106 protein-coding genes and 1 tRNA gene (1 of these 107 only partly in view) are annotated in these 115,343 nt (G+C 42.1%); 73 read left to right on the forward strand and 34 right to left on the reverse strand.

Annotated features, from left to right (window positions below):
• Positions 1 to 1,328 precede the first annotated feature (1,328 nt).
• Positions 1,329 to 1,988: a LiaF domain-containing protein gene (locus NFU46_RS15195; RefSeq protein ID WP_251602932.1), complete on the reverse strand. Its 660-nt coding sequence runs from the start codon at positions 1,986 to 1,988 to the stop codon at positions 1,329 to 1,331.
• A 328-nt stretch (positions 1,989 to 2,316) separates the two neighbouring features.
• On the opposite strand from NFU46_RS15195, the gene NFU46_RS15200 reads away from it, so the two are divergent.
• The 3 genes from NFU46_RS15200 to NFU46_RS15210 all read left to right on the forward strand — a co-directional run bounded on the left by NFU46_RS15200 (position 2,317) and on the right by NFU46_RS15210 (position 3,562).
• Complete coding sequence (locus NFU46_RS15200) at positions 2,317 to 2,883, forward strand: BON domain-containing protein (RefSeq protein WP_251602935.1); 567 nt, start codon at positions 2,317 to 2,319, stop codon at positions 2,881 to 2,883.
• Between the two features lie 57 nt (positions 2,884 to 2,940).
• Positions 2,941 to 3,099, forward strand: a complete 159-nt coding sequence (locus NFU46_RS15205) for a YqaE/Pmp3 family membrane protein (RefSeq protein ID WP_064971745.1) — start codon at positions 2,941 to 2,943, stop codon at positions 3,097 to 3,099.
• Between the two features lie 253 nt (positions 3,100 to 3,352).
• Positions 3,353 to 3,562 carry a hypothetical protein gene (locus NFU46_RS15210; RefSeq protein WP_130167257.1) on the forward strand — a complete coding sequence of 70 codons (210 nt, stop codon included), beginning with the start codon at positions 3,353 to 3,355 and terminating at the stop codon, positions 3,560 to 3,562.
• On the opposite strand, the gene NFU46_RS15215 is transcribed toward NFU46_RS15210, so the two are convergent.
• Positions 3,547 to 5,571 (reverse strand): methyl-accepting chemotaxis protein, encoded by a 2,025-nt coding sequence (locus NFU46_RS15215; protein ID WP_175083213.1) that lies wholly within the window; start codon positions 5,569 to 5,571, stop codon positions 3,547 to 3,549. The two genes, NFU46_RS15210 and NFU46_RS15215, sit on opposite strands and share 16 nt — an antisense overlap.
• A 113-nt stretch (positions 5,572 to 5,684) precedes the next feature.
• Here NFU46_RS15215 and NFU46_RS15220 point away from each other — a divergent pair, with 113 nt between their 5' ends.
• Positions 5,685 to 6,455 (forward strand): NADP-binding protein, encoded by a 771-nt coding sequence (locus tag NFU46_RS15220; protein WP_251602938.1) that lies wholly within the window; start codon positions 5,685 to 5,687, stop codon positions 6,453 to 6,455.
• On the opposite strand, the gene hutC is transcribed toward NFU46_RS15220, so the two are convergent.
• On the reverse strand, positions 6,456 to 7,163 hold the full coding sequence (hutC, locus tag NFU46_RS15225) for a histidine utilization repressor (RefSeq protein WP_251602941.1): 708 nt from the start codon (positions 7,161 to 7,163) through the stop codon (positions 6,456 to 6,458).
• Between the two features lie 142 nt (positions 7,164 to 7,305).
• On the opposite strand from hutC, the gene hutI reads away from it, so the two are divergent.
• Together hutI and NFU46_RS15235 are read left to right on the forward strand one after the other, a co-directional pair.
• Positions 7,306 to 8,547, forward strand: a complete 1,242-nt coding sequence (hutI, locus tag NFU46_RS15230) for an imidazolonepropionase (RefSeq protein WP_251602944.1) — start codon at positions 7,306 to 7,308, stop codon at positions 8,545 to 8,547.
• Between the two features lie 121 nt (positions 8,548 to 8,668).
• On the forward strand, positions 8,669 to 10,351 hold the full coding sequence (locus NFU46_RS15235) for a GGDEF domain-containing phosphodiesterase (RefSeq protein WP_251603102.1): 1,683 nt from the start codon (positions 8,669 to 8,671) through the stop codon (positions 10,349 to 10,351).
• A 140-nt stretch (positions 10,352 to 10,491) separates the two neighbouring features.
• Here NFU46_RS15235 and NFU46_RS15240 read toward each other — a convergent pair whose 3' ends face one another.
• Both NFU46_RS15240 and rraA read right to left on the reverse strand, forming a co-directional pair.
• Entirely contained in the window at positions 10,492 to 11,541 is a 1,050-nt protein-coding gene (locus NFU46_RS15240) for a formimidoylglutamase (protein WP_251602947.1), read from the reverse strand.
• A gap of 5 nt (positions 11,542 to 11,546) precedes the next feature.
• Positions 11,547 to 12,044, reverse strand: coding sequence for a ribonuclease E activity regulator RraA (rraA, locus tag NFU46_RS15245; RefSeq protein ID WP_054552822.1), 498 nt, complete (start codon positions 12,042 to 12,044; stop codon positions 11,547 to 11,549).
• A gap of 212 nt (positions 12,045 to 12,256) precedes the next feature.
• On the opposite strand from rraA, the gene NFU46_RS15250 reads away from it, so the two are divergent.
• From NFU46_RS15250 to NFU46_RS15260, 3 genes are all read left to right on the forward strand, one after another.
• Positions 12,257 to 12,793 (forward strand): phosphatase PAP2 family protein, encoded by a 537-nt coding sequence (locus tag NFU46_RS15250; protein WP_058583858.1) that lies wholly within the window; start codon positions 12,257 to 12,259, stop codon positions 12,791 to 12,793.
• The gene (locus tag NFU46_RS15255; protein WP_130167264.1) at positions 12,790 to 13,839 is read left to right on the forward strand and encodes an MJ1255/VC2487 family glycosyltransferase; all 1,050 of its coding nucleotides are present in this window, start codon (positions 12,790 to 12,792) and stop codon (positions 13,837 to 13,839) included. The genes NFU46_RS15250 and NFU46_RS15255 overlap by 4 nt, the downstream gene beginning before the upstream one ends.
• 105 nt (positions 13,840 to 13,944) lie before the next feature.
• Positions 13,945 to 15,825, forward strand: coding sequence for a methyl-accepting chemotaxis protein (locus NFU46_RS15260; RefSeq protein ID WP_251602950.1), 1,881 nt, complete (start codon positions 13,945 to 13,947; stop codon positions 15,823 to 15,825).
• Between the two features lie 272 nt (positions 15,826 to 16,097).
• On the opposite strand, the gene NFU46_RS15265 is transcribed toward NFU46_RS15260, so the two are convergent.
• From NFU46_RS15265 to priA, 5 genes are all read right to left on the reverse strand, one after another.
• On the reverse strand, positions 16,098 to 16,472 hold the full coding sequence (locus tag NFU46_RS15265) for a gamma-butyrobetaine hydroxylase-like domain-containing protein (protein ID WP_251602953.1): 375 nt from the start codon (positions 16,470 to 16,472) through the stop codon (positions 16,098 to 16,100).
• 70 nt (positions 16,473 to 16,542) lie between these two features.
• A complete protein-coding gene (hslU, locus tag NFU46_RS15270) occupies positions 16,543 to 17,871 on the reverse strand; it encodes an HslU--HslV peptidase ATPase subunit (protein ID WP_251602955.1) in 1,329 nt (442 codons plus the stop codon).
• Positions 17,872 to 17,882: 11 nt separating this feature from the next.
• On the reverse strand, positions 17,883 to 18,401 hold the full coding sequence (hslV, locus tag NFU46_RS15275; protein ID WP_054552816.1) for an ATP-dependent protease subunit HslV: 519 nt from the start codon (positions 18,399 to 18,401) through the stop codon (positions 17,883 to 17,885).
• Between the two features lie 80 nt (positions 18,402 to 18,481).
• On the reverse strand, positions 18,482 to 19,009 hold the full coding sequence (locus NFU46_RS15280; protein ID WP_054563328.1) for an SPOR domain-containing protein: 528 nt from the start codon (positions 19,007 to 19,009) through the stop codon (positions 18,482 to 18,484).
• Positions 19,010 to 19,025: 16 nt separating this feature from the next.
• Positions 19,026 to 21,206, reverse strand: a complete 2,181-nt coding sequence (gene priA, locus NFU46_RS15285; protein ID WP_251602957.1) for a primosomal protein N' — start codon at positions 21,204 to 21,206, stop codon at positions 19,026 to 19,028.
• Positions 21,207 to 21,439: 233 nt separating this feature from the next.
• On the opposite strand from priA, the gene rpmE reads away from it, so the two are divergent.
• Both rpmE and NFU46_RS15295 read left to right on the forward strand, forming a co-directional pair.
• A complete protein-coding gene (gene rpmE / locus NFU46_RS15290; protein ID WP_036973208.1) occupies positions 21,440 to 21,655 on the forward strand; it encodes a 50S ribosomal protein L31 in 216 nt (71 codons plus the stop codon).
• 535 nt (positions 21,656 to 22,190) lie between these two features.
• Positions 22,191 to 23,432 carry a malic enzyme-like NAD(P)-binding protein gene (locus tag NFU46_RS15295; RefSeq protein ID WP_054552813.1) on the forward strand — a complete coding sequence of 414 codons (1,242 nt, stop codon included), beginning with the start codon at positions 22,191 to 22,193 and terminating at the stop codon, positions 23,430 to 23,432.
• Between the two features lie 100 nt (positions 23,433 to 23,532).
• On the opposite strand, the gene metJ is transcribed toward NFU46_RS15295, so the two are convergent.
• Positions 23,533 to 23,853 (reverse strand): met regulon transcriptional regulator MetJ, encoded by a 321-nt coding sequence (gene metJ / locus NFU46_RS15300; RefSeq protein ID WP_054563330.1) that lies wholly within the window; start codon positions 23,851 to 23,853, stop codon positions 23,533 to 23,535.
• A 224-nt stretch (positions 23,854 to 24,077) separates the two neighbouring features.
• Here metJ and metB point away from each other — a divergent pair, with 224 nt between their 5' ends.
• Both metB and metL read left to right on the forward strand, forming a co-directional pair.
• Entirely contained in the window at positions 24,078 to 25,337 is a 1,260-nt protein-coding gene (gene metB, locus NFU46_RS15305; protein WP_251602959.1) for a cystathionine gamma-synthase, read from the forward strand.
• A 5-nt stretch (positions 25,338 to 25,342) separates the two neighbouring features.
• Complete coding sequence (metL, locus tag NFU46_RS15310; protein ID WP_251602961.1) at positions 25,343 to 27,688, forward strand: bifunctional aspartate kinase/homoserine dehydrogenase II; 2,346 nt, start codon at positions 25,343 to 25,345, stop codon at positions 27,686 to 27,688.
• A gap of 84 nt (positions 27,689 to 27,772) precedes the next feature.
• Here metL and NFU46_RS15315 read toward each other — a convergent pair whose 3' ends face one another.
• Positions 27,773 to 30,277, reverse strand: a complete 2,505-nt coding sequence (locus NFU46_RS15315; protein WP_251602963.1) for a penicillin-binding protein 1A — start codon at positions 30,275 to 30,277, stop codon at positions 27,773 to 27,775.
• A 132-nt stretch (positions 30,278 to 30,409) separates the two neighbouring features.
• Between NFU46_RS15315 and NFU46_RS15320 the strand changes: the two genes are divergently transcribed.
• The 9 genes from NFU46_RS15320 (at position 30,410) to NFU46_RS15360 (ending at position 39,349) form a co-directional block, all read left to right on the forward strand.
• Positions 30,410 to 31,489, forward strand: a complete 1,080-nt coding sequence (locus NFU46_RS15320; protein ID WP_251602965.1) for a pilus assembly protein PilM — start codon at positions 30,410 to 30,412, stop codon at positions 31,487 to 31,489.
• On the forward strand, positions 31,477 to 32,049 hold the full coding sequence (locus tag NFU46_RS15325) for a PilN domain-containing protein (RefSeq protein WP_175080803.1): 573 nt from the start codon (positions 31,477 to 31,479) through the stop codon (positions 32,047 to 32,049). Before NFU46_RS15320 ends, NFU46_RS15325 begins: the two co-directional genes overlap by 13 nt.
• Complete coding sequence (locus NFU46_RS15330) at positions 32,039 to 32,644, forward strand: type 4a pilus biogenesis protein PilO (RefSeq protein WP_251602968.1); 606 nt, start codon at positions 32,039 to 32,041, stop codon at positions 32,642 to 32,644. Before NFU46_RS15325 ends, NFU46_RS15330 begins: the two co-directional genes overlap by 11 nt.
• Positions 32,641 to 33,177: a pilus assembly protein PilP gene (locus NFU46_RS15335; RefSeq protein WP_251602970.1), complete on the forward strand. Its 537-nt coding sequence runs from the start codon at positions 32,641 to 32,643 to the stop codon at positions 33,175 to 33,177. The genes NFU46_RS15330 and NFU46_RS15335 overlap by 4 nt, the downstream gene beginning before the upstream one ends.
• Complete coding sequence (locus NFU46_RS15340) at positions 33,164 to 35,257, forward strand: type IV pilus secretin PilQ (protein WP_251602972.1); 2,094 nt, start codon at positions 33,164 to 33,166, stop codon at positions 35,255 to 35,257. The genes NFU46_RS15335 and NFU46_RS15340 overlap by 14 nt, the downstream gene beginning before the upstream one ends.
• Positions 35,258 to 35,436: 179 nt before the next feature.
• Positions 35,437 to 35,955, forward strand: coding sequence for a shikimate kinase AroK (gene aroK / locus NFU46_RS15345; protein ID WP_036973192.1), 519 nt, complete (start codon positions 35,437 to 35,439; stop codon positions 35,953 to 35,955).
• A gap of 27 nt (positions 35,956 to 35,982) precedes the next feature.
• Positions 35,983 to 37,053 carry a 3-dehydroquinate synthase gene (aroB, locus tag NFU46_RS15350; protein WP_058583849.1) on the forward strand — a complete coding sequence of 357 codons (1,071 nt, stop codon included), beginning with the start codon at positions 35,983 to 35,985 and terminating at the stop codon, positions 37,051 to 37,053.
• Positions 37,053 to 38,453, forward strand: coding sequence for an SPOR domain-containing protein (locus NFU46_RS15355; protein WP_251602974.1), 1,401 nt, complete (start codon positions 37,053 to 37,055; stop codon positions 38,451 to 38,453). The genes aroB and NFU46_RS15355 overlap by 1 nt, the downstream gene beginning before the upstream one ends.
• A gap of 53 nt (positions 38,454 to 38,506) precedes the next feature.
• Positions 38,507 to 39,349, forward strand: a complete 843-nt coding sequence (locus tag NFU46_RS15360) for a Dam family site-specific DNA-(adenine-N6)-methyltransferase (RefSeq protein ID WP_054563340.1) — start codon at positions 38,507 to 38,509, stop codon at positions 39,347 to 39,349.
• Here the strand turns inward: NFU46_RS15360 and NFU46_RS15365 are convergent.
• The gene (locus NFU46_RS15365; protein WP_054563341.1) at positions 39,321 to 39,506 is read right to left on the reverse strand and encodes a DUF2970 domain-containing protein; all 186 of its coding nucleotides are present in this window, start codon (positions 39,504 to 39,506) and stop codon (positions 39,321 to 39,323) included. The two genes, NFU46_RS15360 and NFU46_RS15365, sit on opposite strands and share 29 nt — an antisense overlap.
• A 5-nt stretch (positions 39,507 to 39,511) precedes the next feature.
• Complete coding sequence (locus NFU46_RS15370; RefSeq protein WP_175083226.1) at positions 39,512 to 39,805, reverse strand: hypothetical protein; 294 nt, start codon at positions 39,803 to 39,805, stop codon at positions 39,512 to 39,514.
• Between the two features lie 333 nt (positions 39,806 to 40,138).
• On the opposite strand from NFU46_RS15370, the gene rpe reads away from it, so the two are divergent.
• From rpe to trpS, 3 genes are read left to right on the forward strand one after another with little or no spacing between them, the layout of a single operon-like run.
• Positions 40,139 to 40,825, forward strand: a complete 687-nt coding sequence (rpe, locus tag NFU46_RS15375) for a ribulose-phosphate 3-epimerase (protein WP_054563342.1) — start codon at positions 40,139 to 40,141, stop codon at positions 40,823 to 40,825.
• On the forward strand, positions 40,822 to 41,487 hold the full coding sequence (locus NFU46_RS15380; RefSeq protein WP_054563343.1) for a phosphoglycolate phosphatase: 666 nt from the start codon (positions 40,822 to 40,824) through the stop codon (positions 41,485 to 41,487). The genes rpe and NFU46_RS15380 overlap by 4 nt, the downstream gene beginning before the upstream one ends.
• Positions 41,488 to 41,537: 50 nt before the next feature.
• The gene (gene trpS, locus NFU46_RS15385) at positions 41,538 to 42,542 is read left to right on the forward strand and encodes a tryptophan--tRNA ligase (protein ID WP_054552798.1); all 1,005 of its coding nucleotides are present in this window, start codon (positions 41,538 to 41,540) and stop codon (positions 42,540 to 42,542) included.
• Positions 42,543 to 42,670: 128 nt separating this feature from the next.
• Here the strand turns inward: trpS and NFU46_RS15390 are convergent, their stop codons facing one another.
• Positions 42,671 to 43,561 (reverse strand): TraB/GumN family protein, encoded by an 891-nt coding sequence (locus NFU46_RS15390; protein ID WP_251602976.1) that lies wholly within the window; start codon positions 43,559 to 43,561, stop codon positions 42,671 to 42,673.
• Positions 43,562 to 43,615: 54 nt separating this feature from the next.
• Positions 43,616 to 43,810, reverse strand: coding sequence for a hypothetical protein (locus NFU46_RS15395; protein WP_251602978.1), 195 nt, complete (start codon positions 43,808 to 43,810; stop codon positions 43,616 to 43,618).
• A 277-nt stretch (positions 43,811 to 44,087) separates the two neighbouring features.
• Here NFU46_RS15395 and NFU46_RS15400 point away from each other — a divergent pair, with 277 nt between their 5' ends.
• On the forward strand, positions 44,088 to 44,333 hold the full coding sequence (locus NFU46_RS15400; protein WP_251602980.1) for a hypothetical protein: 246 nt from the start codon (positions 44,088 to 44,090) through the stop codon (positions 44,331 to 44,333).
• Positions 44,334 to 44,347: 14 nt separating this feature from the next.
• Here NFU46_RS15400 and NFU46_RS15405 read toward each other — a convergent pair whose 3' ends face one another.
• Positions 44,348 to 45,403, reverse strand: a complete 1,056-nt coding sequence (locus NFU46_RS15405; RefSeq protein ID WP_251602984.1) for a hypothetical protein — start codon at positions 45,401 to 45,403, stop codon at positions 44,348 to 44,350.
• Between the two features lie 12 nt (positions 45,404 to 45,415).
• Entirely contained in the window at positions 45,416 to 48,235 is a 2,820-nt protein-coding gene (gene uvrA, locus NFU46_RS15410) for an excinuclease ABC subunit UvrA (protein ID WP_251602987.1), read from the reverse strand.
• Between the two features lie 162 nt (positions 48,236 to 48,397).
• On the opposite strand from uvrA, the gene NFU46_RS15415 reads away from it, so the two are divergent.
• The 3 genes from NFU46_RS15415 (at position 48,398) to NFU46_RS15425 (ending at position 52,490) form a co-directional block, all read left to right on the forward strand.
• Positions 48,398 to 49,765, forward strand: coding sequence for an MFS transporter (locus NFU46_RS15415; RefSeq protein ID WP_054552792.1), 1,368 nt, complete (start codon positions 48,398 to 48,400; stop codon positions 49,763 to 49,765).
• 20 nt (positions 49,766 to 49,785) lie between these two features.
• Positions 49,786 to 50,478 (forward strand): single-stranded DNA-binding protein, encoded by a 693-nt coding sequence (gene ssb, locus NFU46_RS15420; RefSeq protein ID WP_251602990.1) that lies wholly within the window; start codon positions 49,786 to 49,788, stop codon positions 50,476 to 50,478.
• A 311-nt stretch (positions 50,479 to 50,789) separates the two neighbouring features.
• Positions 50,790 to 52,490, forward strand: coding sequence for an EAL domain-containing protein (locus NFU46_RS15425; RefSeq protein ID WP_251602993.1), 1,701 nt, complete (start codon positions 50,790 to 50,792; stop codon positions 52,488 to 52,490).
• Here NFU46_RS15425 and NFU46_RS15430 read toward each other — a convergent pair.
• Positions 52,487 to 53,386, reverse strand: a complete 900-nt coding sequence (locus tag NFU46_RS15430) for a 1-aminocyclopropane-1-carboxylate deaminase/D-cysteine desulfhydrase (protein ID WP_405030681.1) — start codon at positions 53,384 to 53,386, stop codon at positions 52,487 to 52,489. The genes NFU46_RS15425 and NFU46_RS15430 overlap by 4 nt on opposite strands.
• Before the next feature lie 238 nt (positions 53,387 to 53,624).
• Between NFU46_RS15430 and NFU46_RS15435 the strand changes: the two genes are divergently transcribed.
• From NFU46_RS15435 to NFU46_RS15480, 10 genes are all read left to right on the forward strand, one after another.
• Positions 53,625 to 55,652 carry a formylglycine-generating enzyme family protein gene (locus NFU46_RS15435; RefSeq protein ID WP_251602996.1) on the forward strand — a complete coding sequence of 676 codons (2,028 nt, stop codon included), beginning with the start codon at positions 53,625 to 53,627 and terminating at the stop codon, positions 55,650 to 55,652.
• A gap of 132 nt (positions 55,653 to 55,784) precedes the next feature.
• Positions 55,785 to 56,828, forward strand: coding sequence for a rod shape-determining protein (locus tag NFU46_RS15440; protein ID WP_054552787.1), 1,044 nt, complete (start codon positions 55,785 to 55,787; stop codon positions 56,826 to 56,828).
• On the forward strand, positions 56,828 to 57,670 hold the full coding sequence (gene mreC, locus NFU46_RS15445; protein ID WP_054552786.1) for a rod shape-determining protein MreC: 843 nt from the start codon (positions 56,828 to 56,830) through the stop codon (positions 57,668 to 57,670). The genes NFU46_RS15440 and mreC overlap by 1 nt, the downstream gene beginning before the upstream one ends.
• Entirely contained in the window at positions 57,663 to 58,142 is a 480-nt protein-coding gene (gene mreD, locus NFU46_RS15450) for a rod shape-determining protein MreD (RefSeq protein ID WP_058583828.1), read from the forward strand. The genes mreC and mreD overlap by 8 nt, the downstream gene beginning before the upstream one ends.
• The gene (locus NFU46_RS15455) at positions 58,142 to 58,711 is read left to right on the forward strand and encodes a nucleoside triphosphate pyrophosphatase (RefSeq protein ID WP_251602999.1); all 570 of its coding nucleotides are present in this window, start codon (positions 58,142 to 58,144) and stop codon (positions 58,709 to 58,711) included. The genes mreD and NFU46_RS15455 overlap by 1 nt, the downstream gene beginning before the upstream one ends.
• Before the next feature lies 1 nt (position 58,712).
• Positions 58,713 to 60,185, forward strand: a complete 1,473-nt coding sequence (gene rng, locus NFU46_RS15460) for a ribonuclease G (protein WP_054563357.1) — start codon at positions 58,713 to 58,715, stop codon at positions 60,183 to 60,185.
• Positions 60,185 to 64,033, forward strand: a complete 3,849-nt coding sequence (locus NFU46_RS15465) for a YhdP family protein (protein WP_251603002.1) — start codon at positions 60,185 to 60,187, stop codon at positions 64,031 to 64,033. Before rng ends, NFU46_RS15465 begins: the two co-directional genes overlap by 1 nt.
• The gene (locus tag NFU46_RS15470; RefSeq protein WP_251603005.1) at positions 64,023 to 64,853 is read left to right on the forward strand and encodes a carbon-nitrogen hydrolase family protein; all 831 of its coding nucleotides are present in this window, start codon (positions 64,023 to 64,025) and stop codon (positions 64,851 to 64,853) included. The genes NFU46_RS15465 and NFU46_RS15470 overlap by 11 nt, the downstream gene beginning before the upstream one ends.
• Entirely contained in the window at positions 64,850 to 66,289 is a 1,440-nt protein-coding gene (gene tldD, locus NFU46_RS15475) for a metalloprotease TldD (RefSeq protein ID WP_130049770.1), read from the forward strand. Before NFU46_RS15470 ends, tldD begins: the two co-directional genes overlap by 4 nt.
• A 168-nt stretch (positions 66,290 to 66,457) precedes the next feature.
• A complete protein-coding gene (locus NFU46_RS15480; protein WP_251603008.1) occupies positions 66,458 to 66,706 on the forward strand; it encodes a hypothetical protein in 249 nt (82 codons plus the stop codon).
• Positions 66,707 to 66,768: 62 nt separating this feature from the next.
• Here the strand turns inward: NFU46_RS15480 and NFU46_RS15485 are convergent, their stop codons facing one another.
• The 4 genes from NFU46_RS15485 to gorA all read right to left on the reverse strand — a co-directional run bounded on the left by NFU46_RS15485 (position 66,769) and on the right by gorA (position 72,031).
• Positions 66,769 to 67,503 carry a glutaredoxin family protein gene (locus NFU46_RS15485; RefSeq protein WP_251603011.1) on the reverse strand — a complete coding sequence of 245 codons (735 nt, stop codon included), beginning with the start codon at positions 67,501 to 67,503 and terminating at the stop codon, positions 66,769 to 66,771.
• A gap of 125 nt (positions 67,504 to 67,628) precedes the next feature.
• Positions 67,629 to 69,410 carry a hypothetical protein gene (locus NFU46_RS15490; RefSeq protein WP_251603014.1) on the reverse strand — a complete coding sequence of 594 codons (1,782 nt, stop codon included), beginning with the start codon at positions 69,408 to 69,410 and terminating at the stop codon, positions 67,629 to 67,631.
• Positions 69,411 to 69,507: 97 nt separating this feature from the next.
• Positions 69,508 to 70,491, reverse strand: a complete 984-nt coding sequence (locus tag NFU46_RS15495; protein WP_251603017.1) for an AraC family transcriptional regulator — start codon at positions 70,489 to 70,491, stop codon at positions 69,508 to 69,510.
• Between the two features lie 178 nt (positions 70,492 to 70,669).
• Positions 70,670 to 72,031 (reverse strand): glutathione-disulfide reductase, encoded by a 1,362-nt coding sequence (gorA, locus tag NFU46_RS15500; protein ID WP_251603021.1) that lies wholly within the window; start codon positions 72,029 to 72,031, stop codon positions 70,670 to 70,672.
• Positions 72,032 to 72,182: 151 nt separating this feature from the next.
• Between gorA and prlC the strand changes: the two genes are divergently transcribed.
• The 5 genes from prlC (at position 72,183) to NFU46_RS15525 (ending at position 78,976) form a co-directional block, all read left to right on the forward strand.
• Positions 72,183 to 74,234: an oligopeptidase A gene (gene prlC, locus NFU46_RS15505; protein ID WP_058583821.1), complete on the forward strand. Its 2,052-nt coding sequence runs from the start codon at positions 72,183 to 72,185 to the stop codon at positions 74,232 to 74,234.
• Positions 74,235 to 74,343: 109 nt separating this feature from the next.
• Positions 74,344 to 75,522 (forward strand): two-component system response regulator, encoded by a 1,179-nt coding sequence (locus NFU46_RS15510; RefSeq protein ID WP_062565980.1) that lies wholly within the window; start codon positions 74,344 to 74,346, stop codon positions 75,520 to 75,522.
• Between the two features lie 43 nt (positions 75,523 to 75,565).
• Positions 75,566 to 76,321, forward strand: a complete 756-nt coding sequence (locus tag NFU46_RS15515; RefSeq protein WP_251603024.1) for a class I SAM-dependent methyltransferase — start codon at positions 75,566 to 75,568, stop codon at positions 76,319 to 76,321.
• Positions 76,322 to 76,470: 149 nt separating this feature from the next.
• Positions 76,471 to 78,396, forward strand: a complete 1,926-nt coding sequence (locus NFU46_RS15520; RefSeq protein WP_251603027.1) for a methyl-accepting chemotaxis protein — start codon at positions 76,471 to 76,473, stop codon at positions 78,394 to 78,396.
• Between the two features lie 106 nt (positions 78,397 to 78,502).
• The gene (locus NFU46_RS15525; protein WP_251603030.1) at positions 78,503 to 78,976 is read left to right on the forward strand and encodes a peroxiredoxin; all 474 of its coding nucleotides are present in this window, start codon (positions 78,503 to 78,505) and stop codon (positions 78,974 to 78,976) included.
• Between the two features lie 76 nt (positions 78,977 to 79,052).
• On the opposite strand, the gene NFU46_RS15530 is transcribed toward NFU46_RS15525, so the two are convergent.
• Complete coding sequence (locus NFU46_RS15530) at positions 79,053 to 81,182, reverse strand: S8 family peptidase (protein ID WP_251603033.1); 2,130 nt, start codon at positions 81,180 to 81,182, stop codon at positions 79,053 to 79,055.
• 323 nt (positions 81,183 to 81,505) lie between these two features.
• On the opposite strand from NFU46_RS15530, the gene NFU46_RS15535 reads away from it, so the two are divergent.
• Positions 81,506 to 82,690 (forward strand): NAD(P)/FAD-dependent oxidoreductase, encoded by a 1,185-nt coding sequence (locus tag NFU46_RS15535; RefSeq protein ID WP_251603036.1) that lies wholly within the window; start codon positions 81,506 to 81,508, stop codon positions 82,688 to 82,690.
• A 268-nt stretch (positions 82,691 to 82,958) separates the two neighbouring features.
• The gene (locus NFU46_RS15540; RefSeq protein ID WP_251603039.1) at positions 82,959 to 84,224 is read left to right on the forward strand and encodes a bifunctional diguanylate cyclase/phosphodiesterase; all 1,266 of its coding nucleotides are present in this window, start codon (positions 82,959 to 82,961) and stop codon (positions 84,222 to 84,224) included.
• A 44-nt stretch (positions 84,225 to 84,268) separates the two neighbouring features.
• Here NFU46_RS15540 and NFU46_RS15545 read toward each other — a convergent pair whose 3' ends face one another.
• The 5 genes from NFU46_RS15545 to coaBC all read right to left on the reverse strand — a co-directional run bounded on the left by NFU46_RS15545 (position 84,269) and on the right by coaBC (position 93,461).
• Entirely contained in the window at positions 84,269 to 85,966 is a 1,698-nt protein-coding gene (locus NFU46_RS15545; protein WP_251603041.1) for a diguanylate cyclase, read from the reverse strand.
• Between the two features lie 136 nt (positions 85,967 to 86,102).
• Complete coding sequence (gene katG, locus NFU46_RS15550) at positions 86,103 to 88,316, reverse strand: catalase/peroxidase HPI (RefSeq protein ID WP_251603042.1); 2,214 nt, start codon at positions 88,314 to 88,316, stop codon at positions 86,103 to 86,105.
• Between the two features lie 188 nt (positions 88,317 to 88,504).
• On the reverse strand, positions 88,505 to 91,258 hold the full coding sequence (locus NFU46_RS15555; protein ID WP_251603043.1) for a prolyl oligopeptidase family serine peptidase: 2,754 nt from the start codon (positions 91,256 to 91,258) through the stop codon (positions 88,505 to 88,507).
• A 309-nt stretch (positions 91,259 to 91,567) separates the two neighbouring features.
• Positions 91,568 to 92,155, reverse strand: coding sequence for a nucleoid occlusion factor SlmA (gene slmA, locus NFU46_RS15560; protein ID WP_054554189.1), 588 nt, complete (start codon positions 92,153 to 92,155; stop codon positions 91,568 to 91,570).
• Positions 92,156 to 92,267: 112 nt separating this feature from the next.
• Entirely contained in the window at positions 92,268 to 93,461 is a 1,194-nt protein-coding gene (gene coaBC, locus NFU46_RS15565; protein WP_251603045.1) for a bifunctional phosphopantothenoylcysteine decarboxylase/phosphopantothenate--cysteine ligase CoaBC, read from the reverse strand.
• Between the two features lie 144 nt (positions 93,462 to 93,605).
• Between coaBC and radC the strand changes: the two genes are divergently transcribed.
• From radC to alr, 17 genes are all read left to right on the forward strand, one after another.
• Positions 93,606 to 94,280, forward strand: coding sequence for a DNA repair protein RadC (gene radC, locus NFU46_RS15570; RefSeq protein WP_175080365.1), 675 nt, complete (start codon positions 93,606 to 93,608; stop codon positions 94,278 to 94,280).
• Positions 94,281 to 94,553: 273 nt separating this feature from the next.
• Positions 94,554 to 94,790, forward strand: a complete 237-nt coding sequence (gene rpmB / locus NFU46_RS15575) for a 50S ribosomal protein L28 (protein ID WP_036973115.1) — start codon at positions 94,554 to 94,556, stop codon at positions 94,788 to 94,790.
• 11 nt (positions 94,791 to 94,801) lie between these two features.
• Positions 94,802 to 94,957, forward strand: coding sequence for a 50S ribosomal protein L33 (gene rpmG, locus NFU46_RS15580; protein ID WP_022946036.1), 156 nt, complete (start codon positions 94,802 to 94,804; stop codon positions 94,955 to 94,957).
• A 227-nt stretch (positions 94,958 to 95,184) separates the two neighbouring features.
• Entirely contained in the window at positions 95,185 to 95,526 is a 342-nt protein-coding gene (rpsF, locus tag NFU46_RS15585) for a 30S ribosomal protein S6 (RefSeq protein WP_036973113.1), read from the forward strand.
• A gap of 67 nt (positions 95,527 to 95,593) precedes the next feature.
• On the forward strand, positions 95,594 to 95,896 hold the full coding sequence (priB, locus tag NFU46_RS15590) for a primosomal replication protein N (protein WP_036973732.1): 303 nt from the start codon (positions 95,594 to 95,596) through the stop codon (positions 95,894 to 95,896).
• 12 nt (positions 95,897 to 95,908) lie between these two features.
• A complete protein-coding gene (rpsR, locus tag NFU46_RS15595; protein ID WP_002962753.1) occupies positions 95,909 to 96,136 on the forward strand; it encodes a 30S ribosomal protein S18 in 228 nt (75 codons plus the stop codon).
• Positions 96,137 to 96,171: 35 nt separating this feature from the next.
• Complete coding sequence (gene rplI, locus NFU46_RS15600; protein WP_054554192.1) at positions 96,172 to 96,624, forward strand: 50S ribosomal protein L9; 453 nt, start codon at positions 96,172 to 96,174, stop codon at positions 96,622 to 96,624.
• A 303-nt stretch (positions 96,625 to 96,927) separates the two neighbouring features.
• On the forward strand, positions 96,928 to 97,359 hold the full coding sequence (locus NFU46_RS15605; RefSeq protein WP_308200367.1) for a type IV pilin protein: 432 nt from the start codon (positions 96,928 to 96,930) through the stop codon (positions 97,357 to 97,359).
• A 5-nt stretch (positions 97,360 to 97,364) separates the two neighbouring features.
• Positions 97,365 to 97,817: a GspH/FimT family pseudopilin gene (locus NFU46_RS15610; RefSeq protein ID WP_251603047.1), complete on the forward strand. Its 453-nt coding sequence runs from the start codon at positions 97,365 to 97,367 to the stop codon at positions 97,815 to 97,817.
• The gene (locus NFU46_RS15615; RefSeq protein ID WP_251603049.1) at positions 97,814 to 98,215 is read left to right on the forward strand and encodes a prepilin-type N-terminal cleavage/methylation domain-containing protein; all 402 of its coding nucleotides are present in this window, start codon (positions 97,814 to 97,816) and stop codon (positions 98,213 to 98,215) included. The genes NFU46_RS15610 and NFU46_RS15615 overlap by 4 nt, the downstream gene beginning before the upstream one ends.
• Positions 98,212 to 98,736 carry a prepilin-type N-terminal cleavage/methylation domain-containing protein gene (locus NFU46_RS15620; protein ID WP_063528379.1) on the forward strand — a complete coding sequence of 175 codons (525 nt, stop codon included), beginning with the start codon at positions 98,212 to 98,214 and terminating at the stop codon, positions 98,734 to 98,736. Before NFU46_RS15615 ends, NFU46_RS15620 begins: the two co-directional genes overlap by 4 nt.
• Complete coding sequence (locus NFU46_RS15625; RefSeq protein ID WP_251603051.1) at positions 98,729 to 100,477, forward strand: polymer-forming cytoskeletal protein; 1,749 nt, start codon at positions 98,729 to 98,731, stop codon at positions 100,475 to 100,477. Before NFU46_RS15620 ends, NFU46_RS15625 begins: the two co-directional genes overlap by 8 nt.
• 141 nt (positions 100,478 to 100,618) lie before the next feature.
• Complete coding sequence (locus NFU46_RS15630; RefSeq protein WP_251603054.1) at positions 100,619 to 101,170, forward strand: RNA polymerase sigma factor; 552 nt, start codon at positions 100,619 to 100,621, stop codon at positions 101,168 to 101,170.
• Positions 101,157 to 101,642 (forward strand): hypothetical protein, encoded by a 486-nt coding sequence (locus tag NFU46_RS15635; protein WP_251603056.1) that lies wholly within the window; start codon positions 101,157 to 101,159, stop codon positions 101,640 to 101,642. Before NFU46_RS15630 ends, NFU46_RS15635 begins: the two co-directional genes overlap by 14 nt.
• Positions 101,643 to 101,653: 11 nt before the next feature.
• Positions 101,654 to 102,595: a DUF4097 family beta strand repeat-containing protein gene (locus tag NFU46_RS15640; protein WP_251603059.1), complete on the forward strand. Its 942-nt coding sequence runs from the start codon at positions 101,654 to 101,656 to the stop codon at positions 102,593 to 102,595.
• 274 nt (positions 102,596 to 102,869) lie between these two features.
• Positions 102,870 to 104,249, forward strand: coding sequence for a replicative DNA helicase (dnaB, locus tag NFU46_RS15645; RefSeq protein ID WP_058583799.1), 1,380 nt, complete (start codon positions 102,870 to 102,872; stop codon positions 104,247 to 104,249).
• On the forward strand, positions 104,249 to 105,328 hold the full coding sequence (gene alr, locus NFU46_RS15650) for an alanine racemase (protein ID WP_062565961.1): 1,080 nt from the start codon (positions 104,249 to 104,251) through the stop codon (positions 105,326 to 105,328). The genes dnaB and alr overlap by 1 nt, the downstream gene beginning before the upstream one ends.
• Before the next feature lie 5 nt (positions 105,329 to 105,333).
• On the opposite strand, the gene NFU46_RS15655 is transcribed toward alr, so the two are convergent.
• Positions 105,334 to 105,573 carry a DUF2960 domain-containing protein gene (locus tag NFU46_RS15655; protein WP_054554201.1) on the reverse strand — a complete coding sequence of 80 codons (240 nt, stop codon included), beginning with the start codon at positions 105,571 to 105,573 and terminating at the stop codon, positions 105,334 to 105,336.
• 115 nt (positions 105,574 to 105,688) lie between these two features.
• Here NFU46_RS15655 and NFU46_RS15660 point away from each other — a divergent pair, with 115 nt between their 5' ends.
• From NFU46_RS15660 to NFU46_RS15670, 3 genes are read left to right on the forward strand one after another with little or no spacing between them, the layout of a single operon-like run.
• On the forward strand, positions 105,689 to 105,946 hold the full coding sequence (locus NFU46_RS15660; RefSeq protein WP_054563401.1) for a YkoF family thiamine/hydroxymethylpyrimidine-binding protein: 258 nt from the start codon (positions 105,689 to 105,691) through the stop codon (positions 105,944 to 105,946).
• 20 nt (positions 105,947 to 105,966) lie between these two features.
• Positions 105,967 to 106,590, forward strand: coding sequence for a nicotinamide riboside transporter PnuC (gene pnuC / locus NFU46_RS15665; RefSeq protein ID WP_058583797.1), 624 nt, complete (start codon positions 105,967 to 105,969; stop codon positions 106,588 to 106,590).
• On the forward strand, positions 106,591 to 107,397 hold the full coding sequence (locus tag NFU46_RS15670; protein ID WP_251603062.1) for a phosphotransferase family protein: 807 nt from the start codon (positions 106,591 to 106,593) through the stop codon (positions 107,395 to 107,397). It abuts the gene before it with no gap.
• Here NFU46_RS15670 and NFU46_RS15675 read toward each other — a convergent pair.
• Positions 107,394 to 107,576, reverse strand: a complete 183-nt coding sequence (locus tag NFU46_RS15675; RefSeq protein WP_054563404.1) for a helix-turn-helix domain-containing protein — start codon at positions 107,574 to 107,576, stop codon at positions 107,394 to 107,396. The genes NFU46_RS15670 and NFU46_RS15675 overlap by 4 nt on opposite strands.
• A 219-nt stretch (positions 107,577 to 107,795) precedes the next feature.
• Between NFU46_RS15675 and NFU46_RS15680 the strand changes: the two genes are divergently transcribed.
• Positions 107,796 to 107,870, forward strand: a tRNA-Arg gene (locus NFU46_RS15680).
• A gap of 140 nt (positions 107,871 to 108,010) precedes the next feature.
• Positions 108,011 to 108,868, forward strand: coding sequence for a DUF3800 domain-containing protein (locus NFU46_RS15685; protein WP_175080410.1), 858 nt, complete (start codon positions 108,011 to 108,013; stop codon positions 108,866 to 108,868).
• A gap of 160 nt (positions 108,869 to 109,028) precedes the next feature.
• On the opposite strand, the gene zntB is transcribed toward NFU46_RS15685, so the two are convergent.
• The gene (gene zntB, locus NFU46_RS15690; protein ID WP_251603065.1) at positions 109,029 to 110,000 is read right to left on the reverse strand and encodes a zinc transporter ZntB; all 972 of its coding nucleotides are present in this window, start codon (positions 109,998 to 110,000) and stop codon (positions 109,029 to 109,031) included.
• A 148-nt stretch (positions 110,001 to 110,148) separates the two neighbouring features.
• Here zntB and NFU46_RS15695 point away from each other — a divergent pair, with 148 nt between their 5' ends.
• The 5 genes from NFU46_RS15695 to NFU46_RS15715 all read left to right on the forward strand — a co-directional run bounded on the left by NFU46_RS15695 (position 110,149) and on the right by NFU46_RS15715 (position 114,324).
• The gene (locus NFU46_RS15695; protein WP_054554208.1) at positions 110,149 to 110,571 is read left to right on the forward strand and encodes an ATP-dependent zinc protease; all 423 of its coding nucleotides are present in this window, start codon (positions 110,149 to 110,151) and stop codon (positions 110,569 to 110,571) included.
• Positions 110,572 to 110,630: 59 nt separating this feature from the next.
• Complete coding sequence (rimK, locus tag NFU46_RS15700) at positions 110,631 to 111,536, forward strand: 30S ribosomal protein S6--L-glutamate ligase (RefSeq protein WP_251603068.1); 906 nt, start codon at positions 110,631 to 110,633, stop codon at positions 111,534 to 111,536.
• 46 nt (positions 111,537 to 111,582) lie between these two features.
• Positions 111,583 to 112,641 carry a succinylglutamate desuccinylase/aspartoacylase family protein gene (locus NFU46_RS15705; RefSeq protein WP_054563408.1) on the forward strand — a complete coding sequence of 353 codons (1,059 nt, stop codon included), beginning with the start codon at positions 111,583 to 111,585 and terminating at the stop codon, positions 112,639 to 112,641.
• Positions 112,642 to 112,792: 151 nt separating this feature from the next.
• On the forward strand, positions 112,793 to 113,746 hold the full coding sequence (locus NFU46_RS15710; protein ID WP_251603071.1) for a hypothetical protein: 954 nt from the start codon (positions 112,793 to 112,795) through the stop codon (positions 113,744 to 113,746).
• Positions 113,734 to 114,324, forward strand: a complete 591-nt coding sequence (locus NFU46_RS15715) for a DUF1240 domain-containing protein (protein WP_251603074.1) — start codon at positions 113,734 to 113,736, stop codon at positions 114,322 to 114,324. Before NFU46_RS15710 ends, NFU46_RS15715 begins: the two co-directional genes overlap by 13 nt.
• A 61-nt stretch (positions 114,325 to 114,385) precedes the next feature.
• Here the strand turns inward: NFU46_RS15715 and NFU46_RS15720 are convergent, their stop codons facing one another.
• Complete coding sequence (locus NFU46_RS15720) at positions 114,386 to 114,946, reverse strand: mechanosensitive ion channel domain-containing protein (RefSeq protein ID WP_251603077.1); 561 nt, start codon at positions 114,944 to 114,946, stop codon at positions 114,386 to 114,388.
• 64 nt (positions 114,947 to 115,010) lie between these two features.
• Positions 115,011 to 115,343 carry the final stretch of a BamA/TamA family outer membrane protein gene (locus NFU46_RS15725; protein WP_251603080.1) on the reverse strand. Its footprint extends 1,383 nt past the window's final position, so 333 of the gene's 1,716 nt are visible here — the last part of the coding sequence; the start codon falls outside the window, past its right edge; the stop codon is at positions 115,011 to 115,013.

Genomic DNA, 115,343 nt, shown 5'->3' on the forward strand with positions numbered 1-115,343 from the left:
CGCGAAAATATATTCACAAAGAGAAGTGAATGAGAAGAGAATGAGGAAGTGATAATAATGTTCTCTAAAGCGCAGCACCTCTTAGCCTCTTTGTGAGTTAAAGATCTTTTTCTAACCACAGAGAACACAGAGAGCACAGAGGAAAAGAATTTATAGCCATCAGCTTTCAGCTGTCAGTTTTGAGCCGAGCGGTGTTGTTTGTTGGTCAGGCATAGGTTGATGAAATGGTGTTGTATGTAAGACGCGCCAAGCAAGCGTGACGCCTACGGTTGATGTAGGCGTGAAATTTATTTCGCGCGAAAATATATTCACAAAGAGAAGTGAATGAGAAGAGAATGAGGAAGTGATAATAATGTTCTCTAAAGCGCAGCACCTCTTAGCCTCTTTGTGAGTTAAAGATCTTTTTCTAACCACAGAGGACACAGAGAGCACAGAGGAAAAGAATTTATAGTCATCAGCTTTCAGCCGTCAGTTTTGAGCCGAGCGGTGTTGTTTGTAGGTCAGGCATAGGTTGATGAAATGGTGTTGTATGTAAGACGCGCCAAGCAAGCGTGACGCCTACGGTTGATGTAGGCGTGAAATTTATTTCGCGCGAAAATATATTCACAAAGAGAAGTGAATGAGAAGAGAATGAGGAAGTGATAATAATGTTCTCTAAAGCGCAGCACCTCTTAGCCTCTTTGTGAGTTAAAGATCTTTTTCTAACCACAGAGGACACAGAGAGCACAGAGGAAAAGAATTTATAGTCATCAGCTTTCAGCCGTCAGTTTTGAGCCGAGCGGTGTTGTTTGTAGGTCAGGCATAGGTTGATGAAATGGTGTTGTATGTAAGACGCGCCAAGCAAGCGTGACGCCTACGGTTGATGTAGGCGTGAAATTTATTTCGCGCGAAAATATATTCACAAAGAGAAGTGAATGAGAAGAGAATGAGGAAGTGATAATAATGTTCTCTAAAGCGCAGCACCTCTTAGCCTCTTTGTGAGTTAAAGATCTTTTTCTAACCACAGAGGACACAGAGAGCACAGAGGAAAAGAATTTATAGCCGTCAGCTTTCAGCTTTCAGTTTTGAGCCGAATTGTGTTGTTTGTTGGTCAGGTATAGGTTGATGAAGTGGTGTTGTATGTTCGACGCGCCAAGCAAGCGTGACGCCTACGTTTGATGTAGGCGTGAAATTTATTTCGCGCGTTATCTTATTATATTGCGCGATGTAAAACTGCGGCTACGATAACTCGCACCTAGCACCTAGCACCTAGCACCTAGCACCTAGCACCTAGCACCTAGCACCTAGCACCTAGTATTTCGCATCTCGCATCTCGCACCTCGCAACTGTTACCGCACTTTATTCATTTCTTTCCAGCTGGCTTTTAGGCTGTTGGCAAAGCTGATGAACTTTTCTTTCATGGTACGTTTAACTGAAATCTCGACTGAGCCTAGCCATACATTACCTTCAATGGTGATGGTTGGGCCTTGGCCTTTGTTTAAGGCGACTGATTTGTTCTCTACGCTGCCAATCACGCTAAATAATTTAGATACCACATTTACATGTTCTGGTACGTAGATTTCGTCGTTTCCTAAAATACAGTTCACGTAAATGGTGACGTGCTGATGTTGGAAAATTGCTTCGCTAAAGTCGAGTTCGATTGAACCTAGGCAGTTTGTAAGGTGAATTTCTTTTGGTACTACCCATTGGCCGCTGCGCTCATTTGAACCCAAAATACTCCTAAGCTGCAGGCTTTCGTTGTCGCTGCTGTGGCTGTAGTGAGGTTTAAATTGCGCATGCTTATGCGATTTGTAGTCAATATCCGCCTTCAGATCTAAATCAGCAACCAGTTCAACCAGTACTTCGTTGTTGGTGGCTGCCATTGCCTGGTCTAGGCGGCGTTCGAATGCTTCGGCTGAAATAACAGCATGACTGTAGTTATAAATGAGTTGATCAATGACTTCTTCTCTTACTTGATCGATTGGGCGATCTTCAAGTTTAACGGCCATGGTAGTTCCCTGTTGTGATTTTAAAGGCGATTTTTAGTTATTAATTACAAAGCAAGCCTTAGGCCAAATTTTATTTTTATATAAATCAATGGCTTGTGTTTTTTGCTGATTAGCAACTTCGTTAAATTAACCACAGATTAATAAAATCAGCAACTAAATGGTTATTTTTGCAACATCGTGAACTTCTTACCGAGCAGCTTGTAAATCTTTACCTAAATGAATATAAATAGGCGCTGAATGACTGGTTAACCTGCTGAAAATAAACAAGTAAATAGTTGGCATTATAGTCGCATTAGTAAAAGTGTCTTTAATCAAAAGGAGAAAGATTATGAACACTTTTAACAAATCTATGATTGCCGCTTTAGTAATAGGTGCAACTAGCATGTCAGCTCAGGCAAGCAGCTGGGAAAATGAAAGTAAAGATGCTTGGATTGATGGTAAGGCAGAAACTGTGCTTCTTATGAACACAAACCTTAACAACTTTGACATCAACACTGATGTAACGAATGGCAAGGTTGTACTTACAGGTAAAGTTGATAGCGAATTAGATAAAGAGCTTGCTGAAGAGCTAGTTCTTAGCCTAGACGGTGTTAGCTCTGTTGATAACAAACTAACTGTTGTTAAAAACATGAAAGCTAAGCACATGAAATCAGACAAAGCTGATTCAGCAGAAAGCGACTTAACCGACGCAAAAATCAGTACTGTAATCACGACACGTTATTTATTTAACTCAGAAGTAGGTGGTACAGACATCGATGTTGATACCGACATGGGTGTAGTAACACTAAAAGGTACTGTTGAGTCTGATGCAGAAAAGCAATTAGCAATCAGCATTGCTGAAAACGCTGAAGATGTTCGCAAAGTAATCGATGAATTAACGATTGTTGCTGAATAATAGCAAGCCCTATATAGCCCAGCTTTGGCTGGGCTTATCTTATTCAAGGAGTGAGTCATGGATTTAATACGTATTATTTTATCGGTTTTAATTCCACCTCTCGGCGTATTTTTACAGGTAGGTTTAGGTGCGCAGTTCTGGATTAATATTCTTTTAACCTTATTAGGGTACATTCCAGGTTTGATTCATGCTGTGTATATCATCGCTAAGCGATAATCACCGCATTAATCTACAAGGATGGGTAATGGAGCACAGCAAGGAAGGGCTGTAGGAGTAACGGACGATAAACCGCAAGGAGTTTACAGTATGGATAATGTAACTACGCACAAAGGACAACAAGGAAGTAACAAGGCGTTATGGAGTAGCGCACAATGGCAACGCTTTATGGATAAAGTAAATGGAGATGATAGCAAGGAATAAGCTTAGGCAGGAGCCAAACAGGATGAAGCTAGCGTAAGGAGGAGACTATATGGAACAAGTACAAACGCAACCAATACAAGGATTGACCGACAAAGGAGTTGCTTTATGGAACAAGCAACAGTGGCACGAATTTATGGAACACGCGAAAGCGGTTGCGCCACGACTAACAGGGAAGGCTGACGATAAAAACCCGATGTCATCTTCAGGTGACATCGGGTTTTTAACTACTTCAGCAATTTATCTTTATAACTTAAATTGATTCACAGTCTTATTTAAAGCGGCTGCCAATTCATTCAAATCACGTGCTTCATCCGCCAATTCATGGGCATGATCCGCAGTGCTATTCACTAAGTGATTAATTGCTGCCAAGCTATTGTTAATATCTTCTGCAACCACCGTTTGCTGCTCAGTCGAAGTCGCAATTTGATGACTTTGATCTTGCACATTTGTCACAGATTGCGCGATATCTTGTAGAGCTTGCAATACAATTTGTGTTTGCTCAACTGAGCCTTCAGCACGCTCTTGACCTTGTTGCATCATAGTCGATGCTTGTTGGGCAATTTGCTGTAAACGGCTGATCATGTTGCGAATATCATCTGTTGATTCTTGCGTTCTGCTTGCTAGTGAGCGAACTTCATCAGCAACAACTGCGAAGCCTCGACCTTGCTCGCCAGCACGGGCTGCTTCTATCGCCGCGTTTAGTGCGAGTAAGTTGGTTTGCTCTGCAATTGAGTTGATAACATCAACTACCGCGCCAATGTTGCCACTTTCTTGTTCAAGACCCGCAACCACTTTAGACGCTTCACCAATATGGCTTGCAAGGGCGGTCATGACTGACTGAGCTTGAGTAGAACGTTTCGTACCGTCAACGGTAATGGTTTGCACTTCTTCAGCGGCATTATTGGTGTGCTGGGCATTACGCGAGATTTCCATCACTGTAGACGCCATTTCGGTTACCGCCGCACTAACACTATCAACTTGCTGCTTTTCTTGCTGAATTTCATCGTTGGTTTTTTGCGATACAATTTTTAACTGGCTCGCAGCTTGGCTTAGTTGCTCAGCCTGCGCAGCAGTATTAAGCATCATTGCACGAAGTTTATCGATGAAGGTATTCATGTGATGAGCAAGTTGGCCCACTTCATCATTACTCTTGATTTCGATTTTCTGTGTTAAATCGCCATCACCTGATGCGATATCACGCATGATGTAAGTTAGCTTAGTCAGCGGCTTGGTGATCATTTGCGTGGCCCAGAAGATCATCGCAATGATAATCGCAAGAATGATGATCACTGAGGTTGTGGTTGTCATCACCGCATCATTTACTGGTTCATCAATCATACTGGTTGGAATTAAAATACCCACGTACCAATCAAGGTAAGGGGTTTCTAACTCAAGGCGGTTGTATACAACGTAATATTGCTCACCTTTGAAAGTAACAAAGCTGCTGCCATCTTTTTGGCTTTTCATCGCGCGGTTTAATTCGCTAAAGCCTGATGTGTCGCTAAATTGTTTTTCAAGAGCATCTAGGCCTTCTTTGCCATTCGGACCTTCGTCAGTCACAGATAGCTTGTGGCCAGTGCGCTTAGATAAGTGCACAACCTTTTGATTGCCATCAAGTAAGAAACCAAAGCCTTGGCCATTAAAGCGAATTTCTTCAACCATGTCGTTGATATTATTTAGCTGTAAATCAACACCACCAAAGCCTATTAGTTTGTTTTGTTTATAAACAGGCTGTTGTACAACTGCAGAGGCATTACCTGTGGTTAAATCCACAGAAATTGGGCCTACATAGAGTTTGTTGATCTTTAAAGCATCTTGCCACCAACCACGTTTGTAAGCGTAGTAAGGTTGGCCATTATAATGAGTGGTTCGCTCGTTTTCTTTGAAGTACTCACCTGTTGTTGCAGATGCAAAGAAGGCAGATAAGATGTTGTCATCGTTGCCACTGATACGCACAAAATCTTGATTAACGCTGTCGTATCCAGGTTGGTTATCAAGACTTTGATCACGTTCAGTCCAATTGTCGAACCAATTCACTAAATGCGGATTTGTAATGAAGGTTTGAACCACTTTACCGTATTTGGCAAAGTAACCTTGCATTGAAAGTCGTTCACTCTGTAAATAGCTGTCGGCTTCGCGTTGAATAGCTTGGCGCGATAGGTCAGCAATATGGCTAACAAAAAAACTAGACGCGATGATCAGTAGTACACTTATCGTCCCGCCGATGAGTAGTAATATTTTTTTACGTAAAGAGAGGTTATTTAACATAGATGCACGTGTTTTTATTATCGGGTAGAGTTATCTATCTAATCATATTTGCACCCAAATCGCTATACCGTTAAGCGAACGTTAATAATAAATACTATGAGGTTGTTGGATAAATGAGTAATGAAAATAATAAACTAGTCGTTTTAGGTGCAGGTTGGCTTGGTAGTGCGCTTTGTGTTGAGGCAAAAAAATTAGCATGGCAAGTGCAGGGTACACACCGTAGTAGCGAGCACGAACATGACTTTCAGCGCCAGTTTGCGCTTGAAGGTACAGTGCTTAAACACGATGTTTCACTTGAAGATGCATGGTGGGTGTGTGCAATTCCACCGCGTAGTCGCAGCTCAGAAAGTAATTATTTAGCTACTTTGCAAGCAGGGCTTGAGCTTGCCAAGCAACTAAATTGCAAAGGCTTTATTTTATGTTCTTCGACGGGTGTTTACCCAACTGACAATGGTCATTACGACGAAAGCACAACAATTAATTGCCAATCAGCGCGCCAGCAACTGCTATTTGATGCTGAGCAGTTAGTGCTAAATGCCGGTGGTAAAGTATTGCGTTTAGCGGGCCTTGTTGGTCCTGGGCGCGACCCAGGTAAGTTTGTTGCAGGTAAAGAGCTGTCTAGCTCAAGTCAGCAAGTGGTAAATATGGTACAGCAGCAAGATGTGATAGCGGCGATTTTTTCTGTAATTGGAAACTGGTCAAGCGCGAGCAGCATTTATAATGTGGTCAATCCGGCGCATCCAACAAAAGCAGATTACTACCAGCAAAAATGTGCTGAGCAGGGTAATCAGCCACCGACATTTACTAGCCATGATAAAGGCGAGCGCCTCATTGATGGCTCGGCGATTGAGTCACTGAATTTTCGTTATCAAGCGCCTATTTAGCTACTTTTTAAAAGTAAGGTGGCCGCCTAGTCGGTATTTACTGCCCGGCGAAACTAAGCGGGCAAAGCTTACAATACCTTGCGATGACCAAGTTCGGCGGATCACTTGTAAGCATGGCTCTTCGTTGTACAGGTTGAGCCATTCACACATTTCTTGATTAGGCATAATCGCTTCAACCGTATGGCGAGCCTCGGTAAGCGGGGCGCTTTGCGATAAGTATTCGTGGGGTGTTAGGCTGTGAAAATCTTGTTGTAAGTAGTCTTTAGCAAGAGCGGGGTTCACAAAGCGTTCTTCAACTTGCAGAGGTTGCTCGTTTTCATTGTGCACAATCACACTTCGATAAACATGACTGTCGACCTCGACACCCAAAGCAATCGCGATGGGGGCAATAGCGCTGATTGATTCCATCACTAAAATCGTACAACTGTAGTTACTGTTGCGCGCTTTAACTTCATCGGCAATGTTTTTGATTTCTAGTAACGATGATTGTGATTTGAAGCTGGCAACAAAAGTACCTTGCCCTTGGCTGCGGGTTAAAATACCGGCATCGGTTAACTCACTAAGTGCACGCCTAGCCGTCATACGGCTAACTAGAAATTGACTGGTAAGTTCGTTTTCTGAAGGGACACGGTCGTTTTCTTGCCATTCTCCCGATTGAATATTTTCCAGAATGAATTCTTTTATTTGCGCAAACTTAGGGACGCTCATTATGAAAAGTTTATTTATAAGTTAACAGTGTGTTACAAGGTGACATAATTTTCTTGTATATACAAGATGAGTTGATAAACTTTAAGCAAATTTAAATTTAGGCTCATACTGAGCCTTTAGCAAGCATCAAGATAGGTGAAAAATGCACACAACCAACAATGATCAAGCGCTCTGGGATTTACTGATCACAGATGCCAATATCGCCACAATGGATCCTGCTGTTGATGCACCCTACGGCACCATTGAAAATGCAGCTATTGCCGTTAAAGATGGCAAAATTGCTTGGTTAGGTGCACAAACCGATTTACCTGATTTTGATGCATTAGCAACGCCAACTGTATCTGCAAAAGGGCAGTGGTTAACACCTGGGTTAATTGATTGTCACACTCACTTAGTGTTTGCCGGTAGCCGCGCAGAAGAATTCGAGCAGCGTTTGCAAGGTGTTAGCTACGAACAAATCGCTGCAAACGGTGGCGGTATTGCAAGCACCGTACGTGCAACTCGCGAAGCCGACCACGAAACACTGTTTGTTAGTGCTAAAGAGCGCTTAAATGCGCTATACGCAGAAGGCGTGACGACTGTCGAGGTTAAATCTGGCTATGGTCTTGATTGCGAAAACGAAATTAAACTACTCGAAGTAGCTCGTTTACTCGGCGAGAACCACCCGGTTGATGTTAAAACCACGTTTTTAGGTGCTCATGCATTACCGCCTGAATATAAAGGCCGTAGCGATGAGTACATTGATTTAGTGTGCGGTGAGATGCTTGACCGTGTTGTTGAAGCTGGTTTAGCTGATGCGGTTGATGCTTTTTGTGAAAACGTTGGCTTTAGCAACGAGCAAACTCGCCGTGTGTTTGAAGCGGCTAAAAAGCACAATTTACCGGTTAAGTTGCACGCTGAGCAGTTATCTAATCAACATGGCGCAGAGCTCGTTGCAGAATTTAATGGCTTATCGGCAGATCATATTGAACACTTAGATGAAGCTGGCATTCAAGCAATGGCCAAAGCGGGCACAGCAGCGGTATTGTTACCAGGTGCATTTTACTTTTTACGCGAAACAAAGTATCCGCCAATTGAACTACTGCAGCAGTACCAAGTTCCGATCGCCATTTCAACAGACTTCAACCCTGGAACTTCACCATTATGTTCATTGCACTTAATGATGAATATGGCGTGCACTATTTTCCGTATGACACCAGAGCAAGCATTAGCTGGCGTAACACGAAACGCCGCGGGTGCGTTAGGTCTAGATGATCGTGGTGTGTTAAAAGTGGGGGCTCGTGCTGATATTGCTCATTGGCAAATATCCCACCCGGCACAATTAAGTTACCAATTCGGCGTAAATAAACTGTTAAATCTGTGGATTTTGGGTAGACTTAGTTAGATAAGTTTTATTACGCAGTTTGGATTACATGTCATTGATTTTTAGTTTAGCGAGTAGTAGCACGCAACTCGTAAATTTAACAAGTGATGTAGTACCAGTGTTTTTAGCTGGTAGCGTTTTTATGGCAATGATCTGTGCCCTATGCGTAACCCAAAACCCTATTTTAAGACTAAGCCTAGTCGTTAATGGCGTACTAGGTTTAGCTATTTTAAGCTTAGGATTACCTTGGCTGGTGATCTTACTTGCTTTAGCTTTATGTTTTCATTTATGGCAAGCATTTCGCACCACTAATTGGCTTGCCATAATATTGAGTGTCTCTGCCGCAATTTCGTTCGCGGTTTTATACTCTGCCCATCTATTACTCGACACAGCCTTATATTGGCTTGTTTTCTCGGTAGTTATTTTATCTATTTCAGGCTTTTTTAATTACGAAGAGCCCGAAGAAGATGAGCAGGTTGAAGTAGAACCGCTCCATAACGATGACTTAGATGCCGCTCCACTGACTGGTTTACCAGACCGTAATGCACTTAGAAATAGCTTTGTTGCATGGACTGAAGAGCACTCAGCAAACTGCGCACTAGTGATGATCCGCCTTGAAGGTTTTAACGATGTTAACCAGCATATTGGTCGTGACTTTGGTGATTTATTATTAGCGCAATCGGCCACACGTATTAAACAGCAACTCAGTGTTGATGCCGTGCTGAGTATGACAAGTAACACCGCAAATACTGAAAAATTAGCGCATTTAGGGGGCTTAAACTTTGCGTTTATTTGCTCACTCGAAGAGCAAAAACACCTTCATGAACAGCTGATCAGTCAAATTAGGCAAGTCACATTAAAGCCATTCAACGTTGCTAATTGTACGATTGAAGTAAAAGTGCGCGCCAGTTACGTGAACTGTGACGAACCAGAATACAGCTTCGAAAACTTAATTTCATTTGCCAACCTTGCCCTTGATTCAAACCCTGAGCGAGAAATTGTGCCTTATCATCCGCAAATGATGATCGAGCAATTAGAGCAACAAGCACGTCTACGCGAATTAGCTCACTTAGATTTTGCCAGCGAACTTGAGCTTTATTTTCAGCCAGTTATTCGTAACAGCGACGAGAAAATTGAGTTTTTAGAATTGCTGCTACGTTGGCAGCATCCTAAGCAAGGCATTCTTTCGGCTAACAAGTTCATTGATGATATTCGTGTCGCTGGCCTAAGCTACCCTGTGGCAGCATATGTTATTGAACGTGCTGCTGAGCTTGCTATGGCACTGCGTATGGAAGGTATTGAACTGCCTCTTAGTATTAACGTGTTTGGCCCAGAAATGCTGCACGAAGAGTTTATTGAATTTGTTGACCGCATAATGACTGAGCACCGCTTAGAACCGGGTGATTTAATCATTGAATGTCCACTCGATTTATTTATGGGCTTAGATGACCAAGGTAAAGCCATGGTAGCAAGGCTAAATAGTATTGGTATAAAGCTGTGTATCGATGGTTTTGGTGATACACCTGTTTGGCTTGCTAAGCTGCCTAACCTTAATGTTGAGTATATTAAAGTAGCAGCATCGCTGACCGCTGATTTTGCCCATCAAAGTCAAGTGCGCAGCCTAGTCTCTGGCATGGTGGATATGCATAATCAAAATAATGCCAAGGTGATTTGTGAAGGGGTAGAAACCCTAGAGCAACTTAAATTTGTTAAGTCATTGAACACCTACGCCGCTCAGGGTTATTACTTTAATTACCCGCTTAGCAGTGTAGGCATGATGTCGTGGTTAAAACAGTGGCGGTTAGAGCATCAGGGGGAAAGTTAGCGCTGTCAGATTGACAGTTAGCGAGTTGCTAGGGGAAAGAGTAAAGTTAGCGAACGGCTTGACTAAGATGGTGGGCTGTTTAGAGTTTACTCTTTCTAACTTTACTCTTTCTAACTTTCCCCTTTCTAACTTTCCCCTTTCTAACTTTCCTCTCTCGCCTGCAAATACGCATTCACAAGGGCGGTGATTATTTGGCCAGCGTCATTCATGCCTGCTTCTAAACCTACCGGGTGTTGCGATGGGGCGCCTTCGCATAAATGTAGATAGCAAGCAGTTGTTTGGCTAGCAGCTAAATGCACAAAATGTTCTGCATCACTCACACTAAAGCCACAGTTGGTGTATGCACTAACCGGCATTAACGAAATGCTGTCTAGGTCGACTTCGACTCCAAGCGGTGCATTATCAAACTGCGCTAATGCGTGTTTACATGCTGAAGATAAATCGACTTTACGACGTACTTGAATATCTTGGTAACTATCAAACGTGAAGTTTGCGCTTGTCAGGGCATTCATAATCGCTTGGTTATTTTTAAATTCGTGTAAACCCATCACATGGTAGTCAGCGAGGTGGTTTTCGCTGTAAGCATATCTAAAACCATTACCGCTATGACGGCCTTCACACTCTCTGAAGTCAGCATGAGGGTCTAAGTTGATAGCGTTGACTGGTTTGCCATGTTGCTTACTAAGGGCGCGTAAAATACCTAAGCAGTTATTATGGCCGCCACCAATCACAATTGGCTCAAGGCCAGCTGCAAAAATCATCGCAAGCACTTGCTCAACGCGGGTGTCTATATCAGCGCATAATTCACGTAGTTTGGCTAAGTCGGCGTCGTTTTTATTATTAAGGTCAGCAGCTTGTTGGTTTAAGTCATCAAGGGCCACTTCGCCGAGTAGCAACACGCGCTCGTGATTTAAAAATTGGTTATGCGTTTGGTTTAAAAAGCGTTTTAAAAATGCTTGCCACGCTTGCCATGAACCACCGTTACCTAAGTTAGCGCGAGGGCCAATATCTTCACATATGCCAACTAATACATAGCGAATACCGAAGTGTTTTGCATCGATGAGTGCTTGTGGGGCGTTAACTTGAGTGTCGAGAAGGGCAAGGGCTTGCCAAGCTTTAAGTTCGTTAGCGCGGCGAGCACATAAGTGCTTTACCGCCGCTTCATCATAAATTTTAAGGTAGTTTGTCACCGAGATTAGTCTTCTATTATTTCTAACTCTAATTCTTCAGCAGATAATATAATACCGGTGCTATCAGCGTAAACAAAGTCGTCATCAAAGAAAGAGACGCCTGCGAAGTTAACGCCAATGCCATCTTCACCTGCGCCTTCGCTATCGGCAGCAACAGGAATAGAGGCGATTGCTTGAATGCCTAAGTCTAGCTCTTCAAGTTCATCAACATGGCGAATTGCACCGTAAACGATAATGCCTTGCCAGTTGTTTTCTAATGCGATTTCAGCCAGCTCTATATCAATAAGGGCGCGTCGGGTTGAACCACCACCATCAATCAATAACACGCTGTCGGTGCCATCGGTTGATAAAATTTCGCGGATCAGCTCGTTATTTTCAAAGCATTTAACGGTTTTTACTCGACCACTAAAGCTTGGGCGTCCACCAAAATTGATAAACATTGGTTCGAGCACATCAACCACATCTGCAAAGTGGTCGCATAAATCAGAAGTGCTGTAATCCATTTTTTCATCCTCTAAAGAGACTGTCTGTTTAGTACTCAGTATACCCTGATACAACTCAATAACAACGACTTAATAGCGGATTATTGGTTTAAATCAAAGGAATTTCGCCATCGCAACATTAGTGTCTCAAAAGCGTCACCTAATTGTTATTTTTAGCGCCTAAGCTGATATGAGTATAAAAATTAGACGCAAAGTATGACAAGGAGCTCACCATGGCAAACAACATACTTACTAAATTGGCTAAAGTGGATGAACAGCTGTTTTTAAGTGTATTCAACGACGCTTCGCCAATTTGGCTTAGAAGATCAGCGCTTGGCTTTTCGAAAAGCGGCGATGGCGGACTTTACGTGGTGTTGTTTCTTGGGTTTTGGTGGTTCACCGAGCAGCTGCACTTTCAACAACTGGCGATGAGTATATTGGTGGGCTTTGCTATTGAGCGACCTATTTACTTTTTAGCTAAAAAGCGCATCGCGCGGGTTAGACCCTGCGACTGCTTAGTGCAAGGCGCGTATTTGGTGCCGAGCGACCAATTTAGCTTACCGTCGGGGCATAGTGCAGGGGCATTCGTGGTAGCGACGATTTTGACTATCTATTTTCCAGAATTTGCTGTGCTGTGGCTAATGTGGGCATCAGGGGTGGCGGCATCTAGAGTGATTATTGGTGTGCATTACCCTGCTGATGTGGTGATTGGCGCAGTGATGGGTTCAAGTTGTGCAGTATTAGCTGTAATGGTGGTGGGATCTATATGAGAATTTTGTACGGTATTCAAGGTACGGGTAATGGCCATATTACTCGAGCTCGAGTAATGGCAACGACCTTTAAAGCATTAGGCGTCGATGTTGACTATGTGTTTTCGGGTCGTAAAGAGCAAGACTACTTTGATATGGATGACTTTGCTGATTACCGAGCTTTTCGAGGTTTGTCGTTTACCAGCAAATCGGGGCAAGTTGATAGCTTTAAAACATTAAAAAATGCGCGCCCATTGCAGCTTATAAAAGATATTAAAAATCTTGATTTACGTCACTATGACTTGGTGTTTAATGACTTTGAGCCGATTACCGCTTGGGCTGCTAAACAGCAAGGCATCCCTGTTATTGGTATGAGCCACCAAGCGGCATTTTTATCTGATAAAGTGCCGATGTTTGGCCGAGCTTTTTTTCGTCGTGCGCTGATCCGTAATTATGCGCCAGCGAGTGTTTATTTAGGGGTGCATTGGCAGCCTTATGCAGAAAACATCATTCCTCCATTTATTGCAAATCATCACCATGATAACCCGGTGATGGTCGAAAATAAGGTGTTGGTGTATCTACCTTTTGAGAATTTAGACAGTGTGGTCGACTACCTTAAAGACTTTCCTGAGCGTGAGTTTTACTGTTATCACCCAGATGCGCAAGATTGTTCAATCGGAAATATTCATCTGCGAGCGCCTTCACGCGTTGGCTTTTTAAATGATCTCGCTAATGCTGGTGGTGTAATTGGCAACGCCGGATTTGAACTTGCAAGTGAAGCGTTGCAATTAGGTAAAAAGTTATTGTTAAAACCACTTGGTAAACAGTTTGAGCAGGGGATTAATGCGCAGACGCTATTGTCGATGGGAGCAGCCCATGTGATGAGCTATTTAAACCCCAATGCGATGGATGATTGGTTGCAATCGCCACAGAACAAAAAACTCAACTTTCCGAGCGATCCAGCGCCTTTGGTTGATTGGTTGCAAAAAAAACAATGGGAAAAGCTGGATAAATTGCATAAACATCTATGGCAACAGGTTGATTTAGAACAAAAACTGATTGTTTAAAAGTACCTTATATTGGAAAATGCGCGGCAAGTTTAACCACTTTTTATTAGCTGCTTTAAATAGTTTAGCTATACTTTAAATGCATGTTTCTATAAGGCACTTTGAATGAATGTATTACAAAACTTAACTATTAAGCGTCGTTTACAGTTAAACGCGCTCGTTGTTGGTCTTGCAATGATTGTGATGCTGTGTGTAATTATCTTTGAGTCGCGCATGATGCTAAAGCTCAACGAAACAATTCAAAATGCGGAGGAGCTCGACATTCATGAACTTGCGATGCGTAAACATGAAAAAAACTTTTTGTTTTACAAAGATGTCGATAGCCTTGAGCTTTTTGAAAAAGAGTATTCGCAGCTAAAAAATAAAATGGCGCGACTAGACGAGTTAGTGAAAGATTTGTCGATGGACTCATCTAAGCTAAATGAATTTAGACGTCTTGCGAAAACTTATTACGATGACTTCAATGAAGTTGTGGTACTACAAAAGAAAATAGGTTTACATCCTAAAGATGCACTTTATGGTGATTTACGTGGTGCGGTGCATCAAGTAGAAACATTATTAAGTGAGCGCGAAAACTATAAATTACTAACTTTAATGCTACAGCTTCGCCGTGCAGAAAAAGACTTTATGCTGCGCTTTGATTTAAAGTATATGGACAAGTTTGATGATTTAGTTGCTAGCTTTAGATCAGAGATAAAAAACGCAGGGTTCAATGCAAATTACGAAAACCAATTGCTTAGTTTGCTTGCGACTTATCAGAGTAAATTTAAAGTCTTAGTTGATGCACAAGTTGCCTTGGGCCTTGATTTAGAGTCAGGGGCACTCGGTGAGATGAAACGCAGTGTTGAGCTTAGTGATGCAATTGTCAGCCAACTAACCTCACAAACTAAAGAGTTTGTAGAATCTAGTGCTGCTAGTGCGCAGTTGATTGCCATTCTTGTGTTTATTATTGCGAGCATTTTAGTGATGTTATTAGTTTACTTTACTAGCCGCTCAATTATTCAGCCTATCGAACGTGTGTACCACACGATTAACGAGATTCGTCGCAATAACGACTTAAGTATGTCGATTACTCAATCAGGTAAAGACGAAATCACCACTATGACGGTCGACTTTAATAGCTTGATCAGTGATTTTAAAAAGTTAATTTACGAGGTTAATACAGCGCTAAGTACTCTTAACGTGGCAACAGAACATTTATCTGAAACGACTGCAGCAACTAGCTCAGGTATGCAAGAGCAGCTGCACGAAGCTGATATGGTTGCCACAGCTGCCACCGAAATGCAGGCGACGATTCAAGATATCTCACACAATACTGAAGCTGCAGCGAAAAAAGCTGAGTCGACTAACTTAAGCGCGCAGCAAGGTCGTTCTGAGGTTGAATCTACAGTGGTGCAAATTAACCACTTATCTGATTCACTCGGTAATGCGTCAAGCGTGGTGTCGCAGTTAGAAAAAGACGCTGAAACCATTGGCTCTGTACTTGATGTTATTCGTGGCATTGCTGAGCAAACAAACTTACTGGCACTCAATGCAGCCATTGAAGCGGCGCGTGCCGGTGAACAAGGCCGTGGCTTTGCGGTAGTAGCAGATGAGGTGCGCTCACTTGCGCAGCGTACCCAAGATTCAACGCAAGAGATCGAGAGTATCATTTCGACCTTACAAGGGCGTACGCAAGAAGTGGTAAGCATTATGCAGCAATGTCGTACGCAAGGTGGCGAAAGTGCAGCACAGGCAAGTAAAGCCGGTGAGTTACTACGCTCAATCACCGAAGATGTACAAACCATAATGGATATGAGTACTCACATTGCCACCGCAATTGATGAGCAAAGCCAAGTGGCTTCTGAGGTGAATAAAAACGTGGTACGCATTCGTGATATCGCTCAAGAGGCATCGGGCCACGCGGCGACTAATGCGCAAACCAGCGAAGAGGTGTCTGAGCAAGCACGTGTGCTCTACCAGGCAATCGATAAGTTTAAAGTTTAATCAGGCAATCGATAAGTTTAATAAATTAGCCTGTTGAAAAAAAAAGCGCGGTGACGGTGTCGTCATCGCGCTTTTTTGTTGTTTGGGTGTGTATACCGCGACAAGATTTTAATACCAATCCGCTTAATTAAGTAGTCTATTTTGAGGCAATAAAACCTCGTTGATAACAAGGCAAAAATTTCGTTATTTAGTTGTTCTAAATGAGAAATTTTTAACGCAGTTAGCGACAGGTTTAATCCCTCAAAATGATTAAGTATTATTGTGGGTTGGTATTAAGGCACAAACTTAATAGGCACGCTGTCTTTACTTGCTTCGTGCTCAGAGACTCTCGTTTGGTATTGCTGCCAAAGCTCATCATGGTTAGCTTGCAGCTCACTTAAATAGTGCCAGCTGAATAAACCGCTATTATGATTATCGCTAAACACCAGTCGAATCGCATAATGACCAACCGGCTCAATCTTGCTAATTCCCACTTGTTGCTTACCAAGTACGAGTTTCATAGGTTCATTGCCATGACCTTGTACTTCAGCTGAAGGTGAGTGAACACGCAAAAATTCAGCACTAAATTGAGCAAGAGTCTGATCATCAAAATGAACATCTAATACTTTGCTAACGCTGTGATAATGCACTTTAGTGACTTCTTTCATGTGAGCCTTACCTTATATAAACTAAAAAGCCTCCAATTGGAGGCTTTTAATTATAACGCTAATTTGTTGATTAAAGAATGAAGCGACTTAAGTCTTCATCTTCAACAAGTGCACCTAAATGCTGCTCAACGTAATTGGCATCAATTGTTAGTGTTGAACCTGCTTTTTCTGAGGCATCAAATGAAATTTCTTCCATTAGTTTTTCCATCACAGTGTGCAAGCGACGGGCACCGATGTTTTCGGTTTTCTCATTTACTTGCCAAGCTGCTTTTGCGATACGTTCAATGGCATCATCAGTAAACTCAACTTCAACTTGCTCTGTTTTTAACAGCTCACGTTGTTGCTCAGTTAATGAAGCATGAGGCTCAGTTAAGATACGTTTAAAGTCATCAGCACTTAGTGCTTCAAGCTCAACGCGGATTGGTAAACGACCTTGTAGCTCTGGGATCATGTCTGATGGTTTAGACATTTGGAATGCGCCAGATGCGATAAATAACATGTGGTCAGTTTTAACCATGCCATGTTTAGTGCTTACTGTTGAACCTTCGATTAATGGTAGTAAGTCGCGCTGTACACCTTCGCGGCTAACATCTGGGCCAGATGCTTCACCACGTTTACAGATTTTATCGATCTCATCGATAAACACGATACCGTTTTGCTCTACTGCGAAGATAGCTTGCTCTTTTAACTCTTCAGGGTTAACAAGTTTTGCTGCTTCTTCTTCAACCAATAGCTTAAACGCTTCTTTGATTTTTAGCTTACGCTTGCTGCGCTTATCGCCACCCATGTTTTGGAACATGCTCTGAAGCTGGTTGGTCATTTCTTCCATACCAGGAGGAGCCATGATCTCAACATTTGGCTGAGCTTGTGCAACATCGATATCAATTTCTTTATCGTCTAACTGACCTTCTCGTAATTTTTTACGGAAAGATTGACGAGTAGAAGAGTTCTCTTCTGTTTTTGACTCACCAAAGGTATCGCGTGCTGGTGGTAAAAGAGCATCTAAAATACGCTCTTCTGCCGCTTCTTCAGCGCGATGTTTGAATTTTTTGGTTTGCTGTTCACGCGTCATTTTAATTGAGATATCAACTAAATCGCGGATGATCGTTTCTACTTCTTTACCAACATAGCCCACTTCGGTGAACTTTGTTGCTTCAACTTTAATAAAAGGCGCATTAGCAAGTTTAGCTAGGCGGCGAGCAATTTCAGTTTTACCCACACCTGTTGGGCCAATCATTAAAATGTTTTTTGGCGTTACTTCTGCGCGTAAATCATCGCTCAGTTGCATACGGCGCCAGCGGTTACGTAGCGCGATTGAAACTGCTTTTTTAGCTTTAGCTTGGCCAATAATATGTTGATCAAGCTCGTGAACGATTTCTCTTGGCGTCATCTCAGACATGGCAGTTCCTATTACAATTCTTCAATAGTTTGGAAATTATTCGTGAATACGCAGATGTTGCCTGCAATAGTAAGGCTTTTCTCTACAATATCACGTGCACTTAGGTCGGTGTTTTCTAGTAGCGCTGTGGCTGCTGATTGCGCGAAGTTACCACCACTGCCAATCGCAATTAGGTCGTTTTCTGGCTGCACAACATCACCGTTACCTGTGATAATTAATGAAGCAGTTTCGTCTGCAACTGCTAATAGTGCTTCGAGCTTTCTAAGTGCACGATCACTACGCCAATCTTTGGCCATTTCTACGGCAGCTTTGGTTAAGTTGCCTTGGTGCATTTCTAGCTTGCTTTCAAATCGTTCGAAAAGGGTGAAGGCATCAGCAGTACCGCCAGCGAAACCAGCGATTACTTTGCCATTATAAAGACGTCGAACTTTGCGGGCGTTGCCCTTCATTACGGTGTTACCAAGTGAAACTTGGCCGTCGCCACCAATAACGACCTTGTCGTCGCGGCGTACACTTACAATAGTGGTCATGATTATTCCTCATCATCGAGCGGCAAGGCCGCTCGTAAAAAGCGATTGATGAGGTGTTTATATGGGTGAATGAACTAAAATCAAGTCCAAAGCCAAATTCCGCAGCCCATTATTTTGATGCGTTTAAGTTTATTCTTGTCACTTTCGGCTAAACGTTTGGTTTCGTATGGGCCTAAGCGCACTTTATACCAAACACCATTGCTGCCTTGTGTTTTCTTAACTTCGGCCACTAAGCCGGCAAAAGCGATTTTAGCTTTTAATGTTTGTGCTTGCTCTAATGTTCTAAAAGAGCCGCATTGCATTACATATGGACCTTTTTGTTCAATCTCTTTTACTTCAACCTGAACTTCGTGCTCTTTAATTTCTTTGATAAATTCAGGTGTCTTAGGTGGTGGAATAACTACTTCTTCTTTTTTAGTCGGGTTTGCTTGCTGCTCTACTAACTCAGGATCAGCATTATGTTTGATATACCATAGGCCGTAACCAAACCCGCCTACTAAGATAAGCGCAATTAAAACAAGAATAATAGGGAAAGGCTTTTTCGCCGGGGCTTGTTTTTTATTATTTCGATTTGCTGGTTTTTTATTTATGTAATCGTGTTGTGCCATGACTCTTAATTGGCCTTTAAATCATATCTATAGGATCAACATCTAAGCTCCAACGCACCTTTTGCGCTAATTTACTGGTACTTATATAGTCGACCATTTGCGCTAAATATTGGTGTAAGTGGGAGCGTTCCTGCGCCTGAATATGTAACTGAAAGCGATATTTACCTGCTACACGTTCCAGTGGTGCAGGTATCGGACCGAGCAATTGTATACCAGATACGTTATGGACAGGAACCAAATCAGTTAAAAAATCCATCACTTGATTTATGTTATGTCCTTCGGCACGAACCATAGCCATATTGGTGACTGGCGGAAGCTGCGCGTCTTCTCGCTCTGTGAGTGCATAACGGGCAAAATCTTGGTAACCATTATTAACTAAGTCTTGCAGTAGCGGGTGCTCAGGAAAGTGAGTTTGTAATAACACTTGCCCAGGTTCACCACTTCGACCTGCGCGGCCTGCGACTTGTGTAACAAGTTGCGCTAAATGCTCTGTGGCGCGAAAATCACACGAATATAATCCACTGTCGACATCTAGGATTAAAACAAGGCTAACATCGGCAAAATGGTGGCCTTTTGCCAACATTTGCGTGCCAACTAAGATACGCGCACCGCCTTGGTTAATATCATCAAGGGCTTTTTCTAAGTTGCCTTTACGACGAGTTGAATCTCGGTCAATACGACTAATCGGAATGTCAGGGAAGGTTTGTGTTAAAAACTCTTCGATTTGTTCAGTGCCTTTGCCATTTGGAAAAATCTGCGTACTGCCGCAATCCGGGCATTGATGAGGGACCTGATGTTGTTCACCACAGTGGTGACAAATCATCTGGCCAATGGCTTTATGAAAGGTTGCACTGGTACTACAACGTGAGCACTCACTTAGCCAGCCACACTCATGGCATATAAGGGTAGGCGAAAAACCACGACGGTTTAAAAACACCATCACTTGCTTACCACGTTCTAAATGTTGGCGCATATAAGCAAGGCTGGCATGGGCAATCCCTGCTTGCTCAGGCTGACCTTTCATATCCATTAAGTGGAACTGGTTATCGGTGCTGGTTTGGGCCCGTTCAGTGAGGCTCAACAGCTGATATTTGTTATTAATTGCCTTATGTAAGGTCTCAAGTGCCGGTGTGGCACTGCCTAGAACGAGCGGAATATTATGTTGGTATGCTCTATAAGCGGCTAGGTCTCTAGCATGATAGCGTAGTGTATCTTGTTGCTTAAACGAGCTGTCGTGCTCTTCATCAACGATGATCATGCCAAGAGATAAAAAGGGCAAGAAAATACTCGAACGTGTGCCGATCACTATAGCGCAGCTGCCTTTTTCACAAAAACGCCAAGTCTGTAAGCGTTCGTTATCTGTTAGAGCTGAGTGCCATAGCATAATCGGGGTATCAGGAAAGCGACGACGAAAACGATTAACCGTTTGTGGTGTTAAGCCAATTTCAGGCACTAATACTAAGGCTTGCTGACCTTTTTTGAGTACTTCTTCTAGGCATTGCAAATACACTTCGGTTTTACCGCTTCCGGTAACCCCTTCAAGCAAAAAGCTGGTAAAGCCACGAGCTTGGTTAATGCTGGTGCAGGCAACAGCTTGCTCTTTATTAAGCACTGGTTTGCTACCAACACTCGGCGCGCGTTGCTGCCATTGGTTATCATGTTCAATAAATTGAGTGATCAGTTCTTTATCGAGCAGACTGTCGATGGTTTTTTTGGTAAATCCGAGTGCTTTTAATTCTGTAACCGATGATTTGCCTGATTCGGCTAGCTGTTTTAATAAACTCAACTGGGTTTTTGCTTTCAGCGACGGCAGCTTTGCACCTTTATCGGTCAGCTCAACCATGTTAATGCTGGTTTTATCTGGGCATTCGCCTTGTCTTAATGCAGCCGGAAGTGCCGTATGAATGGTCTCGCCCAATGGGTAACAGTAGTAGCGTGCTGTGAATTTTAGTAATGCTAAGTGTTGCTCAGATAACACTGGCGTGTCGTCTATAACATCAATAATCGGCTTGATTTTGTCAGCGGGAACATCGGTTGATGTTTTAAGAGCCAAGACCACGGCAACCTTTTTTTGGCTACCAAATGGCACGCGAACGCGCATACCTGGCTTTAACTCAGGGCTATGCAGCAGCTGTTCAACTTTATAATCGAAGGTACGCTGTAAAGGGACTTTTATGGCAACTTCTACAAAGTGCATAACAACTCAACTGAAACAAAGATAGAAAGATAATGTACTAAAATTGCAGTTAAAAACCTACCAACAAATACTGAACAACAGACCACTTGGTTATTTTTTTAGCGAAAGATGTATTTAAAGCTTGTCGTAAGGCTTCTTGAGCTATAAAATACGCGGCCTATTAATTGTATTAACTGCGTATGGTGCCAGACTTCGGGTTTGGAGAGCGATACGGCCTTAACTAGAGGTTCCCTATGAAAGAAGGTATTCACCCTAAGTACGAAGCTATCACTGCAACTTGTTCATGTGGTAACAAATTCGAAACTAGCTCAACTCTTTGTAAAGACATCCACTTAGACGTATGTTCTGAGTGTCACCCGTTTTACACTGGTAAGCAAAAGATTTTAGACACTGGCGGCCGTGTTGATCGTTTCAACAAGCGCTTCGGTGCACTTAGCAGCAAGAAGTAATCTCTGCTGTTTAGTTAAAAAAAGCACCTTAGGGTGCTTTTTTTATGCCTAAAATTCACAAAACTCTTTATTAACATTGCTAGTCACTCATCATCTTCACTTATGTATCTTGCATAACTATTTCTGGCTGTTATGCCCATTATGTCGCTAATTTTGCAGACAAAGTGCCACCCCTTGGCTATATTCTTTTTTGTATAAACTTTCATAAAAGTTATTAAAAATAATAAATTTAAATAACTTTGTGAGTAAATGCAGTGAACTTCGTTGAAATGGCTATTTTGGGCTAATTTCGGCTAATTGCAGTGTACGTGCGTATAAAATACAAAAACACGTGCTTAAAAGGTCATAAATAGGTGAATTTTTATGTCTGATTAATCGCAACTATGCGCAGAAACTGTTGGGAAATCCTTTAAAATTAAGCGATATAGCATATAACAGGATAGACCTGATAATACTTGGAATTTTTATACATTACAGGTATCGTACTGATGCAAGCTCTCTCACTTTTTAACTTTTTGCAGGATACTATCGCGTTATGTCAGATTTTCGTGAACAAGCATTACATTACCACGCTCACCCCGTTCCAGGTAAAATTAGTGTTGAACTAACCAAGCCAGCCGAAACGGTTAACGATCTCGCTTTAGCTTATAGCCCAGGTGTGGCTGAACCAGTCCGTGAAATTGCTGCTGATCCAGCAAATGCCTATAAATACACAGGCAAAGGTAACATGGTTGCGGTTATTTCAAACGGTACCGCAATTTTAGGTTTAGGTAACTTAGGTCCGCTTGCATCAAAACCTGTAATGGAAGGTAAAGCGTTACTATTCAAACGTTTTGCTGGCCTTGACTCAATTGATATTGAAGTTAAACACCGCACAACAGAAGATTTCATTAATACGGTTGCTAACATCGCTGATACGTTTGGTGGTATCAACCTTGAAGATATTAAAGCGCCAGAGTGCTTTGAAATCGAAAAAGCGCTTATCGAGCGCTGTGATATTCCAGTTTTCCACGATGACCAACATGGTACAGCTATTGTGACTGCTGCTGGTATGCTTAACGCCCTTGAAGTGCAAGGTAAAGATATCGAAGATGCTATCATCGTATGTTTAGGTGCCGGTGCTGCTGCTGTTGCTTGTATGGAGCTTTTAATTAAGTGTGGCGCACTGCGTGAACACATTTATATGCTTGACCGTAAAGGTGTGATCCATACACGTCGTGATGACTTAAACGAGTATAAGCAATTATTTGCTAACAATACCGATAAGCGTACATTACAAGATGTTATTGCTGATGCTGACGTATTCGTTGGTGTATCAGGTCCTAACCTGTTAACAGCAGATGATCTTAAGCTGATGGCTGATAAGCCAGTCGTGTTTGCATGCTCAAACCCAGATCCTGAGATTGCTCCAGAAGTTGCACACAGTGCGCGTAACGATTTAATTATGGCAACGGGTCGTTCAGATTTCCCTAACCAAGTAAATAACGTGCTTTGTTTCCCATTCATTTTCCGTGGTGCGTTAGATGTTCGTGCAACGGCAATTAATGATGAAATGAAAATTGCTGCAGTTCACGCAATTCGTGGTATCGCGAAAGAGCCTGTACCAAGTGAAGTATTAAAAGCAGCTGGCGTTGAGTCACTTGAGTTTGGTGCTGAGTACATCATTCCTAAGCCTATGGATCCGCGTTTATTACCACGTATTGCACGTGCTGTTGCTGAAGCAGCAGTAGAGTCGGGTGTAGCGCAAATCGACATGCCAGAAGATTACATGCGTTAAACTTAATTAGCTATTAGGTATATCGCGCAATAAAAAACTCAGCCTAGGCTGAGTTTTTTTATATCTGCGATTATCGGCGGTGATCCGATGGCCGAAATACTTATTCTGAATCAAGCACTGGGATATCTAACCCCATTTCTTGCATAATTTTTTTAACTTCTTCAGGTACCTTTTCAGGGTTGTCTTTACGTAGGTCGTCATCATTTGGTAATGGTTGACCTGTAAAAGCATGTAAGAAAGCTTCACACAATAACTCACTGTTCGTCGCATGACGCAGGTTATTGATCTGGCGGCGTGTACGCTCGTCAGTTAATACTTTTAATACGTTGAGTGGGATTGATACGGTAATCTTTTTTACTTGTTCTGATTTTTTACCGTGTTCTGCATATGGGTGAATGTATTCACCGTTCCATTTAGCCATAAGTTGTTTCGTTGCCTCGGTTGTCAGTGATTTACGCCTTATTCACAGCGCAAGATGCGGAAATTCTATCTCTTTAAAAAAGATAGTCAAATACTAGTTATTTAGCCATCTAGTGGTGTAAATGTATAAACTTCTATGTGTGAGCCATAAATGCTTTGACTTCTCATATTTGATCATCTAACCTTTTAGACGTCTAAACATCCAATTTAAGAATAGGTGATGAAATGAGCGAAAAAAATAAAGCGACGATTGCTGTTCGTCACGGCATCGAAGCCGATAAACATCATGGTGCGGTTGTACCACCAATTTACTTATCAACCACCTATTCGTTTGCTGATTTTGATACTAAGCGCCAGTATGACTATGGTCGCAGTGGTAACCCAAATCGCGATATCTTAGCTGAAACCTTAGCTGAGCTTGAAGGTGGTGCTAGAGGTATTATAACTGCAACAGGTATGTCTGCTGTGCATTTAGCTACTCAGCTATTAAACAGTGACGATACGTTAGTGATCCCACATGACTGTTATGGCGGTAGTTACCGTTTATTCACCTCGCTTGAAAAACGTGGCCTGTTAAAACTGAAAGTTTTGGATTTAACTAAAACTGAAAATCTCCAAGAAATTTTAGCGATTAAACCTAAGTTGATTTGGATTGAAACGCCAAGTAACCCAATCTTGCGTTTAACAGATATTAAAGCAATTACTAGTATTGCTAAGCAGTGTGGTGCTTTGGTTGCGGCTGACAACACCTTCTTATCACCTGCATTACAAAACCCCATTGAGTTTGGTGTTGATATTGTTGTGCACTCAACCACTAAATACATCAATGGTCACTCTGATGTAGTGGGCGGTGCAGTGATTGCTGCAACGCAAGAGCTAGGCGACGAACTTGCTTGGTGGGCGAATAATATCGGTATTACTGGTGCACCATTTGACAGCTACTTAACGCTTCGTGGTTTACGTACTTTAAATGTACGCCTAAAGCAGCACCAAGAAAATGCCTTTGCCATTGCTGAGTATTTAGAAAGCTCACCTTATGTAAGCCAAGTTTATTACCCAGGCCTTGCTTCTCACCCACAACATGAGCTTGCTAAAGCACAGCAACGTGGTTTTGGTGGCATGGTGAGCTTTGATATTAAAGGCGACATTAACGATGCTGCTGCGTTTTTAACTAGTCTTAAAGATTTTAGCCTTGCTGAGTCGCTAGGTGGGGTAGAAAGCTTGATTTGTCACCCTGCAACAATGACGCACGCAGGCATGGAGCCTAAAGCGCGCCTTGATGCCGGTGTGGGCGATACGCTGATCCGTATTTCTGTAGGTATTGAAGACGTAAAAGATCTCATTGCAGATTTAGACCGTGTTTTCAATTTAGTAAAACCAGGTCAAGGCCAGCAAGTTACAACAGCTGAAGCTAAGCAAACACAGCAAGATACACAGCAAAATGCGTCATTTAAGTTAACGCCAGCACATACGGCATTGTGGTAGAAGAAATGGTAAATATTGTTCATAAATTTGGTGGCTCAAGCTTAAGCTCGGCGGATCGTTATCATGCAGTAGCGAACATTGTTCTTGCGAATACTGAGCAGGGCGATTGCATTGTTGTGTCGGCATCGGGTAAAACAACCGATACCCTAGTAAAGCTTTGGCAAAGTTACCAGCAGCAAGATAGCCAAGCTGTTAGCGATATTCTATTGCTTATTGATAACAATCAACGGGCTTTAATTGAGCAGCTACTTACAGGTCAGAATAAACAACAGGCCTTGGCACAGTTAAAAGATGAACTTGCCGTATTAAATGAATTAATTAGTCTGCAGCAGTTACTTGAAGCACCTTTACTTGCTCATGGTGAAGTGTGGTCGGCGCGGTTATTGGCCGCTTACCTAAATCAGTTAGGTGTTGATGCGCAAGATGTTGATGCAAGGCAGTTATTTACTCTAAATGATGGTCAGCTTTTACATCAAAAAAACCAACAGCAATGCAGTGATGCGATTAGCAGAAAACATATCAACGTAGTAACGGGTTTTATAGCTTCAGATTGCCAAGGTAATACGGTGACATTAGGCCGTAATGGCAGTGATTACAGTGCCACCTTGTTAGCGAGTTATACTTTTGCTAAGCAAGTGTCTATCTGGACAGACACACAAGGGGTATTTAGTACTGACCCTCGTAAAGTTAAAAATGCAGTTAAGTATGCCAAGGTGTGCCGTGAGCAAGCTAACTTATTAGCGCGTTTAGGTAACCCAGTATTGCATGCAAAAACCTTGTCGCCGTTAAAAGACTCAGAAATCAAACTGGTGGTAAGAAGTAGTTTTGATTGTGATGCAACGCCAACCGAAGTAGTAAAAGAAGGTTACAGTAAAGCAAAGCGTTTTATTACTACCTTAGATAACATCGATTTATTACGGGTTGATAAACTAAGCGGTGGTGAAGTTGGTGAGCTTAGTCAGTTAATTCAACACAGCCTGCACCACTTTACTAAAGATGGCGATACTTACTTGTTAGTGCCAGGTCAAAGCACTCACCAAGTTGTAAGCCACTTAGCGGGCCGTGCAAATATTGTCGAGTCTAATTTAAGTGGTTGTGCAGTGGTTGCACCAACAGCTGATGTCATTGCGCTAACAGAGCAAGCAACAGCGCTTTTAAAAGAGCAAAGCATTCATCCTCGTTTTGTACAACAAGACGATAACTATGTGTTGATCTTAAACGATCAGGCAATTGACAGTGATGTTTTAACTCTTCTACATGACAAGCTGGTAAACAAAGGTCAAGAGTTGGCCATTATCGTTGCTGGCCTTGGTAATGTAGGCGAAGTGTTCTTATCGCAACTACAAGCTCAATTTGCTCGTTTATCTGCTCAGTACAAAGTAAAAGTAGTAGCTCTTTTACGCTCTAAACAAATGCTTTTTAGTGCCAGTGGTTTAAATACCGAAACATGGCAAGAGCAGTGGCACAATGAAGCGCAAAGCTACGATAAAGCTGAGTTATTAGCACGTATCAATGAGCTAGATTATGAGCACAAAGTAGTGATTGATATCACTGCCAGTGAGGCTTTTAGCCAGTTGTATCCTGATTTTGTAGAGCTTAACTGTCATTTGATCAGTGCAAACAAATATGCGGGTACCGCAGAAAATAGCTGGTATCAAAACCTACGCACTAATTTGGCTGAGCGAAACTTGTTGTGGCGTTATAACACCAGTGTGGGCGCAGGTTTACCGATTAACTTTGCTTTAGCTGATTTGCAAAATAGCGGAGACAGCATTAACCGTATTGAAGGGGTATTCTCGGGTACTTTATCGTGGTTATGTAGCAGTTACGATGGCAGCGTGCCGTTTTCAGATTTAGTGCTTCAAGCTCAGCAAATGGGCTATACAGAGCCAGATCCTCGTGAAGACTTATCTGGCCGTGATATGCAGCGTAAACTACTGATTTTAGCGCGTGATCTAGGCCTTGATTTAGAGCTTAATGACATTGCTTTAACACCTCTGATGCCTGAACAGCTTGCAGTAGGAAGCTGGCAAGATTTTCTTGCAAACAAACAGCTGCTCGATGAATTTATGACAGAAAAATCAGCGCAAGCTGCGGCAGAAGACAAAGTGGTGCGCTATACCGGTGCTATTACACTCGTTGATGGTAAGGTTCAGGCTCAAGTCGGTTTAGTCAATGTTGGCAAAGATGATGTATTAGCAAGCCTTAAACCGGGCGATAACATCTTTGTGATCAATTCACAGTGGTATACAGATAATGCATTGGTGATCCAAGGCCCAGGAGCGGGTAAAGAGGTCACTGCCGCTGGAGTTCACTCAGACCTATATTGGCTGGTAAATAACCTAAAATAATTTTGCTGATCTTAGTTTAAATAGCTAAGCAAAAAGCGCCCAGAAGGGCGCTTTTTTATTGTTTCAAAATAGCAATTCACTTATTTAGAACAACTCTTCTTCAGTGCTGAGCTTTTCTTCGAATACGTCTGTTGGTTGATCAATTACGTACTTGGTTGGTGCAGTGCCTTTAATGAAGTACTCAAAACGGCTGGTGTAGTCATTTTTATGGCTTAAAAGGCCTGTTGCTAAGTCGATACGAACCGATACCAAACCTTCAGGAGGCTCAATAGGTGATTCAGGCATGCCATCAAGGGCTGCACGCATAAAGTCGACCCATGCAGGTTGTGCTGTTTTAGCGCCAGATTCTGCACCTGATATTTGTGACTTATCGAGGTTATTATTATAAGTCGAACGACCAAGTGTGATACCTGGGTTATCAAAGCCAACCCATACCGAGGTCATTACATTGCGGTTAAAGCCACTGAACCAGGTATCAACAGAATCATTGGTGGTACCTGTTTTTCCTGCTAGATCACGGCGATCAAGCGCTTGTGCACGCCAGCCTGTCCCACTCCAGCCGGTTTTGTGAGTCCAGCTACCACCACCCCAAATTGCGCTGTGCATAGCTTGCGAAATTAAGAATGCATTTTGCTTTGAAATGATACGCGGAGCACAGCGTGGAGTGCTCACACTTTGTGCTTGATCCAATTGGTTATCATCTAGTGATGCAAACTCAGGTGTAACAACTTGCTCAGGTTCATCACAGGCAAATTCTGGCTCTGTTTTGAATAACACATTACCAGCAGAATCCTGAATTTCAGAAATAAAGTAAGGAGTAATTAAGTGGCCGCCATTGGCGAAAGTACTCATTCCGCGTGCTAGTTCAAGAGGTGTGATTGAGGCACTACCCAGGGCCAATGATTCGCTACGGTTAATATCACTATTTAAAAAACCAAACTTAAGCAGGTGATCAGCAGTACGCTCAAGGCCAACACCACGTAACAAGCGCACTGATATTACGTTTTTAGATTGAGCGAGTGCACGGCGAATACGAATAGGGCCATTATAAACTGCAGGGCTGTTTTTTGGACGCCATGCCACACCTTGGCTTCTATCCCACTGATTGATTGGCGCATCATTAAGAATAGAAGCGAGTGTATAACCACTTTCAAGTGCAGCTGAATAAATAAATGGCTTAATGTTTGAACCTACCTGGCGTTTTGCTTGAACTGCTCGATTGTATTGGCTTTGTTCAAAGCTGTAACCACCGACAATGGCTTTAATACGACCATCTTGTGGGTCAAGTGAAACAAGTGCGCTCGATGCTTCAGGTACTTGGCTAAGAATATAGCTATCATCAGCGTTCTTACGTAGCCAAATTTGCGCTCCCGCGGATAAAATTTCAGTAGCCGTTTTAGGTGGGAAGCTTTGACGGTAACGGGTAATATACTTACGTGCCCATTTTAAGCCATCCCACTCGATAGTCACTTGTTCACCGTTTTTTTGTAAAACATCAATTGATTGCTCAGCGACATTCGTCACTACACCTGCTAATAGTGGACCAAACTCTTTAACATCTTTTAATTTAGATAAGATCTCTTCTTGGCTAAGTGGACTTTCGTTTTCACTGTCCCATAACTGAGCTGCAGCGCCACGGTAGCCATGACGCATGTCGTAAGCGTGTAGGTTATCAACAATGGCATCTTGTGCCGCTTGTTGAATGTTTGAATCAACACTGGTGTAAACTTTGAAGCCTGAGTTATAAGCTCGTTCATGGCCATAACGCTCAACCATTTCAGCACGTACCATCTCAGAGATATAAGGGGCATACACTTCAATTTCTGCGCCGTGGAATTTAGCTGTGATAGGCGCGCTAGTCGCTTCATCGAATTCAGTTTGGGTAATGTATTTTTCAGTTAACATACGTCCTAAAACGACATTACGGCGGTTTTTAGCTCGTGCTGGATTACGAATAGGGTTAAGCGCTGAGGGAGCTTTCGGTAAGCCTGCAATCATTGCCATTTGCGCTAAGGTTAGCTCATTCAGGTCTTTGCCATAATAAACTTGTGCAGCTGCACCAATACCAAAAGCACGATTACCTAACTCAATTTTATTTAAATATAATTCGAGGATTTCGTCTTTACTTAATATACTTTCGATATGTAAAGCAATGAAGATCTCTTTGACCTTACGGATGTATGCTTTTTCTCTAGTTAAGAAGAAGTTACGGGCAAGCTGCATTGTTATCGTACTTGCGCCTTGTTTCTTTTCACCTGTAGATATGAGTACAATGGCCGAACGTACTATACCAATTGGATCGATACCGATATGCTCGTAAAAACGGTTATCTTCTGTTGCTAAAATCGCATCGATTAATGGTTGAGGAATTTGATCTATTGTAACGGGAATGCGGCGTTTTTCACCGAATTGGTTAATCAATAATCCATCTCGTGAGAAAACCTGCATAGGTGTCTGTAATTGAACGTCTTTTAAAACCTGTACGCTAGGAATATCAGGTTTAACGTAATAGTATAGACCAACTAAAGTGATTAGTCCTAAAAATGAGCAGATGATAATAAATTGTAAAGTTCGCTTTAATAAAATCACTTATATTTTCCCTAAATGGACTCCCAATTAGAATCGGAGACTGCTAGTATATATTGATTAAAAAATGAATAATATTTTTTCAGACAAAAATTATAACTTGTTTATTATTAAAACAAAGGCCAAGTTGCAAACATGCTAAGTCAGCTATTTAAAAAGCCTTCATCTATGATGGTAGGAATCGACATTGGGTCGCACTGTATTAAAGCAGTGTTGTTGCAAGAGACAGACGCGGGTATGCGGCTTGAAGCGTTAGCTATTGAACCTATGCCAAAAGGCGCTATGTCTGAGCGTTCTATTCAAGATATTGAAGCGATAGGTAATGTTATCGCTAAACTAAAAAGAAAAATTCCTAAATCAGCTCAAACCGCTGCCGTTGCCGTGTCAGGGCAAACAGTAATCACTAAGGTGATTTTTATGGATGTAACATTAACTGATGCTGAACTAGAGTCACAAATAGCGATTGAAGCTGATAGTTTAATTCCTTATCCCCTTGATGAAGTCAACATCGATTTTGAAAAACTCGCTATTAATGAAGCTGATCCAAGTAAAGTGAATGTATTGCTTTCAGCAGCGAGAACGGAGAGTGTACAAGCGCGAGTAGGAGCTCTAGAAGTTGCAAATTTAAAAGCCGGGGTTGTTGATGTAGAAAGTTATGCACTGAGCAGAGCTATGGATATTTACTATCAACAATTACCTAGTGACGCGTACAACAAGTGCGTAGCTGTGGTTGATATTGGCGCTGTACTAATGCTTGTAAGTGTAGTGCAAGAAGGCGAGACAATTTACACCCGTGACCAAGTATTTGGTGGTGACCAATATACCAACAGTATTGTTGCGTATTATAACAAGAGCTTTGATGAAGCTGAAATTGGTAAAACAACGGGTGACTTACCACCAAATTATACTTTCGAAGTTTTAGCTCCCTTCCAGACATCATTGTTACAACAAGTTCGACGCGCTGTGCAGATGTTCTTAACAACCAGTGGTAAAGACCAAGTTGATTACATTGTGCTTACAGGCGGCACAGCCATGATTGACGGCTTAGATAGGCTACTAATTGAGGAATTAGGCATTCACACTATAGTTGCTGACCCATTTGCCAACATTGAGATTTCGCCAAAAGTTGACCGCAATATGTTGCAGCGTCATCGCACTCAGTTTGCGATAGCTACAGGCTTGGCATTAAGGAGTTTTTCATCATGCCACATATAAATCTGCTGCCATGGCGCGAACAACAACGAAAAGACTCCCAGAATAAGTTTATTACTATACTGTTTGGTGTAGTTGTTGTTAGCTTCCTAAGTATGTATCTACTAAGCTCTTTTTATAGTGGTTTACGCGAAGGGCAAAATGTAAAAAATAACTTTTTAAATACAGAAATCGCTTTATTGAATCAACGTATACAAGAAATAAACGAACTCGATAAGAAAAAAGAAAACTTACAACAGCGAATGCGCCTCATCGAAGAGTTACAGAGTAACCGTAACCTAGGTACGCAAATTATGGATGAAGTCGCTAAAATTGTTCCTGCTGGCGTTTATTTAACTAAGCTTGAACGTCGTGATGACCGCATTCATGTAATCGGTCGCAGTGAATCAAATAACCGCTTATCAACAATGTTGCGCCAAGTTCAAGGTTCATATTTATTAGAGCGACCTATTATGCAAGGTATCGTTGCCGGTGAGCAAACCTCAAGATTGTTGAGTGATTTTAATATGGACTTTTACGTTAAGCCGTTTGATCAGATAGGTGAGGTGCGCAATGAACCTTGATATCAAAGCGTTAACTGAAATAGATTGGAATGAAATCGAACTCGAAAATATGGGCGACTGGCCCATTGCCGTAAAAGCAATATGTTGCGCCTTTGTTGCAGCACTGGTTTTATACTTTAGCTATAGCTTATTGGTGTCAGATGAAATTGCCAGTTACCATAGCTCCGTAGCCAAAGAAACTGAGCTTCGCCAAACATATAAAGCAAAATATGCTGTTGCGAGTAATTTAGAGATTTATCGTCAGCAAATGGTTGAAATGGAAGATAAATTCTCGCAACTTTTAAAACGCTTACCTACTTCAAACGAAACCCCAGGTTTGTTAGATGATTTATCTTATGTTGGCACCACCAGTGGTTTAACCTTTTTGAAAATTGGCTGGTTACCTGAAGTCGAAAAAGAGTTTTATACAGAACTACCTATCAAAATAGAAGTGGTAGGGACGTATCATGAGTTTGGTGAGTTCGTAGGCAAAGTTGCTCAGTTACCACGTATTGTGAGTTTGCATGACTTTACAATCCAAACGCTTGGTGATGGCGAACTCACTTTTAGTGTTGTTGCCAAGACTTATCGTTATGAAGGGGGGACTAAAAAATGAAGAAACTTCCCTTAATTATTGCCATGACTCTTGTGCTCAGTGCATGTAATGACGATACTTCAGAACAAAAAGAGTTTATTGATCAAGTAAAAGCAAGTACAACGCCTAAAGTTGAACCCATACCTGAGATCACTAAATTCGAGCATTTTGCATATAATGCCGGGAAATTACGCAGCCCATTTGTGGCGCCGAAACCGGAAATTATCCAAAGCAATTTAGTGCAAGTTAAAAACTGCTTACACCCCGATCCTAATCGTGTTCGCCAGCCACTTGAAAAGTACCCGCTAGATAACCTAGTAATGCAAGGGACTATTGGTCGTGTTGGTAATACGTGGGCGCTGATAAAAGCTGCAGACGATACGCTTTATCGAGTTACTGTAGGTAATTATATTGGTTTGTATCACGGTGAAATAAAACAAGTGCACGACAATTATATAGAATTATTAGAATTAATCCCTGATGGGGCTGGTTGTTGGAAAGAGCGTCTGACTAAGCTAGAAATGTTAGAGGCGAATACAAATGGTGCAAGTTAATCTTATGAAAGGTAAAAAGAAGATGCATATAGGAATGGCATGGTTAAAACACATGCATAAATTCATGTTAGCTGCATTAGCCTTATTTTTGGCCCAGACGGCAATCGCTGCCCCTCTGTTGTATGATGTGCGGTATAACCCGTTAATGAAAGGCGAAACACAATTACAACTAGTATTTGATGAAGCCCTTACATTCGAACCAAAAGTTCAGGTGTATAACTCACCTGCTCGTATAGAAATGCTATTCAGCAATGTGGGTGTTGATAATGAAGTGCGTGATGTACCTGTTAATCAAGCAGGTATCCAGCATGTAACTAGCACGATGACTGCTGATGGTTTAAAAGTTGTTGTAACGTTAGACAAGCTAAAAATTTATAAAACAGCTGCGAAAGATAATATTGTTACTTTACATGTTTCAGATAACCCAATTGCAACGGATGATTCAGCGGATGGACTGACAGCGTCTAGCAACTTTATTAATACAGTACAGTCTATTGATTTCCGTCGTGGTGAAAAAGGTGAAGCACGTCTTTTAGTTTTCTTACAAGATACGCAAGCTGCAATTGATGTACATGAAAGTGGCGGTAAAATTATTGCAGAGTTCCACCATACAGATATTTTAGATGATTTATTGTATCAATTAGATGTAATGGATTTTGGCACGGTTGTCAGTAACATCGAAACTTTCAAAGAAGGTAATATGACGCGCATCGTGGTTGAGCCAAATGCCGCATTTAAGTTTACTCACCAACAAATTGAAAATATCTTTACCTTAACTGTTGAAAAAGATGATACACAGCGCGCGTACCTTGAAGGTGGTATTGAATATCAAGGTCGCCCTATGAGCCTCAACTTCCAAGATATTCCGATTCGCTCTGTGCTACAGATTATTGCGGGCTATAACGAGTTTAACTTAGTAACAAGTGATTCAGTAACAGGCAATATTACATTACGTTTAGACGGTGTTCCTTGGGATCAAGCTCTCGATGTAGTGCTTAAAATTAAAGGCCTTGATAAGCGTATGGATGGCTCCATTTTGATGGTTGCGCCATCAGAAGAGCTAGCTGCGCGTGAAGCAAAAGAGCTTCAAGCTAAACAGCAGGTTGAAGATTTAGAGCCGCTTTATAGTGAATATATCCGCCTTAACTATGCTAAAGCAGAAGAGTTTGCTGATTTATTGAAAACAGACACCAACAGTATTATTTCAGCACGAGGCAGTGTGTCTGTTGATAAACGTACTAATACCTTGCTTATCAAAGATACTGCAAAAAGTATCGAAAGCGTGCGCCGTATGGTCGAAACTCTAGATATTCCTGTTAAGCAAGTAGTGATTGAATCACGTATGGTAACAGTGAATGATAACGTACAAGAAGATTTAGGTGTTCGTTGGGGGATCAGCGATGTAGGTAGTGACGGCGCTATCTCTGGCACACTAGAAGGTGCTGGTGGCATGTTTGGTGCTGGCTCTTACGATAATATTCCGAGTATTTCTGACCGCTTAAATGTTAACCTACCTGTTTCTAGCCCTGCCGGTAGTATTGGTGTACAAATAGCTAAGTTAGCCAATGGCACAATATTAGATTTAGAGCTAAGTGCCCTTGAAGAAGAAAACCGTGGTGAGATTATCGCAAGCCCACGTATTACTACGGCCAACCAGCAAAAAGCACGTATTGAGCAAGGTACAGAGATCCCTTACGTTGAAGCAGCATCAAGTGGTGCAACGACAGTAACCTTTAAAAAAGCAGTATTGAGCTTAGAAGTAACGCCACATATCACCCCTGATAACAAAGTAATTTTAGACCTCGTTATTACGCAAGATACGCGTGGTGATACGGTACAAACACCAACGGGTTCTGCTGTGGCAATTAATACCCAAGAGATCCAAACTCAGGTATTAGTAGAAAACGGCCAAACGGTGGTGCTTGGTGGTATCTTTCAACAGCAAATCGTTAACTCAACTAAGAAAGTACCTCTGTTAGGTGATATTCCATACCTTGGTGCATTGTTTAAAAGTACGAGTGAATTTAACGAGAAGAAAGAGCTGTTAATCTTTGTAACGCCAAAAATTCAAATCGAATAAGTGATTTTTTCTTAAGCAACGAGCAATTAGCATGTTTAATTGCTCGTTATCTAGCTTTTTATGCTAATTGACTTGAAATACCCAAGCAATTACTGAGATAATCCCCTCCTTAATTTTGGGGCCAGGTCGTTAGGCGGGGTTTTATTTCAAATTTTAGAGTTCGTTTGTACTAAAAAGATATGGCTGAGAAACGTAATATATTTCTAGTGGGCCCTATGGGGGCTGGCAAAAGCACAATTGGTCGTCACATTGCTGACCAATTACACCTTGAATTTTTCGATTCAGATCAAGAGATCGAGCGTCGTACTGGAGCAGACATTGCTTGGGTATTCGATCTTGAGGGTGAAGAGGGCTTTCGACTTCGTGAAGAAACTGTAATTTCAGACCTAACTGAGATGCAAGGTATTGTTCTTGCAACTGGCGGTGGTTCTGTGATCAGTAAAGAAGTGCGTAACAAGCTATCTGCTCGCGGTATCGTTGTATACCTAGAGACACCAATCGAAAAGCAAGTTGCACGCACGCAGCGCGACAAGCGTCGCCCATTATTGCAAACAGAAGAAGCACCGCGTGATGTATTAGAACGCTTAGCTGAAGAACGCGAACCGTTATACAAAGAAGTTGCTGATTTTGTTGTCCGCACTGATGAGCAAAGCGCGAAAGTTGTTGCTAATCAAATCATCGAGAAATTAGATTTTTAAAAACCAATAATAAAAAGGAAACTAGCTATGCTTGAATTAACAGTTAATTTGGACGAGCGAAGTTATCCTATTTATATTGGTCAATCTGCTCTTAAAGAGACTGGTCGGCTACGCGAGCACATCGGCGATTGTCGACCTATCATTATCACCAACGACACCATTGCACCTTTATATCTTGATGATGTAATGACGTCGTTGGCTGATCTTAACCCGTTATCTTTTACTATCCCTGATGGCGAACAATATAAATCACTTGAGTGGTTTGAAAAGATATCGGCGTTCTTACTTGAACATAACTGTGGTCGTGATACTTGCCTTATTGCCTTAGGTGGCGGTGTTGTCGGTGACTTAACTGGTTTTGTTGCTGCATGTTATCAGCGTGGCGTGCCTTTTATTCAAGTACCAACTACCTTGCTGTCGCAAGTGGACTCATCTGTTGGTGGTAAAACGGCAGTAAACCATCCACTTGGTAAAAACATGATTGGTGCGTTTTACCAACCACAAGCAGTATTTATCGATACGCAATCGTTGCATACTTTACCTGAGCGTGAATTCGCAGCAGGTATGGCTGAAGTAATTAAATACGGCCTCATTTACGACACTGAATTATTTGCCTACCTAGAGCAAAATATCGCTAACCTTAAATCACTTGATGAGCAAACATTGCAGCATGTGATTTACCGTTGTTGTGAAATCAAAGCCTTGATTGTTGCGCAAGATGAAAAAGAAGCAGGTTTACGCGCCTTACTTAACCTAGGGCATACCTTTGGTCATGCTATCGAAGCACAAATGGGTTACGGTAATTGGCTACACGGCGAAGCCGTTGCCGCAGGTATGGTGCTGGCGGCACGTCTAGCTCATACCCGTGATGACTTAACTGCTGCAGAAGTTGAACGCATTGTTAAATTGATTGCTGAGTATGATTTACCAGTCGATATTCCTGCAGAAATGACAAGCGAGCAGTTTTTAACGCATATGCGTAAAGATAAGAAAAACAAAAAAGGCACTATTCGCTTTATTCTTCCTACCCAATTTGGTCAATGTGCGCTGGTAAGTGATGTTACTGATCAGCAGGTTTGTGATTTAATAGCGCGCTAATGCAATCGCAAATATTGCCTAGCCGTGCTGCGCTAGTTGATCGAATCGCTCTGCAGTTTGAATATGGGCAAAATCTAATTTGCTTACTTGGCCCGTCAGGCCTTGGTAAAAGCTATTTATTAGAAACCTTCATTACTGATAAATACCTCGACTTTAATAAAGCGTTTGTTCAGTTGTCAGGAAAAATGACCGACCAACAGTTTATGACTGAACTGTTAGAACAAAGCTTTAGCAATCCGCTAATTGATCATTCTTTAAGTTTGTCTGAAAACTTCTATCAACTCTATAAGCAACAGCCTTGTGGTGATTGTTTATGGGTGATTGATGGAGGGCGTCATTTATCTGAAGAGTTAATTCATCAATTAGAAATTCTTGCCAAGCAAAGCCCGAGCACGTTATACATATTGATTGCATCACAATCGGTCGGCCAGTTTAGCCAAGCGGTCGAAATTCACCTTGAAGCGCTTAACTTGAGCGAAAGTAAGCAACTTATGCGTTGGTTTTTCGATAACCTACCTGTTGAAGAAGATCCAGTTTTTCGCACCTTTTTACAAGAAGCGCATGGTAACCCAGCCTTATTGCTAGCTTGGGAGCCTGAACAGCAAACTGCGGATATTCGTACACCCGAGAAAAGCTATAAACTGCTTTATTTAATTTTGCTCTTAATCACAACCATGCTGTTGATCATTGGCTTTTTATATAAAGCTGATATGACCGAGTGGTGGAAAGCACATTACCAACAAGATACAACAAGCTCTGTGGCAACAGCACTGCCTGCAGAAGCAGTAATAAATAGCCCTGAAGCAAGCAAAGAGCCTGTTCTAGAACAAGCTGAAGATGAGCCTCAAGCCCAGCAGCCAGTTGCTACTAATGATGATAACAACACGATTCAGGCTGCCGCGATGCCAGTTGATGGCTCTGACAGTAAAAACCATAACAATGAAAGTCATAACAATAACGTGGCTGCGATTGTTGATAGCCTTTTGCCAGTAGAGCCAGTTACACAAGAGAATGAGCAACCAACGACAGATGCAGTTATAGCAGCCATCATCAGTGATGCTGAGCAAGCTGAGTCTGCAATTGAGCCAGAGCAGCCATTAGTTGGGAATGCGTGGTATTTGTCTCAGCCAGACGACAATTTTGTAATCCAATTACTAGCGGTCACTAAGCAAGAGATCAGTGATAAGTTTATTAATGAAAATGGCTTGCAAGGGCAGGTAAATACTTACCAAAGCTTACGGAGCGGTAAGCCGTGGTGGATTGTCACTTATGGCAGTTATGCCACACTGAATGATGCTAAGAAGGGCGTAACAACACTTTCTGAGAATGTGCGTAAAAATCAGCCGTTTTATAAAAAAATAAGTAAAATTAAACAAGAAATCGCTTCACTAAATCAGTAAATTAAAACTGATTAGTGTAAAATCGCGCAACACCGAATTGAAGTTAAGAGCAGATGCAGCAAAAGACCAGAGCCTTCCTTAAATGGGCGGGTGGAAAATACAGCCTAGTTGAAGATATTCGTACCCGCTTAAAGCAAGCGAGTATGGATGCTGACACCTTAGTTGAACCTTTCGTTGGTGCTGGCTCTGTATTCCTCAATACTGATTTTAAGCATTATATTTTAAACGATATTAATGCGGATCTGATCAACCTGTACACCGAGCTAAAGCGCACGCCTGACGAATTTATTAGCGATGCAAAAAAACTATTTGTAGAGCTCAATAACCATCCTGAAGCCTATTATGAGTACCGTGTTCAGTTTAATCAGAGCAGCGATGTGTATGAGCGCGCAATTTTATTCTTATACATGAATCGTCATGGTTATAACGGTCTGTGCCGCTACAATCTTAAAGGTATTTTTAACGTTCCTTTTGGTAAATATAAGCGCCCGTATTTTCCTGAAAAAGAAATGCACTTCTTTGCTGAAAAAGCCCAGCAAGCCACCTTTACGTGTTTAGGCTATGATGAAGTCTTTAAGCTTATTCCTAATAATGCGGTAGTGTATTGCGATCCACCTTATGTGCCTTTGAGTAAAACAGCTTCATTTACTTCTTACGCTAAAGGTGGTTTCAATTTAGATGATCAAGCTAACTTGGCGAATTTAGCTGAGCAGGCTGCATTCGAAAATAACACGCCGGTACTTATTTCTAACCACGATACGGTATGGACTCGTAAGATCTACAGCCAAGCATCACTGGATGAAATTCAGGTAAAACGCACGATTAGCCCGAAGGGAGGTTCACGCAATAAAGTGAATGAACTAATGGCTATGTATTTAGCACCAAAGAAACGGTGAAATAAATCGCTGCTACAAACAGGCTGAATAAAACGAGGGCAATGACGATAATAGTACTGAGCGAATGCTCTTTAAAGTCAGCTTGACGCTTATTTTCTGATTGCACACCAAAAAATGCCGCAAAGACACTTTGTAATGCACTAATGAATTTGTTCATGCGATTTAGAACTTAGAACCTAAACCGCTAACTTTCTTTGACTCTTCACTACTTGTTAATAACTCAAGTAAATCAAGATAATGGAACTGAGCGCTGCGGCTATCACCCGTTAACCAAGAAAACCATCCTGTTTCTTGTTCTGCTTTCATACATTGAGCAGAAGATGATGCGTTAAGCGTATTGCATGAGCAGCCAGACGCCGCTGCTAAAAAGTCGTCTTCATCAGCAGATGAAAAAGATACAAACGCAGCAACCGTAAGTGCGGACGCGATTAAGATCCCTATTTTAAAAGCACGCATGAGAATAACCCTTGTTTGTGTTATTTAGACAAGCATACATAACAATTGCTCAAATAACAAACTTAATTACGGCTGAATTAAATAAAAATTTAATAAAATTAGTCTTTTAAAGTAAATTTTATGTTTATATTTTGTTTCATTTAAATGCATTTATGCAAGCAGCTGAATAGAACGATTGTTCAATTTTTGATTAAATTTACATTAATTCAATAAGCTAAAAGGATTAGCCTTGAGTAATAGCGTTTTAACAGTTAGCTGTGGTGTTTTAATCAGCTGTCGATTGGGTTACATTATGCGCTCTTCTTGCAGTCGCAAATTATGATGGAATCTCTCATGTTGGAAACATTACAAAAGTATTTAATAGCCCCTTCTATTTTATCAGCTGACTTTGCCCGTTTAGGTGAAGATGTTGATCGTGTACTCGCAAGTGGGGCAGATGTTGTACATTTTGATGTGATGGATAACCATTATGTGCCAAACCTAACCTTTGGCCCGATGATTTGTAAAGCACTGCGCGATTACGGTATTACAGCCCCGATAGATGTGCATCTTATGGTTAAGCCTGTCGATCGCCTAATTCCCGACTTTGCTGAAGCAGGCGCTTCTATTATTAGCTTTCATCCAGAAGCTAGCGAGCATATTGACCGTACCTTGCAACTTATAAAAGACAGTGGTTGCCAAGCAGGGCTTGTATTTAATCCTGCAACCAGCCTTAGCTACCTTGAGCACGTGCTCGATAAAGTTGATGTAGTGCTATTAATGTCGGTTAACCCTGGCTTTGGCGGCCAAAGCTTTATTCCTCATACCCTCGAAAAGCTTCGCCAAGCGCGTAAAATTATTGATGACTCAGGTCGCAATATTCGTTTAGAAGTTGATGGTGGCGTTGGTGTTGATAACATTGCTGAAATTGCAGAAGCGGGCGCTGATATGTTTGTTTCAGGCTCAGCGATTTTCAATCAACCAGATTACAAAGCGGTTATCGATGCGATGCGCAGCGAGCTTGCAAAGGTTGAGTCATGAAATACGATGCGGCATTTTTCGATTTAGATGGCACCTTAGTCGACAGTGTTTATGATTTATACATTGCGATGAATCTGACTCTAACTGACCTCGCATTTCCGGTTGTTACACAAAAGCTAGTTGAGAGCTGGGTAGGTAATGGCATAGAAACACTTGTAAAGCGTGGTTTAAGTGGCGATATGCAAATCAGTGAGCATTTAGATGAAGCCCTTACTGAGCGTGCAATTAATTTGTTTTATCAGCACTATGACCAAGTTGTAGGTGACTACAGTGCGCTTTATCAACATGTAGAAACTGGGCTTGCTGCACTTGCTGGTATTCCTAAAGTGGTGATCACCAATAAGGCACGTCGTTTTACCGAAAAGTTACTTGATAAGCTTTCACTGACTAGTCATTTTCAGTTGATTGTATGTGGTGATGATATGGCAAAGAAACCATCACCTGAGCCTTTACTATTTGCTTGTCAGCAATTAGATGTCAGCCCAGCCAAAGCAGTTATGATAGGCGACTCAAAAAGTGATATTTTGGCAGCAAAAGCTGCTAAGGTTGACGTTGTCGCACTCGGTTATGGCTATAACCAAGGTGAAAACCTCGCTGATTTCAATCCAGAGTACCTCTGCGAGAATTTCTTAGATATAATACCCGTTCTTACCCAAAGGTAAGTGCATTTTAATTTCGTCTTTTTAGTTTAGTAAAAATATAAAGGAACATCATGAGTAAACCAGTAGTGTTAAGTGGCATTCAGCCAACCGGTGGTATGACAATAGGCAACTATGTTGGCGCTATTAACCAGTGGCTTAAGCTACAGGAAGACCACGAAAGTTTCTTTATGTTAGTAGATTTACACGCCATTACTGTACGCCAAGATCCTGAGCAGCTACGCTCGCGCGTGCTGGACGGTATTGCGCTTTATGCTGCATGTGGTATCGACCCAGAAAAAGCTGCGTTATTCGTACAATCTCAAGTGCCAGAACATGCACAACTTAGTTGGGTGTTAAACTGTTACGCGCAAATGGGTGAGCTTAACCGTATGACGCAGTTTAAAGATAAGTCTTCTAAGCATGCGAATAACGTTAATGTGGGTTTGTTCTCTTATCCTGTACTGCAAGCTGCAGACATCCTGTTATACCAAGCAGATCAAGTACCAGTGGGTGAAGATCAAAAGCAACACCTTGAATTGACACGTGATATCGCAACACGTTTTAACAACCTATACGGTGACGTGTTCAAATTACCTGAGCCGTACATTCCTGAATTCGGCGCACGTGTAATGAGCTTACAAGATCCGCTCAAGAAAATGTCTAAATCAGATGAAAATCCAAACGGTTACATCATGTTATTAGATGAGCCGAAGAAGATTGAAAAGAAACTGAAGAAAGCAGTAACCGATTCAGACGAGCAAGCTCGTATCTACTTTGATCGTGAAGAAAAACCAGGTGTATCTAACCTACTTACTTTATTATCAGTCGCAACTAAGCGCTCAATTGAAGACTTAGTGCCTGAATATGAAGACAAAATGTATGGTCACCTGAAAAAAGACACTGCAGCAGCGGTCGTTAATATGATTGAGCCAATCCAAGCGCGCTTTAAAGAAATTCGCGAAGATCAGTCACTACTTGATAGCATTATGAAGTCAGGTGCTGAAAAGGCGAGTATTCGCGCTGAAAAAACATTAAAAGCAGTCTACGATGCGGTAGGTTTTATTCCTCGCCCGTAAGCTTGCACAAATTGTTGAGATAAAAATACCGCTATAAAGCGGTATTTTTTTATTAAAAACTCAGCACAATTAAAATAGTAAACAAGCAGATAAGTGCGGCAGCGGTTTTGTCTGTTTTTTCCATTTTATTACTCCTCATCAGCGCTCAACTGTGCAATCACGTAGCCTTTACTTTCTAACAAGGCTAATAGGCTATCTTCACCGGCCAAATGAGCAGCGCCAACAAGTACCAACTCTTTTTGCTGGTCAGTAAAGTAATGCTCAATATGATTAAGCCAATTCAAATTACGTTGCTTAATGAGTATTTGGTAGGTGAGGGGATCATGTTGTTTTAATGGCATGATAGTTAGCTCATTCATTGCGTGCATATCGCCATTGCGCCATGCATCAAGCATTGCACTGTAAAGCGCTTGGTAACTTGATACTTGCGCTAACTGCGACTGAATAAAGGCATTTTCGTCTTGGTTGCCTAATTGCTTAAAAAGGTGTAATTGAAAAGCCAAGGTTTCAAGGTAAACTAATTCTTTGTTGTCTTGTTGGGCTCGCTTTGCGAAATAGCTATCAACACCTTCACCGAAAAGCTGATGCTTTTGTAGCTCTAGCGACATCATCAGCAAACTCACCAAAAAGGGGCGAAAGCTATCTAGCTCATTGAGCTGCATACCGTAGCTGTTTAGTTGTTGTTCTAATTGATTTTTTACTTCTACTGATAGCTTACTACTTAATGTTTCACCAGTTTGGTAACTTAGTGCTTTAAGCATAGTAAGTTGTGCTGAGCTATTACTTGGCGCTGGCATATCGGCTTCAAGTACTAGGGTATCAGCTTGTTTATATGCTTGATTAAATTCAGCCGGTAGCGGTAGTTCTTTTGGTGGTAAAACATGAATTGAACCCGCAATATATATAAATTCATCACCTTTACTTACCTGCCAAACGGCACTTTTTGCAGTACAAATACTCGTTGTTAACAAGCATGATGCAGCAATTGTTGAGAGCAGTAATTGAGTTAGTTGTTTCATTCTTTTAGCCTGTTAATTGAAAAAGCTTGCCCAATGTTCTGGGCAAGCAGAGCATTACTTGTTGAGCTTAAGCTCAATTTGGTGATCTATTTTATTATTCATTTGTTCTATAGAGGCTTTGATAGATGTCTCTAATTGCTGGTTTAGTTTTTGATTACCTTTTTCGCTATTAAGCAAGGTATTAGGTGCTGTAATAACGAGTGCATTGACTGTCAGTATTGACATCATTTTTAAAACTGAATTGCTCATAATGTAACTCCCTTAATTGGTTGATTGGTTTTATCAACGAAGCAAAGTTGGTTGGTGGCCCGTTGATGGAAACTACAATAGCGAGGAAAGTTGCTTGAGTCGCTTATCTAGTTCTAAGCGATTTATATATAAGGTTTTAAAATGTTAATTTAAATATTTTCAATAACTTAAGTGTAATTCTTATGAGAGGAAATAAGGTTTTAAATCATTTTATTTTTGTGTTTTTGCCTATTGATGATAATTTGAATGTAGCAAATAGGAACTTGGAGGTTTTGATATGGGTTTTAAAGTAAAACATTATGCGGCTAAAACTGTACATGCGAATAGCTCATTGGAATGGGAGCTAATCTTAACTGAGCTTATCATTGGTAGCCTTTGTGCTGCATTCGCAAAGATCGGCTATGATGCTACTATGTTACTTATTTTTATACCTAATTTAGTAATCGCCTTAGTTTGCTTTGGTTTTATTGGGCTTTCGATATTTCATTTCATAAGAGAAAAGCGCAGTAAGCCAAGCGAGTAATATTGATTGCTGCGCTATTTTTCTACAGGGGTAACGCCTGGCGAGTCACAAGCAATGACTTCAAATCGATAGCCATACTCAGCATGGTGATCAGGGGTTACTTGCACTATTTCGTAATCATTCAGCTCAACGGCTTTACTGTTTTCTGCTTTTAAACAGCGTGAATAGTTATCGGCTTCAAAGCTGTAAGCAAACATCGCAATTAAACGTTTGCTACGCTCAAAGTAACCTTTGGTATCTAAAAACTGACGAAGGTTTTCGGCGGTTTCGCTGTCACCTTCTATATTGACGTCTTGGTTAGGGGCTGAGCTTTCTTCACTTTCAGGAAGTTGTTGCTCAAGCTTTTCACCGAGTTGTTCGACTGCTATTTGCTGCTCTTCACCAGATTCTTTGGCAATGACTTTGCTATCCAAAAAGGTGCTAACCATGTTGTCGAGCACTTCTTCAGGTGGCTTATCATCAAGAAACGAAATTAGGTTAATAAATACCACTGATGCTAAAACAAAGCGCACGATGGCAGTTAATAGAGGTGAGTAGCTTTGGCTTATAAATTTAATTCGCTCAGAGCCAAATGGCTTTATTAGTAATAAAATAAAAATGTAGAAAGGTAAAAAAAGTTGAAATAACAATAAAGTACCTAGGGTTATTCCCATTGCCCAAGGGGGTAAATATAACAGGGTGGCAAAGTTATGGGTGTAATTAAAGTGACTAGCTGAGACATGAGTTACATCATTAACTATGCCGCTCGCACCGGCCAACACAAAATTAGCGATACTGGCATAGAAGATTAAAATTAGTGCTTTGCCGGCAAGCGAGTGCCAAAGTTGGTTAAACTTGGGCCAAAATTCAATAACAAGCGCAATAATGGTGATGGTGGCACTTAACCAGCCCGATTGCAGAACAATCAGGCTGCTTAATGCTAAAAGATAGAGCTTTTGTGCGGTACTTAAGTTAAACCAAATGGCTTGTAATCGTTCAACCAGCCTCGTTTTATGAGGCTGCCAGCTACGTTGCTGTTGTTGAAACTGTTTATTAGCGCGCCATTTTGCAATTTTTAAATACCTACGCACGCAATATCCTTTTTATAGTAGTGGTTTTAAGTACCTTCCTGTGTGTGAACGCTCACACTCGGCAACGTCTTCAGGTGTACCAGAAATTAAAATTTCACCACCGCCAGAGCCACCTTCTGGGCCTAAGTCGACAATCCAGTCTGCGGTTTTGATCACATCAAGGTTATGCTCAATAACAACAATGGTATTACCGTGATCGCGTAAGCGGTGAAGTACTACTAATAATTGCTGAATATCAGCAAAGTGTAAACCCGTAGTTGGTTCATCAAGAATATATAAGGTTTTACCGGTATCACGTTTTGAAAGTTCGCGAGCCAGTTTCACACGCTGCGCTTCACCACCGGAGAGGGTAGTAGCAGCTTGACCTAAGCGAATATACGACAAGCCTACATCCATTAAGGTTTGCAGTTTACGTGCAATAGCCGGAATTTTATCAAAATAGTCACGGGCATCTTCTACGGTCATTTCGAGTACTTGGTGAATGTTTTTACCTTTGTACTGTACTTCAAGGGTTTCACGGTTGTAGCGCTGACCTTTACATACATCACAAGGTACATACACATCAGGTAAAAAGTGCATTTCTACCTTGATCACGCCATCACCTTGGCAGGCCTCACAGCGACCACCTTTAACGTTAAAGCTAAAACGACCGACCTTATAGCCACGTGAACGGGCTTCTTGAGTACCCGCAAATAGCTCTCGAATACCGGTAAAAATACCGGTGTAAGTGGCAGGGTTTGAACGCGGAGTACGGCCAATCGGGCTTTGGTCAATATCAATCACTTTATCAAAATGATCTAGGCCCTTGATTGACTTATACGGTGCCGCTTCTGCGGTAGTTGCGCCATTTAACTCGGTATGAGCCAGCTTAAATAAAGTGTCGTTGATAAGCGTCGATTTACCTGAGCCTGATACACCTGTGATACAGGTCATTAAGCCAAATGGAATACGTAAATCAACGTTCTTTAAGTTGTTACCTGTGGCACCAAATAACTCAAGCCATTTGTCGGTAGTTTGATGGCGAGCCTCAGGTACTTCAATTTTCTTTTCGCCAGAGAGGTACTGACCCGTGATTGAATCTTTGCTAGCTAGAATATCGTCATGGGTACCTTGTGCAATAACATGGCCGCCATGAACACCGGCACCCGGGCCGATATCGATAATATGATCCGCAGCGCGAATAGCATCTTCATCATGCTCAACCACAATGACGGTGTTACCTAAATCGCGTAAGTGAATAAGGGTTTTTAGTAGGCGGTCGTTATCGCGTTGGTGCAAACCAATTGAAGGCTCATCCAGTACGTACATAACACCAACAAGACCTGCACCAATCTGACTTGCTAAACGAATACGCTGCGCTTCACCACCAGACAGGGTGTCGGCACTTCGCTCAAGTGATAAATAATTAAGGCCTACATTAATTAAGAAAGATAAACGATCGCGAATTTCTTTGAGAATTTTTTCGGCGATTTGTGCGCGCTGACCAGTTAGATTCAAACCATCAAAAAATGCCATGCTTTCACCAATACTCATTGTGGTGATAGCTGGCAGGTTTGTTTGGCCAATAAATACGTGACGAGCTTCTTCGCGTAATCGAGAGCCATGACAGCTCGGACACGCTTGGCTTGTTTGGTATTTAGCAAGCTCTTCGCGAACTGAGTTTGACTCGGTTTCACGGTAGCGGCGATTCATATTATTTAAAACGCCTTCAAACTCATGGTTACGCGTAATTAAGTCGCCACGGTCGTTACGATAGTTAAAGGCAATTTTAGTTTTGCCAGAACCTTCTAGAATCACCTTTTGCGCATCTTTACCAAGTTCTTGGAAGGGCACTTCTAGGTCAAACTTATAATGCTCTGCGACAGCTTGCAGCATTTGGAAGTAATAAAAGCTGCGTTTGTCCCAGCCTTTAATTGCACCACCCGATAAGCTTAGCTCAGGATTTTGCACAACACGGTTTGGATCAAAATACTGACGCACACCTAAGCCATCACAGCTTTGACATGCACCCGCCGGGTTATTGAACGAGAATAAGCGCGGCTCAAGTTCACTCATGGCATAGCCACAAGTAGGGCAGGCAAAATTAGCAGAAAACAGCATGTCTTCGCTGAGTGAGTCGTCCATTGCCGCTACATGGGCAATACCACCTGATAGCTCAAGGGCCGTTTCGAATGATTCAGCTAAGCGCTGTTGTTGGCCATCTTTTACTTTAAAGCGGTCAACCACGACCTCGATAGTATGCTTTTTATGAAGCTCAAGGGTCGGTGGATCTGATAAGTCACAGACTTCGCCATCGATACGGGCACGAATAAAACCTTGGCTTGCGAGTTGCTCAAGCAGCTTAACATGCTCACCTTTACGATCTTTTACCACAGGTGCTAATAGCATTAGCTTACTACCTTCTGGTAGAGCTAAAACCGTGTCGACCATTTGGCTGATAGTTTGTGCTGCTAGCGGTAAGTCGTGAGTAGGGCAGCGTGGCTCACCTACACGGGCAAATAATAAACGTAGGTAATCGTAAATCTCGGTAATAGTACCGACCGTTGAACGCGGGTTATGTGACGTTGATTTCTGTTCGATAGAGATAGCTGGCGATAAACCTTCGATGTGATCAACATCGGGTTTTTCCATTAGCGATAAGAACTGTCTTGCATACGCTGACAGTGATTCAACATAACGACGTTGCCCTTCTGCGTACAAAGTATCAAACGCTAAAGACGATTTCCCTGAACCAGATAGGCCAGTGATAACTATCAGCTTATCACGGGGAATGGTTAGGCTGATGTCTTTTAAATTGTGCGTACGGGCGCCTCGGACTTCAATGTTTTCCATGCTATCTCGTTTTATTACCTAATTATTTTTTCAGTATCTCATAATACGCGATAAGATTAATCCTTGATCAAAGAAAAAATCATCACTTACAGGTGATTATTTAGTTTTCGCTTGTGGTAGAATCCACGCTCAAATTTTAATAGACAGCAAGATCAGTAATTCATGACAGCATCTTCACTCAACTCTCGAGAAAAACGCGCTGCCGTTTCGTTGGCGAGCGTCTTTGCATTCCGTATGCTTGGCCTATTTATGCTGATGCCAGTATTGGCGATTTATGGTCAGCAATTAGAAGGGTTTTCGCCGCTTTGGATTGGCTTTGCTATTGGTGCTTATGGTTTAACGCAAGCCGTACTGCAAATCCCTATGGGTTGGTTGTCTGATAAAATTGGTCGTAAAAAAGTGATTATTGGTGGCCTTTGTGTGTTTGCACTTGGCTCTGTTATTGCTGCAACCGCAGAGTCTGTGCAAATGGTTACGCTTGGGCGTGCACTACAAGGCATGGGGGCGATTGCCAGTGCCTTATTGGCGCTTGCTTCTGATTTAAGCCGTGATGAACAACGTCCGAAAGTTATGGCCGTTATTGGTATGTGTATTGGTATGAGCTTTGCCGTTGCTATGCTACTAGGGCCAATTGTTGCTGCATCGTGGGGAGTTGCTGGGGTATTTTGGCTTACTGCAGGACTGGCCATTTTAGGTATTTTAATAGTGTTGTTTTTGGTGCCAAATGCTGTCAATAAGGCGCCAAAAGGTGACACACTTGCTACCCTTGATGATATTAAGCAACTAATTAAACATCCACAATTAGCACGCCTTGATTTTGGTGTGATGCTGCTTCATCTTACATTAACTACCGTATTTGTAGCCTTACCAGGCCAGCTTATAAAAGATGGCTTAGTTGCAGACCACCATTGGTATTTATATATACCTGTACTGTTTTTAGCGTTTTTCTTGATGGCACCAATGATGATTGTGGCGATTCGTAAAGAAAAAGAAAAACAAGCCTTTATTGGCTCAATCGCACTGCTTGTTTTAAGTATGCTTGCGATGTCGTTATGGGTTGATTCGGTGATTGGCATCGGTATTTGTATGTTGGTTTACTTTATTGCTTTTAACTTTTTAGAAGCAACCATGCCAGCACTTGTTTCGCGTATTGCTCCTGCAAACCAGAAAGGTTCTGCGATGGGAGTATTTTCATCTACGCAGTTTTTTGGAGCCTTTTTAGGTGGTTTATTAGGGGGTTACGTAGCTCAAGCATTAAGTGCGCAAGCAGTGTTTGCGGCGGCGGCACTTGTTGGGGTAATATGGCTTATCCTTGCTTGGAATATGCAAGTCCCACCAAGAAGTAAAATAATTAGCTTAATGACTGAATTAAGTTCAGAGCAGCAGGCACAAGCGCTTGCTTCTCGTCTTGTTGCTTTACCGGGCGTAATTGAAGCAACGGTTGTCTGTGATGAAAATCGCAGCTATTTAAAGATTAATGATAAAGAATTTGACCTAGACCAAGCACGCAAAGTGGCTGGTTTAATCTAACGTTTTATAGGAGAAGTTCCATGGCACGCGGTGTGAACAAAGTTATCTTGGTTGGTAATTTAGGCCAAGATCCAGAAGTACGTTATATGCCTAATGGCAATGGCGTAGCGAATATCAGCATTGCTACGACAGATAGCTGGAAAGATAAAAACACAGGGCAAATGCAAGAGCGTACTGAATGGCACCGTGTCGTGTTATTTGGCAAACTAGCAGAAGTTGCTGGTGAGTACCTTCGTAAAGGTTCACAAGTGTACATTGAAGGTCGTTTACAAACGCGTAAATGGACTGACCAATCAGGCCAAGAAAAGTACACCACAGAAATCGTGGTAGATATGGGCGGTCAAATGCAAATGTTAGGTGGCCGTGGTGGCGATCAACAGGGGGGCGGCTATCAAGGTGGTCAATCACAAGGCGGTTACCAAGGTGGTCAACAGCAAGGTGGTGGTTACGGTGGTGGCTCACAACAAGCACAAAGCAATAATAGCTATGCTCCACAGCAACAGTCTGCGCCAGCACAGCAGCAACAGCGTCCACAACAGCAATCTGCACCACAACAACAAAGCAATAACCAATATGGTGGCGGTTATGGTCAGCAGCAAAGCAGCGCACCTCAACAAGGCGGTTTTGCTCCTAAACCACAAAATGCCCCACAAGGCGGCGCATCAAACCCAATGGAACCACCAATCGACTTTGATGACGATATCCCGTTCTAATTCACAGTATATTTAAGATTGTAGATTAAATTTCTACCTACAACCCCTTTAAGTGTTTGAAATATTTTAAACCCAGCCTAGTTGCTGGGTTTTTTATTTGCCTAATACTTCGTTATCACTACTTTTACTTGAGTAGTTACATTTACAAAATAATTCTCATTAACTGTTTTTGCTAGGTGTTTAAAATTACAAAACTTTTGACAGCGCTGGTTCTAGGATATTTCTGATATTGCTTTAAATCGCCCTGTAGCCTTGTATTTATGGGGTTCTTGAACAACACTTTGTATATGTTTAAGCAACTAACCTGTGAAATGAAACGAGACTTAGCTTCACAAATAAAGCAACCGGTGGCCATCTATGTGGCGGCCGCTTTTTTGCTATTAGTTGTTTTTAATATTTTCTTAAGTGATGTGTTGCACGACAAAGTTCATCGCACCGGTACTGAGCTTGCCAAGCAAGTGTATGAATTAAACCTCGACCCGATTGCCTCGCAAGATATTATTGCTACCTTAGTTAAAAGCCAAGGCTTTGCAATGAGCGCTAGTGATGTACCACATAACTTTGCAAACTTTATCGACTTAGAGCAAGAGGTATTTAGCTATAAAACGGTTAATTTGCGTTTATTTCATTGGCCTTCTTGGTTGGTCGAAAGTCACTTATTTATTTTCCTAAATTTAATATTGCTTGGCACTGGGTATTGGGGTTTCCGCTGGTGGAAAAAAATGTTCAAGCAATTGGCAATAACAGAAAAACCGCTGAGCAAACCATTTGAACAATTAAACACTCAGGTTACAGCCAAGAAAGTTGCATCACCTAAACCATTAGGTCATCAGGATTTAAATATTTTGTATGGTGTGCCAACAAACTATAACCATTTATTTGCGCTATTCTTTTGGAAGAACCCTTTCCCTGCTAACCTCGACGTTGATAATTACTTTAAGTTAGTCATTGCAAAAGGGTTTGGTGAACTTGTAAATCGCTCTGTGAAATTATTGCCATCGGGTGGTATTGCCGTGACCTTAAACAGTGTGCCTGCCACCGAAGTTGATAAATACACTAAGCGATTACATCAGGTTATATATCAAGCTTGTTTAAATTATCGTAGTGACTTGTCTCGTGCTGATATAAAAATTGGTGTGTGTAATTACCGCACAGGGGCTGATCAGGCCGTGGTTTATCAGCTTACTAAATCAGCATTAGCGCTGGCGAAACAAAGTGCTTGGCAGCACATTCATCGCTTACCCTTTGGTCATACGCAGTCAAGCATGCTTGCTGATAGTAAAGAACACCTATTTGAGTACATTAAGAAAAAACATTTTATGTTGTTTTTTCAGCCTTTGTTCGACTTACAAACAGGCGATATTTTACAGCATGAGGCGTTGATCCGTATTCGCCACAAGAGTTTAGGCTTGCTTGCGGCTCGGCATTTTATTCCTCATATGAGTAGTAAAAAAGATGTCTTGTTATTGGACCAAACTGTGATTTCTCAAGTGAAGAAAATGCTGCTGAACGAAACGGGCTCATTAACGGTGAGTATAAACTTACACGCAATGAACTGGTTTAATGACGAGTTTTGGCTGTGGTTTAAACAGCAAATGGAAGGGTTTAATAGCGCAGACAAATTGCAATTTGAACTAAGCGAAGACGATTATCTAAAACAGCATAAAAAGCTCAGTGCACAGTTTGAATGTTTAGAGAAACTGTCTGCTGGTATTGTTATTGATAACGTGCGTAGTGTAGAACATATAGCAACTTATAGAAATATCAAAAATATATGCAGTATTAAGTTAGCATTTGAACTGATACACAATATAGATACCAACACCCAACAGCAAAAAATTGTAAAGCAAATAATTTCTAAGGGTACTGAGCTAAACTTTCCTGTTTATGCGGTTGGAGTAGAAACACAGAACGAACTTGCGACCTTAAAAAACCTAGGGATCATTGCGGCTCAAGGCTTTTACTTTGCTGAGCCATTGCAAAAACTGGCGGATATTACACCTTACAGCTAGTCAATTAGCCCTCGGTACTTAAGGCCATCTAACCCTTGTAGCCCACCAGTATGAACTGCAATGATATGCGTTCCTTCACTAAAGTAACCTTGCTCTATTAATTGCCAAACGGCATAGAGCATTTTGCCGCTGTAGATTGGCTCAAGCGGGATTACGTGCTGCTCACTAAAGGTTTGGCAAAATTGCCACAAGTCATCGCTAAACTTTCCGTAACCACCATCATGAAAGTCGCAAAGCAGCTGCCAGTTTTGTTGCTGATTTGCTTTATTACTTAGCTGCTTTATCTCATCAATTAAGTAGTGCGCTTGCTTTAGTACTGCGACACCTAACAGCTTTGTGTGTTGTGGTGCACCTTCGATTAAACCTGCTAGTGTGCCGCCACTACCAGTTGGGCAAACAATCACATCAGAGCTTGGTAGGCTTTGCGCTAATTCTTTACAGCCTAAAAGTGCGGCTGTGTTAGTGCCGCCTTCTGGCAATATGTAGGCATTCGGAAACTGCGCTTGTAACTGTGCTAAATACGTTTGGTCGTGCCTTAAGCGGTAAGTAATTCGATTTACTGGGTGTAAGCTCATACCGCATTGCTTTGCGTAGTTGAGTGTTGGATTTGCTTCGTCTAGCTCAGGGCCGCGAATAATACCGTGGGTTTTAAAGCCAAATAACTTACCTGCAGTTGCCGTGGCATGAATATGATTTGAAAACGCACCACCAAAAGTGAGTAGTTCAGATTTACCCTGTTGCTGCATAACATCTAAGTTAAACTTTAGCTTACGCCATTTGTTGCCACTAATTTGCGGATGAATAAGATCATCTCGCTTGATGCTCAGCTGAATTTTACATGCAGCTAATAAGGGGTGATGAATTGTTTGTACTGGTGATTCAAAAGAGCTATTCACGGCATTAATTTTCGTAAAAAAACACGTCTTATTGTAGCAAAGTCGTCTTACAGATAGAAATTAGTCAATTAAACCAAAATGATTTTGTTATTTACTGGCATCAACTAAGGTAATAGATGTAAACTCAGATAATAATTGAACAAAGCTTGTGTTTTGCCTTGCAAGTACATAGCATAAGAGTTTAATTATAAAAAAATAATAATGACCAAATAATTGCCGCTTTTTGGGAATGGAATATATGCGAATTGCTCCTTTATCTCTGTTAATTTCAGTTAGTTTGCTAGCAACTAGTGCATTTGCACAAGATACTGCTACGGTAACTGGCATTCAATCAGAGATCAGTAAAAAACAAGCCGAATACGATAACTCGACCCTAATCCTCGAAAAACACCTAAAAGAAGAAAGTCAGTTACAAAAACAACTCGAATTATTGCGCGCCCGCTCAACTGAGCTAGATAAAGAAAAAAACCAAGCGTTAGATGCAATGAACGAGATGTATCGCCGACTTATTGATGACCCAACTCTTGATATCAGCAATGCGCAGTCGCGCTATCAAAAAGCTGTGGTTGATCACAAACAAAACAAAGATGATATTTCGATGCAATTGGCGGCAATTGCTTCACATAGAAAAGACATTGAGCAAATTCGTGTATCAAAGCACACCCAGTTAAACACCTTAGAAAGTTTAAAAGAGCAGTTAGCAACGGCACGTGTTGAGCGTTTACGTAACGAATTCACTCGTGAAGGCACATTAGAGGTTAATCACACGATTAACTGTAAGCGCACCGAAACACTTGCTGCCTGTGAACAACGTGGCCAACAAATGGGCTTACAAAAAGCCACTAAACGTTTTGTAGACCAGATTTTTGCTAACTTAACTGAAGAGCGTTTGGTTGAGCCAAAACGTAACCTTGCCGGTGCACAAGTTAAAATTTTAAGTAGCCACGTCGTGAACAGCGCGTTCAGTGGCCAAGGTAACTATAACGTAAACTTAAGTGTGACGATGCGCGGTGATGTAAACAGCAGCCGTTTATGTAGCCTACTTAATTTAGATAATCGTTTTTGTGCTGACTATGGCACACCACTGGCTGGTAATTTTCAGCCAAGCTACGGCACTACCTATTCAGATAGTCAGTTAACATTCAGTGACTCTCAGGATAATGGGCAGGTGGTATCGGTTTCACGTATGAGTGAGCAACCAGTAAGCGATTATTCTGTAAAAAAGCCAATAAAGGTTGAACCATTACCTGATCTAAAAAAATCTAAAATGGTTGAATTAACACTGCGTTCAAATGTTTATGACGACGAAGTGTTTATTGATGGTGTTAGCTATGGTGCAACTAGGTTAACGACATCATTACCAAAAGGTTTTCATGATATTGAAATTCGCAAACGTGGCTACAAAAGCTATAAAGCGCGAATTGATCTGCGTAAAGCACAAACCATTAATGCAAACCTAGTTAAAGTGCCAGAGCCTGTTGTTGCTGAAGTGACTGCGGCACCAGAGCAACCTGTAACAGCACCTGTTGCAAGTATTGTTAATAAAACCAGTTCTGCCAGCATTGTAGTTATTCCCGCTGGTAAATTTAAGATGGGTGACATTAACGGCAATGGGTTAGCGAATGAACGCCCAGTGGTAGAAAAAACCATTGCTAACTCATTTGCAATGCAAAGCAAAGAAGTAAGCGTTGGTGAGTATGAGCAATTCGTTGCGAATACCGGCTATAAAACAGAAGCAGAAAAAGATCGCGGCTGTGCGTATTACTTAAATGGCGAACCAGTGTGGGAAGCAACCTTAAACTGGCGCAACCCAGGCTTTGATCAAGAAAGTGATTTTCCGGCGGTTTGTTTAACTTACAACGATGCCAAAGCGTATGCCGATTGGTTATCGGGTCAAACAGGCCAGCTGTTTCGTTTACCAAATGAGGTTGAGTGGGAATACGCTGCACGTGCAGGTAAAGAAACTGAATACCCTTGGGGTAACGAAATTGGTAAAAATTTAGCGAACTGTGGCTGGTGTGGTAGCGAATGGTCAAACAAGAGCGCTGCACCAACAGGGTCGTTTTCTCCTAACGCATTTGGCCTATACGATACAGTAGGTAATGTGTGGGAATGGACAAACAAAAAGTCAGGACAGTCTGATGTGGCTGTTCGAGGCGGTGCATGGAACTTTGCTCCTAGCCTAGCACGCGTATCAACGCGCTTAATCTTAGCGCCAGATTTTCGTGCAAACTATATCGGTTTCCGTTTAGTACGCGAACGATAAGAATTTAAAAAGGAAGCAATGGATGCTTCCTTTTTTAGCATTTTAATTAAAGCAGTTGCGCTTTTTCATGATTAGCATGATAGAGTGAGAGCAGCTAGTATAAGAACGAATTTTCAAAGGTCATCCAGCCTCATGTTTAAAAAACTCCGTGGTATTTTTTCAAACGATCTATCGATCGACTTGGGTACAGCCAATACCCTAATTTATGTAAAAGAAGAAGGTATCGTATTAAACGAGCCTTCAGTTGTTGCTATTCGTCAAGAGCGTGCTGGTGGCCCTAAGAGCGTAGCATCTGTAGGTACCGAAGCTAAGCAAATGTTAGGTCGTACTCCGGGTAACATTAAAGCAATTCGTCCAATGAAAGACGGCGTTATTGCTGATTTCTATGTGACTGAAAAAATGCTGCAACACTTCATCAAGCAAGTGCATAACAACAACTTTATGCGCCCAAGCCCACGTGTACTTATTTGTGTGCCTTGTGGTGCAACGCAAGTAGAAAAACGTGCTATTCGTGAGTCTGCTATGGGTGCTGGTGCTCGTGAAGTATATCTAATCGAAGAGCCAATGGCTGCGGCTATCGGTGCTGGCTTACCAGTGTCTGAAGCAACCGGTTCAATGGTTGTTGATATCGGTGGTGGTACAACTGAAGTTGCCATTATTTCATTAAATGGTGTGGTTTACTCTTCATCTGTACGCATTGGTGGTGACAAATTTGATGAAGCTATCATCAACTATGTACGTCGTAACTTCGGTAGCTTAATTGGTGAAGCGACAGCTGAAAACATCAAGCACCAAATCGGTTCAGCTTTCAAAACAGACGAGCCAATTGAAATTGAAGTACGTGGTCGTAACCTTGCTGAAGGTGTACCGCGTTCATTCACGCTTAACTCACACGAAATCTTAGAAGCACTGCAAGAGCCATTAATGGGTATTGTAAGCGCGGTAATGGTTGCATTAGAGCAATCTCCACCAGAGCTTGCGTCTGATATCTCTGCACACGGTATGGTATTAACCGGTGGTGGTGCATTACTAAAAGACTTAGACCGTCTATTAATGGAAGAAACTGGTATTCCAGTTGTGGTTGCTGATGATCCTTTAACCTGTGTTGCGCGTGGCGGCGGTAAGGCACTAGAAATGATTGATATGCACGGTGGTGACGTATTTAGCTACGACTAATGAAGTTACTTTTTGGTCGTACCATCTCTTTGCAACTGCGACTTTTTGTCGCAGTGCTTTTGAGTGTCGTGCTGATCGTGGGCGATCGCTACACTCAAGGTGGTACAACAATCCGCACCAGCCTAAACACTTTGGTTAGCCCACTTATTTACCTTGCCAACTTGCCCTATGAGTTATTTAGTATTGGCGCGAAGAACCTTCATACCCGCGAACAGCTTTTAACCGAAAACGAAGCGTTAAAAAAGAAGCAGTTACTACAAAGCGAACAACTACAACAACTGCAATTTTTATCTCGTGAAAACGATAAGTTACGCGCTTTACTCGGTTCATCGGCTAAGCAATCAAATCGTAAAATTATTGCACAAGTGCTCTCTGTTCATTCAAACCCGTATAGCCACCAAGTGGTTATTAACCGTGGTACAACGGATGGCCTAAGCGAAGGCCAAGCTGTGATTGACGAAATGGGGGTAGTGGGGCAAATCACTCAAGTGGGTTCAACTACCTCGCGCGTACTACTGATGACCGATACAACCCACGCAACTCCTGTGCGTATTTTACGTAACGATGTGCGTACCGTGGTTGAGGGGATTGGCAAAATCAACGTGGTAAAACTTTCGCATGTACCACATAGCCTTGATGTTCGCATTGGCGATATCTTGGTTACGTCTGGCCTAGGTGGCACTTTCCCAGAAGGTTATCCGGTTGCAGTGGTGACCGAAATTAACCGTGATGAAGGGCGTCCTTTTGCGCAGGTTTATGCTGAGCCAATTGCACAACTTGACCGTATTCGCTTATTGGTTGTGCTGTGGCGTAATCAGCAGGAGAGCATCAGCAATGAATAGTCGTCACTTTTTGCTGATTGCTATCAGTATCTTCTTTGCATTGGTAATGGCATTAATGCCGTTACCGATTTCGTTTGAACCATACCGCCCAGACTGGGTGTTAATGGTATTAATGTATTGGTCGTTAGCGGTGCCACACCGTTTAAATATTGGCACAGCTTGGGTCGTTGGTTTATTAATGGACCTTGCATCAGGCTCGCCACTCGGTGTGAACTCACTGACTTATTCAGTGTGTATATTTATCACTGCGAGTAACTTCCAAAAAATTAGAAACTTTTCTTTATGGCAGCAAAGCATTTTAATTGCTTTGTTTTTAACGCTTTACCACCTCATGCAATTTTGGCTTAACCACTTTTTAATGGGCGTTTATTTTAGCCCGCATTATATGTGGCCAGTACTAACCGGCATGCTTTGTTGGTGGTGGATATTCTTAATTTTGCGTAAATATCGCCGTCATTTCAGGATTAGATAATGCAAACCGCAATTTATTTGGCGTCTGCATCACCGCGCCGAAAAGAGTTGCTCAGCCAACTTGGCGTTGAGTTTTCTCAATTTAGCGTTGATGCTGATGAAAGCCAATTCCCAAACGAAGCCCCGCGCGACTATGTAGAGCGTCTTGCCAGACTCAAGGCGCAATCGGGCGTTGCTATGGGTTACACTGACCGCCCAGTACTTGGCAGCGATACCGTGGTTGTCATTGATGATACCGCACTCGGTAAGCCGCTAGACCAAGCTGATTTTACCGCCACCATGAAGCGCTTATCTGGCCGTACTCATCAAGTGATGACGGCTGTGGCAATTGCTGATAGTGAGCAAGTAAAAAGCAGCCTTGTTGTCACCGATGTTACATTTAAACCGCTCAGCGATGCTGAAATTGATGCTTACTGGCATAGTGGAGAGCCGCAAGATAAAGCCGGTGGTTATGGCATTCAAGGCTTAGGTGGTCGCTTTGTTAGTCACCTTTCGGGTAGCTATTTTGCGGTTGTCGGCTTACCTTTATATGAGACAGAGCAGTTATTAAACGAATTTTTAAGAGGGTAACATGAGCACCGAATTACTGATCAACGTTACACCGAGCGAAAGTCGCGTTGCGCTAATCGAAAATGGCGTACTGCAAGAAATCCAACTAGAGCGAATTGGCAACCTTGGGATCGTGGGCAATATTTACCTAGGTAAAATCAGTCGCGTACTACCGGGTATGCAGGCTGCGTTTGTCGATATTGGCTTAGAGAAAGCCGCCTTTTTACATGCATCAGACATTGTAAACAGTGCCTCAATTGTAGAAGGCGTTGATGAGCAGCCAATCAAAAAAGTACAAGATATTCGTGAGCTTGTGCGCCAAGGCCAACATATCATGGTGCAAGTGGTTAAAGACCCGCTAGGAACCAAGGGCGCGCGCTTAACAACCGATATCACTATTCCTTCTCGTTATTTAGTGTTTATGCCAGATGCAACACACGTAGGTGTAAGCCAGCGCATTGAAACCGAAGAAGAACGTTCGCGCTTAAAGAAAATTGTTGCCGAATATGGTGATGATGACGGCAGCTTTATTGTTCGTACCGCAGCAGAAGGGGCGTCTGAAGCTGAACTACGTCACGATGCGGAATTCTTAAAAAAACTGTGGCAAAAAATCGTCACTAAGCGCAAAAAAACCAGCAAAGAAAGTATCTTGCATGAAGACTTAACACTGGCGTTTCGTACTCTACGTGACTACGTAGGTGAAGACATGGAGCGTATTCGTGTTGACTCAAAACTAACCTATCAAGAGCTTAAAGAGTTTACTGAAGAATTTGTGCCGCTGTTATCGGGAGCACTAGAGTACTACCCGGGTGAGCGACCTATTTTCGATTTATTCGATGTTGAAACCGAGATCCAAAAAGCGCTACATCGTAAAGTTGAGCTTAAATCGGGTGGTTATTTAATTATCGACCAAACCGAAGCGATGACCACCGTTGATGTAAATACCGGTGCGTTTGTTGGCCATCGTAACCTAGAAGAAACCATTTTTAATACTAATATTGAAGCAACCTCAGCAATTGCTCGCCAGCTACGTTTACGTAATTTAGGCGGCATCATTATCATCGACTTTATCGATATGGTTAGTGATGAGCACAAACGCCGAGTCTTGCATTCACTTGAGTCTGCGCTTGCAAAAGATCGTGCAAAAGCCAACATAAATGGCTTATCTGCACTAGGCTTAGTAGAGATGACCCGCAAACGGACCCGCGAAAGCTTAGAGCACATTCTTTGTGATGTGTGTCCTGCGTGTTCAGGGCGCGGCTCGCAAAAAACAGTAGAAACGGTTTGCTACGAAATCTTGCGTGAAATCGTTAGGGTAAACCGTGCTTATGCAGCTGATAAGTTTATGGTTTACGCAGCTCCTTCGGTAAGCGAAGCATTGATCAACGATGAGTATCACAACCTTGCTGAGCTGGAACTATTTATCGGTAAGCAAGTCAGTATTCAAACAGAGAGTTTATATAACCAAGAACAGTTTGATGTGGTAATGATGTAATGAAGGCAAAAACGGTCTGCTTTTATTGTTTACGTAAGTTATGGCAAGTATTTGCTATTACTCTCGTACTGCTGGCCGTTATTGTCTCTGTGGTAAAGTATTCACTGCCATACGCAAATGATTATAAAGATGACATTGAAGCGTTTTTGTATGAACGCTTTGATGTAAATTTAGCGATTGGCTCAATCTCAGCCAGTTGGCATGGCCAAGGTCCTGCCTTAGTCATCGAAGATATTTCCTTTGAAGATAACCAAACCTCACCGATTGCACTCACCATTGATAAAGCGAGCCTTGAAGTTAACTTATGGGAGTCAGTAAAAAACCGTCAGCTTAAATCGAACTATTTTGTGATCAATGGTTTTCATGCTGATGTTGATTTACCCACTATGCTTGATTTGGGGAATAACCAGCAAACCAGCAACTTTGAGCAAAAAGAACTAATTGAAGGCTTATTCCTTGGTGAAACGGGTCACTTTGCGGTGCAAGATAGCAGCCTTAATTTTACCCTTAATGATGGTAAAGAGCGTAAGCTGATCCTCGAAAACATTGTCTGGCAAAATACCCCAGAGCAACATCAAGGCTCAGGCACGTTAGCCTTACCGGGAATCTCTGTTGGTAGCTTTGACGCCCGAATGGCGCTGAATGGTTCGACTCTTGAAACCATGGCTGGCGATATCTATGTGCAAGCAGCGAACGTCGATGTATCTAAGTGGCTGGCGCAATATATTAATACCGACAAGCAGCAGCTTACTTCAGACATCAATTTACAAACCTGGTTTAGTCTTGAAAAAGGCCTGATCAGCGATGTAAAAGTGCAGTGGCTACCGAGTTTTATCAATTGGCAACAAAACCAAGAAGCACATCAAATCAGTTTAAGCGAAGGTGGTTTTCATTTATTTCCTAAGCAAAATGGCTGGCGTTTAAAAAGCACCGGACTCACCTTTGAAAGTGACTTAAAACAATGGCCAACCTTACAGTTTGAAGCTCAACTTGGCGATAAAAACCAAATTTGGTTAAAGCAATTTGATTTTGCATTACTGGCAAAGTTATCGCAGTTAAGTAACTTTGAAGTACTTGCCCCGTTTTTAGCCCGTCAACCCAATGGCCAGTTAAGTGATGCCTATCTTGAGTTGGGTCAGCAAGATAACTGGCAACTTTGGTTTCAGGGCGAACAAATTAATTGGCTGTCGCTGCAGGGCATTCCTGGCGGTCAGGCGATTCGTGTTGATGGCTTAATTAATCAATCAGCTGGGCGAATTCAGCTATATGGCGAGAACAATCAACTGCTAACAAACGGCAGCTTTAGCCAAGATATTGCCTACAATCAATTAAATGTAGAACTCGACCTTCACCATTACGATGATGGCTGGCGCATTAGTAGCGATAATATCTGGCTTGATAACGACGAAGTAACTGTGGCTGCAGAGATGATGCTCAGCCTGACCGATGAACCTCGGTTAGATTTATATGCTGAAGCCTATGCCCCTGATGCCAATGTCGCTGGGCATTATTTCCCGTTACCTGTAATGAGCGAAAAGCTGGTTAATTACCTTAATGGCGCAATTAAGGGCGGTGAAGTTAATAAAGCTCAAGTGCTGTTCTCGGGGCCATTTAAAGGTTTCCCGTTTAAAGAGCAGCAAGGTCAATTTGAAGTGTTAGCGAATGTTGAAAACGCTAAATATAAGTTTTCACCAAGCTGGCCTGAAGTTGAAGATGCCAACGTCATTTTACATTTTGAAAATGAGCGCATGGATATTTACAGCAAGTCGGGCAAGCTGGTAAACCTCGCTTTGGGGGAGAGTGTTCATGTCAGTATTGCTGATTTAATGAATGCAGAAATTCTAAAAGTTGCCATTAATAAACGTGCTCATGGCGATAAGCTTAATCCATTTTTTACGGCCACTCCGCTTGCTAAGCCTTTGGCGAGTGTTTTTGAAGTTGTGCAACCGCAAGGTGAAGCAACGGCCGAGGTTGAGCTATTAGTTAATTTACGTTCGGGTCATGTTGATGCGATTGGTGAAGTTGAATTAGCTAATATTCCGGTTTACCTTGCACAGCCTGGGATCACGCTCAACCACATGACCGGTATTGTTAAGTTTAATAACGATAAAATCGACTTAAAAAATGCCAAAGCAGATTGGATGGGCATGCCACTTACAGCCAACTACAACAGTGAAAATGTGGCTGATACCTATCGCGCCGAAATTGCGGTAAAGCTGGGCCTGGAAGCTGAGCCTTTAATTGAACAAGCCCATGGTTTACTGGCCGGTTACTTAAGCGGTCAAAGTGATGTTGATATTAATGTGTCGCTTAACTTTTTACCGAATGACTTTAATTACCGCGCCGATGTGAGTGGTAATTTAATCGGTGTGACTAGCCAGCTACCTGCACCTTATAGCAAAAGCGCAGAACAGAAATGGCCATTAACCGCAGTGGTACAGGGCGACCGTATTTCTAACTTGATCACCGCGAGTATCGATGAGCAGTTATTTTTTAATGCAATTTTAGATAACGGCGAAAAGAAATTTAGTAATGCCCATTTAATTTTAGGTGCACAAGATTTAGGGCTTAATCGTGAAGGTTTTGCGGTATCTATCGATTTACCAGAAACCGAAATAGTGCCTTGGTTTGGCCTAATTGATCAGATTATTGCGCTTACCAAAGTTAAGTCAGATGCACCAAGTGTGATGCCTGCGTTCAATAACGTAACGGGTAAATTTAATAAACTTGCACTACACAATATCGACTTTAATGATTTTGAATTTCGCTTAGCGCCAAAACAATCAGACTTAGAGTTAAAGCTAAATGCTAAAGAGTTACGTGCCGACGCGCTTATTCCAACCGGTGAGACACGCAGACCAATTCAAATTTTTACTGACTACCTGCGTATTAATTTTAACGAAGTCGCAGAGCAAGACTCAGAACCAGAAGATTTAAGCTGGTTAACCCGAGTCCCAGCCATCGAGTTTAACTGTGAAGATTGTAAAGTGGCTGAGTATCAGCTTGATAAAATTAAAAGCAGCTTAGTTGGGGAGAACGATAAACTCTTGTTTACTGAGCTGGTCATCGACAAAGGCGACCACGTATTACGTGGTAAAGGACAATTTGCTGATGGGCAAACACGCTTTAGTGGTAACTTACAAAGTGACGATATTGGCGAGTTATTTGATGAGTTTGATATCACCACCACAGTAAAAGATTCAGATGCCAACATTAAGTTTGATCTTGCATGGCAAGGCGCACCTTATAGCTTTGATGTGCCAAGTTTAGCCGGTGAATTAGATTGGCGTTTAGGTGAAGGGCACCTTGCAGAAATAAGTGATGGTGGTGCGCGAGTATTCTCTTTACTGAGTTTAGATTCGTTAGTGCGTAAGCTGAAACTGGATTTTAGAGATGTATTCTCGAAAGGCTTTTTCTATAACAGTATGCAAGGCACCATGCAGCTAGAAAAGGGCATAGCTTACACCCAAGATACCAAGCTTGATGGTGTGCCTGCCGATTTGACGATCAAAGGCCATACAAACTTAAACACCTTTGAAATTGATTACGACCTAGCGGTTGCACCGCAGGTAACGTCGAGTATTCCAGTGATTGTGGCATGGATGGTTAACCCGGTAAGTGGTCTTGCAGCGCTGGCAATCGATAAAGTGATTCATTCGGCGCGGGTGATCTCAGAAATCAACTTTAAAGTAACAGGTAGTATGAACGATCCTGTTGTGAAAGAAGTGGATCGTAAGAGCCGTGAAGTGACGTTACCGCAAGCCGCGCAAAGCCAGCCGCAGTCGTCGACGCAACTAAAATTAAAAGATGCCGCATCTTCAGCGAGTTTAGATAACAATGAAGGCTAACCCTCATCCACAGGTTGTTGCTGTGCAAATGTGCTCAAGTATGAATGCTGAGCAAAACTTCACTTTTTTAGCAGAGACATTGAATCAGTTACCTGCAACTCGGCCATTGCTAGTGTGTTTACCCGAAAGCTTTTTGATCTTTAGTAAGCAAAGCCAAGCAAGTTATCAATTAGGTCTGCAAAGTGAGTCATATAAAGCGAAGCTTGCCGATTTATGTAAGCAACATGATATTTGGTTAGCTGCTGGCACCCTGCCTGTTTCACAGCAAAATGGTAAGTATTTAGCTGCCTCGTTTTTATTTAATAACCAAGGCGATGTGGTTGCGCAGTACAATAAAATTCATTTATTTGATGTAGATGTTGCCGACACTATGCGCAGTTACCGAGAGTCTGATGCGACGCAAGCAGGCAAGGATATTGTGGTGGTCGACTCGCCATTTGGTAAAATTGGCTTAGCAGTATGTTATGATCTACGTTTTAGTGGCTTATTCACCGCCATGCAGCGCCAAGGGGCTGAGCTTATTTTAGTGCCCAGTGCCTTTACCACAGTTACCGGCGCTGCTCATTGGCATATTTTATTAGCTGCGCGTGCAATCGAAACACAATGTTATGTGGTTGCCGCAGCACAGTGGGGCGAGCACGAGAATGGCCGCCACACGTATGGCCACAGCATTATTATTTCACCATGGGGAGAAACGCTCAGTGAGCTTGCCTCTGGTACCGGGTTTATCAGCCATGAGCTTGATTTAAACCGCTTGAATACAATTCGCCAAGACATGCCTGTGCAGTCTCAGCAACGATTTAGAGAGCATTTATTATGAACACGGTTGAACAGCATTTATTACATGACAGCCAACTAACGAGAGAAGAATTAGAAAAAACGCTCGCTTTTATTCATCAGCACCAAGTGGACTATGCCGATCTGTATTTTCAATCGAGTCACCACGAATCTTGGGTGCTTGAAGACGGTTTAGTAAAAGAAGGCTCATACAACGTTGAGCGTGGTGTGGGTGTGCGTGCTGTTAGCGGTGAAAAAACCGGTTTTTCATACTCAGATGCGATTAACCTTGAAGCGTTAAACAAAGCCGCAACGGCAGCGCGCAGCATTGCCAATGCTGGCGAAAACAAAACGATTCAAGTATTCAGTGATGTTGCTGCTAAAGAGCAGTATGCACCGCATCAACCAATTCAAAGCATGAGCAACGATGACAAAGTAAGCCTGCTACGTGAACTTGAAAGCTATATTCGTCAATTAGCGCCGGATGCTGAGCAAGTGATCAGCTCAATGTCGGCGGTTTATGAAGAAGTGTTAATTGCTGCAAGTGATGGCACCTTTGCCACCGATATTCGCCCGCTTATTCGCTTAAATTGCTCAGTGTTACTTGAGAAGAACGGCCGTCGTGAGCGCGGTGGTGCAGGGGGCGGTGCGCGTTTAGATTATGGCTATTTTAAAGAATTAGTCGATGGCAAACCGCGTTGGATGGAATACGCTGAAGAAGCTGTTCGCCAAGCAAAAGTAAACCTAGAAGCAATCGATGCACCTGCCGGTAGCATGGAAGTCGTACTAGGCGCAGGTTGGCCGGGTGTGTTACTACACGAAGCGGTAGGCCATGGTCTAGAAGGTGACTTTAACCGTAAAGGCGCATCAGCGTTTAGCGGTAAAGTAGGTCAAAAGGTGGCATCTGAGCTGTGTACAGTCGTGGATGATGGCACTATTGCTGATCGCCGTGGTTCATTGAACGTGGATGATGAAGGGACACCAGCTGCGTATAACGTGCTCATTGAAAACGGTATTTTAAAGGGCTACATGCAAGATAAGCTAAATGCCCGTTTGATGGGTGTTAACCCTACTGGTAATGCGCGCCGCGAATCCTACGCTCACTTACCTATGCCACGTATGACCAACACCTATATGCTAGGTGGCGAGCACAGCCAAGCTGATATCATCAGCTCGGTAAAAAAAGGTATCTTCGCGCCTAATTTTGGTGGCGGCCAAGTGGATATTACGTCGGGTAAGTTTGTATTTAGTGCCTCTGAAGCCTACTTAATTGAAAACGGTAAAATCACACAACCTATCAAAGGCGCAACACTGATTGGCAATGGTCCTGAAGTGATGCAACAAATTTCGATGGTAGGTAACGACTTAGCGCTTGATAAAGGTGTTGGCGTGTGTGGTAAAGATGGCCAAAGCGTTCCTGTTGGAGTGGGTCAACCTAGCCTTAAAATTGATAACTTAACGGTGGGTGGTACGGCTTAAAACCACTTGCTCGTTCTACCTTATGGCAGGTTAAACTCTTAACCTGCCTCATTTCAGTTTGCCTACTCCTTACACAAAAACTTACATAAAAGTAGTACCAATAAAGGTACTTTATAGTTAACTTATTTCTTACAGTAAAAATAAAAACGTAAGTTTGGGGATAACGATATGAAAGTTTTTACAGTTTTAATAGCGCTTTTAATGTTTACAGGCTGTGCATCACAGGCAGTAAAAGATGGCTCTGCAAATGAGATTTACGCTGAACATGAGTGTTTAGGCGGTGAACTCGAAACTGATTATAGCTATACCATTTTTAGTACAGATGACGATGACAGCAATAAAGGTTCGGTGAAATCGACCTGTCACCCGGTTAAAACTGAAAGTGAATTTGAGCGCGACTTACGTACCGGTGGTTAACATCAAATCTAAAGTGGCTTAAATTGTTTAATTAAGCCACTAATACACATACAAGTTAAATGCTAAAGCGTACTAAGCATCCATATACCTGCGGCTATCATAAATAGGTTCTCACTTAGTGAGATAAAGCCGAGCGGCACATTACTGTCGCCACCAACACAGGCACATTTCAGTTCTCGTTTATCGATATACACAGCCTTAATAACCGATATCGCACCTATACCACCAATAAATAATGAAAATGGTGCAACAGCTAAGGCGGGTAATTTAGCCACCATACCTATCGCTACATACGCCTCGATAAATGGATAAACATAGGCGTAGGGCACGACACGCATGGCTAGTAAGTCGTAGGTAATAAATGAGTTAGAAAAGCTGAATAAATCTTGCAGCTTTTGTATCGCTAATACCGCCATTGATAATGCCACGAACAGCATCAGATTTTGCATAGAAAATAAAGTTTCACCGCTGGCATAAGTAAAACCGCAGCTTAGTAACATGGTCACTGCAAAAATCGCTAATACAGGGGTGTAACTAGTACCTTGCTGACCTGCCTCGGGCAGATTAAAAAAGTCGCGCAAATCATCGTAACCGCCAATGCGTTTATCATTGATAAAGGTTTGTGGTGTAGTTTTTACATCATGCTGCTGTTTGAATTCGTCAGTTTGCTCACGGCTGGTTAAATGACGATCATCAACATCGTAGCCATGACGCTCTAATAAATCTTTTGATTTTAAACCGAATGGGCAAATATGCTCATCGGTCACCATGCGATATAAAATTGCAGACTTAGACACAGTGCCTCCTTGTAAAAATGCCTTGTTTACTGCGTAATAATTGCTTAATTACACAGTAAACAAGGGCAAATTCTTGCTATAACTGGTTACTTTATTAACAGTTACAAGGTTTGTGCCAGCACTGTTTATTGCTTGGTTATAGTTAAAACGGCATCCATTACCGGGTCGACACCTGCAAAGTAGTCTTTTGCAGAAAGCGTAATTGGCATATCGGGTGCTAACCAAATACGATGGTCTTCCGCGCGGCTTTGCTGGTGGAATTGGCTCGAAATAAGGCCTGTTTGCTTACTGTATGGCAGGTTAAACCAGCCTGCTTCACCTACCACATTAGGGCGGGTGCCTGATGATTCACCTACAAAAATCGCTGGCACTATATTGGCTATCTTAACTGCTACATCATGACCTGCCGAAAACGTATTGCGGCCAATTAATATAAATAATTTTCCTTGTGGCTTTAATACTTTAAAAAATGCGGCCGTTGCCACCAAAGGTGGGGTGAGCGAGCCATTACCACCACTGTTATGGCGAAGGTCTAGCACCATGTGTTCAATGTCATCGTGTTTGATCTGTTCTTGTAGCTGCATGGCAAATTCAGCAAGTGTGAGATCTTTGCTATTACGCACATCATTGAATTGCACATACAGTAATTTATTTGTTTTGATTTGTTCGCTCCAAAACGGCATCTTGTTTTTTGCTAAGTATCTAAGTGTGGGGTGTTCAGCAAGTTTTGGTAACTTAGGAAAGCCTGCAAATTGCATTGATTTGAGCGCTGGTGTAATTGTGGTGATAGCGCCTTTTGGTGAGCTGAGCGTGAGTGTTACCTCGTTACCTTTGCTAATGCCAAGCCCGTTTAGCACATTAAGCAAACTTAAATAATATGGGCCTAGCCAAAGGGTTTGCATTTCATTATCGCGAGCATTAACACGCTTAGTTAACTCAAGAGCTTGCTGGGCTGGTGTATCGGCAAATGCCTCAACTTTATAGCCAACATATTGTTGGTAATCGCTACTCGCTTTGGTGATGTATAAGCCGTCACTAAATTGATAAAACTGAAATGGTAGTTGCTGAAAGTTGCCTTTTTCACCCCAAGCTGGGATCAATAGATTATGACCATTGCCAAGTAATGCAATTAGCTCCATAAATTGAAAAACAATTTGCTGATCAGTCAGATCAGGAATCGATTTATCAATCTCAGCTACTTTTTCTGCAAACTGTTGTGAGCTCATGTTCTGATACATTGCCACGTGTAAACGTTTAATCTCTGCAACTAAAAACGCTAAATCGGCGCGCCATTGTTGATCTCGATTGAGTTCAGTATCCAAATTATTACCCGCAAGTGATTTATAACTGGCTGATTGCGCAAAGCCTTCAAAGTGAGGGTTAATACCAGATTTAAATAAGCTGGTGCCAGCAAGTGTTGGGCGGTCATCCCATCTTGCTGCCAGTGCTTCTTTAAGCCAATACTCGGCTTGCTGTTGGTTATTAAGCTCTGCATATGCCTCTGCAATTTTCACCATTAAATCGTTAGGGTTACTGGCCCCATTAGGAATGCCTTTTAAGCTAGTTCCAATTGCAAGTGCGCGTTTCAAAGCATTGCTGGCATTTTGATAATCGGCCAATTGAAAATAACTGAGACCAAGTAAATACCAAGTATCGCCATCATGTTGATATTCATTAATGAGCTTTTCTGTGAGTTTATTCACCTGAGCCCAGTTTTGTTGTTTAGCAAACTCTATTGCTGCTGTTTTCGATTGAAAGTAAGCGATTGGGTCGCTTGCACCAACACGACTTGGTTGTACTTTTAAGGCTTTATTCGTTACTTCTAAAGAGTGATTCGTTGCAAACGCAAAACCCGAAAAGTTTATTAATAGGCACAATGTGAGTAGTAAAAAATAGGACTTGTTCATCAGGAGTCTCAAAGCTGTTTTTTGTTTAAATTAGCGTTTGGGTTGTAAAAAAGCGTCCTAAAATAGGATTTAGGACGTTTTTTGTCTGTTTTATGAGCTAATTATTTTGCGTTTGCTTCTTAAATTGACTCGGTGTTAATCCCGTTTCTTTTTTAAACACGGCATTAAACGTCGATTTAGAATTAAAGCCAGCTTGAAATGCCAGCTCTATCAGGCTGAGTTTTTGAGGTGAGTCTTGCTCTATTTCGCGTTTAACATCATTCACTCTATGCTGGTTGATGTACTCACAAAAGTTGTTTCCCGTTGTGCTGTTAATAGCCCAAGATATTTCTTTACTACCGAGCCCGGTTTGATTTGCTAAGTCGTTCAGTGAGAGCCTAGGTTGTCGATATAGCGATTCGTTAATAATCAAGCCATCAATGGTTGAGAAAATTTGCTGCGCAAGTTGCTCGTCAGACGAATCAGTTTGATCAGCTGCGGGTTCTTCAGACAATGTGACTGGCTCGAATTGAAAGCTATTTTTGATGGTGTGAAACAACAAAAAGCTAAACATCAGCAGTAACAGTATTTCGTTTAATAAATACCAGTGCATCTTTAAATCGAGCGGCGTGATTGGTTGCACATTCATACGCAGCAAATCGAATACGACAATAATGGCAAAAATAAATAATGCCTTGATCAGCCACTTTAGTTTAAGGCTCTCAGCATCTGAGCGCGCATGCATAAGTTGTTTGTGATAGCGCTTTAAAATGCCATAAGCAAAGTAGAAGTAGCCAAGTTGACTGAGCGAACCAAGTAAAATGATCGCTTGCGTGTAGTGGGTAAAGACCAAGGAAATAGCCGCAGGAATTAAGTGAACCGCGTAGTGTGATGTTTTAAAGGGCTGTTTACCTGTAATCGACAAGGTAAAAAAGTAAATCATAGGCCCATACAGTAATGTAAATGCAGGGGTGATTAAGTAACTAGAAAACCCTAACCCTTCTAGCAGGTTAAAGGCACATACACAGCCTTGAAACGCAAACAGCAGCACCAAGGAACGACTTTGTTTTTGGCTATTAATTAATAATGCACCAAATAACATTTGAAACAGAAAGATGCACTGTACAAGGTGTACAGGAAATAAAGTGATTGATTGCAAAGTAGTTTACGTTTTTATTCTTTTAACTGAGTTTAACAACTCACCCTCACTTTGTAATCATAGGCATAAAAAAACCTTGTGGCAGCACCACAAGGTTTTAAAATTGACTCGCAACGCGAGTTTATCTCATCGTTACAAACTCTTCTGAGCCAGTCGGGTGAATAGCCACAACAGCATCGAAGTCTGCTTTGGTTGCGCCCATCTTCATTGCAACGGCAAAACCTTGGATCATTTCATCAACGGTAAAACCAATGCCGTGTAAGCCAACAACTTTTTCGTCTTCGCCTGCACACACTAGCATCATGTTACATGCTTGACGGTGCTGAGTAACCGCTGTGTACATTGCTGCAAAGCTTGATTTATATACTTTAACGTTATCGCTGCCGTATTGATCAATTGCTTGCTGCTCTGTTAAACCAATTGTGCCGATTGGTGGATGGCTGAATACCACCGTTGGTACTAGCTCGTAATCCATTTTTAAATCATCAGGTAATTCTTTATTGAATAAACGCTCTGATAGAGTACGGCCCGCTTTAACGGCTACTGGCGTAAGCTCAATACCGTTTTCGATGATATCGCCAACTGCGTATACGTTTTCAGCTGTGGTGTTTTGGAATTCGTCTACTTTAACGTAACCGCCTTCAGTTACTTCAACACCTGCCGCAGCAAGGTTGATCTTGTCAGTTGTAGGTGTGCGGCCAATTGCCCAAATAACTTCATCAACGTTTTGGCTGTGACCATTTTCAAAGTGAATTGTTAAGCTACCATCGCTTTCTTTAACCACTTCTTTAGGTGTGCAATCAGTGTGAAGAGTCGGGCCTTCTTTAGCCATAATATCGACCAGCGTATCAACAATGTATGGGTCAAAAGTACGTAGTGGTTTGTTTTTACGAACAAACAGGTGTGTTTCTGTACCAAGGCTATGAAGTACACCAGCGATTTCAACGGCAATGTAGCCTGCACCAACCACAGCAACACGCTTAGGCTGTGCGTCTAGTTCAAAGAAGCCGTTCGAATCAATGCCAAACTCAGCGCCTGGGATGTTAGGAATGGTAGGGCGGCCACCAACAGCAACAAGGATATGGTCTGCCGTGTATAGCTCACCGTTTACTTCAACTGTTTTGTTATCAACAAACTTAGCAAAGCCATTGATTACAGTTACACCATTGCTAGATAAGTACTTGTTGTAACCTTGGTGAATACGGCCAATATACGCTTCGCGGCTTTCAACTAATTTAGCCCAGCTAAAGCTTTTTAATTCAACATCAAAGCCGTAGTCAGGTGCATATGCGTTAATTGCTTCAGCAATTTGTGCACCGTGCCACATAACTTTCTTTGGAACACAACCCACGTTTACACAGGTGCCACCCATGTGTTTTGCTTCAATAAGAGCAACTTTTGCGCCACGCATTGCTGCACGGTTTGCAGAGGCAATACCGCCACTACCACCACCAATTGCAATGTAATCAAAATGCTGAGCCATAGTTTGTCCTCAAAAATAGATAGTTTTTTATAAATTAATCGATTTAGTAATAAGTTGATAATAGCATAATAAAGACCAAGGTTAAGCCCCTTGTATTTCATCAATTCGCCCCAACTTCAAAATCATCTTCGCATAAAATTTGAGAACGAAAATGACAATTGCAGAAAATAACCCACTCATTGGTTTAGAAGGGCTTCCGCCGTTTTCTAAAATTAAACCAGCACACGTAGTGCCAGCATTAAAAGCAGCGATTGCTGAGTGTCGTACCAAAATAGATGAGGTACTGGCAACTAAATCATACACATGGAATGATTTGGTGCTTCCGCTTGAAGAAGCTGATGACAAGTTATCACGCTTATTTTCACCGGTATCACATATGAATTCTGTCGTTAATAACGACGAGCTACGTGAAGCCTATGAGCAATGTTTGCCGTTGTTATCTGAGTATTCAACGTTTGTTGGTCAGCATCAAGGTTTATACGATGCTTACAACGAGCTTCACAACAGTGACGAATTTAAAACACTAACGATTGCCCAGCAAAAAACCATTACTAATGCACTGCGTGATTTTGAGCTATCTGGTATTGCTTTAAAGCCTGAGCAACAAAAGCGCTATGGCGAAATCAGTGCGCGTTTATCTGAGCTGGCCTCTAAGTTTGGTAATAATGTAATGGATGCCACACTCGCTTGGCAAAAGCACATTACAGATGAAAGCGAACTGGCTGGTTTACCAGAGTCTGCGTTAGCCCTTGGTGCTGATACAGCTAAAAGCAAAGAGCTAGATGGCTGGGTATTCACGTTAGATTTTCCATCTTACTTACCAATCATGACTTATGCTGATAACCGCGAGTTACGTGAAGAGTTTTACACTGCGTTTGTGACGCGCGCATCTGATCAAGGCCCTAATGCCGGTGAGTTTGATAACTCTGCCATTATGAGCGAAGAGCTTGCCCTTCGTCATGAACTTGCCGAGTTACTTGGCTTTAACAGCTACGCTGATATGTCATTGGCGACTAAAATGGCAGAAACGCCAGAACAAGTTTTCTCATTCTTAGAAGATTTAGCAGCTAAGTCTAAACCACAAGCTGAGCAAGAGCTTGCTGAGCTAACTGCCTACGCAAAAGACAAGCACGGTGTGACTGAGCTTGCTGCATGGGACTACGCTTACTACGGCGAAAAACTTAAGCAAGAGAAGTATGCTATTTCTGATGAAGTACTGCGCCCATATTTCCCTGCCAATAAAGTTTTAAGTGGCTTATTCACTACTGTAAATCGTTTATTTGGTATTAGCGTAAAAGAAGTCACAGAGTTTGATACTTACCACCCTGATGTACGTTTTTTCGAAATTTACGATAGCAGCAATACTTTACGTGGTCGCTTTTATCTAGATTTATACGCCCGTGATCGCAAACGCGGCGGCGCGTGGATGGATGACTGCATGGGTCGTAAAGTACGTGCTAACGGCGAATTACAAACCCCTGTTGCGTACTTAGTGTGTAACTTTAATAAAGCTGTGGGTGATAAGCCTGCTTTGTTTACGCATAACGAAGTGACTACGTTATTCCATGAATTTGGTCATGGTATTCACCATATGTTGACACAAGTTGATGCTGCGCCAGTTGCAGGTATTAACGGTGTTGCATGGGATGCGGTTGAGTTACCAAGCCAGTTCCTTGAAAACTGGTGCTACGAAGAAGAAGCGCTGAGCTTTATTTCGGGTCATTACGAAACAGATGAGCCGTTACCAAAAGAGTTATTAGATAAACTTCTAGCGGCGAAGAACTTCCAATCAGGTATGCAAATGCTGCGTCAGCTTGAGTTCTCGTTGTTTGACTTTACTATTCACCATACTTACAAAGCGGGTGAGCCATGTAACATTCAAGCAACTCTTGATGATGTGCGCAGTAAAACGGCCGTTGTTAAAGCGCCAGCATTTAACCGCTTTCAACATGGCTTTAGCCACATTTTTGCTGGCGGTTACAGCGCAGGTTATTACTCTTACAAGTGGGCTGAAGTGCTTTCGGCTGATGCGTTTTCTAAATTTGAAGAAGAAGGCATCTTTAACCCAGCCACGGGCGAAGCTTTCCTAAAGAACATTTTAGAGAAAGGGGGCAGTGAAGAGCCGATGGAGCTATTTAAAAAGTTCCGTGGACGCGAACCACAAGTTGATGCACTACTTAGACATAGCGGCATTGCTGCATAATAAAATTTGTTGATCTAAAGCGCCGTAAGGCGCTTTTTTTATTAATATTTCTTCGCAAAATCACGCTCTCGTACTATCCTTCTTAAAAAAGAGTTTATAGGAATTAAGCATGTCAAAACTTGTATTAGCCATTGATGATGATAAATATATCCATCATGTGATTGAGGAATCGCTATCGGGCTTTTGCACACTGATCCATGCTAAAAATGGCGACGAAGGATTAAGACAAGCGTTAAAGTACAATCCTGACATCATTTTACTTGATATCGAAATGCCGGGAAAAACAGGCTTTGAGGTATGTAACGAATTAAAAGCTAACCCGCAAACAAAAGACACACCTGTGATGTTTTTATCGGGTAAAGCTGACCTACCAGACCGTGTAAAAGGTTATAACGCAGGTGCTGCTGACTACATTGTAAAACCATTTAATGCTGAAGAGCTGATGGCACGTATTCGCGTGTTATATCAATATCGTCAGCACTCTAAAAAGCTTAAAAGTGATGTAGAGCGAGCGCAAATTACTGCCGAAATCGCGATGACAGATTCAGGTGATATGGGTCGTATAATGCGCTATGTTGGGCAAAGCTATCATGCACACGATATCAAAGCGTTATCTGAGCATATGTTTGAGTTTTTTAATCCGATGGAGCTCGATGTCGTACTGGCGTTTTGGTATCAAGATGTAGGCATATTTTGTAGTGCTGAGGGCGGGGTGTGTCCACTTGAGCAAGAGCTGCTCGAAAAACATCGTGATGCAAATCGCTTTGTTGATTTTAGCCATCGCACTATTATTAATTACCCTAAAGTGTCGATGCTGATCAAAAACATGCCACTTGATGATGCCCAGCTTTATGGTCGTTATAAAGATCTATTCCCGCATATTCTTGAGGTGACTAACGCCAAAGTACAAGATATGGAAAACAATGAGCGGGCACTGACTCAGGCGCAGCAAATTGGTAACTCGTTTAATGAGTTATCTGATCAAATGTACCAAAACAGTGATTCGCGCGAACATGCTGTAGAGAAATTTGCCGCCCAACTTGATGAGCTAAATAAGTCTATTGAGCAAAGTGGTTTATCGGGCAGCGATGAAGTCGCATTTCACTTGCAGCAATTAAAGCAAACTCAGCTGATTTTTACCTCACTGAATGAAGACTTATCGTTTATAAAGTTTCAGCTAAAACATATTATCGAATCGCGTAGTGAGCTTTTAGCAAGCTTACAAAAAATGGCTGAGCCGAGTGAGACCGAAGATGTGACCTCACAAACGGATATCGAGCTATTTTAAGCCATGCTATACTGGCGGCGAATAATATAGCTCGGAGTTTTGCGTGGTAATTCATTGTCCTTTTAAAGAAATGCGTCCTTATTTAGATGCGATTGAACAGCGTTTTGGTTTGGCCGAATGGGCTGAACAAAATGCAGGCTTTTCGCTTCATTATGACGACCAAGGTCTTAGCCTGAAGAAAAAGGACGAGCCAAAGCTTGGTGCTATTCATGTTGATTTTGTAACGGGTGCTGCAGCTCATCGACGCAAGTTTGGTGGTGGTAAGGGGCAGGCAATAGCTAAGGCTGTAGGGTTAAACAAAGGTGCCACGCCAGTGGTGCTTGATGCCACTGCAGGCCTTGGCCGCGATGGCTTTGTACTGGCATCACTAGGCTGTAAAGTGATTTTGCATGAACGCCACCCAGTGGTTGCTGCGCTATTATTTGACGGCCTAGAACGCGCCTATAACGATGCTGAAATTGGCCCTTGGATGAAAGAAAACATGAGCCTAGTGTTTGGCTCAAGCCATACTTTACTGGCGCAGTGTAACGAAGTACCTGATGTTGTGTACTTAGATCCTATGTTTCCTCATCGTGAAAAATCAGCCCTTGTTAAAAAGGAAATGCGAGTATTCCAAGAACTCGTCGGTGCAGACAGCGATGCCGATGATCTATTAGAATTTGCTTATCCACTTGCCAGTAAGCGAGTCGTCGTGAAGCGCCCTGATTACGCTCCATTTCTAAATGACAAAACCCCGAGTATGCAAATCAAAACCAAGAAGAACCGCTTTGATGTATACGTAAAAGCTGCAATGGTCTGATACCATCCGCAATATTAAGCGAATTGGTATTTATTTAACCCTTTTTGGTTAGTTGATATCGCTTTTACTTGTTATTTTTTACGGTTTACATCAAATTGTCATAAAAGGTTAATATTCTACGCGCGTAACGTTACTTGGGAATATCGTTTATGCGCGTGTCATCATTTACTCGGCTATTGGCCGTTTTACTCACACTCGCCAGTATCTTACTGGCAGCCACCTTGTTCTGGGCCAGTCAAACCTTACTCGGCTTAGAGCAGCAAGATAACGCTTATAATAAGCTGAAAAACACCATCATTATTGATTTAAAAAGTTACCTTGATGATTATTTAGAGCAAGGTGACAGCCAACACTTAAATAAAGCCTCAACGCTGATAAGCGATGTTAAAAAGCAGCATTTAGCTGAGCTACCAAATGATCTAGCGGGTCAACTAAATAGCCAACTGACAGCCCTCGATAAAGACATTAACGGTAAGTATCGCGCTTTAGGTAAGCTATCGGGTAACGAAATGGCACTGCTTGATAACTCGTTAAGACAAATGGCAGGCTCTGCCTCATCATTAATTGGCTATGCAAGTAAAGCACAGCCGCAAACAGCGCTTGCGCTTGAATATTATCAACTTGCTGCTGACTACTACAGCGAAGTGACATCACTTGCTTTGTATACGTACAAGTTAGTGATCAACTTTGATCAAGACACTAAAAACAGCCTTAATCAAAGTGTTGAAAACTTAAATGCCCTTGCTACTAAAATCGACAGACTCGAAAACCTAGGTGTAATGAGTGAAGTGGATGAAGACGCTTTATTTTTTGGCGAAGAAGCAGAAGATTTAGCCGGTGATATTAAAGCTGAGCTAACAAGCTGGCCTAAACGTTTCCCTCGTGATTTAGCATCAACACTTGAGCAAGCTGAGCAACGACAAACCGGCATGCAAGCACTGCGCGAACAAATTGGCGCGTTGTCTGCAACGGTGCTCGGTGCAGAGCAAAAACTAAAAGATGAACAAAGCCAGCTTAAGCAACAAGTGTTTATCGTGTTTTGTGTCGCTATTGGCATGCTGGTGGTTTTAGCGGCGGGTGTGTATTTTGTACAGCGTAACCAAGTGCTTAACCCTCTGCGCCAATTGCGTGATGGCTTTGCCTTCTTGATTGAAAGTAATGAACTTAAAAACATTGAGAGTAAAAACCCAAAAACCGAAGTTGGTGAAATTGCCCATTACTTTAATCAATTAATTGAACGCCAGCGTGGTGAGGCAGAAGAGCGAGCACAAATGCTTAAGGTTATTAATGACTTTATGCTAGAAATGAGCGAGCACTTACATACCATTGCTCAGCAAACGGATGCCAGCCACTCTCAGGTTGAACAAAACCAAGGTTTACTTACTGATATTCAACACATTGGTGAGCAGGTCAATAACATTAATGGTCAAGTTGCTGATAACGCCAAACAAACCTTTGGTGCGATGGAGCAGAGCTTAGGCTTTGCCGAGAGCATGTTAACCGCAAGCTCTCGCACTGAAGAGCGCGTTGAGCAAGGTCTAGATAGCTTAAAAGAGCTATTAAAAGGCGTTGATGATGTTGGCCAAGTTATTGAGGTGATCAAAAACATTGCTGAGCAAACAAATCTACTGGCATTGAATGCGGCGATTGAGTCGGCACGTGCAGGTGAGCATGGTCGAGGCTTTGCGGTTGTCGCTGACGAAGTACGAAAGCTTGCCAGACAAACGCAAGGCTCGCTTGATGATATCAACAATCAGCTAAACCGCCTAAGTGAAAACTCAACCATGGTATCAGAGCAAATTAGTGCACTGGCTACCGATGCCGAGCTACAAACACAAAATGCTCAAGAGCTTAAACGGAATTCAGAAGGCGTTGCCGATAACGCGCAAGATGCTAATAAAGTCGCGTTTGATGCTATGGAGCTTGCTAAACAGCAAAATGCCTTACTCGAAAACTTTAGCCAATCAATGCAGAGCATGAAAGGGCAGGTAAGTGAGTCAAACTCACTGGTTAGTGATATTCAGCATCGCCTACAAGAGCAAATGCACACCATTAAAACCAGCTTAGGTTTATAACTCTTCAAGGGGCGAGCAATGGTTTGCATTGTTTGCCCTTAAATCATGCGGTATTCAATTTTTTGGGTATATACTCTGTACTCTTATTTTCTTTCAAGGAATTACAATGATCGAACAAGGCCAAACTTTACCTGCAGCAACCCTTAGTGAATTAACTAGCGAGGGCATGCAAACCCTATCAACAGAGGCATTATTTGCAGATAAAAAAGTGGTGCTATTTGCGGTGCCAGGTGCATTTACGCCAACCTGTTCAAATGCCCACTTACCAGAGTTTATTACGCTAGCCGATAAAATTACCTCGAAAGGCGTTGATGCAATTTACTGCGTATCGGTGAACGATGCATTTGTAATGAAAGCATGGGGTGAAGCTCATAACGCTGAGCATATTCGTATGTTAGCCGATGGTGATGCAAGCTTTACTAAAGCACTTGGTCTAGATAAAGATACAGCTGGCTTTGGTGGCGTACGTTCAAAGCGTTATGCGATGATCGTTGAAAACCAAACGGTAACAGGGCTGTTTGTTGAACAAGACAAAGAGTTTGTAGTAAGCCGCGCTGAAGCTGTGCTCGAAAAGCTTTAATATCAATATAAATACAAAAAAGCCGGACGTAAGTCCGGCTGAAAAGTCCCAGGGGGGGAACTTAGGAGATCAACTATTAAGGTTGATACTGTGCATCCAATGTTACACCAGAGAAAGTACGGTAAGCATTTAAGCTTAAGTGCCACGTACCTGCTTGTGGATTACTGAATGTACATGTTTCTGCGTTACCGTTTTTGTACGGACGACAGTCATAGCTAGATGACGTTGGTTGGCTACCAAACTTAACGAATAAGTCAGCATCACCTGAACCACCAGACGTCGTAACAGTGAAGCTTGCCATACCTGCTGGTACTTCTAGTGTGTAATGTTTCCATTGACCAGCACTTGCAGAGATATCAGTCACAGTGCCGCCACCTGCTTGTGGTGAACCTGAACCACCGCCAGAAGTTGTTAAATCACCCACAAGGCTAACACCTGAGTATGCAGAGTAACCATTGAGCATTACATGGTAAGTGCCTGCTGTTGGGTTATCGATAGAACATACTTCGTTGTTACCGCCTTTATACGGGCGACAATCATAGGTTGACGTTGTTGGTGCGCTACCTGCACGAACGTAAAGGTCTGCATCACCTGTACCGCCACTCATTGTGAAGGTTACGTTAGTCGCACCTGTTGGCACTTCCATTGTGTAGAAAGTTTGGCTGCTAGCAGAGCCACTTAAACCAGTGAGTGCTTGACCATCTTCTAATACGTTACCCGTTGGTGGTGGCGGTGTTGTGCCTGAGGCTGCTGCAACAGCGGCTGCTGCATCAACAATACCTGTACCACAGCTTGTACATGTTGCTGGGAAAGAACGAGTTGTTGATTTTAAGATGCTTTCGATTTCATCTGGCGTTGCAGATGGTTTAGCTTGCTTGATTAGCGCAGCTACACCCGCAACATGTGGTGCTGCCATCGAAGTACCTTGCGAGTAGTGATATGAATCGCTGCTTGGGCCTGTAGAGCCTGAGTTGTGTGTTGATAAAACACCTTCAGAGTCATTCGCAAAGCTTTGTGCGCCACCCGGTGCTGCAACGTCAATGTTACTACCATAGTTTGAGTAATAAGCACGACCACCGTTACGACCAACAGATGCAACGTTTACAACACCATTACAGTTACCTGGGTTGTAGTTTGCAGAGTTATCGTTATCGTTACCCGCAGCGATTACGATCACACTGCCGTTGTTACGTGCTTGGTTGATAGCGCTTTGTGTTGTAGAGCTACATGAACCGCTACCACCTAAACTCATGTTGATAACATCAGCAGGGTTAGCATTTGCTGGTACGCCAGAAACCGAACCACCTGAAGCCCAGATAATACCGTCAGCAATATCAGAAGTTAAACCACCACATTTACCAAGTACACGTACAGGAACAACTTTTGAGTTGTAAGCAACACCGGCAACACCTTCACCATTGTTAGTCACTGCTGCAACAGTACCCGCAACGTGCGTACCGTGCCAACTTGAGTTTTGCGCACCATGTGTGTAACCACATTCGTTAGCGCTGATTGCATCACCCGGATCGCGTGCATCGCTATCACGACCACCACCATCGTTAGCTACAGACACGTTAGAGATCATGTCATAGCCAGGAAGGATGTTGGCATTTAAATCAATGTGTGGGCGGTAACCTGTATCAAGTACCGCAACAACCACACCGCTACCCGTTGCTGTATCCCACGCAGTAGGAAGGTTAAGACCACCCGCTTGCTCGTAATAGTGCCATTGGTCGTCATAACGAGGGTCGTTAGGCGTTGCAAATGGCTTTAACATTTGGTCGATTTCGATGTATTCAACGTTACCTGTTGCAACCATCTCTTGCATGAATTCTTGTGCTTCTTGAGCAGAAAGTTTTTTATCAGCACGCATTACGTGGTGATTATTCATCGCCATTGCACGAACATATTGTGCTTTTACTTTACCTTTTTTGCTGGTGAAGTTTTTAACAAAGCCTTTTGCTTTTTTGTTCATCATAGTCGGCGTTTGTTCTGCTGCCGACATTGTCATCATTTCGTCACTGTTGTTTTTATACTTGATGATGAATTGTGTACCAAAGCCTTCTTGGCCTTGTAATTTCGCTGCAGTTTCCTGCATAGATGGTGACATTAGTTGGTTTGGAGTAGCCATTGCTGCCGTCGTCCCAAACAACGCAGTCAAGCTCAGTGCAATTGCGCACTTCTTCAAGTTGTTGTTAGTTGTCATAATGATCCCTAGATTGTTATGTAAATCTCCACGATATTTTTCGCGAAGGGGGACAAAGGTAAAATAAATGTAAATATAGTTAAAATATCGTTTTATTATGATTGTCTCTATTTTGGTTATAACTAAGTGTATAGACGTCTAAATTAGTCTTTTTATGGTGTTTTTTAGTTGTTTTCTCATAATAAAGTTATAATTTTGCGGTTTTGAGTTTTTACTTTATTTCGTTTTTTGGTTTTATCTTTTTTGTAAAAACACCTCAGTGTTAACACAGCAGCGACAATAACTTGTTATAATCAGCTAAATTTTTTTAGTGAGTATGAGTAATGACCCAAGTAGATGTAATTGTGATTGGCGCCGGTGCCGCAGGTTTGATGTGTGCTGCACAAGCAGGCTATCGTGGTCGCAATGTTACTGTGCTTGATATGGGCAAAAAGCCGGGCCGTAAAATATTAATTAGCGGCGGCGGGCGTTGTAATTTCACCAATGAAAACGCAAGCCCAGACAACTACTTGTGTGGCAACCCTCACTTTGTAAAATCGTGTTTAAGTCGTTATACCCAGCATGACTTTATAGAGCTGGTGGACCGTCACGGCTTGGCGTATCACCATAAAACGCTGGGCCAGTTATTTTGTGATAACAGTGCTCAAGATATCGTCGACATTCTTTTAACTGAGTGTGAGTGGGCGGGTGTAAACATAGCGCTGCGTAACGAAGTACTCAGCGTGACAAAAACCGATGCGGGCTATGAAGTTATTACCGAGCAAGACAGCTATCAATGTGAGTCGTTAGTTGTCGCATCGGGCGGATTAACCATGCCTAAGCTCGGTGCATCACCAATTGGTTATAAAATTGCCGAGCAATTTGGTTTAACAGTGCTACCAACCATGGCGGCATTAGTGCCATTTACGTTACACCAGCATGATAAAGAGCGCTTTGATGGGTTATCGGGGATCAGCATTCCTTGTCTGGTTACCAGTGAAGATGGCACCCAGTTTAAAGAAAACATCTTGTTTACTCATCGTGGCCTTTCGGGCCCAGCTATTTTACAAATCAGCTCTTTTTGGCGTGCAGGGCAAACTGTGTACATCAACTTGTTACCCGAGCTCGATTTAAAACAGCAGCTTGAACAGTGGCGTCAAAGCCAAGGGCAAAAGTCACTAAAAAATACCCTTGCGACAATTTTACCAAAGCGTTTTGTTGAAATGCTGCACGATACTAAAGCGATCCCTGATTGTAATGTAAACCAGCTAAGCCATGCGCAAATCGACGCGTTACATGACTACATTCACAATTGGCAAATTAAGCCAAACGGCACAGAGGGTTACAGAACAGCCGAAGTCACGCTTGGCGGTGTAGACACCGACGAGTTAAGCTCAAAAACCTTCGAAGCGAAAAAGTCACCGGGTCTCTATTTCATCGGCGAAGTCACCGACGTCACCGGTTGGCTAGGCGGCTACAACTTCCAATATGCTTGGAGCTGCGGCTTTGCAGCAGGGCAGTATTGTTGATTTGAGTTTCTAGTTGCTAGTTGCTAGTTGCGAGTTGCAAGGGGAAAGATGTTAGTGGTTAGTGGTCAGGTCACAGGCGCTAGGCTCTAGGAACTAGGTTCTAGGGTAGCACTTGCTTGTAGGCCGTGCTTTAGCGCGTTTTTTATGACGCCATAAATGAAGACCTACATAATTTAGCTTACAACTCTCCGCTTAAAGCTAACTTCCGATTTATAGTCTATTCTTTCATTTTACTGAGTAGTAATAATGTATTGGACTCGGGTTGCCCATGAAACTTAATGACGTACAGATGTTTGTTAATCCTATTTATCGGTTAATAGAAATTACACCTATCCCTGTCATTGTTTCCTCGCCTAGCGGCAAACTCGAATATGCAAACCCGGCACTAAAACAACTATTAGGTTACGAAGGCGATGAAGTGTACGCTGATGATGTTGTTATAACTCATGCTGATGACAGAGAGTTAAATAAAGCTATTCGTGCCAAGCTTAACCAGTTTCCTGAGCAGCCCCTACAAATCGAAAAGCGTTACATGCATAAGTTGGGTCATGCTATTTATTGTCAGCTAAATATTGTTGCCGAGATGGATAATGACGGTAATGTTGTGCGTTATATTTCGCAAATTATTGACTTAACAACAGTCAATAAAGAGGCGGCCGCGGATATTTTGTTGACCCATTTGGTTGATAAATCGAATGATGCCATCTTTGTTGCAACCCCTCAGTTTGGTCAAATCCTTAATTGTAATCAATTTGCTTATAGGTGCTTAGGTTATGAAAAGGAGGAGCTTTTAAAACTAACCATTCCAGACATTAACCCTGACTACGATACCAAGGCTAAATGGCAAGAAAGGGTGGCGCGTATAAAAGCTCAAGAAACCACTATTTTTGAGTCGTGCTTAAAACAAAAAGATGGTCAGGTTTTTCCTACAGAAGTGAGTGTGTGTCATATCGACCATCAAGGGAAAAGCTATCTACTTGCGATTGTGCGTGACATTTCAGCTCGAAAAAATAAAGAGCAGGCTTTGATTGAGCTTGCGAATCTTGACCCGCTTACTCATTTACCGAACCGTCGTTATCTAGAGCTATTATTAAATGATGTATTTAGTGAAAATGGTGATGTGGCTGAAGGAATGGGCTTTATTTATATCGACTTAGATGATTTTAAACAAATCAACGATCAGCATGGTCATGCACTAGGCGATGAAGTTTTGGTATGGGTTGCAAAGCAACTTAAAGCTGCCGTCAGAAGTACCGATTATGTGATAAGAATGGGGGGAGATGAGTTTTTAGTGACTATTTCAGGTGTAACTAACACGACGATTCTGAATCGCTTGGCACATAAAATTGCGGATCAATTTTCAGCCCCTTTTAGTTGTAAAGGTAAGTCAATTGAAGTCACTGCGAGTATTGGTGTGACAGCGCATTTTATCGGCGATGGTGTGTATGCAGCAAACCAGCTAATAGAAGAAGCGGATGCGGCTATGTACCAAGCTAAAAAGCAACCCGGAACAACCATCATTCATTTCAGCTAATGGTTTTAACGCCTTATGTTGCTCTGAAACTTGAAACTTTCCCCTCAAGCAGCCACTTCAACACAATTACGGCCGTTACTTTTCGCTTTATACAATGCTTTGTCGGCAATGGTGAGGGTTTCTTTCACGGTTGTTGAAGCATGAGCTACGCTGTGTACACCAATACTCACGGTAAATTGCACGGTTTGCACCTCATCAATGGTGATGTAGGTTTCTTGGGCTTTTTGGCGAATTCGCTCGGCAATTTGCTTAGCATCAAGTAGGTTACAATTGAGTAGTAACACAAACTCTTCGCCGCCGTAACGGCAGGCTATATCAGCAAGGCCTTGCTCTGAGGTGAGTATGTTGGCAAATGCGATAATGACTTTATCGCCAACATCGTGGCCGTATGTGTCGTTAATGTTTTTGAAGTGGTCGAGATCAGCAATTAGCAGGGTTAACTCTTGCTGATTGCTTGCCATAGCAGCAATGAGTTCTTCACTTTTTCTGTCAAAGTAACGGCGGTTGTAAAGGCCAGTCATAGGATCTGTATCGACCAAGCGATTGAGCTCAGTTTGCTGTGCTTTAATTTTTTCGAGGCTCTTAATTCGATAAGAAAGAATAAACGCCATCATTAAGGCTTCGAGCAAAATACCTATGCCTACACCGTGGCTATTTATCACGTTTGCGTCGCTGATCCCCTTGTAATAAAGCACCGCCAGCATATTGAAAATAACGAACATAGAGTGGCCGAGCAAAAAGTATTTTGCTAGCGGGTTTCCTTTGCGCCACAGCGAAATAGATACTCCAAATGTCACCGTCATCATTAAAGCTGCCAAGCTACTGGCAGGTTTTAATGCCCCCACAATATCGAACAAGCTATAGATAAAGTCAGCAACCAGTAGGAACAAGATAATCGACAGCGCGATATGCTCTTTAGGGTAATGCTTTTTGGTTTCGAAAATGAGCATTACAAAAATTACTAAAAAGCTTGGCATGCTCAGTAAGTTAGAATTGAGCTGTAATAGCTCAGCACTAAAAATACCAAAGAAGTTAGCAGCAACGCCATAAGACAGCGCCACCCACACTGTGCCAGAGATAAGATACAGGGCGTAAACAATGTTCTCGATTTTACGTGCCGATAAATACAAGAAGAAGTTATAAATCATCAGCGCTAACATCATCCCGACAAGCAGCGCAATGTAATTACCATTCCCAACAAGGGCTCGCTTTGAATGCTCTTCATCATAAATCGTTAATGCAAACCACTGATGTGAAAAGGTCACGCTTTTTACGTAAATTGTTTTTTGTTGGTTGGGGGCAATATAAAACGAAAACACGGCACTGCCACCAAACATATTGGCTTTAGGGCCTGTTTTATCAAGTTGTATAACCGATTGGTTTATCAGTTGTGCTGATTGCGTTTCGTAAAAGCTGACTTCTTCTAAATGATAGGCATCTGGGTTATGCACAAATAAGCGTAGGGTATCGCTGTAGCTATTTTTTATAACTATTTTTGACCACGTTGTTTTAGCGTTAGTGCCCAAAGTAAGCTCGTTTTTACTGTTGATAAAATTTTGCTGCTGAACTTGTGAAAGAGGCATAGTGCCTGTGCTATCAATAAAATAGCTCATAGCAAATTGAGTGAGGTCAACGCTACGTTGATCGATATTAACAATCGGGGAGTTATCTGCACGGCTTTGGGTCGTCATGCTTAGGCATAATGAGTAGATAACAAAAAGCAGTAAAAAACGCGCAATCATCCCTAATGCCTGTGTCCAAATAAATATAATAATAAAGTTTTATTTTTAACGTAAACCGCTGCCTTGTCGAGTAAATTATCAACGAAAATAAAAAAAGCCGCTAACTTAGCGGCTTTGTTGGTTGCGAAAATATGGGTTAACGTAGGTCGAAACGATCTAGCGTCATTACTTTAGTCCATGCTGCTACGAAGTCATCAACGAACTTCTGTTTAGCATCGTCAGAGGCATACACTTCAGCAATTGAACGTAGCTCTGAGTTTGAACCGAAGATTAAATCTACTGGTGTTGCTGTCCACTTAAGTTTGCCTGACTTACGGTCACGGCCTTCGTAAACACCTTCCTCAGAAGATTTAGACCACTTCGTTGACATATCTAATAGGTTAACGAAGAAATCGTTGCTTAATGTGCCAGGTTTTTTCGTGAATACACCGTGTTTAGTTTGGTCAGTATTTGCGTTAAGGGCACGCATACCACCCAGTAATGCAGTCATTTCTGGTACTGATAAGCTTAGTAAATCAGCACGTTCAACTAACATTTCAGCCGGTGATTTCCATGCTGAGCTGTAGTAGTTACGGAACGCATCTGCTGTTGGCTCAAGTACTTCGAATGATTCAACGTCAGTCATTTCTAATGACGCGTCCATACGACCTGGCTTGAACGGTACTGCGATAGAGAAACCTGCGTCGCTTGCTGCTTTTTCGATTGCAGCCGCACCACCCAGAACAATCATATCTGCAAGTGAAATTTCTTTACCGCCAGATGTTTTTTTGTTGAACTTAGTTTGGATTTTCTCAAGTTTGCTAAGTACTTTAGCTACTTCTTTCGGGTTGTTTACCGGCCAATCTTTTTGCGGAGCAAAGCGAATACGTGCACCGTTTGCACCACCACGCATATCTGTGTCGCGGTAGCTTGCTGCTGATGCCCAAGCAACACGTACTAGTTCAGATACAGATAAACCTGAATCTAAGATGCTAGCTTTAAGTGACGCGATATCTTTGCTGTCTACTAGTTTGTGATCAACTGCAGGGATATAGTCTTGCCAAATTAATACTTCTTCTGGCACTAAGTCACCTAGGTAACGAGCACGTGGACCCATATCGCGGTGGTTTAGTTTGAACCATGCTTTAGCAAATGCCAGTTCGAACTCTTTCGGGTCGTTTAAGAAACGCTGTGAGATCTTACGGAACTCAGGATCTGCTTTTAACGCGATATCAGTTGTGAACATGATAGGCGCATGACGCTTACCTTTAATGTGCGCATCTGGCACTAGGTTAGACGCTTGACCATTTTCTGGGATCCACTGAGTCGCACCCGCAGGGCTCTTAGTTTTAACCCATTCAAAGTTGAATAAGTTTTGTAGGTAGTTGATTGACCAACGTGTTGGTGTCACTGTCCATGCACCTTCAAGACCTGATGTGATGGTATCTTCTGAGTGACCTTTACCACATTTGTTTTTCCAACCTAAGCCTTGCTCTTCGATACCTGCTGCTGCTGGCTCTTTGTCTAAACACGTCGCTTTTTTCGCACCGTGTGCTTTACCAAAGCTGTGACCACCGGCGATTAGCGCAACGATTTCTTCATCGTTCATTGCCATGCGGCCGAATGATAAACGAATGTCTTCTGCAGCTAGAAGTGGATCAGGGTTACCGTGAGGGCCTTCTGGGTTTACATAGATTAAGCCCATCTCAACTGCTGCTAATGGGCCTTTAAGTTTGCCTTTTTTGTCACGACGTTCGTCAGTTAACATTTTGCCTTCAGGGCCCCAGTATACGTAATCTGGTTCCCAATCGTCTTCACGACCACCTGCATAACCGAAGGTTTTGAAGCCCATTGATTCAAGCGCAACGTTGCCTGTTAACGCCATTAAGTCAGCCCAAGAAATGCTGCGACCGTATTTTTGTTTTATAGGCCAAAGTAAACGACGCGCCTTATCAAGGTTCGCGTTATCAGGCCAGCTGTTTAATGGGTCGAAACGTTGTTGACCACCGCCTGCGCCACCACGACCATCAAAAGTACGGTAAGTACCTGATGCGTGCCACGCCATACGGATGAAGAACGGACCATAGTGACCGTAGTCAGCAGGCCACCAATCTTGAGAATCAGTCAATACTTTCTCAATATCAGCTTTCACTGCGTTTAGGTCTAACTTTAAGAATTCTTTTTTGTAATCAAAGTAAGGACCCATAGGATCAGACTCTGCGCCATGGGCACGAAGTTGGCTAAGATCTAATTGCTCTGGCCACCAGAATTGGTTTGATTTGATATCGTTTGTAGCTTGTACGCCTGTTGCCACCAACAGTGATACCGCAACAGCTACTTTAGACAAAGCTGACGTTGATTTCTTAAACATTGTGTTGTCTCCAGTTAGAAGTTGGGTGAAATATAGAGTTGTTCTGATTAACTTTCCACTTACAAACTGGGGTTTAAATCGATTGATAAAATCGAAAAAATAGATGGTGTGATTGATTTTATAGAACAAAGCCAGCAAAAATGCTGGCTCTGGGGAGGTGTGCAGTAAGCTTAAATTTAGCTTATTGCTTATTCTTCAATAAATGGTACGCCGTTTTTGATCCACTCAGCGGCTGGTTTGCCTTTTAAGTAATGATCAAAATATTCCATCATGCGTACTGAGAAATCCACTTGGTTAGGGAATTTCTTCAGGTGATGTGGTTCACCTTCGTATTGTAAGAAGGTGGCATCTTTACCTGCACGACGAAGCGCGAGGTAATATTGAACACCTTCGTGCCATGGCACAGCGTCATCTTTGTCGCCAAACATAATCAGAATTGGGGTATTCACTTTATCGGCGAAGAACACCGGTGAGTTTTCGATATATAGCTCTGGCGCTTCGAATAACGTTTTACCAATGCGGCTTTGCCCTGTTTCGTATTGGAACTGACGCGCAAGACCTGATTTTAAGCGAATACCACTATAAGCACTGGTCATGTTAGATACTGGCGCACCCGATACAACCGCCTTAAACATATCTGTTTGCGTGATCATAAAGGCACTTTGGTAGCCTGCCCATGAGTGACCTTGTAAACCAATTTTATCTGGATCAGCAATGCCTAAATCAATTAACTTTTGAGTGGCGTTGATCATCGTTTGGGTTGACGATTTACCCGGATGACCAATTTCAAAACGGATATCAGGTAAGAAAATCGCATAGCCATTTGAAGTAAACATCGGGAAGTTAGGACGATGATTTAATTCCATTTTCGGGAAGTCATACATGCGTTGGCTCATATAGCGGTAGAAGTACACAACCACTGGAACCTTATCACCTTTTTTGTAGCCCGCAGGCTTAATTAATACGCCTTGTAAATCTTCCCCATCAAACCCTTTGTAGCTAATAAGCTCAGGTTTTTCACCCCATGCAAAGTTGCTAATTTGTGGGTTAAGGTTGGTAACACGCTGTGGCTTTTTGAAGCTAAAGTCAGTTTGGTAGTAATCAGGGAATTGCTGATATGTTTGCGCAGTAAATAGGTATTTGTCGGCATTTTTCGCCTTTTTAACTACATCATAACGCTTTTTACCTGAAAGTGCTTTGCTCACTTTATTGCTTGATAAGTCGAGTTTGGCAATTTCAGTTTGCTTATCTTGCAGGTTAGTTGCGCTTAGCAATAATGTTTCGTCTTTGGCAAAGCCCACTTGGTCTTTATCAAGTTTAATAACACGATATTGGGTATTGGTTTCTTTACCTTGAGTTAAACGGGTTGCTTTTTGTGTTGCGACATCAAAAGCCCAAATATCAAATTTACTGTAAACCAGTACTTGGCTGCTGTCGTTTAACCAGCCAGCAAAACCATAACCCGGTTGAGGCGAAGGGTAGTCATGTTTATCATCAGCAAAAATAGCGTTAATTGCTTTAGATAAGGTTGAAACCTTGTTGTTACCTAAATCTTTGAGCTGTACTTGGCTGTCTTGGAAAAATGCCGCAAATTGACCATTAGGCGCAAGGCTTGGTCTAAACGGGTAGTCGCTGACAATAGCGGTTTGTTTACCGGTTTTAACATCAACACTGAAGTAATCTGCGTAAAAACCGCCATACATAACACGTTCTAGGTAAGGTCGGTCTGAATAGCCTAATAGCGCTTCGCGATGAGTATTTAGCGAAACCTCAGGCATGTTCGGCGTGCTTAACTGCACAACGTGCTGACCATTTACATGATATACCGCTTGGTAGTGACGAAGCTTATTCGCTTTGTTCCATTGTTGCTCTTCGCGTGGCTTAATTTCAGCGTCTTTATTGTGCCAAACGTTAAGGCCCTTTTGGTCGCGAATGGTATCGAAATCATATAAAGAGGCTTCATCTTTGTATTCTTTTAGGGCAACTTTTGCAGCGAGTTTAGGGTGATTTTCAAAGTATAAACGAGCACCATCTTCAGACCATTTTAGCGATGCTGTTTTGCCAATAGTCCAGCTGCTATCTGCAGAATTAATGGTTGAAAGTGCCCCATTTTGTAAAAGCTGTAAGCTGTGGTCACGACGGCGTGTATCATCATTAACGTAATTACCAATTAACAGCGCTGCGGTATTGCTGTTTGGTTGCCAAGCTATTTTATTTGCCACAACGCCCGGCTCATCAATCAGTACACTCGTTGCAAAGCCATTATTAAGATCAACTAATACAACTTGGTTGTCGGCACCATCACTGTAGCTTTGGCTTGCTAATAATTGCTCGCCAGTGCTACTCATTGCATAACTAAATACATTATCTACAGTGTGAGTGGTTTTGTCTTGAAGGTTAACAAGCACTAAATCAAAGCTTTTATCTTTTTTGTCTGGCTTGATTTCGCTGCTGTTTTCATCTTTTTCTTCGCCGCCTTTTTTATCTGCTTTCTTATCTAGTCGGTAAGCAAGCCATACACCATCATCTGATAACGCATAGTCTTTTACATCGTTAAAGGTTTGTTGCTCACCATTTTTAGTATTTACTAAAACAAGGTTGTTTTTTAGCTCATCTTTTTTCTTGGTAGTTTCTTTTTCAAGTAGGGTAGGTACCTGAGTAAAAGCCACCCAGTTTGCTGCTTTATTAATAGTTGGGCGAGTACCGCGCTCAACGCTAGTTAGCAGGGTGTTGTTGTTTAATGTATAAACCTGACCTTGTGCATTACCGCGATAAGGGTCGGCACTAAAGCTAAGAATTTGGCCATCTTCAGAAAGTTGGGTGCCTTTTGCGTATTTAAAATCAAACACGTCTTTAAATTGCAGAGCTTCTTTCGCACTAACCTGTGCACTACCAAGGCTTGTTACCAAGGCTAAGCTCAAAAGTGATAATTGCGCTTTCATTCATCTTTCTCGTTGTTTTTAAATTGATGCACCCAGTGTAGCGTTTTTAATAAACAATTCGAGTAGATACGATAAGTGGCGTGTTTGGGGAGGTGGAAGGGGATAGTTGCGAGGGGAGAGCTTGTAGGCGTGAAATTCATTTCACGCGAAAAAAATGCACAAAGAGAAGTGAATGAGAAAAGAATGAGGAAAGTTAGTAAGCAGCTTGCTAACTTTACTCTTTCCCCTAGAAGCTCGCTAACTGTTTGGAATTCAATCTGATAGCTGACGGCTTAAGGCTGACAGCTCAAACTTTCACCTAGCAACTCACTACAACCAAATCTTCTGTAGCTCTGGCCATTGTTTTTCAAATTGTGCACTTGGTTTTGCTTTAAAGTCGCTGCGCACGAATTGGTTCATCTTACCTTCTACATAGGCGAGTAAGAAGTTGGCTAGGGTGCTTTCGTCTGACTGGAATGCTTTACCTTCGCGAAGTTTGCGTTCGCGTAGCACTTGCTTGAACTGAGTTTCTAGCTTTTCAAATAAGCCTTGTACACGCTCACGTAAACGCTCTTGCTCACCTTGTAAGGCATCACCGGTCAAAATGCGGGTAATGCCCGGGTTTTTCTCGGCGAAGGCTAACAATAACAGCAAAATATTGTATACACGTGTTTGGCTTTCTTTCTCATTTTCTAAAATGAGGTTAATGCGTGATAACAGGGTATCTTCAATAAACTCGATTAGGCCCTCAAACATCCGTGCTTTACTCGGAAAATGACGATATAACGCAGCTTCAGACACACCTACCTCAGCCGCGAGTTTTGCGGTTGTGATACGTTGACCTGGGCTGGTTTCTAACATTTGTGCGAGTGCTTGCAGAATCTGCTCTTTGCGATTACTTCTTTTTGTCGCAGGCATGACCATTCCTTTCTTATAATTTATTACTTGCGCTGTTGGGAGTCAGACAAGCCATTTTTTGTGCAAATGAGTGGCTTATGTTAATGTTTTATTCAGTTTCTTTCCAGCATTTTTACAAACGCTTGGCAAGCTCAGTCATTACGCTCATGGCTAAATCTTTTTTACTTCCCATTGCTAAATCTAGCTGCTCATTGTGCCAGAAGAGTGTTAAAGCATTATGATCAGAATTAAAGCCAAGGCCTTCTTTTGATACGTCATTTGCGCAGATCATATCGAGATTTTTGTTCTTTAATTTACCTTGAGCATAGCTTGCAACATCTTGAGTTTCTGCCGCAAAGCCAACGGTATAAGGGCGGTTTTCGCTAAGCGCAGCGACGTTAGCGATAACATCTGGGTTTTTAACTAAGGTAAGGGTCAGTTCATCACCTTGCTTTTTCATCTTTTGCTCATGAATTGCAGCTGCACGGTAATCAGCCACTGCTGCACAGCCGATAAAAGCATCCGATTGCGCGGCAAGCTTCATTGAGGCGGTAAGTAATTGCTCAGCACTTTCTATATTAGTAAGCAGGGCATTAGCAGGTGCTGCAATTGTTACGGGGCCTGAAATCAGATTTACCTTTGCACCTAGCGCAAGTGCAGCTTCTGCAAGGGCATAACCCATTTTGCCTGAGCTGTGGTTAGAGATATAACGAACTGGGTCGAGGGCTTCTCGGGTTGGTCCTGCTGTAATCGTGATGGTTTTGCCTGCAAGTAATGGCTCTACCTCAGGTTGTGTACAAAGCGCGACTAACTCATGAGGCTCTAACATGCGTCCTGCGCCAACATCACCACAGGCTTGTTCGCCTTTACCTGGGCCCCAAATAGCCACGCCGCGCTCACTTAGTGTGGCAAGATTTGCTTGTGTAGCAGGGTGGGCATACATTTGTTGGTTCATTGCAGGCGCAACTGCTACCTTTGCAGGAGTAGCCAGTAGTAGGGTTGTTAGTAAGTCATCTGCAATACCCATCGCCATTTTGGCTAAAATATTACTGGTTGCAGGGGCGACTAAAATAAGGTCTGCCCATTTGGCAAATTCGATATGACCCATTGCGGCTTCTGCTGCTGGGTCGAGTAATGAATCAGAAACAATCTCACCGCTTACCGCTTGCATAGTTAAAGGAGTAATAAAGTGTTTGGCTGAGTCGGTCATGACGACTTTTACTTCACAGCCTTGATCTTTTAAACGGCGAACAAGTTCTGCGCATTTATAGGCTGCAATACCACCACTCATACCTAGCAGGATTTTTTTATTTACTGATTTTGTCATTACGTGAAATTTAACCTTTGTCGATATGGGCTAACGATAGCAAATCTTTACCGATAGCATGAAGTTTTCTTTTATACAGACAGGAAAAAATTGGATTTTATAGTACAGTTTAATAAGTGGAATAGTTGTTTTAAGGATGAAGCAATGCCATTAACCGATTTACCTTTATCAGCAAGGCCGCGGGAGAAGTTACTTGCCCAAGGAGCCAAAGCACTCTCAGATGCAGAGTTATTAGCAATATTCTTACGTACCGGTGTGCCGGGTATGAATGCCATTGAGCTGGCGGAGCACCTGCTCGATATAAACAGCACTTTGCACGACTTATTTAATGCATCTGAACAAGAGTTCTGTGCCCAAAAGGGTTTAGGAGCCGCTAAGTATGTGCAGCTTCAAGCGGTACTTGAGCTAAGCCGGCGCTATATGCTTGAGCAATGTAAGCGCGAGGCACTATTTACTTCGCCGCAAGCCGTGTATGACTATTTAACTATTCAGCTGCGAGGCTTACAGCAAGAAGTATTTATGGTGCTGTACTTAGATAGTCAAAACCAGCTAATTAAAGACGAAGTACTTTTTTACGGCACTATTAATGCCGCTTCTGTTTACCCACGCGAAGTTGTTAAAGCTGCACTGCGTAATAATGCGGCGGCACTAATACTTGCTCATAACCACCCAAGCGGGGTTGCTGAACCTAGTCAGGCCGATAAATTAATCACTACAAAATTACAGCAAGCCTTAGCCTTAATTGACATAAATGTGCTGGATCACATCATAGTGGGTGGTGAAAATTGTGTTTCGTTTGCTGAAAGAGGGCTTATATAGAGCCAACTGTATTAGAGAGTGTGTTAAAAATGAGCAGTTTAGGGCGATTTTAGAAATTAGTTTAATTTAAATGCAGTTTTTACTTTCCCTAAGGGCATTCGATCTTTATAATTAGCCGCTATCAAATTTACACATGAGCTGATTGGATAAGATCTGTTACTTGATCTTTGCCTGTATAAGCTGTATAAAGAGCGCCCTTCGATTTATCCCGGGGCACAAATACTGGCCTAAGGGAAAATTAAGCTCGAGCGAAGTTATTGGAGATATATAGACATGTCTAAAGTATGTCAAGTTACAGGTAAGCGTCCAGCGGTTGGTAACCACCGTTCACACGCGAGAAACGCGACTAAACGTCGTTTCCTACCTAACCTACAAACTCACCGTTTTTGGGTTGAAAGTGAAAAACGTTTTGTAACACTACGCACTACTACTAAAGGTATGCGTATTATCGATAAAAAAGGCATCGACGCGGTTCTTACAGAAATCCGTGCTCGTGGCGAAAAAGTTTAAGGAACTGAATCATGCGCGATAAGATCCGTTTAGTTTCAACTGCTGGTACTGGTTTTTTCTACACTACCGACAAGAACAAGCGTAACATGCCTGAAAAAATGGAAATCAAAAAATACGATCCTAAAGCTCGTAAACACGTGATTTTCAAAGAAGCTAAAATCAAGTAATTTTAGTTTTCAGAATTCAAAAACCCAGCCTCGGCTGGGTTTTTTGTTTTTAGCGTTTAGAAAATCTTAATAGGGCACAATAATCTAGCTTGGCTTGCTGTTTTATCTTGCTTAATTATCAATCTAAGCGTAAAATGCGCGCTCATTTCGGCTTATTAAATTTAATTCCTTGCCTTAAACCGACTGGCCGAAACGGTAGAAGGCTCTATTAACCGTAAGGAATATCCATGCGTCATTACGAAATCGTATTCATGGTTCACCCTGATCAGAGTGAGCAAGTACCTGGTATGATCGAACGTTATACTGGTTCTATCACTGAAGCTGGTGGTACTATCCACCGTCTTGAAGACTGGGGCCGTCGTCAATTGGCTTACCCAATCGACAAGCTTCACAAAGCTCATTATGTTCTTATGAACGTTGAAGCACCTACTGAAGTAATCAGCGAGCTAGAAACTACTTTCCGCTACAACGATGCAGTGCTTCGTAACTTAGTTATGCGTACTAAAGACGCTGTAACTGAAGCATCTCCTCTTGCGAAAGAAGAGAAGAAAGAAGCACCAGCTGCTTAATCGTTTTGAGTTCAAGCATGGCGCTTGCAGTTGAGACAAAAAGATGAGCCAACCGCTTAATCCTTATATGAATCAGCTGACACTATCTGGGGTTGTTTGTAAAACACCTAAATATAGTCAAAGCCCTGCTGGTATACCGCATTGTATTTTTGTTCTTGAACATAAATCGATGCAAGTTGAGGCAGACCTTAACCGTAACAGTTATGTCAGGCTTCAAGTTGTTGCCAGCGGCACGCCAATGCAACAACAAACTCAACAATTGCACGTTGGGCAACAAGTGCAAGTGACGGGGTTTTTAAACCGTCACGAAGGCCGAAACGGCTTAAGCCAATTGGTCTTGCATGCTCAACATATAGAAAGAATTTTTTGAGGAATTTTACTCATGGCACGTTATTTCAGACGTCGTAAGTTCTGCCGCTTCAAAGCGGAAGGCGTACAACAAATCGATTATAAAGATCTAGCTACTCTTAGAAACTATGTTACAGAAAGTGGCAAAATCGTACCTAGCCGTATCACAGGTACTAGCGCTAAATATCAGCGTCAGCTAGCAACTGCTATCAAGCGTGCTCGCTACTTAGCCCTTCTTCCATACACTGACTTACATAAGTAAGCAGCGGATTAACAGTTTTTAAAAGGTGTAGAGACATGCAAGTTATTCTACTAGACAAGATCGCAAACCTAGGTGGCCTAGGTGACCAGGTTGTAGTTAAATCTGGCTTCGCACGTAACTTCCTTTTCCCACAAGGTAAGGCAGTTCCTGCAACTAAAGCTAACATCGAAACTTTCGAAGCACGTCGTGCTGATTTAGAAGCTAAGATCGCTGAAGATCTAGCTGCTGCTCAAGCTCGCGCTGACAAGTTAGAAGCATTAGCTGAAGTTACACTAGTTTCTAAAGCTGGTGACGAAGGCAAGTTATTCGGTTCTATCGGTACTCGCGACATCGCTGAAGCTATTTCAGCTGTTGGCGTTGAAGTTGCTAAATCAGAAGTTCGTTTACCTCTAGGTACTATCCGTGAGACTGGCGAATTTGACGTAGCAATCGCAGTACACTCAGACGTATCGGCTACTATCAAAGTAATCGTTATCGCTGAAGCTTAATAGCAATATTAAGTAAAAAAAGCCGCACTTAGGTGCGGCTTTTTTGTGCCCGAAATTTATAAATTGTAGCATTTTGTACCGCTATTGCTTCTTCGTTGATCATCCAATAGTATTGGTTTCTATATTTTAAATAGACAAATACCAATCCTATAATCTTACCTATTTTACAAACATGCGTTCTTTTTTCTTAATTTTCTTATTCTTATTAGTATAATCGAATGAGTAAAAGTAAATTGGTTAAAATTGACACTGACAACGCTGTCATTTATATTGTGCTGGTTAAAAAGTATTAAGGGGTTGAGGTTGAAAAGTGCATTAGTACCACATGGAATGGGTAAACAAACAGGCTTTACATTAGTAGAAATTCTTATCGTGATCGCTATTTTAGGGATTTTATATAGCGTAGCATTGCCTGCTTACACTGAGCACATGCAACGTAGTCGCCGTGCTGATATTCAACAAGAGTTACTGCAATACAGCGCCAGCCTTGAACGTATTTATTCACGAAATGGCGGCTACCCTAATGCATTTGCAACTCAAAATACTGACTATTACACCTTTACCTACACAGCAACAGATAAAGTATCAGGTGCTGTAAGCGACTTTAAAAATCGTGGCTACAGTTTAAAAGCCGCTCCTAAATCGGGTTCGGCGCAAGCAAGTGATCGCTGTGGTGACTTAACCGTTAAACATGATGGTAGTTATAGCGCTTCATTTAGTGATTGCTGGGAGTAACACAATTGCGTCGAATTGCAGGGTTTACCTTAATTGAGTTAATGGTTGTGCTGAGTGTTATTGGCATTATGGCAGCCCTTGCTTTTCCGTCTTTTAGCCAACAAATTTTGCAAGATCGCGTGGTAACAACTGCAAATCAATTAAATAGCGCCTATAAATTTGCACGTAGTGAAGCGGTCAAACGCGACAAACCTATTAACCTAGTTGTCAGTAATAATAGCTGGCAAGTGACCCTCAACGAGGGCGGGGTAGACACAGTTTTAAAAGAATTTTCGGTCACAAAAAGCGGAGTTACCGTCAACTTAGTCGCATTGGCCATTAGTGCCAGTGGTGAAGTTGATAAACAAGCTGAAATTTTAGTGAAAGATGAACACACAAACACCATAGATTACGTGATGTGTGTGCTTAAAAGTGGCCAAAACTGGTTAGTAGAAAATTCACAGCGAGGATGTGCATGAATAAGCAGGCAGGCTTTTCATTATTAGAAGTGATGATTTCAGTGGTGATCGCTGGCATCGCATTATTAGGCTTGGCGGCAGCGCAGCTAAAATCGCTGCAATATGCAACCAATAGCTTTAATTACACCGTTTCACTTATTCAAGGGCAAAACACCATTGAGCGGTTATGGCCGCGTATTTGTGAAATTCAAAAAACCAATACCGCACTTTTTCAAGACGCGATATTTAGAGCTTCCCTCGCGCCACAAGTGAGTGATTATCAACTGACAATCCCAGCTACTTACAGTGATGATATGCAAGTTAATGTGGCTTGGGTCGATAAGCGCATGACAGACAATGCAGAAAATCAAATTAGTCTAAATGCCAGTTTCCCTGATTTAACGGCGGTGTGCTCATGAATAAACGCGTTCAGGGTTTTACCTTAGTTGAACTGATGGTGGCATTGGCAGCTGGCGCTTTTTTATTAGCTGGGGTGAGCTTGTCTTACTCGGCGATTAAAAGCACGATTGAGGTGAGTAAAGAGCTTGAAAACGCTCAAGAAGTGATTCGCTATACCAGTAAAGTATTCAACCGCAGCATAAAGCAAACACAACTAACACCCACCATCAGTGCAGATAAAAGCACGATTACTATTACTCAGCCAAGTGGTGTCATTGCCTGTGATGGCTCTGCGACAACTGCGCAGGTGGTTGAAGTATATAGCTTAAATGGCAGTAACTTAATGTGTTCACTCGATGGTGCTGCCTCAGAGCGATTACTGACAGGTATCGAAGCTTTGTCATTTGATATCGCCGGGGAGCTTGTTACCGTTACTGTAAAGCCAAATGATTTACCTGCTCAATTTGGCAATGGCATTAATATTGATATTGCCTTAACCAATGCAATATTAGTCAAAGCATACGGAGCTGGCAGTGTATAACAAGCAAAATGGTTTCACCCTAATTACAGTGTTGATCTTAACCAGTATGGCCAGCATCGTGGTGCTTAGTTCGCTGCGTGAAAACATTGTTCAAGAGCGCTTAAGTGGTAACTTTCAAAAGAAATTAAACAGTCGCTTAATGGCTGAAAAAGGTGTGTTTGAACAAGCTAAGTTATTGCAACAAACCTTGAATGACGAAGGTGTATTAGCGGTTGAAGATTTGATCAGTAAAACCAGTAATGCATCGGGCTCTGGTGTTATCGCTGATGATGCCATTTTTAATGCCAGTTTAAGTCAAAATGCTGCTGGTGAGCTTGAAATTGCAAGCTTAGGGCAACGATTTGATGGTGACGCACAAAGTAACTTAGTCGCCCGTTTTGCAGTACAAGGCGCGAAAGGTAGCTCTGTTTTCACTAATGCGATGGTGGGCTGTAAAGGGGTTAACTTGTCGGGTAGTGGTAGTATCGATAGCTATGATTCGAGCAAAGGCACCTACGAAGAAACCAAATCGAATGATGGTGATGTTTCAACGATAGCTGGTGATTCAGATGTGGTGCTATCGGGTCACTCACCGATAAAGGGCGATGTAAAAGCGACCGGGGTTATCTACTTAAATGGTTCATCACCAATTATTGGTAATATCCATTCAAATACCGGTGTTTATATCTCTCCTGGCAGTGGTTTACGTGTTGACGGTAATGTCTATACCCGAGGTTATTATACCCATCGTGGGGGGACTGTTTCGGGCGTTGTGCGAGCCAATGGTGATGCAAAAATGCAGTGGTCAACATTCATTACGAATAGCCAAGGCGAAGCGCTGGATATAATGTATGGTGGCTCTGGTGATTTTAAAGATACCTACAATAATCAACAAGATGGTGTGCACTACAGTGATAGTAAGTTTAATGTAAACCCGAATGTTGAACCGATTACCGTTGCTGACCCAACAGCACCCGATTATGATCCTACAAACCCAGATACCAGTTGCGACCCGTTAATTTTGCCAGAGAAAATGACAGACATCACAGACCAAGCGAGCAGTTATAGTTCTGTTTCGATTGGTCCTACGCAACAATTTAAATTTAATACTGAACAGGGCTTTTTTAGTAGCGGTGGTAGCCAAGTAATTTTGCCAAGCCTTGCCGATGTTTTCTTGTTTAACTCTAAAGCGCAAAACCAAGCCAATGGCAGTAACAGTAAAGAGTATATTTTTGCACTTGATAGACTCAAGATGACCAGTGACGGCAAAATGGAGGTCTCTGGTGGTGATGTTATTTTACTGATTGATGGCGACTTTTCGATGGAAGGGGATACCAGCCTAACAATTAAAAAAGATAGTAGCTTAACGGTGTTATTAACTGGAAAAGTCAATATTGGCGCAGGCGCAAAAGTTATTACTGAGCAAGAAGGCTTAACCACCAGTGGTCATCCGTCGTTATCATTTTATTCATCATTTAATGGTGTAAATGGCGTGCAATTTAGTGGTGCTGCGAATTTATATGCGGCTATTTATGCCCCTTTGACAACAGTAAAGCTATCGGGCAGTGGTGAGCTGTTTGGTAGTGTGCGTGGCTCAACAATTACCGCAACAGGGGGCAGTGGTGCTCACTATGATGCTGGTTTATTACAAGTACAAAATGGCGGCACGCCTGCTTCTTCGGCACGTATCGTATTTTTAGGTTGGAGCTACAAAACCGCAGAAACAACTGAAGAAGAAAGCGAAGCATCACCTGGAGAATAACGCAAAGCCCCAAATAAAATTGTGTAAGCTCAATTATTTGTAGCTTACACAAAAAAATTAATTTCATTTAAACCTTTTGAATCCCTCCTTACGTCTAATACACTAAATTCACAACAATAATCATAAAGGACAACATCCAGGATGTTGATAGATGCAGAACAAGCGTTCGCCCAGCAAAGTGAGCATGCCTTGATTGAGCGCGTAAAAAGCGGTGATCAAGCTGCCTATGCAACACTTTATGAGTTGCATGTGAAGCGGGTATATAGCCTATGTTTGCGATTACTTGCAGACAAAGAGCACGCCGAAGATGCAACACAAGAAGTGTTTGTACAGTTGTGGCACAAAATCGCGAACTTTGATGGACGCTCACAATTTTCGACTTGGTTACACAGTGTTACAAGCAATATTGCGATTAGCTACATTCGCAAACATAAAAGCTGGTTTCAAAAAGTAGTCAGTTTTGAACAAAGCGGAATGGATGAGCAAAGCGCAGCAGGTTGCGACGGCTTTAACGGCCTCGATAAATTAGTACTGAGACTACCTGAGCGAGCACGTATGGTGTTTGTGCTCCATGCAATTGAAGGTTATCGCCATGAAGAGATAGCAAGCATGCTTGATATGGCGGTCGGTTCTAGTAAATCGCAATTTCACCGTGCAAGGCAGTTATTAAAAGAGTGGTATGAAAATGAGTAAGCCAGAATTTGAACAATTTTTAAATGACTCGCTTAACCAGCAGCAAGATATTAGCCCAGATAAAGATCTTTGGCCGGGGATAGAGCGAGCAATTGCAACAGGGCAAACACATCAAGCTGATAAGCCAACACATGGCTGGAATAAGCTCGCAGCTATCGCCGCTTGTTGTATTGCCGCGCTTTTGACTGTACAGCTTTTTGTTGGCCAAGCTGAGCCAAATAGCATGATGGCAATGAGCGATTATTTTACCAAACAAAAGCAAGGTTTGTTGGTGCAGTATCAAAATCAACCTGCATTAACCGATAACTGGCAGCAACAACTAAAAGAGTTAGAAGAAGCCGAAAGTGCCATTAAGCAAGCACTTGAGAATGAACCTGAAAACCCAGCTTTATTACAAATGCTGTCGCAGGTTTATCAGCAACAATTGGACTTAATTAACAAGGTGCATGCACCGAAGTGGCAAACGATTTAGGAGTGACAATTATGAAATTACTAGCCTTAACTTTAGGATTACTGCCACTGATGGCAATGGCAGGACAAACTATTAATGAACAAATTGATGTACCTGCAAATAAACGTATTTTTATTGAAAACCAACGTGGTGATGTACGCATTGAAGGGTGGGATAAACCACAACTTAAAATCGAAGGTGAGCTTGACGATAAAGCACAAGGCTATCGTTTAGAGGTTGAAGGCAGTCGTGTTGAATTTATCGTAAAAATGCCGCGTAACTTAGGTGGCTGGAATAGCGGTGACGGCTCTCGATTGACCATTTACATGCCAAAAAGTAGTGAGCTTGAATTTGCAGGGGTGAATGTCACAGTTAGTGCTAAAGAGCTTGAAGCAGGCGCAGAGATTGATACCGTCAATGGTGATATCACAGTGCAAGATATTAGCGGCAACATGAGCTTTGAAACGGTCAATGGTGATGTAAATGCCCACGACTTAAACGGTGATATTCGTTTTGAAACAGTCAACGGTGAAATTAACGATAAAAACTCGCAAGGTGCTTTACGCTTTACCGCGGTGAATGGCGACATTAAGTCAAAAACCAAAGCACAAGATGTTCGCCTTGAAAATGTAAACGGTGATATCGACTTTGCTTTTGATGCAATAAAAAAGCTGCGCATCAATACCGTAAACGGTGAAGCAGAAGTTCACATCAATAAGCTGCTTGAAGATGCCAATATTCGTTTTGAATCAGTCAGTGGTGACGCCGAGTTTTACTTCCCAGCTGATGTATCGGCAAAGTTTGAAATTGAAGCTCACGCTAACGGTAAAATCGTTAATGAGCTTAGTGATGACAGAGCAACGAAGGCGAAATACGGCCCATCTAGCGACTTAGAATTTAGTATTAACGGTGGGGATGCTGATATCGAAATGGATACGATTAGCGGACGCATTGAACTTCGTAAACAGAAATAACGATTAGAGTTCACTCAATTACAATAAAGCGGGAGGACTTCCCGCTTATACCAATCGTGTTAAGTTGTTGGTCTTAAATAGCGACAGATAAATGAAGTGATAACAAGGCAGAAATTTTGACATGTAGTTACTCTACTTTAGACATTTCTAACGCAGTTAGCGCTTTATTTAGCACGCTAGAATGACCAAATATTTAAGTCGATTGGTATTAACTATTTGCACAGCCTTAGCAAGTAGATAGAATAGAGCCATTCAATTTTAGTTTTGTGATGTTATGGCCAAACCAGATAAGCAAGTCGATACGTTAAAAGTCCCTCCCCATTCAATAGAAGCTGAGCAATCTGTTTTAGGTGGTTTAATGCTTGATAATCAAGCGTTTGACCGAGTTGCTGAGTTAGTGGTTGCGCAGGATTTTTATACCCGAACCCATAAGCTGATTTTTGAGGCTATGGTGAATCTTGCTGAAGGGGGTGATCCAATCGATTTGATCACTATTTCTGAGAGCTTAGAGAAAAATAATCAGTTAAGTAGTGTTGGTGGCTTTGCTTACCTTGCTGAAATTGCTAAGAACACACCAAGTGCGGCGAACATTGATGCCTACGCGAATATCGTGCGAGAGCGTGCTGTTATTCGTGAAATGATTGGTGTTGCGAACGAAATTGCAGAAGCTGGTTTTAGCCCAGAAGGGCGCACCAGTCATGACCTGCTCGATTTTGCTGAAAGTAAAGTATTCAAAATTGCTGAGCAGCGTAGTAAAAGCACCGAGGGCCCACAAAACTTACACAGTATCTTAGAAAAAACTGTTGATAAGATTGAAGAGCTTTATCAGTCGCCACAAGATGGTGTGACGGGTGTAAGTACCGGCTATGCTGACCTAGATAAAATGACGGCGGGTATGCAGCCTTCTGACCTTATCATTGTGGCGGCACGTCCATCGATGGGTAAAACAACCTTTGCGATGAACTTAGCCGAACACGCAGCCATGACACAAGATAAGCCTGTACTTATTTACTCACTAGAGATGCCTTCAGAGCAAATCATGATGAGGATGCTGGCATCGCTAGGTCGTATTAACCAAACTAAAGTTCGTACCGGTCAGCTAGATGATGACGATTGGGCGCGTCTGTCGTCAACCATGGGCTTGTTGATGGAAAAGGGTAAGATGTATGTTGATGATGCATCGGGCCTAACACCAACAGATGTGCGTTCGCGTGCACGTCGTATTGCCCGCGACCATGGCGGTATTAGTATGATCATGGTCGACTACTTGCAGTTAATGCGTGTGCCAAGCTTGTCGGACAACCGTACCTTAGAGATCGCTGAAATCTCTCGTTCATTAAAAGCACTGGCAAAAGAACTACAGTGTCCGGTTATTGCACTATCGCAGCTTAACCGTACCCTAGAGCAACGTGCCGATAAACGCCCGATCAACTCCGACTTACGTGAATCAGGCTCAATCGAGCAGGATGCCGACTTAATCATGTTTATTTACCGTGATGAAGTGTATAACGAAGACAGTACAGAAAAAGGCGTGGCCGAAATCATCATAGGTAAGCAACGTAACGGTCCAATCGGTAAAGTACGTTTAACCTTCCAAGGTCAATTCTCGCGTTTTGATAACTACGCGGGTCCAGCTATGGACGACGAATACTAATGCGCTTAGCCATTGCCGAAATCAACCTAAAAGCACTTGCTCATAATTTAGCACAAGTGAAGCGCTTTGCGCCTGGTTGCAAAGTAATGGCGGTGCTTAAAGCCAATGCTTATGGCCATGGCTTAGTTAAAATTGCTCAATATCTAAATGATGCCGATGCATTTGCGGTTGCTCGAATAGACGAAGCGTTAGCGCTACGTGCAGGTGGGCTGACAAAACCGATTGTATTGCTTGAAGGTTTTTTTCATAAAGATGATTTACCTATCTTGCTTGCCAATAACTTTCAAACCATTATTCATGATGAAAATCAGCTCGCAACGCTTGAAAATACAAGCCTTGATGCACCAATTGCGTGCTGGTTAAAGGTGAATACGGGTATGCATCGACTGGGTATTGCGCCATCGCAATTTGAGTCTTTCTACAGTCGCTTAAAAGCAAGCCCGAATGCCCGCGATGACATTAAGTTAATGACGCATTTTTCATGCGCCGACGACATCAATGATGAAAAAACCGCTCAGCAAATTGCCTTATTTGACTCACTGGCAGATGGCAAAAGTGAGCAGCATTGCCTTGCAAACTCTGCTGGCATTATTGCTTGGCCAAAAGGTCATGGCGAGTGGGTGCGCCCTGGCTTGATGCTTTATGGCGTATCGCCAATGCTCAATGGCGTAGGGCAACAGCACGGACTAGAGCCTGTTATGCGTTTAACAACGCGAGTTATCGCGATACGCGATGTCGATGCCGATCAGTGTGTTGGCTATGGCGGGCGTTGGCATAGCGATAAACCGACTAAGCTTGCGGTGGTTGCGATGGGCTATGGGGATGGTTATCCACGCCATGCCGAGCAGGGCACACCTGTGGTTATCAAATCACAACGCTATGGTATTGTTGGCAGTGTAGCGATGGATATGATCACGGTGGATATTGGTGATAACCGCGACAACATCAAAGTTGGTGATGAGGTGATTATGTGGGGGCCAGAGCTTCCCGTTGAAGAGATTGCCCAGTGCGCAACAACCATTCCTTACGAGTTACTGTGTAATATCACCCCACGTGTGAGCTACGAGTATCAAGAGTAACTTTGTTACTCTTTAATAAAATACACGTCACTGAAACCCATTCGTGCGAATTCTTGGTCACGAAAGTTACGTACTGCCGCAGAGCCTTTTGAAGTCATTTCGACTTGCTGTTCCATCTTTAAATAATTGGTTAAATCAATGCCTTCAGCCGCTGCAATAGCATGGTACATATCGCGGTATTTATCTTTTGCAAAATTGATTTCGCGAGGCTGATTTTTAAATTTGTATGTGATGCGGCGTGCCATAATGAATCCTCAATGTTTATCGGGGCTGATTTTACACTAAAAAATAACCATAGCCATGACTTGTTAGTACAAGCGGGTTACAATGCAATACTTTTCATAGACTCGGTAAATCATAATGAAACTTTCAGTAGAGATCAGTAAGTACCCACTACATCAAGACTACATTCCGTTTATCAAAGGTTTTATTGACCGTGTAAACAGTTACGAAGGTCTTAAAGTGATCACCAACACCTTATCTACTCAGATTTTTGGTGATTATGATTTAGTGATGTCTGTACTCAATACTGAAATCAAACGTTCTTATGAAGAGTTTGGTAAAGCTATTTTCGTCTGTAAATTCTTACATGGTGACTTGTCGCCTAGCGAAGACTAAACCCTAAAGTAGCGCGTGTTATGGAATTTTTGAGCGAAACCTTCTCTGGCTTTACTGCCATGTCGCATTGGGAATATATTGCCGTTGCCCTATCGATGGCGTATTTACTGTTAGCGATTAAAGAAAGCTTATGGTGTTGGCCAGCCGCGTTTGTGAGCACCTTTATTTATACCGTAATGTACTGGAATGGCGCACTGTTGATGGAGTCGCTACTTAATTTTTACTATATGTATATGGCGGTATATGGTTGGGTAGTTTGGCGCAGGGGCATGAATAATAAAGATCATCTGCCCATTATTTCATGGTCGTTAAAGCGTCATGCGGTGATTTTGCTTGCCACCTCACTGGCTTCAGTTGCCATTGGTTTTGTGATGACCAATTACACTCACGCTGATTTTGCTTATTTAGACAGCTTTACCACCTGTTTTGCGGTGGTGACAACCTACCTTGTTGCCAAGAAGGTACTGGAAAACTGGTTGTACTGGATTGTGATTGATGCAGCATCTATGTACCTATACTTTGAAAAAGGGTATTACCCAACCTTAGTACTTTTCGTGTTTTACACCATTATGGCCGCGTGGGGCTTTAAAACCTGGTATGAAGAATACGAGCAGCATCAGGCTAAGCCGCTTGCACAGCTATAGATGAAAACTGAGCAACAAATTCACGCGCTTTTTACGCGCTTCAACTCACGTTTAGTTATCACCTCAATCAGCCCGCTGGTTGAGGGGCTAAGCAATGATAACTACCTGGTTAAAACAGCAAGCCAAGATTTCTTGGTTAAGCACTATCGCGACCATTGGCCGGCGATTGGTCTTGCAGCGCAAGCGCACTTTGCAAAGCAAAGCTGCTGCCCAGCACCACTTTGGTTAGAGCAAGCAGCCGATACGGCTATTTTCGAATACGTGGCAGGCTGCATTGCCAGTGGTGATTTTTGTAGTAGCTTATTGCCCGACTTAGTTAATTTACACCGTTACCCTGTGCTTACTGAACCTATGGATATTGCCTACGAAATTAACTACTACCAGCAAACAGCGCGTTATCAGCAACATGCTGAGCTAATTAAGCAGTCTCTGGCTTATATTGCTTCAGCGCCTAAAGACATGGGTTTTTGTCATAATGATTTAGTGAAAGAAAATATCATTGTGAATGAGACGGGTATGTTTTTAATCGACTTTGAATATGCCAAAAGTAACGATGTTTACTTCGACTTAGCTGCGCTGGTGGTGAGCTTTGCGTTAAATGATGAGCAGCAACTAGTGTTGCTTGAACGCTATCAAGCGTTAGTGTGCGAACATCACGAATTTAACTTATCAGTTGAAAAGCTCGCAGCGTTTCATGCGCTGTTTTTGCTTTTGTGTATTTGTTGGTACGAACAACGTGGTGCGATGGATAAAGTGGCGCCCCTGCTAATACAGCTTAACCACTTCATAGAAAAAACTAAAAATTAAAGACCGCCAATTCGCTCGGCAAGTTCTTTATATTTTTTTACGTCTTCTGGATCAAACAAAGGTTCACCTTTGTCATCTTGTGATTTCGAGATCAGTAAATGCTCGCGAGCAAGACGTTTTACGCGTTCTACTTTTACACCTAAAAACTCCGCGACTTGCTCTGTAGACATTAAACTCATGATCAAATTCCCCTTACATGGCAATACTGCCACCTTGTTATTAATTTTATTAAGTATACGTTAATACCTTGGTTCTGCACGAAAGTGAAGTGTTTTAATGCAAATTGCTGAATTTATGTGCATATAAAGGCCTCGATGCTAGCATTTAGCACAAGATGCCATTATCATTGCCGGGTTGTCATGCTGATATCGCGAGTCAGTATTGACGACGACAAATGTGCTCTCGTGGTGAAATGGATATCACGTGGCCCTCCGGAGGCTAAGTTGCAGGTTCGATCCCTGCCGAGAGCGCCATTTGCTCTTCAATTCAATGTTTAATTCCCCAATAATATCAGCCTTTCGTTTTTTAAAGTTTTCTTTTAATCTTTAGAAAAGTCGATAAAAAGTAATTTAATCGTTTTTTCTATCTTTATAAGTCTATTGTCAGGGAATGAATGAGTAAAAATATTAATCACCACCAGCTACCTTTATTTGAGTTTGATGGATCAAATTCTAAGAAGCTGGATAGCAAAGATGATTCTGAATTTTCTAAATATATTGTTTATGTAGATGAGAGCGGGGATCACAGCTTACAAAGCGTTGATGATAATTATCCTATTTTTGTATTGGCATTTTGTGTATTTCATAAACGTCATTACAGCGAATCTATAGTTCCAGCTTTAGAAAAATTTAAGTTTAACTTTTTTGGTCATGATCAGCTCGTATTACATGAGAATGAAATTAGGCGTCGTAAGAATACCTTTAAGATACTTAATAATCGTTCACTACAAACAAGGTTTTTAGATGATTTAACTGAAATAATTGAATTTAGTAACTTTATTTTAATTAGTACGACTATAGATAAGCGTGAAATAAAGCGTTTAAATCCTGAAGAAAATGCTTATCATATTGCTCTAGGTATGTGTATGGAATCGTTATATGAATTGCTCTTCGAAAAACAGCAGCATGAAAAGAAAACACATATTGTAGTAGAGTGCCGCGGAAACAAAGAAGATAAAGAGTTAGAACTTGAGTTTCGGCGAGTTTGTGATGGGAATAATAAATTTAAAAGAAAACTACCTTTCGAAATCATTTTTTCAGATAAAAAAGTGATGTCATCAGGCTTGCAACTTGCAGATTTGGTTGCGCGTCCTATTGGCCTAAATCTACTAAAACCTGAACAACCTAATAGAGCTTTTAATATTTTAAAGAAAAAATTTTTCTGTAGCGGTGGCAGAAACTGTTTAGGGGAAGGTTATGAAGATTTTGGAATGAAGATTTATCCCTACCCAAAAAGCGAAAAACCCCGATGATTCCACCGAGGTTAAAACGCCGACCGAGATAGCTCAATCCATTTAATAATGATTATGGTAAAATAATGCAACATCGTCAAGAGTTATAAATATTCCTAAAGAATTTTTGAAATATTTATATTAACTCAAATTATTTACCTTATTTGCAGTTTATAGGGCTTTATAGCCATTTCTTATTTTTAAAGTAAATGCCAATCCCAACGGTTAGCACCACCAAGAAAATAATAAATAAGCTAAATGCGTAAGGGCTTTCAGTGCCCGGAATACCGCCTACGTTTACACCTAGTAAGCCAGTTAAAAAGCCAAGTGGTAAAAACAGTGCAGCAACTACCGACATCACATACATGCGTTGGTTTAGTTGCTCAGATACTTGGCTTGTTATTGCTTGTTGAATAATTTGCGCGCGTTCAATTGAGCTATCTAGCTCTTCTAAATAACGGATCAACATATTGGTTGTTTCGTTTAAGCGTGCTTTATCGTCTTCATCTAACCACTTATATTTGTTGTTTAACAAAGTAATAAGTGCTTCTTTTTGTGGCCTTAAATAACGTTTTAACGCGATTGTTTGGCGGCGTATTTGTGCTAATGATTGATGATCAAAGCCTTTATTTGGTTCATCAATTTCATCTTCAAAGCCATCGAGTGTGTCATCTAAACTGTCGATAACAGCTTGCATACGCGATGTTAAGTTTTGCGCCAATTGGCAAACTAACTCAGAGATTGAGCAAGGACCATTGCTGCCATCGAACGATTCAACAACATCCTGCACCGATAATAAACGGCGCTTACGGGTTGTGATCACAATATTTTCGTTAATAAATAAGCGTAACGAGACCATGTCTTCTGGGCTTTGCGCAGGGTTTAAGTTAACCCCACGTAAAAACAGCATATTACCATTAGTGACTTTACTTAAACGCGGACGTGTTTCATCGGCAATCAGGGACTCAAGCTCGAAATCAGTTAACAAATTACTTTGCTCAAGCCACTCAACGGCTTCAGCTTGGCTGTAGTCCATGTGCACCCAAAGTTTTCCGTGTTCGGGTTGCCAATTTTGCAGCTCAGTACTATTTTCAATAGCACGTGCACCGCCTTGTTCGTCTAAAATTAAGACATGAAGTAACCCATTGATCATATTGAACTCTCGTTTTACAAATAGTGGGGTATAGTTGATTATAGTTTAGGCTACGTCAATTAAATCGATTTATCGAGGGGATAAATATATTTCGTTGGTGTTTCTAGCTCTGTAGCGTATAAGACACTTTTTTAAAGAGGGCACATTAATGAGCGCAAAAATTATTGTTGGCTGGCGAGAATGGCTTGGCCTGCCTGAACTGGGAATAGAAAAAATCAAAGCAAAAGTTGATACCGGAGCGAGAACTTCATGTATTCATGCTTTTGACATTGAGGAATTTTCAGAAAATGGCGAAGCATGGGTGAAATTTACTACCCATCCTCTACAAGACGATGTAGAAACAACGGTAGAGTGTCGCGCCAAAGTAGTTGAGCGTAAGTATGTGACCAGTTCAAGCGGTCAGCGTGAGCTTCGCTACTTTATCGAAACAAAATTAGTCGCAGGAACCCAAAGCTGGCCTGTAAGGGTGACTTTAAGTAACCGTTCAACAATGAAGTTTAGAATGTTGTTAGGGCGTACAGCAATGGAAAATCGCATAGTCGTTGATCCGGCTTTATCTCATTTATTATAGGAAAAGGACTTATCACACGTTGCTACGTGTATGAGTTTATCAGTTAAGGTTTTTAACTTATGAAACTTGGTATTTTATCTCGCAACCAAAATTTGTATTCAACACGTCGCTTAATTGAAGCCGCAGAGCAGCGTGGCCACGAAGTGAAAGTGATTGATGCACTTCGTTGTTATATGAACATCAATTCAGACCAGCCAGAAATCCATTACCGTGGTGAAAATCTAAAAGATTTTGATGCTATCGTGCCGCGTATTGGTTCGTCAGTAACTTTCTATGGCTGTGCGGTATTACGTCAGTTTGAAATGATGGGGGTATACCCTGTCAATGAATCTGTGGCGATCACTCGTTCGCGCGACAAGTTACGTTCACTACAGCTACTTTCGCGTAAAGGTGTAGGTATGCCAGTGACAGGCTTTGCAAGTAAACCAGATGACGTAAAAGATTTATTAAGTATGGTGGGTGGCACGCCAGTCGTTATTAAGCTACTTGAAGGTACCCAAGGTATCGGTGTGGTATTAGCTGAAACTCGCAAAGCTGCAGAAAGTGTAATCGAAGCGTTTATGGGCCTAAAAGCCAATATCATGGTGCAAGAGTACATTAAAGAAGCGGGCGGTGCTGATATTCGCTGCTTTGTATTAGGCGATAAAGTAATTGCCGCGATGAAGCGTCAAGCGCAAGAAGGTGAATTCCGTTCTAACTTACACCGTGGTGGTAGTGCGACGTTGGTTCGTATTACTCCAGAAGAAAGAAAAACCGCTGTTGCAGCAGCTAAAGCGATGGGTTTAAACGTAGCAGGTGTTGATTTACTTCGCTCAGCTCGTGGTCCATTGGTGATGGAGGTTAACTCATCACCTGGTCTTGAAGGTATTGAAGTTGCAACCGGTAAAGACATTGCAGGCATGATTGTCGAATTTATTGAAAAAACAGCGGCATCAAAGAAAACAGCAACTCGTGGTAAAGGTTAAACCTTTACCCATAGGAAAATAAGCGCTCTATTAAAAGGAAAAGTGCGTGGCTAAGGTTAAGAAAAATACACCGTTTTCAATTTTAGGCGATACGGTGGGTGTTGGCGAACGTAAAACATTTGCGATTGAAGCTGCCAAGCTTTACACCCACTCGCCGTTAAATATTCCAATTGAAGTCGTCAATGGTGTGCAGCAAGGGCCTGTATTAATGGTGTGCGCTGCAATTCACGGTGATGAGCTAAATGGTGTTGAGGTTGTTAGGCAGTTGCTTGCTAAAATCGATCCTGAGCAATTGCGCGGTACTATTATTGCGGTACCGATTGTGAATGTGTTTGGCTTTATTCATAAGTCACGCTACTTACCAGACCGCCGTGACATGAACCGCAGTTTTCCGGGCTCAACGCGTGGCTCGTTAGCTGGGCGAATGGCGAATGCGTTTTTTACTCAAGTGGCAATGCATTGTACGCATATTATTGATTTACACACAGGGGCAATTCACCGAACTAACTTGCCGCAAATTCGCGCTAATTTGAGCGACCCTGCAACAGCAGCCATGGCAAAAGCGTTTGGCACCCCAGCGGTGATTGATGCGTCACTTCGTAATGGTTCATTACGCAGTGAAGCGGCAAATTTAGGAATACCCGTTATTACCTACGAAGCCGGCGAAGCGCTGCGCTTTGACCCAATTGCTATTGCTGCAGGTGTGCAAGGTGTTGACTATGTGATGCGCCATTTAAAAATGGTGCGCGGTAAGCGTGCTAAAAAGCTACCAGAGCCGATTATTGCAAGCTCGACGAGTTGGATACGTGCCGAAGTTGACGGTATTGTTCGTGCACAGGTATCACTGGGTGAGCGAGTAATGAAAGGGCAGGTTCTAGCTTATATAAGTAGCCCACTTGGTGATGCTGAGCTTGAATTACTGGCGCCTCGCAGTGGTATTGTCATTGGTCAGCAAACTATGCCGCTGGTAAACGAAGGGGATGCTGTATTCCATCTTGCTTATTTCGCTCACGCAAACAGCCTAGTTGAACAACAGCTCGAAAACTTTATTGATGAAATAAGTGATATTGAAGACGAGTTAAAAACCGCAGATTTAAATAATTAGCCGATAAAAGTTTCTCTAAAAAGCCGCAATTGCGGCTTTATTTTTGCTGGACGTTAATTACAGATATTTCTGATTAAACAGGTGTTGAATTAACTTTTCTAGTGTTTAAAATAGAGACAAATGGAATCGGTAAATTAATAAGGAAATTACCATGTCTGCACATGCTCGCCGTGCAATTGCGCAAAGGCAACGTCAAAAACAAATTCAAAACATACTCGCCAGTAATAATCATACAATGTTAATCATGAACTCAGCGGAGTTTGTTGACTACATTATTTCTGTAAAAATGAAGCAGGGGTATTCTCGCTCTCAAGCTGTCGAATGGATTGACGAGCAATTACAAGAATATAACTCTGTTTCTAATAAATGGGAAAGAATTAAAGATGATTTAAAATTCGGTGCTGGCTTATATCCATTATTTGATGATGTAAAATCTCTCACAGTATTAGCTATGGCACTTAAAAATCAGGGAAATGTATTCGGCAAGTTCAAAATTAAAGTGTACAACGGCTCGCCAGCCATAATTATTGACTCATACCCACGAATTCGTGAACACTTAACAGGGACTCGGTATTTAGCTAGTAACCCAAAACTATTTACTGTTGGTGTGGGTCGGTTAGAAGCGGCAAAGTCAATGAAGGGCGGATTTATTGTTACTTTAATCATATCTGTCACTTTCCATGCTTTAGATCAGGTTCTTAGGGACGAAAAAACATGGCATGATTTTGTTGCCGGTGTTGCTGTCGATATGGCAATTGTTGCGGCAAGTATTGCTGTAAGTGCAATGGCAATTGGTATTACTACTGCTGCAGGAGTCGCTGTAGTCACGGCTGCTGCCGTGCCTCTATTAGTAGTTGTTGTGGTCGGTATACTTACAACAGTTGTAACATCCATTTTTGGAGAAGAAATTAATATATTAGCCGCTTCTTTAGCTGACGAGCTCAGATTGTTAGAAGAAAAAGTAATCACTGGTGTTATCAAGCTAACCCCAAATATGCCCCCCCTTGAAAAAGTAAACTGTAACTATGGAGATTACTTTTATTCATTATTCGGTATTCCAAATGTAAACATTAAAACTTATAGGGATAATTTATGTCGATTCTAGAGTGGGAAAAGTCTAATGAAAAATTTTCTGATCTTAATTTCACTTCTAAATGTTGGCTAATGTTTGGCTTGATATTTTTTACTTGCATTGTGGTTTTATTGCTTTATGGAACAAATAAAGGAATGAATGAGCATGTGTTTTTTAATACAGATAGTTATTATGTAAGTGAGGTTGGCATTCAGGCCCCTGCTTTCTTTTTATTGCCATTCCCGCTTTTAATGATGATTGGGATAATTCAGAAGATATTTAATTATAAAAATGAAAGAACATTTTTGCTGATGATAAAGTCAACGTTAGCAGGTATAGTTTTGTACTTTATTTCGTCGATTGTGTTGAGTTTCTATATTGAAGCAAACTTAAAAAACCATGGCTATACTTACTGCTCTTGGTATAAATTTTCCCCTACACGCTCACCAGATGTATGGCTAAAAAATAGTGAGCTTTGTTTGAAAGTTCATCATTATGTTGTGTCAGATGTTAAAGAGTGGTTTGAGTGGCATAATGAGCAAGGTATTGAGCCTCAACTTGATGAACTTAAGGCCTTTATAGCTAAAACAAATCAGGATCAAGGTCGCTAACGGACTATTTTAGACTAGCCAGACAGTTTTAGTGTGATTCAAAAGCCGCAATCGCGGCTTTTTACTTTTTTGGACCTAAAATACGCTTTGTAGTTGGCGCTTTAGTCGCTGTTGGTGGGTTCTTTAACACCATCACAGGGCGGGTAACAAAGATGTTGTTTGGGTAAATCACTTTGTGACCATCAACATGCTCAAGTACGACATTCATTAAGCCCATTTCGATAATGCGGCCTTCTAAGAAGTTTGCGCCGTCAATCACTCTCACCCAAAAGCCAACGCGGCAATCGTTTTGAATAAACATCAACAAGAAGGCTGTTAGGTTACTTAGTAAAGACCAGGCGGCAAAAAGCGCGACACCTAGCATGGCAAAAATTGATGAGCCAAGTACTAATAAGCCGCGTAATTCTATACCCCAAAAAACTAACACTAAGCACAGCATAACAATGGCAAGAATGATATTGAGCAACAGCTCTGCACGGTATTCGCGATGCGGATCAGCCTTGCCTTTAATTGCTTTTAACAGCAGCTTTTTGGTGGTTTTACGCAGTAGCGGATAGAGCAAAATCGCGATAACAGTCACGATTAAATGATATTGCTCGTTAAAGAATTCGACGAAGTCCAAAAGGGTTCCTAAGTTAATATTTTACGTTTTGATTTTAGCTTTTTAGCTTAACAATAACACCACTTTAAAAGGTATTTTTAACCGTTACTAGCCATTGCACTGAGTCTATGTCGTCATCTTGTTTGTTAATTGGTGCGGCAATATCTAGGTGAATAACCGTACCGGCATTGGCACGGCTTGGCGCTAAGCGTAGCCCCACACCCACATTTTGTAGCACGTTACCATTGGCACCATTATCTTTGTCGTTATACCAGGCTCTACCAATATCATAAAACGCGGCACCACCCACTTTAAACAATTGCAGTAAGTCATATTCCCAGTAGTAGCGTTTTTCTAGAGTCACTAAAAAGCTGCGGTCGCCTACTTGGTAGTCAAGCGGGTAACCACGTAGGCCATT

Origin of the sequence: Pseudoalteromonas sp. NCCP-2140, assembly GCF_023708065.1 — a bacterium.
GTDB lineage: Bacteria > Pseudomonadota > Gammaproteobacteria > Enterobacterales > Alteromonadaceae > Pseudoalteromonas.

Bases quoted from the DNA above. Each gene is read 5' to 3' on its own strand.
- NFU46_RS15195 (WP_251602932.1), bottom strand. From the start codon at position 1,988: ATGGCCGTTAAACTTGAAGATCGCCCAATCGATCAAGTAAGAGAAGAA.
- rpsF (WP_036973113.1), top strand. From the start codon at position 95,185: ATGCGTCATTACGAAATCGTATTCATGGTTCACCCTGATCAGAGTGAG.
- NFU46_RS15535 (WP_251603036.1), top strand. From the start codon at position 81,506: ATGACCCAAGTAGATGTAATTGTGATTGGCGCCGGTGCCGCAGGTTTG.
- NFU46_RS15325 (WP_175080803.1), top strand. From the start codon at position 31,477: ATGCCACATATAAATCTGCTGCCATGGCGCGAACAACAACGAAAAGAC.
- NFU46_RS15435 (WP_251602996.1), top strand. From the start codon at position 53,625: ATGCGAATTGCTCCTTTATCTCTGTTAATTTCAGTTAGTTTGCTAGCA.
- hutC (WP_251602941.1), bottom strand. From the start codon at position 7,163: ATGAGCGTCCCTAAGTTTGCGCAAATAAAAGAATTCATTCTGGAAAAT.
- NFU46_RS15280 (WP_054563328.1), bottom strand. From the start codon at position 19,009: ATGGCACAACACGATTACATAAATAAAAAACCAGCAAATCGAAATAAT.
- NFU46_RS15265 (WP_251602953.1), bottom strand. From the start codon at position 16,472: ATGAAAGAAGTCACTAAAGTGCATTATCACAGCGTTAGCAAAGTATTA.
- NFU46_RS15335 (WP_251602970.1), top strand. From the start codon at position 32,641: ATGAAGAAACTTCCCTTAATTATTGCCATGACTCTTGTGCTCAGTGCA.
- metJ (WP_054563330.1), bottom strand. From the start codon at position 23,853: ATGGCTAAATGGAACGGTGAATACATTCACCCATATGCAGAACACGGT.
- radC (WP_175080365.1), top strand. From the start codon at position 93,606: ATGCCATTAACCGATTTACCTTTATCAGCAAGGCCGCGGGAGAAGTTA.
- NFU46_RS15250 (WP_058583858.1), top strand. From the start codon at position 12,257: ATGGCAAACAACATACTTACTAAATTGGCTAAAGTGGATGAACAGCTG.
- NFU46_RS15510 (WP_062565980.1), top strand. From the start codon at position 74,344: ATGTCAAAACTTGTATTAGCCATTGATGATGATAAATATATCCATCAT.
- NFU46_RS15660 (WP_054563401.1), top strand. From the start codon at position 105,689: ATGAAACTTTCAGTAGAGATCAGTAAGTACCCACTACATCAAGACTAC.
- rimK (WP_251603068.1), top strand. From the start codon at position 110,631: ATGAAACTTGGTATTTTATCTCGCAACCAAAATTTGTATTCAACACGT.
- mreC (WP_054552786.1), top strand. From the start codon at position 56,828: ATGAAGTTACTTTTTGGTCGTACCATCTCTTTGCAACTGCGACTTTTT.
- NFU46_RS15495 (WP_251603017.1), bottom strand. From the start codon at position 70,491: ATGTTATTTGGTGCATTATTAATTAATAGCCAAAAACAAAGTCGTTCC.
- trpS (WP_054552798.1), top strand. From the start codon at position 41,538: ATGAGTAAACCAGTAGTGTTAAGTGGCATTCAGCCAACCGGTGGTATG.
- metB (WP_251602959.1), top strand. From the start codon at position 24,078: ATGAGCGAAAAAAATAAAGCGACGATTGCTGTTCGTCACGGCATCGAA.
- NFU46_RS15355 (WP_251602974.1), top strand. From the start codon at position 37,053: ATGCAATCGCAAATATTGCCTAGCCGTGCTGCGCTAGTTGATCGAATC.
- NFU46_RS15520 (WP_251603027.1), top strand. From the start codon at position 76,471: ATGCGCGTGTCATCATTTACTCGGCTATTGGCCGTTTTACTCACACTC.
- NFU46_RS15390 (WP_251602976.1), bottom strand. From the start codon at position 43,561: ATGAAACAACTAACTCAATTACTGCTCTCAACAATTGCTGCATCATGC.
- coaBC (WP_251603045.1), bottom strand. From the start codon at position 93,461: ATGACAAAATCAGTAAATAAAAAAATCCTGCTAGGTATGAGTGGTGGT.
- NFU46_RS15545 (WP_251603041.1), bottom strand. From the start codon at position 85,966: ATGATTGCGCGTTTTTTACTGCTTTTTGTTATCTACTCATTATGCCTA.
- NFU46_RS15415 (WP_054552792.1), top strand. From the start codon at position 48,398: ATGACAGCATCTTCACTCAACTCTCGAGAAAAACGCGCTGCCGTTTCG.
- NFU46_RS15490 (WP_251603014.1), bottom strand. From the start codon at position 69,410: ATGAACAAGTCCTATTTTTTACTACTCACATTGTGCCTATTAATAAAC.
- mreD (WP_058583828.1), top strand. From the start codon at position 57,663: ATGAATAGTCGTCACTTTTTGCTGATTGCTATCAGTATCTTCTTTGCA.
- NFU46_RS15235 (WP_251603102.1), top strand. From the start codon at position 8,669: ATGGCAATGATCTGTGCCCTATGCGTAACCCAAAACCCTATTTTAAGA.
- katG (WP_251603042.1), bottom strand. From the start codon at position 88,316: ATGTTTAAGAAATCAACGTCAGCTTTGTCTAAAGTAGCTGTTGCGGTA.
- NFU46_RS15710 (WP_251603071.1), top strand. From the start codon at position 112,793: ATGTCTGCACATGCTCGCCGTGCAATTGCGCAAAGGCAACGTCAAAAA.
- NFU46_RS15630 (WP_251603054.1), top strand. From the start codon at position 100,619: ATGTTGATAGATGCAGAACAAGCGTTCGCCCAGCAAAGTGAGCATGCC.
- rpsR (WP_002962753.1), top strand. From the start codon at position 95,909: ATGGCACGTTATTTCAGACGTCGTAAGTTCTGCCGCTTCAAAGCGGAA.
- NFU46_RS15455 (WP_251602999.1), top strand. From the start codon at position 58,142: ATGCAAACCGCAATTTATTTGGCGTCTGCATCACCGCGCCGAAAAGAG.
- priB (WP_036973732.1), top strand. From the start codon at position 95,594: ATGAATCAGCTGACACTATCTGGGGTTGTTTGTAAAACACCTAAATAT.
- NFU46_RS15635 (WP_251603056.1), top strand. From the start codon at position 101,157: ATGAAAATGAGTAAGCCAGAATTTGAACAATTTTTAAATGACTCGCTT.
- rplI (WP_054554192.1), top strand. From the start codon at position 96,172: ATGCAAGTTATTCTACTAGACAAGATCGCAAACCTAGGTGGCCTAGGT.
- rpmE (WP_036973208.1), top strand. From the start codon at position 21,440: ATGAAAGAAGGTATTCACCCTAAGTACGAAGCTATCACTGCAACTTGT.
- hslV (WP_054552816.1), bottom strand. From the start codon at position 18,401: ATGACCACTATTGTAAGTGTACGCCGCGACGACAAGGTCGTTATTGGT.
- NFU46_RS15365 (WP_054563341.1), bottom strand. From the start codon at position 39,506: ATGAACAAATTCATTAGTGCATTACAAAGTGTCTTTGCGGCATTTTTT.
- NFU46_RS15260 (WP_251602950.1), top strand. From the start codon at position 13,945: ATGAATGTATTACAAAACTTAACTATTAAGCGTCGTTTACAGTTAAAC.
- NFU46_RS15525 (WP_251603030.1), top strand. From the start codon at position 78,503: ATGATCGAACAAGGCCAAACTTTACCTGCAGCAACCCTTAGTGAATTA.
- NFU46_RS15400 (WP_251602980.1), top strand. From the start codon at position 44,088: ATGGGTTTTAAAGTAAAACATTATGCGGCTAAAACTGTACATGCGAAT.
- NFU46_RS15470 (WP_251603005.1), top strand. From the start codon at position 64,023: ATGAAGGCTAACCCTCATCCACAGGTTGTTGCTGTGCAAATGTGCTCA.
- metL (WP_251602961.1), top strand. From the start codon at position 25,343: ATGGTAAATATTGTTCATAAATTTGGTGGCTCAAGCTTAAGCTCGGCG.
- NFU46_RS15540 (WP_251603039.1), top strand. From the start codon at position 82,959: ATGAAACTTAATGACGTACAGATGTTTGTTAATCCTATTTATCGGTTA.
- NFU46_RS15295 (WP_054552813.1), top strand. From the start codon at position 22,191: ATGTCAGATTTTCGTGAACAAGCATTACATTACCACGCTCACCCCGTT.
- zntB (WP_251603065.1), bottom strand. From the start codon at position 110,000: ATGATCAATGGGTTACTTCATGTCTTAATTTTAGACGAACAAGGCGGT.
- hutI (WP_251602944.1), top strand. From the start codon at position 7,306: ATGCACACAACCAACAATGATCAAGCGCTCTGGGATTTACTGATCACA.
- rpmB (WP_036973115.1), top strand. From the start codon at position 94,554: ATGTCTAAAGTATGTCAAGTTACAGGTAAGCGTCCAGCGGTTGGTAAC.
- NFU46_RS15340 (WP_251602972.1), top strand. From the start codon at position 33,164: ATGGTGCAAGTTAATCTTATGAAAGGTAAAAAGAAGATGCATATAGGA.
- NFU46_RS15320 (WP_251602965.1), top strand. From the start codon at position 30,410: ATGCTAAGTCAGCTATTTAAAAAGCCTTCATCTATGATGGTAGGAATC.
- alr (WP_062565961.1), top strand. From the start codon at position 104,249: ATGCGCTTAGCCATTGCCGAAATCAACCTAAAAGCACTTGCTCATAAT.
- prlC (WP_058583821.1), top strand. From the start codon at position 72,183: ATGACAATTGCAGAAAATAACCCACTCATTGGTTTAGAAGGGCTTCCG.
- NFU46_RS15620 (WP_063528379.1), top strand. From the start codon at position 98,212: ATGAATAAACGCGTTCAGGGTTTTACCTTAGTTGAACTGATGGTGGCA.
- uvrA (WP_251602987.1), bottom strand. From the start codon at position 48,235: ATGGAAAACATTGAAGTCCGAGGCGCCCGTACGCACAATTTAAAAGAC.
- NFU46_RS15425 (WP_251602993.1), top strand. From the start codon at position 50,790: ATGAAACGAGACTTAGCTTCACAAATAAAGCAACCGGTGGCCATCTAT.
- priA (WP_251602957.1), bottom strand. From the start codon at position 21,206: ATGCACTTTGTAGAAGTTGCCATAAAAGTCCCTTTACAGCGTACCTTC.
- NFU46_RS15640 (WP_251603059.1), top strand. From the start codon at position 101,654: ATGAAATTACTAGCCTTAACTTTAGGATTACTGCCACTGATGGCAATG.
- rng (WP_054563357.1), top strand. From the start codon at position 58,713: ATGAGCACCGAATTACTGATCAACGTTACACCGAGCGAAAGTCGCGTT.
- ssb (WP_251602990.1), top strand. From the start codon at position 49,786: ATGGCACGCGGTGTGAACAAAGTTATCTTGGTTGGTAATTTAGGCCAA.
- dnaB (WP_058583799.1), top strand. From the start codon at position 102,870: ATGGCCAAACCAGATAAGCAAGTCGATACGTTAAAAGTCCCTCCCCAT.
- NFU46_RS15465 (WP_251603002.1), top strand. From the start codon at position 60,185: ATGAAGGCAAAAACGGTCTGCTTTTATTGTTTACGTAAGTTATGGCAA.
- NFU46_RS15555 (WP_251603043.1), bottom strand. From the start codon at position 91,258: ATGAAAGCGCAATTATCACTTTTGAGCTTAGCCTTGGTAACAAGCCTT.
- slmA (WP_054554189.1), bottom strand. From the start codon at position 92,155: ATGCCTGCGACAAAAAGAAGTAATCGCAAAGAGCAGATTCTGCAAGCA.
- NFU46_RS15670 (WP_251603062.1), top strand. From the start codon at position 106,591: ATGAAAACTGAGCAACAAATTCACGCGCTTTTTACGCGCTTCAACTCA.
- aroB (WP_058583849.1), top strand. From the start codon at position 35,983: ATGCTTGAATTAACAGTTAATTTGGACGAGCGAAGTTATCCTATTTAT.
- NFU46_RS15330 (WP_251602968.1), top strand. From the start codon at position 32,039: ATGAACCTTGATATCAAAGCGTTAACTGAAATAGATTGGAATGAAATC.
- NFU46_RS15530 (WP_251603033.1), bottom strand. From the start codon at position 81,182: ATGACAACTAACAACAACTTGAAGAAGTGCGCAATTGCACTGAGCTTG.
- NFU46_RS15205 (WP_064971745.1), top strand. From the start codon at position 2,941: ATGGATTTAATACGTATTATTTTATCGGTTTTAATTCCACCTCTCGGC.
- NFU46_RS15395 (WP_251602978.1), bottom strand. From the start codon at position 43,810: ATGAGCAATTCAGTTTTAAAAATGATGTCAATACTGACAGTCAATGCA.
- NFU46_RS15380 (WP_054563343.1), top strand. From the start codon at position 40,822: ATGAAATACGATGCGGCATTTTTCGATTTAGATGGCACCTTAGTCGAC.
- tldD (WP_130049770.1), top strand. From the start codon at position 64,850: ATGAACACGGTTGAACAGCATTTATTACATGACAGCCAACTAACGAGA.
- NFU46_RS15440 (WP_054552787.1), top strand. From the start codon at position 55,785: ATGTTTAAAAAACTCCGTGGTATTTTTTCAAACGATCTATCGATCGAC.
- pnuC (WP_058583797.1), top strand. From the start codon at position 105,967: ATGGAATTTTTGAGCGAAACCTTCTCTGGCTTTACTGCCATGTCGCAT.
- rraA (WP_054552822.1), bottom strand. From the start codon at position 12,044: ATGGATTACAGCACTTCTGATTTATGCGACCACTTTGCAGATGTGGTT.
- NFU46_RS15675 (WP_054563404.1), bottom strand. From the start codon at position 107,576: ATGAGTTTAATGTCTACAGAGCAAGTCGCGGAGTTTTTAGGTGTAAAA.
- NFU46_RS15255 (WP_130167264.1), top strand. From the start codon at position 12,790: ATGAGAATTTTGTACGGTATTCAAGGTACGGGTAATGGCCATATTACT.
- NFU46_RS15695 (WP_054554208.1), top strand. From the start codon at position 110,149: ATGAGCGCAAAAATTATTGTTGGCTGGCGAGAATGGCTTGGCCTGCCT.
- NFU46_RS15685 (WP_175080410.1), top strand. From the start codon at position 108,011: ATGAGTAAAAATATTAATCACCACCAGCTACCTTTATTTGAGTTTGAT.
- gorA (WP_251603021.1), bottom strand. From the start codon at position 72,031: ATGGCTCAGCATTTTGATTACATTGCAATTGGTGGTGGTAGTGGCGGT.
- NFU46_RS15220 (WP_251602938.1), top strand. From the start codon at position 5,685: ATGAGTAATGAAAATAATAAACTAGTCGTTTTAGGTGCAGGTTGGCTT.
- rpmG (WP_022946036.1), top strand. From the start codon at position 94,802: ATGCGCGATAAGATCCGTTTAGTTTCAACTGCTGGTACTGGTTTTTTC.
- rpe (WP_054563342.1), top strand. From the start codon at position 40,139: ATGTTGGAAACATTACAAAAGTATTTAATAGCCCCTTCTATTTTATCA.
- NFU46_RS15210 (WP_130167257.1), top strand. From the start codon at position 3,353: ATGGAACAAGTACAAACGCAACCAATACAAGGATTGACCGACAAAGGA.
- NFU46_RS15370 (WP_175083226.1), bottom strand. From the start codon at position 39,805: ATGCGTGCTTTTAAAATAGGGATCTTAATCGCGTCCGCACTTACGGTT.
- NFU46_RS15360 (WP_054563340.1), top strand. From the start codon at position 38,507: ATGCAGCAAAAGACCAGAGCCTTCCTTAAATGGGCGGGTGGAAAATAC.
- NFU46_RS15200 (WP_251602935.1), top strand. From the start codon at position 2,317: ATGAACACTTTTAACAAATCTATGATTGCCGCTTTAGTAATAGGTGCA.
- NFU46_RS15480 (WP_251603008.1), top strand. From the start codon at position 66,458: ATGAAAGTTTTTACAGTTTTAATAGCGCTTTTAATGTTTACAGGCTGT.
- NFU46_RS15615 (WP_251603049.1), top strand. From the start codon at position 97,814: ATGAATAAGCAGGCAGGCTTTTCATTATTAGAAGTGATGATTTCAGTG.
- hslU (WP_251602955.1), bottom strand. From the start codon at position 17,871: ATGTCTGAGATGACGCCAAGAGAAATCGTTCACGAGCTTGATCAACAT.
- aroK (WP_036973192.1), top strand. From the start codon at position 35,437: ATGGCTGAGAAACGTAATATATTTCTAGTGGGCCCTATGGGGGCTGGC.
- NFU46_RS15655 (WP_054554201.1), bottom strand. From the start codon at position 105,573: ATGGCACGCCGCATCACATACAAATTTAAAAATCAGCCTCGCGAAATC.
- NFU46_RS15715 (WP_251603074.1), top strand. From the start codon at position 113,734: ATGTCGATTCTAGAGTGGGAAAAGTCTAATGAAAAATTTTCTGATCTT.
- NFU46_RS15215 (WP_175083213.1), bottom strand. From the start codon at position 5,571: ATGTTAAATAACCTCTCTTTACGTAAAAAAATATTACTACTCATCGGC.